Origin of the sequence: Enterobacter sp. BIDMC92 (genome assembly GCF_001030225.1) — a bacterium.
Classification (GTDB): Bacteria; Pseudomonadota; Gammaproteobacteria; order Enterobacterales; family Enterobacteriaceae; genus Enterobacter; species Enterobacter sichuanensis.
Genome location: NZ_KQ087598.1, coordinates 4143426 through 4258768, shown reverse-complemented (window position 1 = coordinate 4258768; position 115343 = coordinate 4143426). Strand labels below are relative to the sequence as shown.

At 55.0% G+C, this 115343-nt stretch carries 111 protein-coding genes, 2 tRNA genes and 1 other RNA gene (2 of these 114 cut by a window edge); 63 read left to right on the top strand and 51 right to left on the bottom strand.

The window, feature by feature from the left end; all coding sequences use genetic code 11:
- Positions 1-2218: the 3' portion of an AsmA2 domain-containing protein YhdP gene (yhdP, locus tag SP99_RS19905; RefSeq protein ID WP_047959557.1), read on the top strand. Its footprint begins 1583 nt before the window's first position; only the last 2218 of its 3801 coding nucleotides appear in the window; its start codon lies off the left edge, out of view; it ends in the stop codon at positions 2216-2218.
- An 84-nt stretch (positions 2219-2302) separates the two neighbouring features.
- Positions 2303-3748 (top strand): metalloprotease TldD, encoded by a 1446-nt coding sequence (gene tldD, locus SP99_RS19900; RefSeq protein WP_047959556.1) that lies wholly within the window; start codon positions 2303-2305, stop codon positions 3746-3748.
- A 46-nt stretch (positions 3749-3794) separates the two neighbouring features.
- Here tldD and SP99_RS19895 read toward each other — a convergent pair whose 3' ends face one another.
- Positions 3795-4409, bottom strand: a complete 615-nt coding sequence (locus SP99_RS19895; protein ID WP_047959555.1) for a YagU family protein — start codon at positions 4407-4409, stop codon at positions 3795-3797.
- Positions 4410-4626: 217 nt separating this feature from the next.
- Positions 4627-5553 carry an HTH-type transcriptional activator AaeR gene (aaeR, locus tag SP99_RS19890; RefSeq protein ID WP_045284722.1) on the bottom strand — a complete coding sequence of 309 codons (927 nt, stop codon included), beginning with the start codon at positions 5551-5553 and terminating at the stop codon, positions 4627-4629.
- Positions 5554-5732: 179 nt separating this feature from the next.
- On the opposite strand from aaeR, the gene aaeX reads away from it, so the two are divergent.
- The 5 genes from aaeX to SP99_RS19865 all read left to right on the top strand — a co-directional run bounded on the left by aaeX (position 5733) and on the right by SP99_RS19865 (position 10713).
- The gene (gene aaeX / locus SP99_RS19885) at positions 5733-5936 is read left to right on the top strand and encodes a p-hydroxybenzoic acid efflux pump operon protein AaeX (protein WP_003860416.1); all 204 of its coding nucleotides are present in this window, start codon (positions 5733-5735) and stop codon (positions 5934-5936) included.
- Between the two features lie 7 nt (positions 5937-5943).
- Entirely contained in the window at positions 5944-6876 is a 933-nt protein-coding gene (gene aaeA, locus SP99_RS19880) for a p-hydroxybenzoic acid efflux pump subunit AaeA (protein WP_045284724.1), read from the top strand.
- Positions 6877-6881: 5 nt separating this feature from the next.
- Positions 6882-8849 carry a p-hydroxybenzoic acid efflux pump subunit AaeB gene (gene aaeB, locus SP99_RS19875; protein ID WP_047959554.1) on the top strand — a complete coding sequence of 656 codons (1968 nt, stop codon included), beginning with the start codon at positions 6882-6884 and terminating at the stop codon, positions 8847-8849.
- A gap of 91 nt (positions 8850-8940) precedes the next feature.
- Positions 8941-10395: an NAD-dependent succinate-semialdehyde dehydrogenase gene (locus SP99_RS19870; RefSeq protein ID WP_025756664.1), complete on the top strand. Its 1455-nt coding sequence runs from the start codon at positions 8941-8943 to the stop codon at positions 10393-10395.
- Positions 10396-10440: 45 nt separating this feature from the next.
- Entirely contained in the window at positions 10441-10713 is a 273-nt protein-coding gene (locus SP99_RS19865; RefSeq protein WP_025756665.1) for a barstar family protein, read from the top strand.
- A gap of 66 nt (positions 10714-10779) precedes the next feature.
- Here the strand turns inward: SP99_RS19865 and yhcN (SP99_RS19860) are convergent, their stop codons facing one another.
- The 3 genes from yhcN (SP99_RS19860) to argR form a co-directional block, all read right to left on the bottom strand.
- Positions 10780-11046 (bottom strand): peroxide/acid stress response protein YhcN, encoded by a 267-nt coding sequence (gene yhcN / locus SP99_RS19860; RefSeq protein WP_045284727.1) that lies wholly within the window; start codon positions 11044-11046, stop codon positions 10780-10782.
- 108 nt (positions 11047-11154) lie between these two features.
- A complete protein-coding gene (gene yhcN, locus SP99_RS19855; protein ID WP_025756667.1) occupies positions 11155-11418 on the bottom strand; it encodes a peroxide/acid stress response protein YhcN in 264 nt (87 codons plus the stop codon).
- Between the two features lie 375 nt (positions 11419-11793).
- Positions 11794-12264 carry a transcriptional regulator ArgR gene (argR, locus tag SP99_RS19850; RefSeq protein ID WP_025756668.1) on the bottom strand — a complete coding sequence of 157 codons (471 nt, stop codon included), beginning with the start codon at positions 12262-12264 and terminating at the stop codon, positions 11794-11796.
- Between the two features lie 395 nt (positions 12265-12659).
- Between argR and mdh the strand changes: the two genes are divergently transcribed.
- Positions 12660-13598, top strand: a complete 939-nt coding sequence (gene mdh / locus SP99_RS19845; protein ID WP_046889016.1) for a malate dehydrogenase — start codon at positions 12660-12662, stop codon at positions 13596-13598.
- Between the two features lie 89 nt (positions 13599-13687).
- On the opposite strand, the gene degS is transcribed toward mdh, so the two are convergent.
- The 3 genes from degS to zapG form a co-directional block, all read right to left on the bottom strand.
- Positions 13688-14755 carry an outer membrane-stress sensor serine endopeptidase DegS gene (gene degS / locus SP99_RS19840; protein ID WP_045284728.1) on the bottom strand — a complete coding sequence of 356 codons (1068 nt, stop codon included), beginning with the start codon at positions 14753-14755 and terminating at the stop codon, positions 13688-13690.
- A gap of 92 nt (positions 14756-14847) precedes the next feature.
- Positions 14848-16215 carry a serine endoprotease DegQ gene (degQ, locus tag SP99_RS19835; protein WP_025756671.1) on the bottom strand — a complete coding sequence of 456 codons (1368 nt, stop codon included), beginning with the start codon at positions 16213-16215 and terminating at the stop codon, positions 14848-14850.
- Between the two features lie 171 nt (positions 16216-16386).
- Entirely contained in the window at positions 16387-16785 is a 399-nt protein-coding gene (gene zapG, locus SP99_RS19830; protein WP_008502832.1) for a Z-ring associated protein ZapG, read from the bottom strand.
- A gap of 189 nt (positions 16786-16974) precedes the next feature.
- Here zapG and zapE point away from each other — a divergent pair, with 189 nt between their 5' ends.
- From zapE to sspB, 5 genes are all read left to right on the top strand, one after another.
- Entirely contained in the window at positions 16975-18099 is a 1125-nt protein-coding gene (gene zapE, locus SP99_RS19825; RefSeq protein WP_047959553.1) for a cell division protein ZapE, read from the top strand.
- A 302-nt stretch (positions 18100-18401) separates the two neighbouring features.
- The gene (rplM, locus tag SP99_RS19820; protein ID WP_003860434.1) at positions 18402-18830 is read left to right on the top strand and encodes a 50S ribosomal protein L13; all 429 of its coding nucleotides are present in this window, start codon (positions 18402-18404) and stop codon (positions 18828-18830) included.
- A 15-nt stretch (positions 18831-18845) separates the two neighbouring features.
- Positions 18846-19238 carry a 30S ribosomal protein S9 gene (gene rpsI, locus SP99_RS19815; protein WP_003860436.1) on the top strand — a complete coding sequence of 131 codons (393 nt, stop codon included), beginning with the start codon at positions 18846-18848 and terminating at the stop codon, positions 19236-19238.
- Between the two features lie 307 nt (positions 19239-19545).
- Positions 19546-20184, top strand: a complete 639-nt coding sequence (gene sspA / locus SP99_RS19810; RefSeq protein WP_025756674.1) for a stringent starvation protein SspA — start codon at positions 19546-19548, stop codon at positions 20182-20184.
- 5 nt (positions 20185-20189) lie between these two features.
- Entirely contained in the window at positions 20190-20687 is a 498-nt protein-coding gene (gene sspB / locus SP99_RS19805) for a ClpXP protease specificity-enhancing factor (RefSeq protein WP_025756675.1), read from the top strand.
- A gap of 26 nt (positions 20688-20713) precedes the next feature.
- Here the strand turns inward: sspB and gltD are convergent, their stop codons facing one another.
- A complete protein-coding gene (gltD, locus tag SP99_RS19800; RefSeq protein ID WP_025756676.1) occupies positions 20714-22132 on the bottom strand; it encodes a glutamate synthase subunit GltD in 1419 nt (472 codons plus the stop codon).
- Between the two features lie 9 nt (positions 22133-22141).
- Complete coding sequence (gltB, locus tag SP99_RS19795; protein WP_053060166.1) at positions 22142-26602, bottom strand: glutamate synthase large subunit; 4461 nt, start codon at positions 26600-26602, stop codon at positions 22142-22144.
- A 687-nt stretch (positions 26603-27289) separates the two neighbouring features.
- Between gltB and SP99_RS19790 the strand changes: the two genes are divergently transcribed.
- The gene (locus SP99_RS19790; protein WP_104556610.1) at positions 27290-28231 is read left to right on the top strand and encodes a tRNA modification radical SAM protein MnmL/YtqA; all 942 of its coding nucleotides are present in this window, start codon (positions 27290-27292) and stop codon (positions 28229-28231) included.
- On the opposite strand, the gene SP99_RS19785 is transcribed toward SP99_RS19790, so the two are convergent.
- Positions 28211-29713 carry a helicase HerA-like C-terminal domain-containing protein gene (locus SP99_RS19785; RefSeq protein ID WP_025756678.1) on the bottom strand — a complete coding sequence of 501 codons (1503 nt, stop codon included), beginning with the start codon at positions 29711-29713 and terminating at the stop codon, positions 28211-28213. The two genes, SP99_RS19790 and SP99_RS19785, sit on opposite strands and share 21 nt — an antisense overlap.
- Positions 29714-29850: 137 nt before the next feature.
- Between SP99_RS19785 and SP99_RS19780 the strand changes: the two genes are divergently transcribed.
- A complete protein-coding gene (locus SP99_RS19780) occupies positions 29851-31488 on the top strand; it encodes a dihydroxyacetone kinase subunit DhaK (RefSeq protein ID WP_047959551.1) in 1638 nt (545 codons plus the stop codon).
- 89 nt (positions 31489-31577) lie between these two features.
- Here SP99_RS19780 and ahr read toward each other — a convergent pair whose 3' ends face one another.
- From ahr to pepA, 5 genes are all read right to left on the bottom strand, one after another.
- Complete coding sequence (gene ahr / locus SP99_RS19775) at positions 31578-32597, bottom strand: NADPH-dependent aldehyde reductase Ahr (RefSeq protein WP_047959550.1); 1020 nt, start codon at positions 32595-32597, stop codon at positions 31578-31580.
- A gap of 83 nt (positions 32598-32680) precedes the next feature.
- The gene (locus tag SP99_RS19770; protein ID WP_025756681.1) at positions 32681-33184 is read right to left on the bottom strand and encodes a GNAT family N-acetyltransferase; all 504 of its coding nucleotides are present in this window, start codon (positions 33182-33184) and stop codon (positions 32681-32683) included.
- A 123-nt stretch (positions 33185-33307) separates the two neighbouring features.
- A complete protein-coding gene (locus SP99_RS19765) occupies positions 33308-36163 on the bottom strand; it encodes a valine--tRNA ligase (protein WP_047959549.1) in 2856 nt (951 codons plus the stop codon).
- Entirely contained in the window at positions 36163-36606 is a 444-nt protein-coding gene (gene holC, locus SP99_RS19760; protein WP_025756683.1) for a DNA polymerase III subunit chi, read from the bottom strand. The genes SP99_RS19765 and holC overlap by 1 nt, the downstream gene beginning before the upstream one ends.
- Before the next feature lie 83 nt (positions 36607-36689).
- Positions 36690-38201 (bottom strand): leucyl aminopeptidase, encoded by a 1512-nt coding sequence (gene pepA, locus SP99_RS19755; RefSeq protein ID WP_025756684.1) that lies wholly within the window; start codon positions 38199-38201, stop codon positions 36690-36692.
- 266 nt (positions 38202-38467) lie between these two features.
- On the opposite strand from pepA, the gene lptF reads away from it, so the two are divergent.
- The 5 genes from lptF to mtgA all read left to right on the top strand — a co-directional run bounded on the left by lptF (position 38468) and on the right by mtgA (position 44727).
- Positions 38468-39568 (top strand): LPS export ABC transporter permease LptF, encoded by a 1101-nt coding sequence (gene lptF, locus SP99_RS19750; RefSeq protein ID WP_045284739.1) that lies wholly within the window; start codon positions 38468-38470, stop codon positions 39566-39568.
- Positions 39568-40650, top strand: a complete 1083-nt coding sequence (gene lptG / locus SP99_RS19745) for an LPS export ABC transporter permease LptG (RefSeq protein WP_025756686.1) — start codon at positions 39568-39570, stop codon at positions 40648-40650. The genes lptF and lptG overlap by 1 nt, the downstream gene beginning before the upstream one ends.
- Before the next feature lie 135 nt (positions 40651-40785).
- The gene (gene arcB / locus SP99_RS19740) at positions 40786-43119 is read left to right on the top strand and encodes an aerobic respiration two-component sensor histidine kinase ArcB (protein WP_045284740.1); all 2334 of its coding nucleotides are present in this window, start codon (positions 40786-40788) and stop codon (positions 43117-43119) included.
- Positions 43120-43351: 232 nt separating this feature from the next.
- On the top strand, positions 43352-44005 hold the full coding sequence (gene elbB / locus SP99_RS19735; RefSeq protein WP_047959548.1) for an isoprenoid biosynthesis glyoxalase ElbB: 654 nt from the start codon (positions 43352-43354) through the stop codon (positions 44003-44005).
- Entirely contained in the window at positions 44002-44727 is a 726-nt protein-coding gene (mtgA, locus tag SP99_RS19730) for a monofunctional biosynthetic peptidoglycan transglycosylase (RefSeq protein WP_047959547.1), read from the top strand. The genes elbB and mtgA overlap by 4 nt, the downstream gene beginning before the upstream one ends.
- Before the next feature lie 39 nt (positions 44728-44766).
- On the opposite strand, the gene npr is transcribed toward mtgA, so the two are convergent.
- The 11 genes from npr to SP99_RS19675 all read right to left on the bottom strand — a co-directional run bounded on the left by npr (position 44767) and on the right by SP99_RS19675 (position 52686).
- The gene (npr, locus tag SP99_RS19725) at positions 44767-45039 is read right to left on the bottom strand and encodes a PTS phosphocarrier protein NPr (RefSeq protein WP_025756690.1); all 273 of its coding nucleotides are present in this window, start codon (positions 45037-45039) and stop codon (positions 44767-44769) included.
- Positions 45036-45890 (bottom strand): RNase adapter RapZ, encoded by an 855-nt coding sequence (gene rapZ, locus SP99_RS19720; protein WP_014885397.1) that lies wholly within the window; start codon positions 45888-45890, stop codon positions 45036-45038. The genes npr and rapZ overlap by 4 nt, the downstream gene beginning before the upstream one ends.
- A gap of 45 nt (positions 45891-45935) precedes the next feature.
- Positions 45936-46427, bottom strand: coding sequence for a PTS IIA-like nitrogen regulatory protein PtsN (gene ptsN / locus SP99_RS19715; protein WP_008501443.1), 492 nt, complete (start codon positions 46425-46427; stop codon positions 45936-45938).
- Between the two features lie 82 nt (positions 46428-46509).
- Positions 46510-46797: a ribosome hibernation promoting factor gene (hpf, locus tag SP99_RS19710; protein WP_013098943.1), complete on the bottom strand. Its 288-nt coding sequence runs from the start codon at positions 46795-46797 to the stop codon at positions 46510-46512.
- Positions 46798-46819: 22 nt separating this feature from the next.
- A complete protein-coding gene (gene rpoN, locus SP99_RS19705; RefSeq protein ID WP_025756691.1) occupies positions 46820-48253 on the bottom strand; it encodes an RNA polymerase factor sigma-54 in 1434 nt (477 codons plus the stop codon).
- 47 nt (positions 48254-48300) lie between these two features.
- The gene (gene lptB, locus SP99_RS19700) at positions 48301-49026 is read right to left on the bottom strand and encodes an LPS export ABC transporter ATP-binding protein (protein WP_025756692.1); all 726 of its coding nucleotides are present in this window, start codon (positions 49024-49026) and stop codon (positions 48301-48303) included.
- A 6-nt stretch (positions 49027-49032) separates the two neighbouring features.
- Complete coding sequence (lptA, locus tag SP99_RS19695) at positions 49033-49587, bottom strand: lipopolysaccharide ABC transporter substrate-binding protein LptA (RefSeq protein ID WP_025756693.1); 555 nt, start codon at positions 49585-49587, stop codon at positions 49033-49035.
- Positions 49556-50131, bottom strand: a complete 576-nt coding sequence (gene lptC / locus SP99_RS19690; protein WP_047959546.1) for an LPS export ABC transporter periplasmic protein LptC — start codon at positions 50129-50131, stop codon at positions 49556-49558. The genes lptA and lptC overlap by 32 nt, the downstream gene beginning before the upstream one ends.
- Entirely contained in the window at positions 50128-50694 is a 567-nt protein-coding gene (gene kdsC / locus SP99_RS19685; RefSeq protein ID WP_047959545.1) for a 3-deoxy-manno-octulosonate-8-phosphatase KdsC, read from the bottom strand. Before kdsC ends, lptC begins: the two co-directional genes overlap by 4 nt.
- A 14-nt stretch (positions 50695-50708) precedes the next feature.
- Positions 50709-51695 carry an arabinose-5-phosphate isomerase KdsD gene (gene kdsD, locus SP99_RS19680; RefSeq protein WP_025756696.1) on the bottom strand — a complete coding sequence of 329 codons (987 nt, stop codon included), beginning with the start codon at positions 51693-51695 and terminating at the stop codon, positions 50709-50711.
- Between the two features lie 13 nt (positions 51696-51708).
- Positions 51709-52686 carry a calcium/sodium antiporter gene (locus SP99_RS19675; protein WP_045284743.1) on the bottom strand — a complete coding sequence of 326 codons (978 nt, stop codon included), beginning with the start codon at positions 52684-52686 and terminating at the stop codon, positions 51709-51711.
- 227 nt (positions 52687-52913) lie between these two features.
- Here SP99_RS19675 and mlaF point away from each other — a divergent pair, with 227 nt between their 5' ends.
- The 7 genes from mlaF to murA all read left to right on the top strand — a co-directional run bounded on the left by mlaF (position 52914) and on the right by murA (position 57707).
- Entirely contained in the window at positions 52914-53726 is an 813-nt protein-coding gene (gene mlaF, locus SP99_RS19670; protein ID WP_025756698.1) for a phospholipid ABC transporter ATP-binding protein MlaF, read from the top strand.
- A 7-nt stretch (positions 53727-53733) separates the two neighbouring features.
- A complete protein-coding gene (gene mlaE, locus SP99_RS19665) occupies positions 53734-54516 on the top strand; it encodes a lipid asymmetry maintenance ABC transporter permease subunit MlaE (RefSeq protein WP_010436044.1) in 783 nt (260 codons plus the stop codon).
- A gap of 4 nt (positions 54517-54520) precedes the next feature.
- The gene (mlaD, locus tag SP99_RS19660) at positions 54521-55069 is read left to right on the top strand and encodes an outer membrane lipid asymmetry maintenance protein MlaD (protein ID WP_047959544.1); all 549 of its coding nucleotides are present in this window, start codon (positions 54521-54523) and stop codon (positions 55067-55069) included.
- An 18-nt stretch (positions 55070-55087) separates the two neighbouring features.
- A complete protein-coding gene (gene mlaC, locus SP99_RS19655) occupies positions 55088-55723 on the top strand; it encodes a phospholipid-binding protein MlaC (protein ID WP_014885387.1) in 636 nt (211 codons plus the stop codon).
- The gene (gene mlaB, locus SP99_RS19650) at positions 55723-56016 is read left to right on the top strand and encodes a lipid asymmetry maintenance protein MlaB (RefSeq protein WP_045284744.1); all 294 of its coding nucleotides are present in this window, start codon (positions 55723-55725) and stop codon (positions 56014-56016) included. The genes mlaC and mlaB overlap by 1 nt, the downstream gene beginning before the upstream one ends.
- Before the next feature lie 126 nt (positions 56017-56142).
- The gene (gene ibaG / locus SP99_RS19645; RefSeq protein ID WP_008501458.1) at positions 56143-56397 is read left to right on the top strand and encodes a BolA family iron metabolism protein IbaG; all 255 of its coding nucleotides are present in this window, start codon (positions 56143-56145) and stop codon (positions 56395-56397) included.
- Positions 56398-56447: 50 nt separating this feature from the next.
- Positions 56448-57707, top strand: coding sequence for a UDP-N-acetylglucosamine 1-carboxyvinyltransferase (gene murA / locus SP99_RS19640; protein WP_025756701.1), 1260 nt, complete (start codon positions 56448-56450; stop codon positions 57705-57707).
- A 61-nt stretch (positions 57708-57768) separates the two neighbouring features.
- Here the strand turns inward: murA and sfsB are convergent, their stop codons facing one another.
- On the bottom strand, positions 57769-58056 hold the full coding sequence (gene sfsB / locus SP99_RS19635; RefSeq protein ID WP_047959543.1) for a DNA-binding transcriptional regulator SfsB: 288 nt from the start codon (positions 58054-58056) through the stop codon (positions 57769-57771).
- A 228-nt stretch (positions 58057-58284) separates the two neighbouring features.
- Positions 58285-59256 carry an octaprenyl diphosphate synthase gene (gene ispB, locus SP99_RS19630; protein ID WP_047959542.1) on the bottom strand — a complete coding sequence of 324 codons (972 nt, stop codon included), beginning with the start codon at positions 59254-59256 and terminating at the stop codon, positions 58285-58287.
- Between the two features lie 257 nt (positions 59257-59513).
- Here ispB and rplU point away from each other — a divergent pair, with 257 nt between their 5' ends.
- The 4 genes from rplU to cgtA all read left to right on the top strand — a co-directional run bounded on the left by rplU (position 59514) and on the right by cgtA (position 62355).
- Entirely contained in the window at positions 59514-59825 is a 312-nt protein-coding gene (rplU, locus tag SP99_RS19625; RefSeq protein ID WP_003025032.1) for a 50S ribosomal protein L21, read from the top strand.
- A gap of 19 nt (positions 59826-59844) precedes the next feature.
- A complete protein-coding gene (gene rpmA / locus SP99_RS19620; protein ID WP_004385076.1) occupies positions 59845-60102 on the top strand; it encodes a 50S ribosomal protein L27 in 258 nt (85 codons plus the stop codon).
- 96 nt (positions 60103-60198) lie between these two features.
- Positions 60199-61164 (top strand): DMT family transporter, encoded by a 966-nt coding sequence (locus tag SP99_RS19615; protein ID WP_047959541.1) that lies wholly within the window; start codon positions 60199-60201, stop codon positions 61162-61164.
- A gap of 15 nt (positions 61165-61179) precedes the next feature.
- On the top strand, positions 61180-62355 hold the full coding sequence (gene cgtA, locus SP99_RS19610; RefSeq protein ID WP_045284746.1) for an Obg family GTPase CgtA: 1176 nt from the start codon (positions 61180-61182) through the stop codon (positions 62353-62355).
- A gap of 38 nt (positions 62356-62393) precedes the next feature.
- Here cgtA and pmrB read toward each other — a convergent pair whose 3' ends face one another.
- The 3 genes from pmrB to dacB are packed head-to-tail and all read right to left on the bottom strand — an operon-like array spanning position 62394 to position 65532.
- The gene (pmrB, locus tag SP99_RS19605; RefSeq protein ID WP_047959540.1) at positions 62394-63437 is read right to left on the bottom strand and encodes a two-component system sensor histidine kinase PmrB; all 1044 of its coding nucleotides are present in this window, start codon (positions 63435-63437) and stop codon (positions 62394-62396) included.
- Entirely contained in the window at positions 63434-64096 is a 663-nt protein-coding gene (gene pmrA / locus SP99_RS19600) for a two-component system response regulator PmrA (protein WP_025756707.1), read from the bottom strand. Before pmrA ends, pmrB begins: the two co-directional genes overlap by 4 nt.
- Before the next feature lie 2 nt (positions 64097-64098).
- The gene (dacB, locus tag SP99_RS19595; RefSeq protein WP_047959539.1) at positions 64099-65532 is read right to left on the bottom strand and encodes a serine-type D-Ala-D-Ala carboxypeptidase; all 1434 of its coding nucleotides are present in this window, start codon (positions 65530-65532) and stop codon (positions 64099-64101) included.
- A 227-nt stretch (positions 65533-65759) separates the two neighbouring features.
- Here dacB and greA point away from each other — a divergent pair, with 227 nt between their 5' ends.
- On the top strand, positions 65760-66236 hold the full coding sequence (gene greA / locus SP99_RS19590) for a transcription elongation factor GreA (protein WP_025756709.1): 477 nt from the start codon (positions 65760-65762) through the stop codon (positions 66234-66236).
- A gap of 151 nt (positions 66237-66387) precedes the next feature.
- On the opposite strand, the gene yhbY is transcribed toward greA, so the two are convergent.
- Positions 66388-66681, bottom strand: coding sequence for a ribosome assembly RNA-binding protein YhbY (gene yhbY / locus SP99_RS19585; protein WP_003861814.1), 294 nt, complete (start codon positions 66679-66681; stop codon positions 66388-66390).
- A 127-nt stretch (positions 66682-66808) separates the two neighbouring features.
- Between yhbY and rlmE the strand changes: the two genes are divergently transcribed.
- The 6 genes from rlmE to SP99_RS19555 all read left to right on the top strand — a co-directional run bounded on the left by rlmE (position 66809) and on the right by SP99_RS19555 (position 72401).
- Positions 66809-67435 (top strand): 23S rRNA (uridine(2552)-2'-O)-methyltransferase RlmE, encoded by a 627-nt coding sequence (rlmE, locus tag SP99_RS19580; protein WP_003861812.1) that lies wholly within the window; start codon positions 66809-66811, stop codon positions 67433-67435.
- A gap of 102 nt (positions 67436-67537) precedes the next feature.
- The gene (ftsH, locus tag SP99_RS19575; protein WP_013098921.1) at positions 67538-69472 is read left to right on the top strand and encodes an ATP-dependent zinc metalloprotease FtsH; all 1935 of its coding nucleotides are present in this window, start codon (positions 67538-67540) and stop codon (positions 69470-69472) included.
- 98 nt (positions 69473-69570) lie between these two features.
- Entirely contained in the window at positions 69571-70419 is an 849-nt protein-coding gene (folP, locus tag SP99_RS19570) for a dihydropteroate synthase (protein WP_025756710.1), read from the top strand.
- A complete protein-coding gene (glmM, locus tag SP99_RS19565; protein WP_025756711.1) occupies positions 70412-71749 on the top strand; it encodes a phosphoglucosamine mutase in 1338 nt (445 codons plus the stop codon). Before folP ends, glmM begins: the two co-directional genes overlap by 8 nt.
- Positions 71750-71972: 223 nt before the next feature.
- Positions 71973-72305 (top strand): preprotein translocase subunit SecG, encoded by a 333-nt coding sequence (secG, locus tag SP99_RS19560; protein WP_045284760.1) that lies wholly within the window; start codon positions 71973-71975, stop codon positions 72303-72305.
- A 9-nt stretch (positions 72306-72314) separates the two neighbouring features.
- A tRNA-Leu gene (locus SP99_RS19555) sits at positions 72315-72401 on the top strand.
- Between the two features lie 186 nt (positions 72402-72587).
- Here SP99_RS19555 and argG read toward each other — a convergent pair.
- Positions 72588-73934: an argininosuccinate synthase gene (gene argG, locus SP99_RS19550; protein ID WP_047959538.1), complete on the bottom strand. Its 1347-nt coding sequence runs from the start codon at positions 73932-73934 to the stop codon at positions 72588-72590.
- 287 nt (positions 73935-74221) lie between these two features.
- Between argG and SP99_RS19545 the strand changes: the two genes are divergently transcribed.
- The 12 genes from SP99_RS19545 to mtr all read left to right on the top strand — a co-directional run bounded on the left by SP99_RS19545 (position 74222) and on the right by mtr (position 87922).
- Positions 74222-74298: transfer RNA gene (locus SP99_RS19545), tRNA-Met, on the top strand.
- Positions 74299-74505: 207 nt separating this feature from the next.
- Positions 74506-74958 carry a ribosome maturation factor RimP gene (rimP, locus tag SP99_RS19540; RefSeq protein ID WP_014833432.1) on the top strand — a complete coding sequence of 151 codons (453 nt, stop codon included), beginning with the start codon at positions 74506-74508 and terminating at the stop codon, positions 74956-74958.
- 28 nt (positions 74959-74986) lie between these two features.
- Positions 74987-76489 (top strand): transcription termination factor NusA, encoded by a 1503-nt coding sequence (gene nusA / locus SP99_RS19535; RefSeq protein WP_003861798.1) that lies wholly within the window; start codon positions 74987-74989, stop codon positions 76487-76489.
- A gap of 24 nt (positions 76490-76513) precedes the next feature.
- The gene (gene infB / locus SP99_RS19530; protein WP_025756714.1) at positions 76514-79204 is read left to right on the top strand and encodes a translation initiation factor IF-2; all 2691 of its coding nucleotides are present in this window, start codon (positions 76514-76516) and stop codon (positions 79202-79204) included.
- A gap of 102 nt (positions 79205-79306) precedes the next feature.
- Positions 79307-79711: a 30S ribosome-binding factor RbfA gene (gene rbfA / locus SP99_RS19525; RefSeq protein ID WP_003024988.1), complete on the top strand. Its 405-nt coding sequence runs from the start codon at positions 79307-79309 to the stop codon at positions 79709-79711.
- The gene (truB, locus tag SP99_RS19520) at positions 79711-80661 is read left to right on the top strand and encodes a tRNA pseudouridine(55) synthase TruB (RefSeq protein WP_047959537.1); all 951 of its coding nucleotides are present in this window, start codon (positions 79711-79713) and stop codon (positions 80659-80661) included. Before rbfA ends, truB begins: the two co-directional genes overlap by 1 nt.
- A 154-nt stretch (positions 80662-80815) precedes the next feature.
- Positions 80816-81085, top strand: coding sequence for a 30S ribosomal protein S15 (gene rpsO / locus SP99_RS19515; protein WP_003861789.1), 270 nt, complete (start codon positions 80816-80818; stop codon positions 81083-81085).
- A gap of 242 nt (positions 81086-81327) precedes the next feature.
- Complete coding sequence (gene pnp, locus SP99_RS19510; protein ID WP_047959536.1) at positions 81328-83466, top strand: polyribonucleotide nucleotidyltransferase; 2139 nt, start codon at positions 81328-81330, stop codon at positions 83464-83466.
- A 108-nt stretch (positions 83467-83574) separates the two neighbouring features.
- Complete coding sequence (gene nlpI, locus SP99_RS19505) at positions 83575-84459, top strand: lipoprotein NlpI (protein ID WP_013098912.1); 885 nt, start codon at positions 83575-83577, stop codon at positions 84457-84459.
- A gap of 107 nt (positions 84460-84566) precedes the next feature.
- A complete protein-coding gene (gene yrbN / locus SP99_RS25395; protein ID WP_100122156.1) occupies positions 84567-84647 on the top strand; it encodes a protein YrbN in 81 nt (26 codons plus the stop codon).
- Positions 84640-86535 carry a DEAD/DEAH family ATP-dependent RNA helicase gene (locus SP99_RS19500; protein WP_025756718.1) on the top strand — a complete coding sequence of 632 codons (1896 nt, stop codon included), beginning with the start codon at positions 84640-84642 and terminating at the stop codon, positions 86533-86535. Before yrbN ends, SP99_RS19500 begins: the two co-directional genes overlap by 8 nt.
- 142 nt (positions 86536-86677) lie before the next feature.
- The gene (gene mtr, locus SP99_RS19495; protein ID WP_047959860.1) at positions 86678-87922 is read left to right on the top strand and encodes a tryptophan permease; all 1245 of its coding nucleotides are present in this window, start codon (positions 86678-86680) and stop codon (positions 87920-87922) included.
- 85 nt (positions 87923-88007) lie between these two features.
- On the opposite strand, the gene SP99_RS19490 is transcribed toward mtr, so the two are convergent.
- The 3 genes from SP99_RS19490 to ubiU form a co-directional block, all read right to left on the bottom strand.
- Complete coding sequence (locus tag SP99_RS19490; RefSeq protein ID WP_047959535.1) at positions 88008-89015, bottom strand: luciferase-like monooxygenase; 1008 nt, start codon at positions 89013-89015, stop codon at positions 88008-88010.
- Positions 89016-89093: 78 nt separating this feature from the next.
- On the bottom strand, positions 89094-89972 hold the full coding sequence (locus SP99_RS19485; RefSeq protein ID WP_047959534.1) for a U32 family peptidase: 879 nt from the start codon (positions 89970-89972) through the stop codon (positions 89094-89096).
- A 7-nt stretch (positions 89973-89979) separates the two neighbouring features.
- Positions 89980-90975, bottom strand: a complete 996-nt coding sequence (gene ubiU / locus SP99_RS19480; protein WP_025756722.1) for a ubiquinone anaerobic biosynthesis protein UbiU — start codon at positions 90973-90975, stop codon at positions 89980-89982.
- A gap of 211 nt (positions 90976-91186) precedes the next feature.
- Here ubiU and ubiT point away from each other — a divergent pair, with 211 nt between their 5' ends.
- Both ubiT and SP99_RS19470 read left to right on the top strand, forming a co-directional pair.
- Complete coding sequence (gene ubiT / locus SP99_RS19475; protein ID WP_047959533.1) at positions 91187-91711, top strand: ubiquinone anaerobic biosynthesis accessory factor UbiT; 525 nt, start codon at positions 91187-91189, stop codon at positions 91709-91711.
- A complete protein-coding gene (locus SP99_RS19470; RefSeq protein ID WP_025756724.1) occupies positions 91705-92208 on the top strand; it encodes a GNAT family N-acetyltransferase in 504 nt (167 codons plus the stop codon). Before ubiT ends, SP99_RS19470 begins: the two co-directional genes overlap by 7 nt.
- On the opposite strand, the gene SP99_RS19465 is transcribed toward SP99_RS19470, so the two are convergent.
- Positions 92195-92524 (bottom strand): GIY-YIG nuclease family protein, encoded by a 330-nt coding sequence (locus SP99_RS19465; RefSeq protein ID WP_104556953.1) that lies wholly within the window; start codon positions 92522-92524, stop codon positions 92195-92197. The two genes, SP99_RS19470 and SP99_RS19465, sit on opposite strands and share 14 nt — an antisense overlap.
- 14 nt (positions 92525-92538) lie before the next feature.
- On the opposite strand from SP99_RS19465, the gene SP99_RS19460 reads away from it, so the two are divergent.
- Entirely contained in the window at positions 92539-92973 is a 435-nt protein-coding gene (locus tag SP99_RS19460; protein ID WP_025756726.1) for a YhbP family protein, read from the top strand.
- Here SP99_RS19460 and SP99_RS19455 read toward each other — a convergent pair.
- Entirely contained in the window at positions 92953-93471 is a 519-nt protein-coding gene (locus SP99_RS19455) for a type 1 glutamine amidotransferase domain-containing protein (protein ID WP_047959532.1), read from the bottom strand. The two genes, SP99_RS19460 and SP99_RS19455, sit on opposite strands and share 21 nt — an antisense overlap.
- 128 nt (positions 93472-93599) lie before the next feature.
- Here SP99_RS19455 and SP99_RS19450 point away from each other — a divergent pair, with 128 nt between their 5' ends.
- Positions 93600-94244, top strand: coding sequence for an NAD(P)H-binding protein (locus SP99_RS19450; protein ID WP_045284765.1), 645 nt, complete (start codon positions 93600-93602; stop codon positions 94242-94244).
- Between the two features lie 40 nt (positions 94245-94284).
- Positions 94285-95322 (top strand): permease, encoded by a 1038-nt coding sequence (locus SP99_RS19445; protein ID WP_047959531.1) that lies wholly within the window; start codon positions 94285-94287, stop codon positions 95320-95322.
- 48 nt (positions 95323-95370) lie between these two features.
- On the opposite strand, the gene dolP is transcribed toward SP99_RS19445, so the two are convergent.
- The 4 genes from dolP to SP99_RS19425 are packed head-to-tail and all read right to left on the bottom strand — an operon-like array spanning position 95371 to position 99080.
- The gene (gene dolP / locus SP99_RS19440; RefSeq protein ID WP_025756730.1) at positions 95371-95946 is read right to left on the bottom strand and encodes a division/outer membrane stress-associated lipid-binding lipoprotein; all 576 of its coding nucleotides are present in this window, start codon (positions 95944-95946) and stop codon (positions 95371-95373) included.
- 9 nt (positions 95947-95955) lie between these two features.
- A complete protein-coding gene (diaA, locus tag SP99_RS19435; RefSeq protein ID WP_003861754.1) occupies positions 95956-96546 on the bottom strand; it encodes a DnaA initiator-associating protein DiaA in 591 nt (196 codons plus the stop codon).
- 21 nt (positions 96547-96567) lie between these two features.
- Positions 96568-96963 carry a YraN family protein gene (locus tag SP99_RS19430; RefSeq protein WP_025756731.1) on the bottom strand — a complete coding sequence of 132 codons (396 nt, stop codon included), beginning with the start codon at positions 96961-96963 and terminating at the stop codon, positions 96568-96570.
- Positions 96921-99080, bottom strand: a complete 2160-nt coding sequence (locus SP99_RS19425; RefSeq protein WP_047959530.1) for a penicillin-binding protein activator — start codon at positions 99078-99080, stop codon at positions 96921-96923. The genes SP99_RS19430 and SP99_RS19425 overlap by 43 nt, the downstream gene beginning before the upstream one ends.
- A 60-nt stretch (positions 99081-99140) precedes the next feature.
- Between SP99_RS19425 and rsmI the strand changes: the two genes are divergently transcribed.
- Positions 99141-100004 (top strand): 16S rRNA (cytidine(1402)-2'-O)-methyltransferase, encoded by an 864-nt coding sequence (gene rsmI, locus SP99_RS19420; protein ID WP_047959529.1) that lies wholly within the window; start codon positions 99141-99143, stop codon positions 100002-100004.
- 62 nt (positions 100005-100066) lie between these two features.
- On the opposite strand, the gene SP99_RS19415 is transcribed toward rsmI, so the two are convergent.
- The 8 genes from SP99_RS19415 to garD form a co-directional block, all read right to left on the bottom strand.
- Positions 100067-100840: a DeoR/GlpR family DNA-binding transcription regulator gene (locus SP99_RS19415; protein WP_047959528.1), complete on the bottom strand. Its 774-nt coding sequence runs from the start codon at positions 100838-100840 to the stop codon at positions 100067-100069.
- 110 nt (positions 100841-100950) lie between these two features.
- Positions 100951-101994, bottom strand: a complete 1044-nt coding sequence (gene gatD, locus SP99_RS19410) for a galactitol-1-phosphate 5-dehydrogenase (RefSeq protein WP_047959527.1) — start codon at positions 101992-101994, stop codon at positions 100951-100953.
- Between the two features lie 42 nt (positions 101995-102036).
- The gene (locus SP99_RS19405) at positions 102037-103410 is read right to left on the bottom strand and encodes a galactitol-specific PTS transporter subunit IIC (protein ID WP_025756737.1); all 1374 of its coding nucleotides are present in this window, start codon (positions 103408-103410) and stop codon (positions 102037-102039) included.
- 4 nt (positions 103411-103414) lie between these two features.
- Positions 103415-103699: a PTS galactitol transporter subunit IIB gene (gene gatB / locus SP99_RS19400; protein ID WP_047959526.1), complete on the bottom strand. Its 285-nt coding sequence runs from the start codon at positions 103697-103699 to the stop codon at positions 103415-103417.
- Between the two features lie 27 nt (positions 103700-103726).
- Complete coding sequence (gene gatA, locus SP99_RS19395; protein WP_025756739.1) at positions 103727-104194, bottom strand: PTS galactitol transporter subunit IIA; 468 nt, start codon at positions 104192-104194, stop codon at positions 103727-103729.
- A 14-nt stretch (positions 104195-104208) separates the two neighbouring features.
- Positions 104209-105480: a tagatose-bisphosphate aldolase subunit GatZ gene (gene gatZ / locus SP99_RS19390; protein WP_047959525.1), complete on the bottom strand. Its 1272-nt coding sequence runs from the start codon at positions 105478-105480 to the stop codon at positions 104209-104211.
- Positions 105481-105500: 20 nt separating this feature from the next.
- Entirely contained in the window at positions 105501-106355 is an 855-nt protein-coding gene (locus SP99_RS19385; protein ID WP_045284773.1) for a tagatose bisphosphate family class II aldolase, read from the bottom strand.
- 176 nt (positions 106356-106531) lie between these two features.
- A complete protein-coding gene (gene garD, locus SP99_RS19380) occupies positions 106532-108103 on the bottom strand; it encodes a galactarate dehydratase (RefSeq protein ID WP_025756742.1) in 1572 nt (523 codons plus the stop codon).
- Positions 108104-108477: 374 nt separating this feature from the next.
- Between garD and garL the strand changes: the two genes are divergently transcribed.
- The 7 genes from garL to tdcD all read left to right on the top strand — a co-directional run.
- The gene (gene garL / locus SP99_RS19375) at positions 108478-109248 is read left to right on the top strand and encodes a 2-dehydro-3-deoxyglucarate aldolase (RefSeq protein WP_045284775.1); all 771 of its coding nucleotides are present in this window, start codon (positions 108478-108480) and stop codon (positions 109246-109248) included.
- Between the two features lie 20 nt (positions 109249-109268).
- Positions 109269-110159: a 2-hydroxy-3-oxopropionate reductase gene (garR, locus tag SP99_RS19370; RefSeq protein ID WP_047959524.1), complete on the top strand. Its 891-nt coding sequence runs from the start codon at positions 109269-109271 to the stop codon at positions 110157-110159.
- A gap of 59 nt (positions 110160-110218) precedes the next feature.
- An RNA gene (gene rnpB / locus SP99_RS23345) (RNase P RNA component class A) lies at positions 110219-110595 on the top strand.
- Between the two features lie 686 nt (positions 110596-111281).
- Complete coding sequence (tdcA, locus tag SP99_RS19365) at positions 111282-112202, top strand: transcriptional regulator TdcA (protein WP_047959523.1); 921 nt, start codon at positions 111282-111284, stop codon at positions 112200-112202.
- 115 nt (positions 112203-112317) lie between these two features.
- Positions 112318-113307 (top strand): bifunctional threonine ammonia-lyase/L-serine ammonia-lyase TdcB, encoded by a 990-nt coding sequence (gene tdcB / locus SP99_RS19360; protein WP_047959859.1) that lies wholly within the window; start codon positions 112318-112320, stop codon positions 113305-113307.
- A 9-nt stretch (positions 113308-113316) separates the two neighbouring features.
- On the top strand, positions 113317-114648 hold the full coding sequence (gene tdcC, locus SP99_RS19355) for a threonine/serine transporter TdcC (RefSeq protein ID WP_047959522.1): 1332 nt from the start codon (positions 113317-113319) through the stop codon (positions 114646-114648).
- A gap of 29 nt (positions 114649-114677) precedes the next feature.
- Positions 114678-115343 carry the 5' portion of a propionate kinase gene (gene tdcD, locus SP99_RS19350; RefSeq protein ID WP_047959521.1) on the top strand. 543 nt of this gene lie beyond the right edge of the window, so only the first 666 of its 1209 coding nucleotides appear in the window; its start codon is at positions 114678-114680; the stop codon falls past the right edge of the window.

Here is a 115343-nt window from a genome sequence, read left to right as displayed (position 1 = left end):
CGGTGCCATTCAGGGCGGTCAGGCCGATAATGCCACGCTGGTCTACGGTGGCAATCCACATCTTTTCCCGTACAAACATAATGAAGGTCAGTTCCAGGTACTGGTGCCGTTACACAACGCCACCTTCGCGTTCCAGCCGGGCTGGCCCGCGCTGAAAAACCTGGACATTGAACTTAATTTCCTCAATGACGGATTGTGGATGAAGTCGGACAACGTGGCGCTGGGTGGCGTGACGGCCAGCAACCTGACGGCAAACATCCCCGACTATTCAAAAGAAAAACTGCTGATTGATGCCGACATCAACGGTCCGGGTAAAGCCGTGGGGCCCTATTTTGAGGAGACGCCGTTAAAAGCGTCGCTGGCGGCGACGCTGCAGCAACTCCAGCTTGATGGCGATGTGAATGCTCGCTTACATCTTGATATTCCGCTGGACGGCGAAATGACTACCGCCAAAGGCGACGTCCGTCTGAAGAATAACAGTCTGTATATCAAACCCCTTGAGAGCACCCTGAAAAACCTCAGCGGGCAGTTTAGTTTTGAGAACGGTAACCTGAAAAGCGAACCGCTGACCGCCAGCTGGTTTAATCAGCCCGTGAAGATTGACTTCTCGACGACCGAGGGGGAAAAGGCGTATCAGGTGGCCGTCAATCTGGACGGTAACTGGCAGCCATCGCGCATGGATGTCCTTCCGAAGCCGATTGAGGCGTCAGTGAATGGCGCGGTCGCCTGGCAGGGCAAAGTTGCAATCGATCTGCCTTATCACGCGGAGGCGCGTTATCAGGTCGACATTACGGGCGATCTGAAAAACCTGCAGAGCCAGCTGCCTGCACCGCTGGATAAACAGCCCGGACAGCCGCTGCCGGTGAAGCTGAACGTTGACGGCAACCTGAACAGCTTCGAGCTGACCGGAAACGCGGGCGGGATGAACCACTTCAACAGCCGTTGGCTGCTTAACCGCAAGCTCACCCTCGATAAAGCCATCTGGACGACGGATAGCCGCTCCACGCCACCGCTGCCGCAGCAGTCGGGCATTGAGCTTAATCTCCCGCCAATGGACGGTGCAGAATGGCTGGCACTGTTCCAGAAAGGTGTGGGGCAAAACGTTGATGAATCGGCCCAGTTCCCGCAAACCATTACCGTACGCACCCCGTCGCTGATGCTGGGCGGGCAGCAGTGGAACAACCTGAGCATCGTGTCTCAGCCCACCGCTAACGGCTCGAAAGTGGAGGCTCAGGGCAGGGAGATCAACGGTACGCTGACCATGCGCGATAACGCCCCATGGCAAGCGGCGATCCGCTATCTCTATTACAACCCGGCAAGCACGAGCGGGAAAAACTCGCCAGCCGAGACATCGCCGTTGAGCAAGACATCCCGCGTTGATTTTAGCGGCTGGCCCGATCTCCAGCTGCGCTGTGCGGAGTGCTGGCTGTGGGGGCAAAAATATGGCCGTATCGACGGTGATTTCGCCATTGATGGAAACACGCTGAAGCTCTCCGGCGGCCTGGTTGATACCGGTTTTGGTCGCATGACTGCCGCAGGGGAATGGGTGAATAATCCCGGTGAACAACGTACGTCTCTGAAAGGCGACATTAAAGGTAACAAACTGGATGCGGCCACCAATTTCTTTGGTATCAGTACACCGCTGCGCGGTTCGTCATTTGACGTCGATTATGATCTTCACTGGCGTGACGCACCGTGGAAGCCGGATGAGGCCTCGCTGAACGGCATTCTGAAAACCCGCTTCGGCAAAGGTGAAATCGCTGACGTGAGCACGGGGCGTGCAGGGCAGATCCTGCGCTTGCTGAGCTTTGATGCGCTGCTGCGTAAGCTGCGCTTTGATTTCAGCGATACCTTCAGCGAAGGGTTCTACTACGATTCCATCCGCAGTACAGCGTGGATCAAGGACGGCGTGATGCATACGGACGACACGCTGGTGGACGGCCTCGAAGCGGATATCGCCATGAAAGGCTCGGTCAATCTCGTGCGTCGCGAGCTGGATATGGAAGCCGTGGTGGCGCCGGAAATTTCCGCCAGCGTGGGTGTGGCGGCGGCCTTTGTGGTGAACCCGATTGTCGGTGCGGCGGTGTTTGCCGCCAGTAAAGTGCTGGGGCCGCTGTGGAGCAAGGTCTCCATTCTGCGCTACCGCATTACCGGTCCGGTGGATAAACCGCAAATTAACGAGGTGCTGCGCCAGCCGCGCAAAGATGCACAGCAATGATTTGACGTGGGCAGGTAATTGCCTCACTCTCAATAAATACGATCTTTATACCGCCACGGGCGGCAACGAACGAGTAGCAATACGATGAGTCTGAACCTGGTAAGTGAACATTTGCTCGCAGCGAACGGCCTGAGCCATCAGGACCTGTTCTCCATTCTTGGTCAACTGACCGAACGCCGTCTCGACTACGGCGATCTCTATTTCCAGTCGAGCTATCACGAATCCTGGGTTTTAGAAGACAGCATCATCAAAGATGGCTCTTATAACATCGATCAGGGCGTCGGCGTTCGTGCCGTTAGCGGCGAGAAAACCGGTTTTGCCTATGCCGATCAGATTAGCCTGGCCGCACTTGAGCAGAGCGCGCAGGCCGCGCGTACCATTGTGCGCGATACCGGCGATGGTCGCGTGAAAACCCTCGGTGAAGTGTCGCACTCTGCGCTCTATACCACCATCGATCCGCTGCAGAGCATGAGCCGTGAAGAGAAGCTGGATATCCTGCGCCGCGTAGACAAAGTGGCGCGTGCTGCCGATAAACGCGTGCAGGAGGTCTCAGCCAGCCTGAGCGGTGTGTACGAGTTGATTCTGGTTGCGGCCACTGACGGTACGCTGGCGGCGGATGTGCGTCCGCTGGTGCGTCTCTCCATCAGCGTGCAGGTCGATGATGACGGCAAACGCGAGCGCGGCTCCAGCGGCGGCGGCGGTCGTTTCGGCTATGACTGGTTCCTGGGGGATGTTGACGGTGAAGCGCGCGCTGACGCGTGGGCAAAAGAAGCCGTGCGCATGGCGCTGGTGAATCTGAATGCTGTCGCGGCACCGGCGGGGTCATTCCCGGTGGTGCTGGGTGCCGGCTGGCCGGGCGTGCTGTTGCACGAAGCGGTAGGACACGGTCTGGAAGGCGATTTTAACCGCCGCGGTACGTCCGTATTCAGCGGTCAGATCGGGCAACTTGTCTCCTCTGAGCTGTGCACCGTGGTGGATGACGGCACTCTGCGCGATCGCCGTGGTTCGGTGGCTATCGACGACGAAGGCACCCCAGGCCAGTACAATGTGCTGATTGAAAACGGTGTGCTGAAAGGCTACATGCAGGACAAACTCAACGCGCGCCTGATGGGCGTCGCGCCAACGGGTAACGGTCGTCGTGAATCCTATGCGCACCTGCCAATGCCGCGCATGACCAACACCTATATGCTGCCGGGCAAATCGACGCCACAGGAGATTATCGAATCCGTTGATTACGGTATCTTTGCGCCAAACTTTGGCGGCGGCCAGGTGGACATCACTTCCGGGAAGTTCGTCTTCTCCACGTCAGAAGCGTACCTGATCGAGAAAGGTAAAGTGACCAAAGCGGTGAAAGGCGCAACGCTGATTGGCTCCGGTATTGAAGCCATGCAGCAGATCTCCATGGTCGGTAACGATCTCAGGCTCGATAACGGCGTGGGCGTCTGCGGTAAAGAGGGCCAGAGCCTGCCGGTTGGCGTGGGCCAGCCAACGCTGAAAGTGGACAACCTGACGGTAGGCGGTACGGCCTGACCTGCGTTCACATAAAAAACAGGCGCTACCGGGTAGCGCCTTTTTTTTAACGTAAGTGACCCAGCGGTATCTCCGGATCCGGCTCGTGGGTGATGCGGTTGCGTAAATCGCGACGAATGATCTCGATCGACCAGAACCAGATCAGATGACCCACGATCTCTGACACGTGCTCATACCAGGGAAGTGTAAACAGCGGTGGTGTCAGCCCCATCAGCGGGAAGGAGATCATATGAACAAAAAGCTGGGCTAACGCACCCGCCAGCAAACCCTGCCAGAGTTTAATTTTCGGAAAGACTTCAGCAACTACACAATATCCCACCGCGAAGACAACGGAGAAAATAATATGTGTTACACCAACCCAGTTAAATATATGTCCGGCAAAGGTATAAACCGCCGCGTTAGGATCAACGACGCCCAGCCAGTCGCGTAAAAAAACATAAGGTGGGTTTAAAAAATTACGAGAGCAATCTATCTGACCTGCGGCTCTTATTAATTGCTCCGGCCCACAGGCGGCGGTGAATAAATCGGTGGGGCTTCGTGGCGGGAGGGGGACCTCGGCACCCCATTTGACAAACGCGGAGACAATCCCTGCAATCAAACCGATGAACGCGGCGAGTCCATAGCGCCTGCGTGACGGCGGTGTTTGTTCAAATATATTCATTTCTTTTCCTTGTTTAACGTCATCCTGCGGAATACATTTTATTATTCAAATCAGCAACAAATTAATAACAGTCCGAATGCCAGACTGTTATTAAGGTAAAGGCCAGACGGCGGCAGTGTCAATTCGCTATTCCTGATAGTGGCAAAAGAATATTCCTGGATGAAGGTCTGCTTCATCCTGAAATATTAATGGCGCGGATATTTCAGAAATTAATCACTTATTCCTTTCTTCTTCCCCGCATCCCCTGAAACAGCTCTGCTACGTCCACAAAATAGTCGGTCAGATAGTTAATACATACCTGTACCTTGAGCGGCAGCTTGTCTTTTTCGGTATACAGGGCGTACACGGGGCGCGGATCGGATTGATAGCGCGGGAACAGGATCTCCAGCACGCCGCTGTTGATCTCGTTGATCACCCACATCAGCGGCACGTAGGCGATCCCGGCCCCGGCCACCAGCCAGCGCGAAATGGTCATCGGGTCGTTGGTCACAAACCGGCCTTCCGGCAGCAGTCGGGTGGAGATCCCTTCCGGGGCAATCAGCTCAAATTCATTGTCGGGCCGCACGCTGTACTCCAGCCACGAGTGGTTGCTGAGATCGGCGGGTTTCTCAGGGACACCGTACTGCGCCAGATAGCTTTTTGAGGCGCAGACCACCATCGGCATGCTGCCCAGCCGACGCGAGAACAGGCTGGAATCCTGTAATGCACCGACGCGGATCACCACATCCAGCCCGTCGGCAATCAGATCCGGCGCCGGAATACCCGTCACCAGATTGACGGTCAGCCCAGGGTATTCTTTCAGCATATCCGCGGTCATGGCGGCGAGAACATTTTGTGCCATAGTTGAAGAACAACCAATGCGCAGGGTGCCAATAGGCGTGTTGTTAAAGGCGTAGAGTTGCTCGTGAACATCCTGCACTTCATGCAGCATGCGGCGACAGCCCTGATAGTAAATTTTACCCGCTTCCGTCAGCCCAATGCTGCGGGTACTGCGGTTGAGCAGCTTGACCTGAAGCTCATCTTCCAGTTTGGACACTGTCTGGCTGATGGATGAGACGCTCATCTGAAGCTGGCGTGCCGCCGCGGTAAAAGAGCCCAGTTCAACCACTTTGGCGAAGACCGACATGCGTTTTAAACGTTCCATTGTTCACTCTGGCTTAAAAGTGATTTAGATCACATATTATAGATAACAGCATAACAGTTACGTTAATATATTATTAATTACATAACGGCTGCGCCATTCCCGCCCGGCGTTTCTTGCTCTCCTGCGGTGGCGTACGCTAAAAAATTCTGAAGCCTGCACTCTCGCTTATCAAGGTCAACATGAGTCTGTTTCCCGTTATCGTGGTGTTCGGTCTGTCGTTCCCACCGATATTTTTCGAGCTGCTTTTATCACTGGCGATTTTCTGGCTGGTGCGCAAGGTGCTGGTTCCTACCGGGATCTACGATTTCGTCTGGCATCCTGCATTGTTCAATACCGCGCTGTATTGCTGCCTGTTTTACCTGATATCGCGCATGTTTGTCTGAGGTTGATGTGAAAACACTAACAAGAAAAATCTCCCGCACCGCCATCACCATGGCGCTGGTTATCCTCGCGTTCATCGCTATTTTTCGCGCCTGGGTCTATTACACCGAATCGCCGTGGACGCGTGACGCGCGTTTCAGCGCGGATGTTGTGGCGATCGCTCCCGATGTGGCCGGGCTTATCACGGCGGTTAACGTTCACGATAACCAGTTAGTGAAGAAAGACCAGGTGCTGTTCACCATCGACCAGCCGCGTTACCAGAAGGCGCTGGAAGAAGCGGAAGCGGATGTGGCCTATTACCAGGCGCTGGCCGCAGAGAAACGTCGTGAGGCAGGGCGTCGTAATCAGCTGGGCGTTCAGGCGATGTCCCGCGAAGAGATTGATCAGTCCAACAACGTGCTGCAAACCGTACTGCACCAGCTGGCGAAAGCGCAGGCGACGCGCGATCTGGCGAAGCTTGATCTGGAGCGCACCGTGATCCGTGCGCCCGCTGACGGCTGGGTGACCAACCTGAATGTCTATGCCGGGGAATTTATCACCCGCGGCTCAACCGCTGTGGCGCTGGTGAAACAGAACTCCTTCTACGTGCTCGCCTATATGGAAGAGACCAAGCTGGAAGGCGTACGTCCCGGTTTTAGGGCGGAAATCACGCCGCTTGGCAGCAACCGCGTCTTTAAAGGTACCGTGGACAGCGTCGCGGCAGGGGTGACCAACTCCAGCAGCTCTAACGATGCAAAAGGGATGGCGACCGTCGATTCCAACCTTGAGTGGGTACGTCTGGCCCAGCGTGTGCCGGTGCGTATCCACCTGGACGAACAGCAGGGTAATGTGTGGCCTGCCGGTACCACGGCGACGGTGGTGATCACCGGGGAAAAAGACCGGGACGCCAGCCAGGACTCATTCTTCCGTAAAATTGCCCATCGCCTGCGCGAGTTTGGTTAACCGGTATGGGTATCTTTTCCATCGCCAGCCAGCACATTCGCTTCGCTGTGAAGCTGGCGTGTGCCATTGTGCTGGCGCTGTTTGTGGGCTTCCACTTCCAGCTTGAAACCCCTCGCTGGGCGGTGCTGACGGCGGCGATTGTCGCGGCGGGCCCAGCCTTTGCCGCGGGTGGGGAGCCCTATTCAGGCGCGATCCGCTATCGCGGGATGCTGCGTATCATCGGGACGTTCATCGGCTGTTTCGCGGCACTCACCATTATTATTCTGATGATCCGCACGCCGCTGCTGATGCTGATGGTGTGCTGCATCTGGGCGGGGTTCTGCACCTGGATCTCCTCGCTGGTGAAAGTCGAGAACTCCTATGCCTGGGGACTGGCGGGCTATACCGCGCTGATTATTGTCATCACCATTCAGTCCGAGCCGCTGCTCGCGCCGCAGTTTGCGGTTGAACGCTGCAGTGAGATTGTGATTGGTATCGTCAGCGCCATTGTCGCTGACCTGCTTTTCTCTCCGCGCTCCATTAAACAGGAAGTAGATCGCGAGCTCGACGCGCTGATTGTGGCCCAGTACCAGCTGATGCAGCTATGCATTAAGCACGGTGACAGTGAAGAGGTAGATAAAGCCTGGAGCGGTCTGGTTCGCCGGACGCAGGCCCTGGAAGGGATGCGCAGCAACCTCAATATGGAGTCGTCGCGCTGGGCGCGCGCCAACCGTCGCCTTAAAGCACTCAATACCGTCTCCTTAACGCTGATTACCCAGGCATGCGAAACTTACCTCATTCAAAACACCCGACCGGAAGCGGTCACTGATACCTTCCGCGAACTGTTTGCCGAACCGGTGGAAACGGTGCAGGACGTGCACAAGCAGCTTAAGCGCATGCGCCGGGTCATCGCCTGGACCGGGGAGCGCGATACGCCCGTGACGATCTACACCTGGGTCGGCGCTGCGACGCGCTACCTGTTGCTGAAACGTGGCGTGATCGGTAACACCAAAATCAGCGCGGCGGAAGAAGAGGTGCTGCAGGGGGAAGTGGTGATCAAGGCAGAATCTGCCGAGCGTCATCATGCGATGGTCAACTTCTGGCGTACGACGCTGGCCTGCATGCTCGGCACGCTGTTCTGGCTGTGGACGGGCTGGACCTCCGGCAGCGGCGCGATGGTGATGATTGCCGTCGTTACCGCCCTTGCGATGCGCCTGCCTAACCCGCGTATGGTCGCCATTGATTTCCTGTACGGTACCATCGCCGCATTGCCGATAGGTGCGCTTTACTTCCTGGTGATCATTCCGTCTACCCAGCAGAGTATGCTGCTGCTCTGTATTAGCCTGGCGGTAATGGCGTTCTTTATCGGCATTGAGGTGCAAAAACGACGTCTCGGATCGCTGGGGGCGCTGGCGAGCACGATTAACATTATTGTGCTGGATAACCCGATGACCTTCCATTTCAGCCAGTTTCTCGACAGCGCGTTAGGCCAGCTGGTGGGCTGTTTCCTGGCGATGATGGTTATTCTGCTGGTACGGGATAACTCACAGGCAAGAACGGGACGCGTGTTATTGAACCAGTTTGTATCGGCTGCCGTCTCGTCCATGACCACCAATACGGCGCGTCGGAAAGAGAACCATCTGCCCGCACTCTATCAGCAACTGTTTTTACTGCTGAACAAGTTCCCGGGCGATATCGCCAAGTTCCGCCTGGCGCTGACCATGATCATTGCACACCAGCGCCTGCGTAACGCGCCGGTGCCGATTAACGACGATCTGTCGGCCTGGCACCGTCAGCTGCGTCGCACTGCCGACCACGTGCTGTCCGCCAGCAGTGATGACAAACGACGTCGTTACTTTACGCAGCTGCTGGAAGAGCTCGATATCTACCAGGAGAAGCTTAAGATCTGGGAAGCACCGCCTCAGGTGACCGAGCCGGTAGGACGGCTGGTCTTTATGCTGCATCGCTACCAGAATGCCCTCACTGATAACTGACTGAGGTAAAAAAGCCGACGCCAAAAGCGTCGGTTTTTTTGTGGCTATACTTAATTCCAGCATGTTCTTACACTTCAGAAAGGGAGGGCATATGACGACCCAGGCGCTACAGGACCACATCCTTTTTCAGACCGGTTATCTGGTCAACGGGATCTGGAAAACGTTGGACACCACGTTTGATGTGCTGAACCCCGCGACCGGTGAGGTCATCGCCAGAGTGGCGAAAGCCGGCAAAGCGGAAACCGAAGACGCTATCGCAGCGGCCGCTAAAGCCTTCCCGGCATGGCGCGCCAAAACCGCGAAGGAGCGCTCTGCCATTCTCTATCGCTGGTACGAGCTGATTATTGAGAATAAAAGCTGGCTCGGTCGGTTAATGACGACCGAGCAGGGTAAACCCCTGAAAGAAGCGGAAGGTGAAGTAGAGTACGCTGCCAGCTTTATCCAGTGGTTTGCCGAAGAAGCCAAGCGCGCAAACGGGGAAATTATTCCGCCGATCAAACCCGGCTCGCGCATTCTGGCGACCCGGGAACCCGTGGGTGTGGTTGCGGCGATTACGCCGTGGAACTTCCCGATGGCGATGCTCACCCGCAAGTTAGGCCCGGCCCTGGCTGCGGGATGTACCGGGGTCATCAAACCGGCAAATAACACGCCACTCAGTGCTTTTGCGCTGCTTACGCTGGCAAAACAGGCCGGTGTGCCTGACGGCGTCCTCAACGCCGTGGCCGGGAATACGCATGAGATCAGCGATGCGATTATGGCAAGCCGGGAGGTGCGCAAAATTTCCTTTACCGGTTCGACCGCCGTTGGCAAAACGCTGGTGCGTAACGCCGCAGAAACCATGAAGAAAGTCTCCATGGAGCTGGGGGGAAATGCGCCGTACATCGTGTTTGAGGATGCGGACATCGACGCGGCTGTTAAAGGGGCCATCGCCAATAAATTCCGTAATGCCGGGCAGGTCTGCGTCAGCGTTAACCGCTTCTATATTCAGGAAACCGTCTACGACAAGTTTGTCAATAAACTGGCCGATGCGGTCACGGCGCTGAAGGTCGGGAATGGCCTGGAAGAGGGGGTTGTCGTTGGCCCGCTGATCGAACCTTCGGCGGTGAACAAAGTGCGCGAGCACGTTGAGGATGCTGTTGCCCGGGGCGCGACCGTTCTGGCGGGCGGCAAACCGCACCCGCTGGGCGGGAACTTCTGGATGCCAACCGTACTGGGTGACTGCCATGAAGGGATGAAACTCGCAGAAGAAGAGACGTTTGGCCCCGTGGCGGCCTGCTTCCGTTTTACCTCGGAAGATGAAGTGATCCAGCGTGCCAACAACACGCCGTATGGGCTGGCGGCTTACTTCTACACCCAGAACCTTTCGCGGGTATTCCGCGTTTCGCAGGCCATCGAGAGCGGGATGATTGGCATTAACGAGTGCGCCGTCTCCACGGAGCTGGGGCCATTTGGTGGCGTCAAAGAGTCAGGGCTGGGACGTGAGGGCTCCGTACTGGGGCTGGAAGAGTATCTGGAAGTGAAAACCCTGCATATCGGGGGATTATAATAGACAGGGCGGCAGATGCCGCTCGCCTGGACTGGGTGGCTGGCAATGAAAACCTATACCTTTGATTTTGACGAGATCGACAGTCAGGAAGACTTCTATCGTGAATTTATCCGGGTGTTTGATCTTGAACGGCAAAGCGTGACGAATCTGGATACGCTGTGGGATGTGGTGACCGGTAGCCTGTTGCCGCTACCGCTGGAGATCGAGTTCATCCATTTGCCCGATAAGCTGCGCAGACGTTTTGGCGCACTGATATTACTGTTCGATGAGGCGGAAGAAGAGCTGGAAGGGCAACTGCGTTTTAACGCGCGGCATTGAAAGAGATAAAAAAAGCCCCTGACCATGAGGCCAGGGGCAAGTCGTATGATGAGATACGACGAGGGTTTATTTGTACAGTTCTGCCGTAGCATGCCAGTGGTCACCCTGATTCAGTTCGGTGACGCGATAGCTGCTGGCGCCTGCTTTTTCAGCTTTGGCGGCAAGTTCGGAACGAATATCCATCGGCGAGCCGGTAACGGATGTTACGGACACACTGCCCATAGGCTGCAGATTTTGTGCCTGGTCTGCGTTCACCTGCTGAACGGCTGCGCTTGCGCCGAAAGAGAGAACCGATGCCAGACCGAGGGTTGCGATGATCAATTTAGTTTTCATAGTCTTTACTCCTGAAGAGGTTTTGCTCAACGGCGAGAAGGGTTGAACCGCTATTTTTATGCCTGGTGCCGTTGAGTGGAGATTTACGTATTCAGTTATTACTAAAACTTATTTATACAGCTCAGCAGTAGCGTGCCAGTGGTCACCTGAACGCGCTTCAATGATGCGATAGGATGACGCACCCTGTTCTTCCGCTTTTTTGTTCAGCATTTCATGCATGTCCATCGGAGACGTGCCGATCGCGCCGACAGAAACCGTACCGATTGCCTGGCGGGATTGCGCCTGTTCGGCATTGATGGAGTCCGCTGCGAAAGCACCGAATGACAGGACAGACAGGACGCTCAGCGTCGCTACAGTGGTTTTGATTTTCATGATTCTTTACCTCGTCGAATTTTTTAGTGGGGTCTTGTTTCGTGACCCTCATCACAAAATCAAGTATACACTAATAACGGAAAAAATTAATACCAGACTAATGGTTTCTGTTGTTATTACGTGTTAACCGGTCTTTTTTTAATAACCAAAACGCATAAGATTGAATGTTTTTTGTTCGCTAAGCGTGGTTATCTCTAATTAAATCATATGGATATTTGATTTTGATATTTTGTGCGATTTTTTGATTTATCATTCACCAAGTGAATGTTAAAGGGTGGTAAAAAGCACTATTTGTCAAAGCAGGGGCAGTGGAATAGCGGGAGAAAAAGAGGGGGAGCAGAACGATCCCCGCAGCGGTGCTACGGGGAGAGAGGATTACAGTTCCTGTTCGAACAGCACCAGAATCGCTTCGTGGAGGTCTTTCACCGAGAATCCGTTAGCCGGAGTGGTAAAGATGGTGTCATCACCGGCGATGGTGCCGAGAATACCCTCCGTTTTACCCAACGAGTCCAGCATGCGGGCAATCAGCTGCGCAGCACCCGGGCTTGTGTGGATCACCACAACAGCGTCGTTGTAGTCGATATCGAGAACCAGGTTCTTGAGCGGGCTGGAGGTGGTTGGCACGCCAAGTTCCGCAGGCAGGCAATAGACCATCTCCATTTTGGCATTGCGGGTACGTACCGCACCAAACTTGGTTAACATGCGGGAGACTTTCGACTGATTGATGTTATCGAAGCCTTGTTCCTGCAGCGCCTGAACAATTTCTCCCTGAGAACTGAATTTCTCTTCTTTGAGTAGCGCTTTGAACGCCTTGACTAATTCTTCTTGCTTAGACGAGCTTCGCATAAGTCACCCGGAATATGACGATAGAAACAACATTATTATGCATGTGGATGAATTTTTATGCAAATTATCTACCAGGCAGCAGCCTGAAATAATGTTATGAAAGGGAGTGATTTTATCAGATTTCGTTATCAGAAAACATGCCTGGGTCACGCCACGCAAATAAGCTTAAAAGTAAATTAAATGTTATCAAAATGATGTTGTTTTGGTGGCGGGGCAGGGTGTATTGTAACCCCCTCTTAATGCGTTGCCGTCTGTCATCAGAGCCTTCTGAAGAGAGATAAAGTCGCGCGACCTCAAATTCTTTAGCTACGAAAATTGTAATTAAACACTTGCTGAATTATGGTCGCCGCAACGGATTTACAGATACTTAAGTTAACCATAATAAGGAGTTTAGGATGAAAGTCGCAGTCCTCGGCGCTGCTGGTGGTATCGGCCAGGCGCTTGCCCTACTACTGAAAACCCAACTGCCTTCAGGCTCAGAACTCTCCCTGTACGATATTGCTCCGGTAACCCCAGGTGTGGCGGTTGACCTGAGCCACATCCCGACCGCTGTAAAAATCAAAGGCTTCTCCGGTGAAGACGCGCGTCCTGCCCTGCAGGGTGCAGACGTGGTGCTGATTTCTGCAGGCGTGGCGCGTAAGCCAGGCATGGATCGTTCAGACCTGTTCAACGTCAACGCGGGCATCGTGAAAAACCTGGTGCAGCAGATCGCAGAAGTCTGCCCGAAAGCGTGCATCGGTATCATCACTAACCCGGTGAACACCACCGTTGCTATCGCGGCAGAAGTGCTGAAGAAAGCGGGTGTTTACGACAAGAACAAACTGTTCGGCGTGACCACGCTGGATATCATCCGCTCCAACACGTTTGTTGCTGAGCTGAAAGGCAAACAGCCAACTGAGGTTGAAGTCCCGGTTATTGGCGGGCACTCTGGCGTCACCATTCTGCCTCTGCTGTCACAGATCCCTGGCGTGAGCTTCACCGAGCAGGAAGTGGCTGATCTGACCAAACGCATCCAGAACGCGGGCACCGAAGTGGTGGAAGCGAAGGCGGGTGGCGGCTCTGCGACCCTGTCTATGGGCCAGGCGGCTGCGCGTTTCGGTCTGTCACTGGTTCGCGCGCTGCAGGGCGAGAAAGGCGTGGTTGAATGCGCTTACGTTGAAGGTGATGGCGAACACGCTCGTTTCTTCTCTCAGCCGCTGCTGCTGGGTAAAAACGGTATCGAAGAGCGTAAGCCGATTGGCACGCTGAGCGCGTTTGAACAACACGCGATGGAAGGCATGCTGGATACGCTGAAGAAAGATATCACCCTGGGCGAAGAGTTCGTTAACAAGTAAAACGAACCCGCTTTTGTCGGCCGGGTAAGCGTTGGCGCCACCCGGCAAAAAAACCGAAGCACTTACTGGCTTCGGTTTTTTTATGGCTGTCAGTTGGTGGCCGGGTATTCCTGAATGGTCACATGCAGCGTCAGTTTCTTATCGTTGCGCATGACTTCAACAGGGATGATGGAACCCGGGCGAATTTCTGCTACCTGGTCCATGGTCTCCAGCGCAGAAACCGCCGGCGTGCCGTTGACCGACACAATGACATCATTGACCTGAATTCCCGCGTTAGCCGCCGGACCACCCGGTGCCACCTCGTTGACCACGATGCCCTGAATCTGATCGATACCGCCGCCCTGGGTATGCATAGGCGCAATTTCACGGCCGCCAATACCGATATAGCCGCGGATCACACGGCCATCGCGGATCAGCTTATCCATAATTTTGGTTGCCAGCTGGAACGGAATGGCAAAACCGATCCCTTCCGGCGTCTCTCCGTCGTTACTCTTATCGAACGAGAGGGTATTGATGCCCATCAACTCACCCAGCGAGTTGACCAGCGCGCCACCGGAATTACCGTGGTTGATTGAGGCATCGGTTTGCAGGAAGTTCTGCCGTCCCGATGGGTTGAGGCCAATACGACCGGTCGCGCTGATAATCCCCTGGGTGATGGTCTGGCCCAGGTTGTAAGGGTTGCCGATAGCCAGTACGACGTCACCAATATGCGGGGTACGTTTACGGTTGATCGGGATAACCGGTAAACCGCCCGTAGCGTTAATTTTCAGGACGGCCAGGTCGGTCAGGCTATCCGAACCCACAAGTAACGCCTCAAACACGCGGCCATCCTGCAGGGCGACGATGATCTGATCGGCATCGTTAATCACGTGCTTGTTGGTAATAATGTAGCCCCGCTCGTCCATAATCACCCCGGAGCCGAGGGTACGGATCTCCAGTTGGTTATGGGCTGAGGTATTGAGACCACGGTTATAGACGTTGACGACGGCAGGTGCGGCACGGCGAACGGCCTGATTATAGGTGGCCGGTGTTTCATCCGTGCTATCAAACTGGGGAGCCGACAGTTTATTGAACTGACGTAAAGACGGCAGCGCCAGCAGCAGCAGGCCAGCGACAATCAAACCGATGACAATAGAACGTAAGAGCTTTAAAAGCATGATGCGCGTGTCGTGAAAAAAGGAACGATTTGCAGCATAACATGAGTTATCCGGACATCACACGCAGCGGTGATGTCCGGGATCGCAAATGCTTAGCGCAACAGAATATAGATAGACTCATTGCCACGCATGACCTGCAGGGCAATCACAGCCGGTTTACTTTCCAGCAGCTTGCGCAGTTCAGCAATGGACTGCACGCGATTACGGTTTACACCAATGATAACGTCATCCTGATGCAATCCGGCCTGCGCGGCAGGGCTGCTCTTCTCAACGGTGTCGATGGTGATCCCCTTCGTCCCGTCTTTCAACTGCCCGTCGCTCAACGTAGCCCCCTGCAGCGCTGGAGCGATAAGCTCCGCACTGGCGGAGGAAGAGGTGCTCTTATCCAGCGTCACTTCAACACTGAGCGGCTTGCCGTCGCGGATCAGGCCCAGCTTCACTTTGGCGCCGGGTTCGGTTGTGGCAATCCGCGAGCGCAGTTCTGCAAAGCTGCTCAGCGGTTTATCGTTCAGGCTGACGATCACGTCCCCCGACTTCACGCCCGCTTTTGCCGAGCCGGAGTTTGGCAGCACTTCACTGACGAACGCCCCGCGCTGCACGTTAATATTGAACGCCTTCGCGATATCCGCGCTCATCTCCATTCCTTTGATACCCAGCAGCCCACGTTTGACCTCGCCGAACTGGATGAGTTGCTGCGCCAGGGTTTTGGCCATATTGCTCGGAATAGCAAAACCGATCCCAATGCTGCCGCCGCCCGGGGCCAGGATCGCGGTGTTGATCCCAATCAGCTCACCGTTAAGGTTGAGCAATGCCCCTCCGGAGTTCCCTCGGTTGATTGAGGCATCGGTCTGGATAAAGTTTTCCAGCCCTTCCAGATTCAGGCCGCTGCGGCCCAGCGCCGAGACGATCCCGGACGTCGCGGTCTGCCCTAAACCAAAGGGGTTGCCCACGGCGACGGCAAAATCACCGACGCGCAGTTTGTCGGAATCCGCGATGGCAATCTGGGTCAGGTTGCTGGGGTTTTGCACCTGCAACAGCGCGATGTCGCTCTGGTCATCGCCGCCAATCAGTTTGGCATCAAACTCGCGCCCATCATTAAGCAGAACGCTGATTTTATCAGCCTGGCTGATAACATGGTTGTTAGTCAGAATATAGCCCTTGGCTGCATCAATAATGACGCCTGAACCCAGGCCTTCAAAAGGCTGAGCCTGCTGGTCGGGAGCCTCATCGCCAAAATATTTTTTCAGTTCTTCAGGGACGCGTTGGCTTTGTACGGCCGTGCCTTCAACCTGTACGCTAACGACCGCCGGCAACACTTTTTCCAGCATGGGGGCGAGGCTTGGAACGGCCGCTTGCCCGGGCACCTGGGAGGGAATGGCGGCCACTACGGGGAAGGACGCCGAGAGAGATAACCCGACACTTAACGCGATAGCGCTCAACAGCTGGTTTTTTTTCTTCATCGATGTTGACTCTCGTAACCTGGAATAAAGGAAAAACGGCCCTAAAAACACGTTGATGTTATTGAATTTTAAACCGCTGAACAATGAGGTGTTTAACTAAATGATAGCTGGGGTCATGAAGAAAGGACGGGCGCAATCGCTGCGCCCGTAAAATAAATTCAGGTTGTGCGATTAATCGCGTTTTACACCGCCGCGCAGCAGGCCGGACGCGCCATCTGAATAGTCGCGAGGCATCTGGACAGGGGCCTGATCGTTACCGGCTTCAGAGTCTGCCAGACGGTTGCGGAACGGGTTGGTTTCCGCCGTCATTTCCGGCAGCAGGCTGCTGGAGCTTTTGGCCATATGTTGATACAGCTGACGATAGTCGGTCGCCATGTTGTCCAGCAGCTCGGCGCTACGGGCAAAGTGGCTGACCAGCTCCTCACGATACTCTTCCAGCTCGGCTTTGTTCTTTTCCAGTTCGTACTGCAGTGACTGCTGCTGACGCAATTTGCGGTTACCGAAACGCATGGCCACAGCACCAATGACGATGCCGACGACTAAACCGATTAGCGCATATTCCCAGGTCATGAACTTCTCCCGTTGTCTTGTTGTTCCGTAGGGTGTTGGCTCGGCTCCTGCCTGTGCCTGATAATGCCACTATAACCGCTATTTCCGCAGAAGTGGAATCCTGACGTATCATCGCGTAGTGTAGAACGGCCTTTTTTTCATCAGTCACGCCTGCTGATGAGCGTTAATTGAAGGAATAACAATAAGATTATGCAAAACCTGTCCCCTGCATCACGATATCAACTGGCCCTTAACGAGGGCACGCATCAGCCGGATGACGTTCAACGTGAGGCGGTGAGCCGTCTGGAGATGATTTATCAGGAGCTCACGGCCAGACCCGCTGAAACAGAGCAGAGCAGTGGGCTAAAGGCGGCGTTTGGGCGGTTACTCGGTAAAAAAGCGCCACCAGAGCACACGCCGGTGCGCGGTTTATATATGTGGGGCGGTGTCGGGCGGGGAAAAACCTGGCTGATGGATCTGTTCTATCTGAGCCTGCCGGGGTCGCGTAAACAGCGTCTGCACTTCCATCGTTTTATGCTGCGGGTGCATGAAGAGCTGACGGCGCTGCAGGGTAAAAGCGATCCCCTGGAGATTGTGGCCGACAGATTCAAGGCGGAAACGGACGTGCTCTGCTTTGATGAGTTTTTTGTCTCTGATATCACCGATGCCATGCTGTTAGGCGGCCTGATGAAAGCGTTATTTGCCCGCGGGATTACGTTGGTTGCTACCTCGAATATCCCGCCGGACGAGTTGTACCGCAATGGCCTGCAGCGGGCTCGCTTCCTGCCTGCGATTGACGCCATCAAGCAGCACTGCGACATCATGAACGTGGATGCCGGGGTGGATTACCGCCTGCGCACGTTGACCCAGGCGCACCTGTGGCTTTCACCGTTAAATACCGAGACCACCCGCCAGATGGACAAACTGTGGCTGGCGCTGGCGGGGGCAAAACGCGAGCATGCCCCGGAACTTGAGATTAACCATCGCCCGTTACCCACCCTCGGTGTTGAGAACCAAACGCTGGCGGTCTCCTTTACGACGCTCTGCGTTGATGCCCGCAGTCAGCATGACTACATTGCGCTTTCGCGTCTGTTCCACACCGTGATGGTGCTGGATGTGCCGGTGATGACCCGGCTGATGGAGAGCGAAGCACGGCGCTTCATTGCGCTGGTGGACGAGTTTTATGAGCGTCACGTCAAGCTGGTGGTCAGCGCCGAGGTACCTTTATATGAGATCTACCAGGGGGAGCGGCTGAAGTTTGAGTTCCAGCGCTGCCTCTCGCGCCTGCAGGAGATGCAGAGCGAGGAATACCTGAAGCTTGAGCATATGCCATAATAAATGCCACCCTCTCCCTGTGAAGGGGGACTTGTAGGCCGGGTAAGGCGCAGCCGCCACCCGGCATTTTCCACCGCCTCGAAAAACCCAATTTGAATCACATTTAAGGGTCGATCTTTGACCTCAACTTCTCTATAATCTTGCGACCCCACGTTACGAGAAGGTTTTTTTCCCGAAACTTTCTATGTGTCGGCATGAGCTATTCGAAGGGGTAGGTTTGCCGGACTTTGTCGTGTGAACCTCAACTGACTAAACGTTTGGGTGTTCACCAACGTGTAACTTATTATTTGGGTAAGCTTTTAATGAAAACTTTTACAGCTAAACCAGAAACCGTACAGCGCGACTGGTATGTTGTTGACGCGACCGGTAAAACTCTGGGCCGTCTGGCTACTGAACTGGCTCGTCGCCTGCGCGGTAAGCATAAAGCGGAATACACTCCGCACGTTGATACCGGTGATTACATCATCGTTCTGAACGCTGATAAAGTTGCTGTAACCGGCAACAAGCGTACTGACAAAATGTACTACCACCACACCGGCCACATCGGTGGTATCAAAGAAGCGACCTTTGAAGAGATGATTGCCCGCCGTCCTGAGCGTGTGATTGAAATCGCGGTTAAAGGCATGCTGCCAAAAGGCCCGCTGGGTCGTGCTATGTTCCGTAAACTGAAAGTTTACGCAGGCAACGAGCACAACCACGCGGCACAGCAACCGCAAGTTCTTGACATCTAATCGGGATTATAGGCAATGGCTGAAAATCAATACTACGGCACTGGTCGCCGCAAAAGTTCCGCAGCTCGCGTTTTCATCAAACCGGGCAGTGGTAAAATCGTTATCAACCAGCGTTCTCTGGAACAGTACTTCGGTCGCGAAACTGCCCGCATGGTAGTTCGCCAGCCGCTGGAACTGGTTGATATGGTAGAAAAACTGGATCTGTACATCACTGTTAAAGGTGGTGGTATCTCCGGTCAGGCAGGTGCGATCCGTCACGGTATCACCCGCGCTCTGATGGAGTACGACGAATCCCTGCGTTCTGAACTGCGTAAAGCTGGCTTCGTTACTCGTGACGCTCGTCAGGTTGAACGTAAGAAAGTGGGTCTGCGTAAAGCACGTCGTCGTCCACAGTTCTCCAAACGTTAATCCATTCTGCTTGCGCAGAACGATTGGCGAAAAACCCGCTTCGGCGGGTTTTTTTATGGATAATGCGCAGGTTATCCACAATATCAATGCATATATCTTCTCTTTTTCCACATTTCCAGAAACGCTCACCACAAAGTCATCAAAATCTGGTAAACTATCATCCAATTTTCTGCCCAAATATCGGTGAATACTCGCTTTTTGTTCGATTATTGAACAATGTGTTTTCTCTGGGATGGGCGATACAACATCTGGCTGGCCCCTGTTGGGCCGGTAGCAGTAAAAATTCTGAATATACCTGGAGGTTTTCATGGCTGTCGCTGCCAACAAACGTTCGGTAATGACGCTGTTTTCTGGTCCTACTGACATTTATAGCCATCAGGTTCGTATCGTGCTGGCCGAGAAGGGTGTCAGTTTTGAGATCGAGCATGTGGAAAAGGATAACCCGCCTCAGGATCTGATCGATCTCAACCCGAGCCAAAGCGTACCGACGCTGGTGGATCGCGAGCTGACCCTGTGGGAATCCCGTATCATTATGGAATATCTGGATGAGCGTTTCCCGCATCCGCCGCTGATGCCTGTTTACCCTGTTGCACGTGGTGAAAGCCGCCTGTACATGCAGCGTATCGAGAAAGACTGGTACTCGCTGATGAACGTGATTACCAGCGGTTCCGCTGCGGAAGCTGACGCTGCGCGTAAGCAACTGCGTGAAGAGCTTCTGGCTATCGCCCCTGTGTTTGGCCAGAAACCGTTCTTCCTGAGCGATGAGTTCAGCTTGGTAGATTGCTACCTGGCGCCGCTGTTGTGGCGTCTGCCAACCCTGGGTGTTGAATTCAGCGGCCCTGGCGCCAAAGAGCTGAAGGGCTATATGACTCGCGTCTTTGAACGCGACTCTTTCCTGGCATCTTTAACTGAACCGGAACGTGAAATGCGTCTCGGCCGAGGCTAATGACTGTGGAAATGTCACAACTCACCCCACGCCGTCCGTATCTGCTGCGCGCCTTCTATGAATGGCTGCTGGATAACCAGCTCACGCCGCACCTGGTAGTGGATGTGACGTTGCCGGGCGTGCTGGTTCCAATGGAATACGCACGCGACGGACAGATCGTGCTGAATATTGCGCCGCGAGCAGTGGGTAACCTGGAACTGGCCAACGACGAAGTGCGCTTTAACGCGCGTTTCGGTGGCGTGCCGCGTCAGGTATCGGTGCCGCTGGCTGCCGTGCTGGCTATCTACGCGCGTGAAAATGGTGCGGGTACCATGTTCGAGCCGGAAGCGGCTTACGATGAAGACGTTGCCAGCCTGAATGATGACGATACCGCCGGGGAGCGTGAAAGCGACACGGTCATGTCCGTTATTGACGGTGACAAACCCGATCACCAGGATGATAACGATCCGGATGACGATCCGCCACCGCGCGGGGGGCGTCCTGCTCTTCGCGTTGTAAAATAAAAACAGGCCCAATCGGGCCTGTTTTTTTACACTTCCAGGTAGTTCAGTATACCGTCTGCCGCCTTACGGCCTTCGGCAATCGCCGTCACCACCAGGTCGGAACCGCGAACGATATCACCACCGGCGAAGATTTTCGGGTTGCTGGTCTGGAACGCGTTATCGCTGCCTTCTGGCGCAATAATACGGCCCTGCGAATCCAGCTCGACGCTGTGCTTCGCCAGCCACTCCATGCTGTGCGGACGGAAACCGAACGCCATGACGACGGCATCGGCCGGGATCACATGCTCAGAGCCCGCCACAATCTCCGCACGACGGCGGCCTTTGGCATCCGGCGCGCCCATCTCCGTGCGCGCCATCTTCACGCCGCTCACTTTTCCGTTGGCATTCACTTCAATACCCAGCGGCTGGATGTTGAACTGGAACTCGACACCCTCTTCACGCGCGTTTTTCACTTCGCGTTTGGAGCCAGGCATGTTCTCTTCGTCACGACGATAGGCGCAGATTACGTGTGCCGCATTCTGACGAATAGAGGTACGCACGCAGTCCATCGCGGTATCACCCCCGCCCAGCACAACCACGCGTTTACCTTCCATGCTGACGAAAGGCTCATCGGCTGTTTCGCCATAGCCCATAATCTGTTTAGTGTTGGCGATCAGGAACGGCAGCGCGTCATAAACGCCTGGCGCGTCTTCGTTTTCCAGACCACCACGCATGGACTGATAGGTGCCCACGCCCAGGAAGACGGCGTCGTAATCTTTCAGCAGGTCGTCGAGCTGCACGTCGCGGCCCACTTCTGTGTTCAGTTTGAACTCAATCCCCATGCCGGTGAAGATTTCACGGCGGCGGGTCATGACCTCTTTCTCCAGCTTGAAGGCCGGAATACCGAAGGTCAGCAGACCACCGATCTCCGGATGACGGTCAAAGACCACCGCCTTCACGCCGTTACGGGTCAGGACGTCCGCACAGGCCAGGCCCGCCGGGCCCGCGCCGATAATTGCCACGCGCTTGTCGGTCTGCTTCACGCCGGACATATCCGGACGCCAGCCCATCTCGAAGGCTTTATCGTTGATATAGCGCTCGATGTTACCGATGGTCACCGCGCCAAACTCGTCGTTCAGCGTACAGGAGCCTTCGCACAGACGGTCCTGAGGACACACGCGGCCGCACACTTCCGGCAGGGTGTTGGTCTGGTGAGATAGCTCGGCGGCTTCAAAAATACGCCCCTCGTTGGCCAGCTTCAGCCAGTTCGGGATGTAGTTATGTACCGGACATTTCCACTCGCAGTAAGGGTTACCGCAGGACAGGCAGCGGTCTGCCTGTGCTTTGGCCTGGCCTTCTGAAAACGGCTCATAGATTTCTACAAATTCAATTTTACGGATCTTCAGCGGTTTCTTTGGCGGATCAACACGCTGCAGGTCGATAAACTGGTATACGTTCTGGCTCATCTGAATTCCTTACTGCGCCTGCACACGCAGCTCTGCTGCGCTACGACTACGGTGACCCAACAGGGCTTTAACATCGCTGGACTTCGGTTTAACCAGCGCGAATTTTGCAGAGAATGCTGGCCAGTTCGCCAGGATCTCTTCGCCGCGCGAAGAACCGGTATGCTGCACGTGTTCGGTAATCAAACCGCGCAGGTGTTCTTCGTGGATGGCCAGCGTATCAACGTCCAGTACTTCCACCAGTTCCGGGTTCACGCGTTTGCGGAACTCGCCGTCTTCATCCAGGACGTAAGCAAAACCGCCCGTCATGCCTGCGCCAAAGTTCACGCCGGTTTTACCTAGGACGCAAACAATCCCGCCCGTCATATATTCACAACCGTTATCGCCAATGCCTTCCACCACGGTGATGGCACCGGAGTTACGCACCGCAAAACGCTCGCCCGCACGGCCCGCAGCGAACAGACGACCACCGGTCGCGCCGTACAGACAGGTGTTACCGATGATGCTTGCCTCATGGCTGCGGAAGGCAGAACCCACCGGAGGACGCACCGCCAGCAGACCGCCCGCCATGCCTTTCCCGACGTAGTCGTTGGCGTCGCCGGTCAGGTATAGCTCAACGCCACCGGCGTTCCACACGCCAAAGCTTTGACCCGCGGTACCGCTGAAGTGCGCGGTAATCGGATCTGCCGCCAGCCCCTGGTCACCGTGCGTCTGCGCAATGTAACCGGAGAGGGACGCACCCACAGAACGGTCAGTGTTGCGGATATCAAACCAGAACGTTTTGCTCTGCTTGTCATCCACGTACGGTTTCGCCTGCTGCAACAGCTGCGCGTTCAGCACGCCGTTATCGAACGGTGGGTTGTTCTCGGTGCAGTAGACCGCTTTGCCAGGGTGTGGCTGCGCGGTTTCCAGCAGCTTGCTCAACTCCAGCTTCTGCTGCTTCGCGGTGAAGCCTTCCAGCTCTTTCAGCAGGTCGGTACGGCCAATCAGGTCTACCAGGCGCTTCACGCCCAGCTGCGCCATCAGCTCGCGGGTTTCACGGGCGATGAAGTCAAAGTAGTTAGTCACTTTGAACGGCAGACCATGGTAGTGGTTCTTACGCAGCTTCTCGTCCTGGGTTGCAACACCGGTTGCGCAGTTGTTCAGGTGGCAAATACGCAGGTATTTACAGCCAAGCGCAACCATTGGGCCGGTACCGAAACCAAAGCTTTCCGCACCCAGAATCGCCGCTTTGATAATGTCGAGGCCGGTTTTCAGGCCACCGTCCACCTGCAGACGGATCTTGTGACGCAGACCGTTAGCCACCAGCGCCTGCTGGGTTTCCACCAGGCCCAGTTCCCACGGGCAACCCGCATATTTCACGGAGGAGAGTGGGCTTGCACCGGTACCACCGTCGTAACCGGCGATGGTGATGAGATCCGCATAGGCTTTCGCCACGCCTGTGGCGATGGTGCCAACGCCCGGTTCGGAAACCAGCTTCACGGAGATCATCGCTTTCGGGTTGACCTGTTTCAGGTCGAAAATCAACTGCGCCAGATCCTCGATAGAGTAAATATCGTGGTGTGGTGGCGGAGAAATCAGCGTCACGCCCGGTACGGAGTAGCGCAGTTTGGCGATGTACGGCGTGACTTTATCACCCGGCAACTGACCGCCTTCGCCCGGTTTTGCACCCTGAGCGACTTTAATCTGAATGACATCGGCGTTGACCAGGTACGCTGGCGTGACGCCGAAGCGGCCGGAGGCCACCTGCTTGATACGGGACACTTTGTTGGTGCCGTAACGCGCCGGATCTTCACCGCCTTCACCGGAGTTAGAATTGCCGCCGATGCTGTTCATGGCTTCCGCCAGCGCTTCGTGGGCTTCCGGGCTCAGCGCGCCGATGGACATCGCCGCGGTATCAAAGCGTTTGAACAGTTCAGATGCTGGCTCAACCTCGTCAATGCTGACCGCTTCATCACCCGGATTGAGGGCCAGCAGGTCACGCAGCGTCGCCGCCGGACGGTTGTTCACCAGCTCAGCATATTGCTGATAATCACTGTATTCGCCGCTCTGCACCGCCTGCTGCAGCGTGCGCACCACGTCCGGGTTATAGGCATGATACTCGCCGCCGTGAACGTATTTCAGCAGACCGCCCTGATCCAGCGGCTTACGTGCCAGCCAGGCGCGTTTCGACAGGTTCACCAGATCCTGCTGGAAGTCAGCAAATCCGGCTCCGCCGATACGGCTGACGACGCCCTGGAAGCAGAGGTTTGCCACGTCGTTATGCAGACCGACCGCTTCAAACAGCTTCGAACAACGGTAGGAGGCAATGGTCGAGATGCCCATTTTGGACATGATTTTGTACAGACCTTTATTGATGCCGTTACGGTAGTTCAGCATCACTGTACGATAGTCTTTGTCGATCGCGCGGGTATCCACCAGACGGGCCAGCGTTTCGTAGGCCAGATACGGGTAGATTGCCGTCGCACCAAAACCTAACAGCACGGCAAAGTGGTGCGGGTCGCGAGCGCTGGCGGTTTCAACAATGATGTTGGCGTCGCAGCGCAGGCTCTTATCGACCAGACGCGTCTGGATAGCACCCACCGCCATTGGCGCAGGCACCGGCAGACGGTTTTTCGCGATATTTCGGTCGGACAGCACCAGCAGAACGGTACCGTTACGTACCATCTGTTCGGCTTTGTCACACAGCGCATTCACCGTCTCTTCGAGGCTCGCGTCGTTCACGTCGAAGGTAATATCGAGCGTGTCAGCGCGGTAGTGCTCCTCTTTCATGGTGGTGAGCTGTTTGAAATCGGAATACAGCAGGATCGGCGATTTAAAGGTCAGACGGTGCGCCTGGCCTTCGGCCTCGCAGAAGACGTTCATCTCACGACCAATGCTGGTGGCCAGCGACATCACGTGTGCTTCGCGCAGCGGGTCGATTGGCGGGTTGGTGACCTGCGCGAACTGCTGACGGAAATAGTCATAAATGATACGCGGCTGGCTGGAGAGCACGGCAAACGGGGTATCGTCACCCATCGAGCCGACCGCTTCCTGGCCGTTTTCACCGAGCACGCGGATAACCGAGTCCAGCTCTTCTGCGCTGTAGTTAAACTGCTTCTGGTAGCTGGCGAGGGTATCGTCGTCCAGCTCGCGGCTGCCCACCTCTTCGTCCGACAGATCTTCAAACGGCACCAGACGACGCACGTTTTTCTCCATCCACTCTTTGTACGGATGGCGGCTTTTCAGGTCGTTATCGGTTTCGGCGGAATGCAGAATGCGCCCAACGCGAGTGTCGATAACCATCAGTTCGCCTGGACCGACGCGGCCTTTCTCAACCACTTCGTCAGGCTGGTAATCCCAGATACCGACTTCAGAGGCGCAGGTGATGAGCTTATCTTTGGTGATGACGTAGCGGGCCGGACGCAGGCCGTTACGGTCCAGGTTACAGGCGGCAAAACGACCGTCGGACATCACGATGCCCGCCGGGCCGTCCCACGGCTCCATGTGCATGGAGTTAAAGTCGAAGAACGCGCGCAGCTCCGGATCCATATCCGGGTTGTTCTGCCAGGCCGGTGGCACGAGCAGACGCATGGCGCGCACGATGTCCATCCCGCCCGCCAGCAGCAATTCCAGCATGTTATCCATTGAGCTGGAGTCCGAGCCGGTTTCGTTCACGAACGGCGCGGCATCGTGCAGGTCAGGGATCAGTGGCGTCTGGAACTTATAGGTGCGGGCGCGGGCCCACTGGCGGTTACCGGTAATGGTGTTGATTTCGCCGTTGTGCGCCAGATAGCGGAACGGCTGCGCCAGCGGCCAGCGAGGTACGGTGTTGGTGGAGAAGCGCTGGTGGAACAGGCAAATGGCCGATTCCAGACGCAGGTCCGCCAGGTCCAGGTAGAAGCGCGGCAGGTCAGCCGGCATACACAGACCTTTATAGATATTCACCAGGTTCGAGAGGCTACAGACGTAGAACTCTTTATCGTCCTGGAGACGTTTTTCAATGCGGCGACGGGCGATAAACAGACGGCGTTCCATATCACGTGGACGCCAGCCCGCAGGGGCATTGACGAAAATCTGTTCAATACGAGGCAGCGAGGAGAGGGCGATTTCACCGAGCACCCCTTCGTTGGTAGGCACATCGCGCCAGCCGACAATAGACAGGGTTTCACGCTGAAGTTCTTCTTCGACGATGTGGCGCGAAGCGGCAGCTTTTTCAGGATCCTGGTTCAGGAACAGCATACCGACAGCGTAGTTTTTGGCTAAACGCCAGCCGCGCTCTTCCGCCACGATGCGGAAGAAACGATCGGGTTTTTGCAGCAGCAGGCCGCAACCGTCGCCGGTTTTACCATCGGCAAGGATGGCGCCACGGTGCTGCATTCGGGCCAGTGCGTGAATAGCAGTACGCACTACCTTGTGGCTAGGTTCGCCTTCTATGTGGGCGATCAGGCCGAAACCACAGTTATCCTTCTCAAGGGATTTATCGTACAACATATCAGTGAACCTCCCCAGGCTCGTCGGGCTTCTCTCTGAACGTAACCGTGGCGCACAGGCGCAGAAAGAGCATGGCGACGGGGTTTGCGTTTCATACGCGGACCTCGCATTCGCCCTCTTTTTCATCCTTTCGCGCAGGTAAACAAGTTTGAGGACTTGCTTCAGAGGGAATCTCAATTACTGCATAAATATGATGAGCAGGCCGCTCATCCAGAAAGCTTCCAGCGGATTTCCAACTTATCGGGAATTGGTACACAGGTCAAATGGCAATCTTATTTATACAAAAATGTGCTAAAGGTAAGTTATCTATTTGTAATTAAAGGGAATTTAAGTAATTTTACATTGAATGAATGCCCTTGCAGGGCGTAGCGGAGTGTGATCTGACTCACTATCTGAAAGCGGTATTATCAATGCAGCATGCTGAATAGCGGTTTTTTAACAGAATATTACGCTGCTGTGGGGGTTAAACCCGCATAAAGTCACTGTTTTTCAGCGGTGGCGCTATAAATGAAAAAAACAATCAGAACATAAGGAAAAGTAATCACTGCTGGCGTGAATGAAATTGCAGTAATCCTGAGTAGTTATTCATATAGGTAAAAGCCGTCCAGGGCGATTGATCCAAGTCATCGCCGACAGAGGCTAAAAGTGGCAGGCTTGTCCCCTTTCTCCGGGACGGTCTATCAGATTATGCAGTTACAGAAATTAGTCAATATGTTTGGTGGGGATCTTTTGCAGCGGTACGGGCAAAAGGTTCACAAGCTGACGCTGCATGGCGGGTTTAGCTGCCCAAACCGGGACGGGACGATCGGGCGCGGGGGCTGCACGTTCTGTAACGTTGCGTCATTTGCAGACGAGGCCCAGCAGCATCGCTCTATTGCCGAACAGCTTTCTCATCAGGCGAGTCTGGTAAACCGCGCCAGACGCTATCTGGCCTATTTTCAGGCCTATACCAGCACGTGGGCGGAAGTCCAGGTGCTGCGCGACATGTATCAGCAGGCTGTCAGCCAGGCCAGTATTGTCGGGCTCTGTGTGGGTACGCGGCCGGACTGCGTACCGGATGCGGTGCTGGATCTGCTTAGCGAGTATAACGATCAAGGCTACGAGGTTTGGCTGGAGCTGGGCCTACAGACCGCGCACGACAAAACCCTGCACCGCATCAACCGTGGTCATGATTTCGCCTGCTACCAGCGCACTACCCGTCTTGCCCGTGAGCGCGGGTTGAAAGTCTGCTCGCATCTGATTGTCGGGTTGCCTGGTGAAGGGCAGCGGCACGGCCTGGAGACGCTGGAAAAAGTGGTGGAGACCGGCGTGGACGGTATCAAGCTGCACCCGCTGCATATCGTGAAGGGCAGCATTATGGCCAAAGCCTGGGAAGCCGGGCGCTTGAACGGTATCGAACTTGACGCCTATACGGTGACGGCGGGGGAGATGATTCGTCACACGCCGCCAGAGATTGTCTACCATCGCATCTCTGCCAGCGCCCGCCGTCCAACGCTTCTGGCACCCTTGTGGTGCGAGAACCGCTGGACGGGGATGGTGGAAATTGACCGCTATCTTCAGGAAAACGGCGTGCAGGGTTCGGCTCTGGGGCGCCCGTGGGTTCCCCGTCTACCGGCGACGGCCGCCTAACAGGCTCCCCAGCATGCCGCGCACTATCTGATTAGTCACCTGCCGCGCAGCGCTCTTCGCCATGGTTTGTACCACGCCGTCGCGCTTACCGCCGCGCGGCCCGGTGCTACCAAACAGGATATCTTTGAGCCCACCGAGAATACCGTCATCCACCGCCACCGACTGCCCTTTAGCGGCAGGGGCATCCTGCGATTCCGTTGTCGCCTGGACCCCTTTTTGCAGCATCTCAAACGCGGATTCCCGATCCACCTCGTCTTCATACTTCCCGTACACCGGGGAGTGGTTAATCAGGCCGTTGCGTTCATCGTCCGTCACCGGTCCCATCCGCGAACAGGGAGCGATCACCATCGCGCGTTCCACCACGGACGGGCTGCCCTTCGCATCCAGGAATGAGATCAGCGCTTCACCGGTGCCTAACGCCTGAATAGCGGCTTCGGTATCAAAAGCCGGATTGGCGCGCATGGTTTGCGCAGCGGCTTTCACCGCTTTCTGATCTTTCGGCGTAAAGGCGCGCAGGGCGTGCTGAACGCGGTTACCAAGCTGGCCAAGCACGTTATCCGGGATATCAGACGGGTTTTGCGAAACAAACCAGACGCCGACGCCTTTAGAGCGGATCAGGCGAATGACCTGTTCAATCTTGTCCAGCAATATTTGCGGTGCATCGTTGAACAGCAGGTGCGCTTCGTCGAAGAAGAATACCAGCTTTGGTTTTTCCAGATCGCCTGCTTCGGGCAGTTGTTCGTACAGCTCGGAGAGCATCCACAGCAGGCTGGCGGCGTAAAGCTTCGGCATCTGGTAGAGCTTCTCTGCACTGAGGATATTGATAATGCCTTTGCCGTTACTGTCGGTGCGCATCCAGTCTTTGATATCCAGCATAGGCTCGCCGAAGAAATGCTCAGCCCCCTGTTGCTCAAGCGTCAGTAACCCGCGCTGAATGGCCCCTACCGACGCGCTGCTGATATTGCCATACTGGTTCTGGAAGGATTTCGCGTTATCGCCAATGTACTGAGTAATGGCCCGCAGATCTTTAAAATCAAGCAGCAGCAGACCCTGGTCATCGGCAATGCGGAAGATAATATTCAGTACCCCGGACTGGACGTCGTTAAGGTTCAGCAGGCGGGCGAGCAGTAGCGGGCCGAGATCGGAGACGGTGGCGCGCACCGGGTGGCCTTTCTCACCGAAGATATCCCATACGACCACCGGGTTGCCGTGTGGCGTCCAGTCCGTGATGCCAATATTCTTCAGCCGTTCGAGCAGTTTTTCTGAGGCGGTACCCTCCTGAGCCACACCGGTTAAATCGCCTTTCACGTCAGCCATAAACACCGGTACGCCGATCTCTGAAAGCGACTCCGCCAGCTTTTGCAGGGTCACGGTTTTCCCCGTCCCGGTGGCACCGGTGATCAGGCCGTGGCGGTTCGTCATGGCGGGCAGTAAATACAGCTCTTTTTCCAGCGTCCGGGCAATTAACAATGGTGTACTCATGATGCGCTTCCTCTCGTAGTCCTGGGTGGAGTATAGGCAACCTGACGGCAAAAGGGATGAGTAAATTCCTGAGTTTGCGGCGCATTATCCAGCGCGGACTATGCTTTTGCATACGGTTCACAAAATAGTGGGAAACTATGTCCAGATTCTTCTTTAACGACCGCAAACAGCTGGTCAACGATGCCATTGAAGGCATACTGCTCTCTGCGCCCCATGCAAATCTCGTCAAGCTTGATATCGATCCGGCCATCAGGATTGTCGCGCGCGGCGACTGGGACAAAAGCCGCGTGGCGGTGATCTCCGGTGGTGGCTCAGGACACGAACCCGCGCATGCCGGATTTGTTGGCAAAGGCATGCTGACGGCGGCGGTGTGTGGCGATCTGTTTGCCTCGCCGAGCGTGGATGCGGTACTCAATGCCATCGTCGCCGTAACCGGCGATCGCGGTTGTCTGTTGATCGTCAAAAACTACACCGGCGACCGTCTTAACTTCGGCCTCGCGGCGGAAAAGGCCAAACGTTACGGTCTGAAGGTGGAGATGGTGATTGTAGCGGATGACATCGCGCTGCCGGATAACAAGCAACCGCGCGGTATTGCCGGCACCGCGCTGGTGCATAAGATTGCGGGCTATGCGGCGGAGCTCGGGAAATCGCTGAGTGAAGTGCGGGAGATCGCGCAACAGGCCTGCGACAACCTCTGGAGCCTGGGCGTTGCGATGCAAACCTGTAACCTGCCCGGCAGCGAGGAGGAAGAGGGGCGCATTAAGCAGGGCCACGTTGAGCTGGGTCTGGGCATTCACGGCGAGCCCGGGGCGTCCGTGGTGGATACCCAAAACAGCAAAGCCATTATCGACACGCTGGTCACGCCACTGAAAACAGAGGCGGGTGAGGGGCGCTTTGCGGTGTTGATTAACAACCTCGGCGGCGTATCGGCGCTGGAGATGGCGCTGCTGACGAAAGAGCTGGCGCACTCGGCGCTGAAAGAAGAGATCGCGTACCTGATAGGTCCCGCACCATTGGTAAGCGCCCTGGATATGAAGGGCTTTTCGCTGACGCTACTGAAGCTTAACGATTTCTTCGAAAAGGCGATTCATGCCGACGTCGAAACGCTGGGCTGGCAGAAACCCGTGGCGTTTGCGCCCTTGCGCACCGTTGAGCACAGTGCCATTCATGACCGCGTGGAATATACCCCCTCGGACAATCCGCAGGTGGGAGAGTGTGTCTTCTCAGTGACAAAAACGCTGATCCAGCTGGAAAACCGCCTCAACGCGCTGGATGCGAAAGTGGGAGATGGCGATACCGGCTCCACCTTTGCGCAAGGTGCGCGGGATATTGCGCAGCGTCTGGAGGAGAATACCCTCCCGCTTAATGATGTCTCTACGCTCCTGTTACTGGCTGGCGAGCGGCTGGCCACGGTAATGGGCGGATCGAGCGGCGTATTAATGTCGATCTTCTTCACCGCGGCCGGGCAAAAGCTGCATGACGGACAATCGCTCCCGGAGGCATTGCTCAGCGGGCTGGCGCAGATGAAGCAGTATGGCGGGGCGGATCTCGGCGATCGCACGCTGATCGACGCGTTGCAACCGGCGCTGGAGGCTTTACAGAAAAAAGATCTTCAGGCTGCGGCGCAGGCGGCGCAGCAGGGGGCGGAGGCAACGGCGAAAATGGTGAAAGCAGGTGCGGGACGTTCGTCGTACGTGAATAAAGAGAATCTGGATGGCGTAATGGATCCGGGGGCTGTGGCTGTCGCGGAAGTCTTTGCGGCACTGGCTCGGTAGTCGAAAAAGCCCGGTGGCGCTGCGCTTACCGGGCCTACAAAATCGGATGTAGGCCGGGTAAGGCGAAGCCGCCACCCGGCACTGTCACATCAAAAATCCGCTTTTAACACCACGCGATAACGGGCTTTGCCGTCGCGCACGTGCTGGATGGCTTCGTTGATTTTCGACATCGGGTACAGTTCGGTGGTCGGTGCCACTTTGGTGCGCCCGGCGAACTTCATCAGTTTGCGCAACTCGTACGGCGTACCGGTCGCAGAGCCGGATACGCTACGATCCCCACCGATCAGGGTAAACGCCGGAACCGGCAGCGGCTTCATCACCGCACCCACGGTGTGGAAGTTACCACCGTAGGCCAGGGCTTCAAAATACGGTTGCCAGTTGAGATCCACGTTAACGGTGTTAATGATCAGATCAAACTGACCCGCCAGCGCGCTCAGCGCGTCCGGATCGCGGCTGTTGACGACTTTATCCGCCCCCATCGCCAGCACTTCCTGTTCTTTCGCCGGGTTCGAACTGAATGCCGTTACTTCGCAACCCATCGCGTGCAGCAGTTTGATGGCGATATGCCCGAGGCCACCAATACCGATAACGCCCACGCGGCTGGTGGCAGTGATATGGTGCATCAGAAGCGGTTTGAAGACGGTAATACCGCCGCACAGCAGCGGACCGGCGGATTCAATATCAATGCTGTCCGGCAGCGGAATGACCCATTGCCAGTCGGCGCGCAGCTTATCGGCAAAACCTCCTTTATTCAGAATGGTGGGAACAGCGCCTTCGAGGCAGTTGATCTGGTTGCCGCTGATACAGGCGTCGCAGTGGCCACAGCTGCGTGCTGTCCAGCCAATGCCCACGCGCTGGCCAACTTTCAGCCCTTTGTCCTGCGCAGCGCTACCGAGCGCGACAACACGGCCAATGACTTCGTGCCCGGCAACCAGTGGATAGCTTGAAAAGCCCCATTCGTTGTCGATCATCGAGAGATCCGAGTGGCAGATCCCGCAGTAATCAACCTGTACCTCGACGTCTTCTGCTTTTAGAACACCTGCATCGTACTCGTACAGTTCAAGTTCTGCACCCGCCTGCGGTGCGGCGTAGCTTTTTATCTTCGACATCGTGTTTCCCCCGTTGTGGTGTGAACTGAGAGTGTAGAGCATTCAGTTAACCACCGTTTAACAGAAGAGGGCAGCAAAAAGGTTTACAGCGTTTTCAACATCCTGACTTCGCAATCGACATGCCCGGTGCAGCCCAGCGGTGCATCAATATGCTCAAAGCCCAGATGTTCATACAGGCCGATGGCCTCTTTGAGGAAGGCGGTTGTTTCGAGGTAACAGCGGGTAAAACCCTGTTTGCGCGCGTGGTCCAGGGCAAGCAGCGCCAGCTTTTTCGCCAGGCCTTGTCCGCGAACGGACGGCAGAAAATACATTTTTTGCAGTTCGCAGATATCCGGCTCGCTGCAGCTGAGGGGCGCTACGCCGCCGCCGCCGACGACCTGGCCGTTCTGCTCGATGACCCAGTAAGCATGCCCCGGCTGGCTGTACAGCTGAAACAGTTCGTCCAGATTCGGGTCGGCAACCGTGTAGCCTTTATCAGCCGTAAGGCCATATTCGGCAGAGACCGTGCGGATGACGGCGGCGATAGCCGGGTTGTCCTGCACAGCGATCCGACGCATCGTCGTCGCGACGGGAGTGATCACGCTCATAGCATTACTCATTACAAAAATTGACACACATTTGCTGTTAATAGCACCGCGGAAAGGGGAGTGCAAGCGAGGAGTTTTCAGGAAGGATACCCCTTACGCCCTGAAGCGTAAGGGGTAATAGCATTACAGGGCTGCGATAACCGCCTGCTGCTCAATCAGCTTGGTCTTCGCATCGGCGAAAGCCACCAGACGCTCACGCTCTTTCGCGATGACCGCTTCCGGCGCACGGGCAACAAAGCCTTCGTTCGCCAGTTTGCTTACGATCTTGCCGATTTCCACGTCGACTTTCGCCACTTCTTTCGCCAGACGCGCCAGCTCAGCATCTTTGTCGATAAGACCTGCCATCGGGATCAGCAGCTCGGCGCCGTCGATGATTTTGGTCACGGAGACCGGACCTTTGTCATCAGCAGGCAGCACGGTGATGCTTTCCAGGCGCGCCATGGTTTTCAGGAAGGTGTTGTTCTCGTTGACACGACGAACCGCCGCCTCGCTGCAGCCGCGCAGCAGCAGCTCCAGTGGTTTGCCCGGCGCGATGTTCATTTCAGCACGAATGTTACGTACCGCTACGATCGCCTGCTTCAGCCACTCGGTATCTGCAGACGCCGCGTCATCAACCTTAGCCGCATCGAATTCCGGGAACGGCTGCAGCATGATGGTGTCGGCATTGATGCCTGCAATCACCTTCACGCGCTGCCAGATGGTTTCGGTGATGAATGGAATGACCGGATGCGCCAGGCGCAGCAGACCTTCCAGGACGGTAATCAGCGTATTACGCGTACCGCGCAGTTCAGCCTCAGTGCCGCCATTCATGACCGGCTTCGCCAGTTCCAGGTACCAGTCACAGAACTGGTTCCAGGTGAATTCGTACAGAATGCCCGCCGCGATATCGAAGCGGAAGCTGTCCAGCGCCTCGCGGAACGCTTTCACCGTCTGGTTGAATTCCGCCAGGATCCAGCGGTCTGCCAGAGACAGGGTCATCTCGCCGCCGTTGAAGCCGCAATCCTGATCTTCGGTGTTCATCAGCACGAAGCGGCTGGCGTTCCACAGCTTGTTACAGAAGTTACGGTAGCCTTCCAGACGCTTCATGTCCCAGTTGATGTCGCGACCGGTAGAGGCCAGCGCCGCCAGGGTGAAACGCAGGGCGTCGGTACCGTGAGCCTCAATCCCGTTCGGGAACTGCTTCTCGGTACGCTTGCGGATTTTCTCTGCCAGCTGCGGCTGCATCATGTTGCCGGTGCGTTTTTCCAGCAGCTCTTCCAGAGAGATACCGTCAACCATATCCAGTGGGTCAATGACGTTACCCTTGGACTTGGACATCTTCTGCCCTTCATCGTCACGGATAAGGCCGGTCATGTAGACGGTATGGAACGGAACCTGCGGCTTGCCGTCTTCATCTTTGATGAAGTGCATTGTCATCATGATCATGCGGGCAATCCAGAAGAAGATGATGTCGAAGCCGGACACCATCACGCTGGTTGGGTGGAACTGACGCAGCGCGTCGGTATTCTCAGGCCAGCCGAGTGTGGAGAAGGTCCACAGTGCAGAGGAGAACCAGGTATCCAGCACGTCTTCGTCCTGGCGCAGGGCAACATCTGCACTCAGGTTGTTTTCCTGGCGCACTTCATCTTCGCTACGTCCTACGTAGACGTTGCCTTCGTTATCGTACCACGCCGGGATACGGTGACCCCACCACAGCTGACGGGAGATACACCAGTCCTGAATGTCACGCATCCAGGAGAAGTACATGTTTTCGTACTGCTTCGGCACGAACTGGATGCTGCCGTTCTCAACCGCTTCAACAGCCGGTTTCGCCAGCACGTCGGCACGCACGTACCACTGATCGGTCAGCATGGGTTCAATAACCACGCCGCCACGGTCGCCGTACGGCACGGTCAGATCGTGAGGTTTGATCTCTTCCAGCAGGCCGAGCGCGTCAACGGCAGCCACGATCGCTTTACGCGCCGCAAAACGTTCCAGCTTCTGGAACTCAGCCGGAATGTCGCTTGAATAAACGTCAGATTCGTTGCCTTTGGTGTCATACACTTCAGCGCTTTCACGGATATCACCGTCGAAGGTCAGAATGTTGATCATCGGCAGGGCGTGACGACGGCCCACTTCATAGTCGTTGAAGTCGTGCGCCGGGGTGATTTTCACGCAGCCGGTGCCTTTTTCCATATCGGCGTGTTCGTCGCCTACAATCGGAATACGGCGGTTCACCAGCGGCAGCACCACGAATTTACCGATAAGACTCTGGTAACGCGGATCTTCCGGGTTAACGGCCACGCCGGTATCGCCCAGCAGAGTTTCCGGACGGGTGGTCGCGACCACCAGGTAATCTTTACCGTCTGCGGTTTTAGCGCCGTCGGCCAGCGGATAGCGGATGTGCCACATGGAGCCCTTGGACTCGCGGTTTTCCACTTCCAGGTCAGAGATGGCGGTGCGCAGTTTCGGGTCCCAGTTTACCAGGCGTTTGCCACGGTAAATCAGGTCTTCTTTGTAGAGGCGGACGAAAACTTCTTTCACGGCGTTGGACAGGCCTTCGTCCATGGTGAAACGCTCGCGCTCCCAGTCAACGGAGTTGCCGAGACGGCGCATCTGACGGGTAATGGTGCCGCCAGATTCTGCTTTCCACTGCCAGATTTTGTCGATGAAGGCGTCGCGACCGTAGTCGTGGCGAGTTTTCCCTTCTTCAGCGGCAATTTTACGCTCAACCACCATCTGGGTCGCGATACCCGCGTGGTCAGTCCCCGCCTGCCACAGGGTGTTTTTACCCTGCATACGCTGGTAGCGGATCATGGTGTCCATGATGGTCTGCTGGAAAGCATGACCCATATGCAAACTGCCGGTGACGTTCGGCGGCGGGATCATGATGCAGAAGGACTCTTTGCTTTCGTCGCCGTTAGGCTTGAAATAGCCCTGCTGTTCCCAGTGCTCGTAAAGCGGCTGTTCGATATCGCGTGGGTTATATGTCTTTTCCATTATTTCCAGGTTGCCGTATTCAGGTTAAAACCAGCCAGGCGGTACGCTTTATAGCGTTCGCGCGCCAGTTGTTTCAAAGATTCTTCGTAAGGGACAAAGTCTACCACTTCTGTGAAAGCGGTGGCAAAATCTGCAAAATCTATCCGCAGGCTAATCAGAATATCGCGCGCGCTGCTGCTGCGCTTTTGCGGCCAGGCAATTTCAACCGGTGCGCCGCCGCGTGGGCCTTCGCCTGACAGGTTATGCGGCACAAAGCTCTCCGGCGGGCGGGCCCACAGCGCTTCATCAAGTCGAATCGCCTGCTGTTCATCTTCACAGGCAATCAGCACACGTTTACCTGCGCGCCAACGTTCTGCGGCAATTTCACACACCAGCTGTTCGACGGCGCTCAGGCCATCCTGATGGGTGTCGTTGTCCAGAAGGTAGAACGTTGCATTCTTCATATATGGGGGTTCTTGTTTTGGATTCAAAGGCAAAGCCGGGTGGCGCTACGCTTACCCGGCCTACAGTTTGCTGCCGTGATGACTTACTCGTCGCCGTTAAAACCCGCGCGGTTCAGCAGGAACTGCGACAGTAACGCCACCGGACGACCGGTTGCGCCTTTGGCCTTACCGGAGCGCCATGCGGTGCCCGCGATATCCAGGTGCGCCCAGTTGTACTTGCGGGTAAAGCGTGCCAGGAAACAGCCTGCAGTGATAGCGCCACCAGGACGTCCGCCGATGTTCGCCATGTCCGCGAAGTTAGACTCCAGCTGATCCTGATACTCATCACCCAGCGGCAGACGCCATGCGCGGTCGCCGGCCTGCTCCGAGGCACTAATAAGCTCATGCGCCAGCGGATTGTGGTTCGACATCAGACCGGTGATGTGATGGCCCAGCGCAATCACACAGGCGCCGGTGAGCGTAGCGACGTCAATCACCGCTTCCGGCTCGAAGCGTTCCACGTAGGTCAGCACGTCACACAGCACCAGACGGCCTTCGGCGTCGGTGTTCAGCACTTCAACCGTCTGTCCGGACATGGTGGTCAGGACGTCACCCGGACGATAGGCACGACCGCCAGGCATGTTTTCGCAGCCCGCCAGTACGCCAATAACGTTAACAGGCAGCTGAAGCTCCGCCACCATACGCATCACGCCATACACCGCCGCCGCGCCGCACATGTCGTACTTCATCTCATCCATGCCTTCGGCCGGCTTGATGGAGATACCGCCGGAGTCGAAGGTCAGGCCTTTACCAACGAGCACGATAGGGCGCGCATCTTCGGACGGATTGCCCTTGTACTCAATGACCGACATCAGCGACTCATTCTGCGAGCCGTTACCCACCGCCAGATAAGAGTGCATTCCCAGCTCTTTCATCTGCTGTTCGCCAATGACGCGGGTAATGACATTCTTGCTGTAGGCATCGGCCAGCTGACGCGCCTGAGAGGCCAGGTATGCGGCGTTACAGATGTTCGGCGGCATGTTGCCGAGGTCTTTGGCCGCTTTAATGCCGGCAGCAATGGCCAGACCGTGCTGAATGGCGCGCTCGCCGCTGGTCAGTTCGCGACGGGTTGGCACGTTAAAGACCATTTTACGCAGCGGGCGACGCGGCTCGCTTTTATTGGTCTTCAGTTGATCGAAGCTGTACAGGCTCTCTTTTGCCGTTTCGACCGCCTGACGGACTTTCCAGTAGGTGTTACGCCCTTTGACATGCAGCTCCGTCAGGAAACAGACGGCTTCCATTGAACCGGTGTCATTCAGCGTATTAATCGTTTTCTGAATCACCTGCTTATACTGACGCTCATCCAGCTCGCGTTCTTTGCCGCAGCCAATCAGCAGAATGCGTTCGGACAGGACGTTCGGAACATGATGCAGTAACAGCGTCTGCCCAGGTTTGCCTTCCAGTTCGCCACGGCGCAGCAGGGCGCTAATATAGCCGTCACTGATTTTATCGAGTTGTTCGGCGATCGGGGAGAGTCGGCGCGGTTCAAAGACGCCCACAACGATGCAGGCACTCCGCTGTTTCTCCGGGCTACCGCTTTTTACACTGAACTCCATGCACTACGCTCCTGAATCTTAAAGACAACGGCGGCGGCTACGGATAGAATTGAAACCTTTCGTAACTCATGTCCGCTGTTGTGGTGACTTCGTGTTAATCTTACGTTACTACGGTTTCGACACGTCAGAAAAAGTCCTGAAGCGTGAATCCGCCGGATGTTTTAATCTTAGCGATGATTTCGACGACTCAAGAGAATAAATGACGTTTAAGCCATGAAACAAGCGAAATTCCTGCAAAGAGACGGGTTTTTACGGGCGTATTTAAAGTGATAATCATAAGATATCTGGTGCGGGAGACGCTCAAAAGCCAGCTGGCGATCCTCTTCATCCTGCTGCTGATTTTTTTCTGTCAGAAGCTGGTTAAGATCCTCGGTGCGGCTGTTGACGGCGAAATTCCAACGAATCTGGTGCTTTCCCTGCTTGGTTTAGGGATCCCGGAAATGGCGCAGCTTATCCTGCCGCTAAGTCTTTTCCTTGGTCTGCTCATGACGCTTGGGAAGCTCTACACCGAGAGTGAAATCACGGTGATGCATGCCTGTGGCCTGAGCAAAGCGGTACTGGTGAAAGCGGCCATGATACTGGCGCTGTTCACGGGAATTGTTGCGGCGGTGAATGTGATGTGGGCAGGCCCCTTGTCTTCCCGTCATCAGGACGAAGTGCTGGCCGAAGCGAAAGCCAACCCCGGCATGGCGGCGTTAGCCCAGGGGCAATTCCAGCAGGCGACCGACGGGAACTCCGTGCTCTTTATTGAGAGCGTTGACGGCAGCAAGTTTAACGACGTCTTCCTGGCGCAGCTGCGTACGAAAGGTAACGCGCGTCCGTCAGTGGTCATTGCCGACTCCGGGCAACTTGCTCAGCGCAAAGACGGTTCGCAGATTGTGACGCTGGACAAAGGTACCCGTTTCGAAGGGACCGCGATGCTGCGTGACTTCCGTATTACGGATTTCCAGAACTATCAGGCCATTATCGGCCATCAGACGGTGGCGCTCGATCCAACCGATACCGAGCAGATGGATATGCGTACCCTGTGGAATACCGATACCAACAGAGCGCGTGCGGAGTTCCACTGGCGTATTACTCTCGTATTTACCGTATTTATGATGGCGCTGATTGTTGTTCCGCTGAGCGTGGTGAACCCGCGTCAGGGACGTGTGCTCTCGATGCTGCCAGCGATGCTGCTTTACCTGATCTACTTCCTGCTGCAAACCTCGATTCGTTCCAACGGCGCGAAGGGTAAGCTGGACCCTATGGTCTGGACATGGTTCGTGAACAGCTTGTATATCTTACTGGCGCTGGGATTAAACCTGTGGGATACGGTGCCTGTGCGCCGCATACGTGCCCGATTCTCGCGTAAAGGAGCCATCTAATGCAGGCGTTTGGCGTTCTTGATCGCTATATCGGTAAAACTATTTTTACCACCATCATGATGACGTTGTTCATGCTGGTGTCGCTCTCCGGCATTATCAAATTTGTCGACCAGCTGAAAAAAGCCGGGCAGGGAAGTTATGACGCGCTCGGCGCGGGAATGTATACCCTGCTCAGCGTGCCGAAAGATGTGCAGATCTTCTTCCCGATGGCGGCGCTGCTGGGTGCCCTGCTGGGGCTGGGGATGCTGGCGCAGCGCAGTGAACTGGTGGTTATGCAGGCATCGGGTTTTACCCGCATGCAGGTTGCGCTGTCGGTAATGAAAACCGCGATCCCGCTGGTGCTGTTGACCATGGCGATTGGTGAGTGGGTGGCGCCGCAGGGTGAACAGATGGCGCGTAACTACCGCGCTCAGGCGATGTACGGTGGTTCTCTGCTTTCCACTCAGCAAGGGTTATGGGCGAAAGATGGCAACAGCTTCGTCTACATCGAACGCGTAAAAGGCGATGATGAGTTAGGCGGTGTGAGCATCTACGCCTTCAATGACCAGCGCCGCTTGCAGTCAGTTAAACACGCCTCTTCGGCGAAGTTTGACCCTGAACATAAGCAGTGGCGTTTGTCGCAGGTTGATGAGTCTGACCTGAGAGATCCGAAACAGATCACTGGTTCTCAGACGGTGTCCGGTACATGGAAGACCAACCTCACACCCGATAAGCTCGGGGTCGTGGCGCTGGATCCTGACGCGCTTTCCATCAGCGGTTTACACAACTATGTGAAATACCTGAAGTCGAGCGGCCAGGATGCGGGACGTTATCAGCTCAACATGTGGAGCAAAATCTTCCAGCCGATGTCCGTGGCGGTGATGATGCTGATGGCGCTGTCGTTTATCTTCGGCCCGCTGCGCAGCGTGCCGATGGGGGTGCGCGTTGTCACCGGTATCAGCTTCGGCTTTGTGTTTTACGTGCTCGATCAGATCTTCGGTCCATTGACGCTGGTGTATGGCATTCCGCCAATTATTGGCGCGCTGCTGCCAAGCGCCAGTTTCCTCCTGATCAGCCTCTGGCTGTTGCTTAAACGCTCCTGATTGACCTCTCCTCGCTTCCGGTTACCCGGGAGCGAGGCTAATCTCCTGTTTCACCCCGCACTTTTTCTCACAACCTTCAACGTCCCGCCGCGAATTTGAGTATTATTGAGCGATAAAGTCGTGAAGGGATCCTCTATGAAGCAAATTCGAATGCTTGCCCAGTATTACGTCGACCTGATGATGAAGCTTGGGCTGGTGCGTTTCTCCATGCTGCTTGCGCTGGCGCTGGTCGTTCTGGCCATCGTCGTGCAAATGGCCGTCACCATGGTTCTGCATGGTCAGGTCGAGAGTATCGACGTCATCCGCTCTATCTTCTTTGGCTTGCTGATTACTCCCTGGGCGGTCTATTTCCTGTCTGTGGTAGTTGAACAACTGGAAGAGTCCCGTCAGCGTTTGTCAAAACTGGTCGATAAACTGGAAGAGATGCGCGAGCGCGACCTGAAGCTTAACGTTCAGCTCAAAGACAACATTGCGCAGCTCAATCAGGAGATTTCGGATCGTGAGAAGGCGGAAGCCGAGCGTCAGGCCACGCTTGAGCAGCTGAAAATCGAAATGAAAGAGCGTGAGGTCACGCAGATCCAGCTTGAACAGCAATCCTCTTTCCTGCGTTCGTTTCTGGACGCGTCGCCGGATCTGGTGTTCTACCGCAATGAAGATAAAGAGTTTTCCGGCTGTAACCGCGCTATGGAGCTGCTCACCGGGAAAAGCGAGAAGCAGCTTATCCACCTGAAGCCGCAGGACGTTTACTCTGAAGAGGCGGCCGCCAAGGTTATGGAAACGGACGAAAAAGTGTTCCGTCACAATGTCTCGCTGACCTATGAACAGTGGCTGGATTATCCGGACGGACGCAAAGCCTGCTTTGAGATCCGTAAGGTCCCCTACTATGACCGCGTGGGGAAACGCCACGGCTTGATGGGCTTTGGCCGCGACATTACCGAGCGTAAGCGCTATCAGGATGCCCTGGAGCGTGCCAGCCGCGATAAGACCACCTTTATCTCTACCATTAGCCACGAATTGCGTACGCCGCTGAATGGTATCGTCGGGTTGAGCCGCATTCTGCTGGATACCGACCTGACCGCGGAGCAGGAAAAATACCTTAAAACTATCCATGTCTCGGCGGTCACGCTGGGGAATATCTTCAACGATATTATTGATATGGATAAAATGGAGCGCCGAAAAGTTCAACTTGATAATCAGCCGGTTGATTTCACCAGCTTCCTTGCGGATCTGGAAAACCTGTCCGGCCTGCAGGCGCAGCAGAAGGGACTGAGCTTTGTCATGGAGCCAACCCTGCCGCTGCCGCATAAAGTGGTGACTGACGGTACGCGTCTGCGTCAGATCCTGTGGAACCTGATCAGCAACGCGGTAAAGTTTACCCAGAAGGGGCAGGTGGCCGTGCGTGTCCGCTATGACGACGGTGACATGCTGCACTTTGAGGTGGAGGATTCCGGGATTGGTATTCCGCAGGAGGAGCAGGACAAAATCTTTGCCATGTACTACCAGGTGAAAGACAGCAACGGCGGGAAACCGGCTACCGGTACGGGCATTGGCCTGGCGGTGTCGAAACGGCTGGCGAAGAGCATGGGCGGGGATATCACCGTAGCCAGTCAGCCGGGCAAAGGCTCAACGTTCACCCTGACGGTGCATGCTCCGGCGGTGGCGGAAGAGGTTGAGGATACCTTTGAAGACGACGATATGCCGCTGCCTGCGCTGCATGTCCTGCTGGTGGAAGACATCGAGCTGAACGTGATTGTGGCGCGCTCGGTACTGGAAAAACTGGGCAACAGCGTGGATGTCGCGATGACGGGCAAAGCCGCGCTGGAGATGTTTAAACCGGGTGAATACGACCTCGTTCTGCTGGATATTCAACTGCCGGATATGACCGGGCTGGATATCTCGCGTGAGCTGACGCGTCAGTACGCGGCCGATGAGCTGCCGCCGCTGGTTGCGCTGACGGCGAACGTACTGAAAGATAAAAAAGAGTATCTCGATGCCGGTATGGACGATGTGCTCAGCAAGCCGCTGGCGGTGCCTGCTTTGACCGCTATGATCAAGAAGTTCTGGGATACCCATGATGAAGAGGAGAGCACCATGACGTCTGTTGATAGCGCAAAAGCCCAAACGATACTCGATACCGCGATGCTGGAGCAGTATATCGATCTGGTTGGCCCGAAACTGATTACCGACGGTCTGGCGGTGTTCGAAAAAATGATGCCAGGCTATCTGAGTGTGCTGGAGTCCAACCTGACCGCGCGCGACCAGAAGGGCATCGTGGAAGAAGGACATAAAATCAAAGGTGCGGCCGGCTCGGTCGGCCTGCGCCACCTGCAGCAGCTGGGTCAACAGATTCAGTCGCCTGATTTACCTGCATGGGAAGATAACGTGGGTGATTGGGTTGAAGAGATGAAACAAGAGTGGCAAAACGATGTTGCGGTGCTTAAAGCCTGGGTCGATACCAGAAAAAAATGACCCCGGCTTAACCGGGGTGCGCGAATACTGCGCCAACACCAGGGAAATTGTGGCTGCGCCTGTTTTTTCAAGTATTTTTCGAATCGGCGCCGCCTGAAAAATTTAGGCCGCACGCAGATAAGATAGCAAATCTTAAATGGTTTGTTACATGAATCAGTGAAATGTGTGAAGCATAGCGTTTTAATCAAAATTATTAATGTGCTTCAGCAAGTTGCAGAAAAGGATCCTCATGATGAAAAAGATTGGTGTCGTGCTGAGTGGATGCGGTGTTTACGATGGCTCTGAAATACATGAAGCCGTCATTACGCTGCTGGCCCTGGCAAAACAGGGGGCAGAGGTGATTTGTTTTGCGCCGGACAAAAATCAGGCGGATGTGATTAACCATCTCACGGGTGAGCCAATGGCAGAAATCCGTAACGTACTGGTTGAAGCCGCGCGTATTGCCCGCGGAAATATTTACCCTCTTATTCAGGCAGACGCCACAGAGCTTGATGCGCTAATTGTGCCCGGTGGGTTTGGCGCGGCCAAAAATCTCAGTACGTTTGCCACCCAGGGGGCGGAGTGTCAGATCGATCCGCATCTAAAAACGCTGTCGCAGGCTATGCACGCGGCGGGAAAACCGCTGGGCTTTATCTGCATCGCCCCCGCCATGCTGCCTAAAATTTTTGATTTCCCGCTGCGCCTGACCATCGGGACGGATATTGATACCGCGGAAGTCATTGAAGATATGGGCGGCGAGCACGTGCCTTGTCCGGTGGATGACATTGTGGTGGACGAAGACAATAAGATCGTTACCACGCCTGCGTATATGCTGGCGCAGAATATTGCAGAAGCGGCCACGGGTATCGAGAAGCTGGTGGCCAGAGTGCTGGTGCTGGCTGAATGAGTCGTCAATCCGGTGCTGGCGCATGGGTGAAGCGCACCCTGTTGCGCATCGTTCTTGTGCTGGCGGTCTTCTGGGGCGGGGGACTCGCCCTGTTCAGCATTCTGCCCGTGCCATTTTCTGCCGTGATGGTTGAACGTCAGCTCGGCGCATGGTTTACCGGTGATTTCAGCTATGTCGCGCATTCTGATTGGGTGAGCATGGACGACATCTCGCCCTTTATGGGGCTGGCCGTGATTGCGGCGGAGGATCAGAAATTCCCGGAACACTGGGGGTTCGACGTCGCGGCCATAGAGAAGGCGCTGGCCCATAATGAACGCCACGAAAACCGCGTGCGCGGTGCATCAACCCTGTCACAGCAGACGGCAAAGAATCTGTTTTTGTGGGACGGCCGCAGCTGGGTACGAAAAGGGCTGGAAGCGGGGCTGACGCTGGGCATGGAAACGGTCTGGAGTAAAAAGCGCATTCTGACCGTCTACCTGAATATCGCTGAGTTTGGCGATGGGGTATTTGGCGTGGAAGCGGCTGCACAACGCTATTTTAATAAACCGGCCAGCCGGTTGAGTATGTCTGAAGCGGCGTTATTGGCCGCGGTGTTACCTAACCCTATCCGCTTTAAAGCCAGTGCCCCGTCAGGGTACGTGCGAAGCCGTCAGGCGTGGATTCTGCGTCAGATGCGTCAGCTGGGTGGGGAAGGGTTTATGCAGCGTAATCAGCTGATGTAAGGCGGGTAAGCGCAGCGCCACCCGCCAGAAAATGAGGCGTTAGTCTTCGTCAAAACCGGCGTTAAACAGCGCAACCACCGCCGCCAGCGCTTCCTCTTCCTGAGGGCCGGTAGCTTCAACTTCAATCTGGCGGCCTTTGGCGGAGTCCAGCATCAGCAGCGCAATCACGCTGTTTGCTTCCGCTTCGGTACCTTCATCATTTCGCAGCAGAACTTCCGCATCGAAACCCTGCATCAGTTCAAACAGCTTCATCGCCGGGCGCGCGTGCATGCCCAGCTTATTGGTGATCTCAACGGTTTGTTTTACGGTCATGTTTTACGTTTTTCCAGCGTGCGATGACGGGACTGAACGTTCTTCCCGCGCGAGCGGAAATAGTCGGCCAGCTGTTCGGCGATGTAGACCGAACGATGTTTACCGCCGGTACAGCCAATCGCCACCGTCAGGTAGCTGCGATTGTTTGTCTCCAGCATAGGTAACCATAGCTCAAGGTAGCTTCGCGTCTGGTAGATAAAATTGTGAACTTCTGTGTGCCTGTCGAGGAAGGCCGCGACGGGTTTATCCAGACCGGTCATGGGACGCAGTTTCGGATCCCAGTGCGGGTTCGGCAGGAAGCGCACGTCGAAAACATAATCCGCATCAATTGGAATCCCGTGCTTAAAGCCAAAGGATTCGAACACCATCGTCAGTTCGCGCTCGCGCTTACCCAGCAACCGGGTACGCAGCATTTCCGCCAGCTCGTGAACGGACATCTCAGAGGTGTCGACAATCAGGTCAGCGCGTGAACGCAGCGGCTCCAGCAGGTCGCTCTCTTCGTCGATAGCGCTCTCCAGAGAGAGGTTCTTGCTGGAAAGCGGGTGCAGACGACGGGTATCGCTGTAGCGACGGATCAGGGTATTGCGGTCTGCATCAAGGAACAGCAGCTGAGGCGAAAACGCATCAGGCAGGTTACTCATTGCCTGTTCAAAAATTTCAGGCGATTCAGGCATGTTACGAACGTCGATACTGACGGCGGCAGAGGTTTGTCTTTCCGCAAGCGTGCGAGCCAGATCGGGCAGCAACACGACTGGCAGATTATCTACGCAGTAAAAACCCATGTCTTCCAGCGCGCGCAGAGCAACGGACTTCCCCGACCCTGAACGACCACTGACAATCATCAGCACCATGTTCCGTTTCTCCTCAGGACAACAGATGTGAAGGCCATCTCCTGGTTATGCATCATCCTGATTGCCTTCTGCTTCAGTGATAATCTGATAGAGCTCTTCATCACTTTGGGCCGAGCGCAGTCGGCGGCAAATGGTTTTATCGGCCAGACGTTTAGCGACCAGCGACAGCGTATGCAGATGGGTTTTCGTCTGGTCGGCAGGCACCAGCAGCGCGAAGAGAAGATCGACGGGCTGGTTATCAATGGCATCGAAGGCGATGGGTGTTTCAAGCTGCACAAACACACCCACGGCACGCAGGGTATCCTCTTCCAGTTTGCCGTGCGGGATGGCGATGCCGTTGCCGATACCGGTACTGCCCATTTTTTCACGGGTCAGGATCGCTTCGAACACCACCTGTGGCGGCAGGCCCAGCTGTTTTGCGGCCAGCTCACTGATGATCTCCAGCGCACGTTTTTTGCTCTGGCAGTGAACAGCACTGCGGGTACATTCCTGGTTAAGGACATTGCTCAGTTGAAGAGCGGAATCGTTGTTCATCATAATTTCACCTAAGCGCTAACTGTACAAATGGCCTGTTGTGTTTCACAACAGGCCGTCCTGCACCCGTTAACTGCCCGGACAATTAGTGTTGTTTCAGTTTATCTTTATGTTTATTGAGCTGTCGCGCAAGCTTATCAATCAAGCCGTCGATAGCCGCGTACATGTCTTGCCCTTCCGCACTGGCATGAAGTTCCCCCCCGTTAACATGCAGGGTGGCATCCGAGATATGAGTCACTTTCTCCACTTTCAACACAATATAGACCTGGTTGATCCTTTCGAAATACTGCTCGAGTTTTGCAAACTTCGTATTCACAAAGTCGCGTAAAGCCTCAGTAATTTCGACGTTTTGTCCAGTGATGTTGAGCTGCATAGTGTCTTCCTTATCGGTTGTGTCAGACCAGCTGTTTACGCTGGTTGGACGGCGGAATGGATAAAGACTCTCGATACTTCGCGACAGTACGACGTGCCACCATAATACCCTGTTCGGACAGCATGGTGGTTAACTTACTGTCACTCAGTGGCTTCGCGGGGTTCTCCGCGGCGATCAACTTCTTCACCAGGGCACGAATCGCGGTTGACGACGCTTCGCCGCCACCCTCGGTATTAACGTGGCTGGAGAAGAAATACTTAAGCTCAAAAATACCGCGTGGACTGTGCAGATACTTCTGCGTGGTGACACGGGAAATGGTTGATTCATGCATCTCGACGGCCTGAGCGATATCCGCCAGCACCATCGGTTTCATATACTCTTCGCCCTGCTCAAAGAACGCCTGCTGCTGTTCGACAATACAGCGGCTGACGCGAAGCAGCGTATCATTACGGCTCTCCAGACTTTTGATCAACCATCGCGCTTCCTGCAAATTGCTACGAATATATTGATTGTCGGAGTCGTTACGCACGCTGGTGCACATGGAGGCATACTGCTGGTTGATTTGCAGGCGAGGAATGCTGTCAGAATTCAGTTCAACGACCCAGCGGCCATTGTGTTTTCGGACCAGCACATCCGGGATCACGTATTCGGGTTCGCTGGTCTGGATCGACTGACCGGGGCGCGGATCGAGCGACTGGATGAGATTCACCGCTTCTTTCAGCACATCTTCTTTCAGCCGCGTGACGCGCATCAGGGTGCGGAAATCGTGGTTAGCCAACAGATCCAGATGATCGCTGATGATTAAGCGCGCCTCATCGAGCCACGGCGTCTCTTTGCTGAACTGAGAAAGCTGGATCAGCAGGCAGTCGCGCAGATCTCTTGCGGCCACGCCTACCGGATCGAAACGCTGAATGCGCTTCAGAACGGCTTCAACCTCCTCAAGCTCAATCTCTTCGTCGCCCATGCTTTCGAGGATGTCGTCCAGCGTGACGGTTAAATAGCCGGTGTCATCAACGGCATCGACAATGGATGTGGCAATCGCACGATCGGTGTCGGAGAAGGGGGTCAGTTCCACCTGCCACATCAGGTAATCCTGAAGCGACTGGGTGGTTTCTCCCTGATAGACCGGTAGCTCATCGTCCTGGTAGTCCGCACGCGTTCCGGATGGGGTTCCGGCGGTGTAGATCTCATCCCAGCTGGCATCCAGCGGAAGCTCGTCCGGCATCTCTTTTTGTTCGAGTGCATCCGCGGTGTCGAGCGCTTCTGTATCCTGCGATTGCTGGGTATCTACCTCGTCATGAAGATCGGTTTGTTCCAGCAGGGGGTTACTGTCCAGCGCCTGCTGGAGTTCCTGCTGAAGTTCTAACGTGGACAGTTGCAACAGGCGAATTGCCTGCTGTAGCTGCGGCGTCATTGCCAGTTGTTGGCTGAGCCTTAATTGCAAACCTTGCTTCATGTTCAGAGCATTTTTCTCCGGTTCGGCGTTACGTTTCCTCTACCCTATCAGAGTCTGAAGTCTTCCCCAAGATAGACGCGCTTAACATGATCATCTTCGAGGATTTGTTGCGGCGTACCGTGGGCGATCAGGTTACCCTGGCTCACAATATACGCACGTTCACACACGGCCAGCGTTTCACGCACGTTGTGGTCGGTGATCAACACGCCAAGCCCGCTGTCGCGCAGGTGCTCAATGATACGTTTAATATCGATAACGGAGATCGGATCAACACCCGCAAATGGTTCATCCAGAAGGATAAATTTCGGGTTTGCGGCCAGCGCACGCGCAATCTCAACGCGTCGGCGTTCCCCACCGGACAGTGCCTGACCGAGGCTGTCGCGCAGATGCTCAATGTGGAACTCTTCCATCAGCTCGTTGGCACGATCCTGACGCTGTTCGCTGGTCAGATCGTTACGAATTTGCAGAACCGCCATCAGGTTATCGTAAACGCTAAGGCGACGGAAAATGGAGGCTTCCTGTGGCAAATAGCCGATCCCGCGGCGTGCGCGTGCATGCAGCGGCAGAAGGCTGATGTCTTCATCATCAATGACAATGTTGCCGGCATCGCGCGGCACAATGCCAACGACCATGTAGAAGGTTGTCGTTTTACCCGCACCGTTAGGGCCAAGCAGACCCACAATTTCACCGGAGTTAACGGTCAGACTGACATCCTCTACGACACGGCGGCCCTTATAGGCCTTCGCGAGATTTTTTGCAGTTAATGTTGCCATAACGAATTAGTTACTCTTCTTCTGTGCCGGGGCCTGGCCTTTGCCTTTGTCCTGCAGCTGCGACGGTACCAGTACGGTGGTGACGCGTTTGCCTTTCTCGCTGGAGGCCTGCATTTTTTGCTCTTTAACCAGATAGGTAATCTTGTCGCCGGTAATGTTGCTGTCCAGCTGTTCCAGGTACGCATTTCCGGTCAGGATCACCAGGTCCTTCGCCAGCTCATAGTGCATATGCGTGGCATGGCCTTTCACCGGTTTGCCGTTGTCCTGCATTTGGTAGAAGGTCGCCGGATTACCGTAGCCATCGATAATCTCTTTGCCCTGCTCGCCACCCGGACGGGTAACAACCACTTTGTCGGCGTTGATTTTGATGGTGCCCTGAGTCATGACGACGTTACCCGTGAAGGTGACGACATTACCCTGCATATCAAGAGACTGGGTGTCGGACTCGATATGAATCGGCTGCTCGGTATCGCCCGTTACAGCAAGCGCGGGGAGACTGGTCGCCAGCATCGCGCTGGCGATAATTACTTTAAGGCTGAGTTTGTTTGTTTTGAATTTCATAGGAGGTTCTAACCTTTTCAATCAGCTCGGCGTTTTTGCTGCGTAAGTTCCCGCGCATTCTCAAACCGCTGGAATTAAATGTTGTGCCATACAGAGTAACCAGATCCTGCGACGTCACATCCTGGGTCACCAGGTTGATCTGGGCATTATCCGTCGTAATTTTTCGCAGTTGCGAGTCAGCGGTCAGGGCGTTGACTTCAACGTGGCCATACAGATAAAGCATACGGTCATTTGTCAGTTTTGCCCGGTCTGACTTGATTGACCACGTCGGTACTTTGTCCTTATCAAACGTGGTCATAACAGGTTGGGTAAACCACGAAATACCGTCATCTGAAAAATATTCAACATGCTGGGCAATCAGGCGATAGTTCAGCGCGCCTTGCGGGCTGTAGACCACAGTGTCGCTGTGATCGCTTTTATAGGTTGGATCGTTATTGTTGATCACTTCCGTTTGCGTATCGTCGCGATCGGCAAGGTTCACGCCAATCAATACCAGGGCGATAAGCGAAAGCAAAATGATAACCCAACGTCTGGTTTTACTCATATCGATTGCCCTTTGGCCTCATCAAGCTTGCCCTGCGCCAGCAGGAGCAGATCGCAGACTTCACGGACGGCACCTCGGCCCCCGTTGATGTGGGTAACGTAGTCCGCACGCGGGATCAGCAGCGGATGCGCATCGGCAACGGCGATGCTCAGCCCAACTTCAGCCATTACTGGCCAGTCAATCAGATCGTCCCCGACGTAGGCCACGTTTTCTGGTGCGATAGCCAGTTTACCCAGTAAATCATTGAACGCCGCCATCTTATCGGATTGACCCTGATACAAATGGGTAATGCCTAAGGTTTCACAGCGGTCTTCTACCAGTTTAGCTTTCCGTCCGGTGATGATAGCCACCTCGATACCTGAGGTCAGCGCACAGCGGATACCGTAGCCGTCGCGAACGTTAAACGCTTTTAGCTCTTCACCGTTATTACCCATATAAATCAGGCCATCGGAGAGTACGCCATCCACATCCAGAATGAGCAGGCGAATGTTTTCCGCCTTTGTCATCATCTGGGTACTGACCGGACCATAACAGGTTGCAAGGGATGCACCCGCATTACTCATTGTCTTATCCTTCATTACACTACGCCTGCGCGCAGCAGATCATGCATATGTACCACACCCAGCAACTGGTCGCCATCGGCAACCATGACGGAGGTGATATGACGGGACTGCATCAGGTTCAGCACATCCACTGCCAGCGTCCCCGGGCGCACGCGAATGCCGCCGGGTGTCATCACATCGGCAATGCCCAGCGTACGGACATCCACACCCATGTCGAACACGCGACGCAGGTCGCCATCGGTGAAGATCCCCTGAATTTTCATCAGATCGTCGCATACGACCGTCATACCCAGATTCTTACGGGTGATTTCCAGCAGCGCATCACGCAGGGAGGCGGCTTTACTGACGTGAGGGATTTCATCCCCGGTGTGCATAATATCGTTAACCCGCAGCAGCAGCTTACGCCCCAGCGCGCCACCCGGGTGGGAAAGGGCGAAATCTTCCGGCGTAAAACCACGGGCTTCCAGCAGCGCCACGGCGAGCGCATCGCCCATCACCAGCGCCGCGGTGGTGCTGGAGGTCGGCGCCAGGCCGAGCGGGCAGGCCTCTTTCGGCACCTTTACGCACAGGTGAATATCGGCTGCACGCGCCATGCTACTTTCCGGACGGCTGGTCATGCAAATGAGCGGCACCTGCAGACGCTTCAGTACCGGGATCAGCGCCAGAATTTCATTGGACTCACCGGAGTTGGACAGCGCGATGACGATATCCTGCGGCGTGACCATACCCAGGTCGCCGTGGGCGGCTTCCCCCGGGTGGACAAAGAAAGAAGAGGTTCCGGTACTGGCAAACGTTGCCGCCATTTTGCGTCCAATGTGGCCGGACTTGCCCATCCCCATCACCACGACTTTGCCGGCACAGTAGAATATCTTCTCACATGCCAGACTAAAATCCTGATTAATGTACTGATCCAACTGCGCCAGACCTTCACGTTCAATCTCCAGAACGTCTTTGCCTGCTTTCTGAAAGTCAAAACCCGGCTGCAATTCTATTTGCGACATAATGCGTTTCCGTTTACCCAGAGAGAAGAGGCGAGAGCCAGTACAGCATCGCCATCCATACGATAAATCCACCCGTCAACAGCGCGCCTGCGCCTTTGCCAATCTGTCGTTGCCGCCGCCAGCAGAGCAGGGCAAATATCACGCTGACCAGCAGCATCACACCGTAATCGCGTGAAAACGCCAGGGGATTAAAGGGCCCCGGCGTAATCAGGGCCGGCAGGCCCATTACTATCGCGATATTAAAAATATTGGAGCCGATGATATTACCAATGGCAATGTCATCCTCCCCTTTTCGCGCCCCGGCAATGGCCGTGGCCAGCTCCGGCAGACTGGTTCCGATGGCAATAACCGTCAGGCCAATGGTCAGTTCACTGATGGCGAAATAGTTCGCCACGACCGTCGCGTTATCTACGACCATGCGCGTGGCCATGGGCATGATGATCAGCGCCACGCCAAGCCAGAGCAGGGCGACGGGGAGCGTGCCTTCCCGCGGGAGTTCGGCGACCTGCTCACGCGTGAGGCTATCGTGCCCCTGCTTCTCAGCCAGACGGGCGATCTTAACACTATACAGCAACCAAATGACGGCCAGCGCCAGCAAGAAAATGCCGTCACTGACGCTCAGTATGCCATCATAAAATACGCATCCTGCCAGCAGACTTACGATTAACATTAGCGGCAATTCACGACGCAGAACATCAGAATGCACGCGAAATGGATGGAGCAGTGCCGCCAGCCCTAAAATCAACAATATATTGACGATATTAGAGCCAATCGCGGTGCCGACGGCCAGGTCTAACTGGCCGTGCAGCGATGCCGAGACAGAGACGATAATTTCAGGAAGTGACGTTCCAACGCTGACAACGGTCATCCCGATGACGAGAGGTGGCACGCCCGTCAGGCGACACAGGATAGATGCGGCAAACACTAAACGGTCAGCACTGTAGACCACCAAAAGTAAACCAATTATTAACAGTGCTGTTGCTAAAAGCATCAAAAGTCCTTTCTTCAGGTATACTCGTCGGTCCATCGCGCGGGAATGGCTGGACTGCATACAGTCTGAGGCGTAACGAATTCCTAATTTTGACTTTATGCGCCGGAAAAGTAAAACAAATGCCAGCTTTCGCTAACCTCAACGGCTATTATTCTGTAAAAATGCTGAGTTTAGGGCTGATCCAGGCTGCATGCCTAAACGTGAGCAGGGTAAGAAAGGAACCATAAATGAGCCAAACGATGGCGAATTTAGTCGATGTCCGCGGTGTGAGTTTTTCTCGCGCCAACAGATTGATATTTGATGATATTTCGTTGACCGTACCGCGTGGCAAGATCACGGCCATCATGGGGCCGTCCGGGATCGGTAAAACGACCCTGCTGCGTCTTATCGGTGGGCAGATCCCACCCGACAGCGGTGAAATCCTCTTTGATGGCGAAAATGTCCCGGAGATGTCGCGCTCGCGTCTGTATACCGTTCGCAAGCGCATGAGCATGCTCTTTCAGTCGGGGGCGTTGTTCACCGATATGAACGTCTTTGATAACGTGGCCTATCCACTTCGCGAACACACCAGCCTGCCGCCGGCGTTGCTGAAAAGTACGGTGATGATGAAGCTTGAAGCCGTCGGTTTGCGTGGGGCGGCGAAGCTGATGCCTTCGGAACTCTCCGGCGGGATGGCGCGCCGCGCCGCGCTGGCGCGAGCCATTGCATTAGAACCGGATTTAATCATGTTCGATGAACCGTTCGTCGGGCAGGATCCCATCACGATGGGCGTGCTGGTGAAGCTCATCTCTGAGCTGAACAGCGCACTTGGCGTAACCTGCATTGTGGTTTCTCACGATGTACCGGAAGTGTTGAGCATCGCCGATTACGCCTATATCGTGGCGGACAAAAAGATCGTCGCACACGGTAGCGCCCAGGCGTTGCAGGAAAATTGCGATCCGCGCGTGCGACAGTTCCTCGACGGTATTGCCGATGGCCCTGTGCCGTTCCGCTACCCGGCGGGCGACTATCGTGACGATTTACTGGGAATAGGGAGTTAAGCCACTCATGCTGTTAAATGCGTTGGCCGCTCTCGGACACCGTGGCATAAAAACCATCAGGACGTTCGGGCGTGCCGGATTGATGTTATTCAACGCGCTGGTCGGCAAGCCGGAGTTCCGAAAGCATGCGCCTTTACTGGTGCGGCAACTCTATAACGTCGGCGTGCTGTCGATGCTCATCATCATTGTGTCCGGTCTGTTTATCGGCATGGTGCTGGGGCTGCAGGGCTACCTCGTTCTGACAACCTACAGTGCGGAAACCAGTCTCGGGATGCTGGTGGCGCTTTCGCTGCTGCGTGAACTGGGGCCGGTTGTGGCGGCGCTGTTGTTCGCCGGACGCGCGGGGTCGGCATTAACGGCTGAAATTGGCCTGATGCGTGCGACTGAGCAGCTCTCCAGTATGGAGATGATGGCGGTTGACCCGCTGCGTCGTGTAATTTCGCCGCGTTTCTGGGCTGGGGTGATCTCTTTACCGTTACTGACTATTCTGTTTGTCGCCGTGGGTATCTGGGGCGGTTCGCTGGTTGGCGTTCACTGGAAAGGCATTGATGCCGGTTTCTTCTGGTCCGCCATGCAGGACGCCATCGACCTGCGAATGGATCTGGTTAACTGTCTGATTAAAAGCGTGGTATTCGCCATTACGGTCACCTGGATTGCCTTGTTCAATGGTTACGATGCCATCCCGACGTCGGCAGGCATTAGCCGTGCAACTACACGTACAGTCGTACACTCGTCGCTGGCCGTACTGGGTCTGGATTTTGTGCTCACCGCACTGATGTTTGGGAATTGAGTTCATGCAAACGAAAAAAAATGAAATTTGGGTCGGCGTGTTCCTGCTGCTGGCGCTGTTGGCCGCACTGTTTATCTGCCTGAGAGCGGCGGATATCACCTCCGTGCGTACCGAGCCGACATATCGCATCTATGCCACCTTCGATAACATCGGTGGGCTGAAGGCCCGTTCACCGGTCCGTATTGGCGGCGTGGTGATCGGACGCGTATCAGATATTACGCTTGATGAGAAAACCTATCTGCCACGCGTCGCGATGGATATCGAAGAGCGTTACAACCATATTCCGGACACCAGTTCCCTGTCGATCCGGACTTCCGGTCTGCTGGGTGAACAATATCTGGCGCTTAACGTCGGCTTTGAAGACCCCGAGCTGGGAACGACTATTCTTAAAGACGGCAGCGTTATTCAGGATACGAAGTCCGCAATGGTGCTGGAAGATATGATTGGTCAGTTCCTTTACAACAGTAAAGGGGATGAGAAAAAATCCGACGCTGCCCCTGCGCAGTCTGAAGATCATACCGACGTCGCACCGACACCTGGCTCGACGCATTAATTTCAGGAGAAGTCATTCATGTTTAAACGACTGTTAATGGTGGCCATGCTGGTCATTGCCCCTCTTACCGCTGCCCATGCTGCGGATCAGAGTAACCCGTACAAACTGATGGACGAAGCGGCGAAGAAAACCTTCGACCGTCTTAAAAACGAACAGCCTAAAATTCGTGCGAATCCTGATTACCTGCGTGACGTTGTTGACCAGGAATTGCTGCCGTATGTGCAGATTAAATATGCGGGTGCGCTGGTGCTGGGTCGTTATTACAAAGACGCGACCCCTGCGCAGCGTGAGGCCTACTTTGCCGCGTTCCGTGAATACCTGAAGCAGGCTTATGGTCAGGCGCTGGCGATGTATCACGGCCAGACCTACCAGATTGCGCCTGAGCAGCCGCTGGGTGATGCGACCATCGTGCCTATCCGTGTGACGATCAACGATCCAAACGGCCGTCCACCGGTTCGTCTGGATTTCCAGTGGCGTAAAAACAGCCAGACCGGCCACTGGCAGGCGTATGACATGATTGCCGAAGGGGTAAGCATGATCACCACCAAGCAGAACGAGTGGAGCGACCTGCTGCGCACTAAAGGCATTGATGGCCTGACTGCACAGTTGCAATCCATTGCTCGTCAGAAAATCACGCTGGACGAGAAGAAGTAATGTCACAGCAACTCAGCTGGTCGCGTGAAGGCGAGACATTGAAACTGTCCGGCGAACTGGATCAGGACCTCCTGAACCCGTTATGGGACCAGCGCCATGACGCCATGCAGGGCGTGACGCTGATTGACTTAAGCGGTATCACCCGGGTGGATACGGCAGGTGTTGCGCTGCTTGCCCATCTGGTTGCCGAGGGGAAAAAACAGGGGGCGAGCGTCAGGCTTCACGGCGCGAGCGATAATGTCGTGACCCTTGCGCAGCTGTACAATCTTCCTCAGGACGTACTGCCTCGTTAATATTTTCAGTGCGTTACTTCCGAAAGCCCTGACAGTTTCATCGTCGGGGCTTTTTGCTTGTTTAAGACGACGCCACTTTGCTCTAAGATGTTGGGCTTGTTTTCACTATCAGATGATTAAGAACCCATGGAAAATCATGAAATCCAGACAGTGCTGATGAATGCACTCTCCCTTCAGGAAGCCCACGTCACTGGTGATGGCAGTCACTTCCAGGTTATTGCTGTGGGTGAGATGTTCGACGGCATGAGCCGCGTGAAGAAACAGCAGGCTGTGTACGCGCCGCTGATGGAATATATTGCGGATAACCGCATCCACGCCCTGTCGATTAAAGCGTTCACCCCGCAAGAGTGGGCACGCGATCGCAAACTAAACGGTTTTTGAGCTGAGGGCGACAGGCCCGCAGCACGGTTGAATTTATAAGAGAGCACACAATGGATAAATTTCGTGTACAGGGGCCTACGCGCCTCCAGGGCGAAGTCACAATTTCTGGCGCGAAAAACGCCGCGCTGCCAATCCTCTTTGCTGCGCTGCTCGCGGAAGAGCCGGTAGAAATTCAGAACGTCCCGAAACTGAAAGATATCGACACGACCATGAAGTTGCTCACCCAGTTGGGCACTAAAGTTGAGCGGAACGGCTCTGTCTGGATCGACGCCAGCAATGTGAATAACTTCTCTGCCCCTTACGATCTGGTGAAAACCATGCGTGCTTCCATCTGGGCGCTTGGCCCGCTGGTGGCGCGTTTTGGCCAGGGGCAGGTTTCACTTCCGGGCGGTTGTGCCATCGGGGCGCGTCCGGTTGACCTGCATATCTTTGGCCTGGAAAAACTGGGCGCAGAGATCAAACTGGAAGAAGGTTACGTTAAAGCGTCCGTCAACGGTCGTCTGAAAGGCGCGCACATTGTCATGGACAAGGTGAGCGTGGGCGCAACGGTCACCATTATGTCTGCGGCAACGCTGGCTGAAGGTACCACGATCATCGAAAACGCCGCGCGTGAGCCGGAAATTGTGGATACCGCCAACTTCCTCGTGGCGCTGGGGGCGAAGATCTCCGGTCAGGGTACTGACCGTATCACCATTGAAGGCGTTGAGCGTCTGGGCGGTGGTGTTTATCGCGTCCTGCCGGACCGTATCGAAACCGGTACCTTCCTGGTGGCAGCGGCGATCTCTGGCGGTAAGATTGTTTGCCGTAACGCACAGCCTGATACCCTGGATGCGGTGCTGGCGAAGCTGCGCGATGCCGGCGCTGATATCGAAATCGGTGAAGACTGGATCAGCCTCGATATGCACGGTCAGCGTCCAAAAGCTGTCAATGTTCGTACGGCGCCGCATCCGGCGTTCCCGACCGACATGCAGGCGCAGTTCACCCTGCTGAACCTGGTCGCCGAAGGGACCGGCTTCATCACTGAAACCATTTTCGAGAACCGCTTTATGCACGTACCGGAGCTGATCCGTATGGGTGCGCATGCAGAAATCGAGAGTAATACCGTAATTTGCCACGGCGTGGAGAAACTGTCGGGTGCTCAGGTGATGGCCACCGATCTGCGTGCGTCTGCGAGCCTGGTGCTGGCGGGTTGTATCGCGGAAGGGACAACGATTGTGGATCGTATTTATCACATCGATCGTGGTTATGAGCGTATCGAAGATAAACTGCGCGCGCTGGGTGCGAATATCGAGCGTGTGAAGGGCGAGTAATCGTTCCGGCAGCCCCCTGCCAGCAATGACCGGGGGGTTGCTGTGCCTGTCAATTAACGTGTTATTCCTGCAATCCTTTCTTTGCCTTTTTCTGGCGAATCATGCGCGTTCTGTCAATAAACTCATGGGTAATAGGATCGTGGTAACGCGAGGGCCAAATCACCCACGGGTGCGTATCCAGCGCCGTTGCGATAATGAGCTCTCCCTTAGGCCAGGGGCGGGTGAGGGCGTTTGCCAGGGTTGAAGAACTCAGTCCGTGGCGGCGTGACTCTGCTGCCAGTGACGTGCCTCTTTTGCGCAGTGCGGCAATAATATCCGCCGTGTGCCAGTCGATAAATTTCGTGTCCATAACGCTGTCCTTAGTTCGGATTCACCTTCGCCGTTTCGTCAGAAACGACGGGGTTACTATACCCATTTCACACTCTTGTTCTAAAAAGTTCGCGTTACTTGAAGGGATATTCAGAATAAGACACAGCTTTATTCATGCAGTCTCTAAACCGATGCATTTACATGAAGACGTAATTTACAGGAACGTACGGGAATCTCCCCGCAAAGGCGCGGGGAGAAACAGGAGGGATCAACGATCGCGCTGAACGGCGATGTGCGCCAGACCGATCAGCGCATCGCGCCACGGGCTGTCTGGAATAACCTGAAGTGCAGCAATGGCTTTATCCGCTTCCTCTTCCGCACGCTGGCGCGTCCATTCGAGCGATCCGCAAATGGCCATGGTTTCCAGTACGGGTTCCAGAAGATGGCGGCCATTTCCCTGCTCAATCGCTTCACGGATCATTTTCGCCTGGTCGGCCGTTCCGTTGCGCATGGCGTGGAGCAGCGGCAGGGTCGGTTTGCCTTCGTTCAGGTCATCACCAACGTTTTTGCCGAGCGTCTCGCCGTCCGCACTGTAGTCCAGCAAATCATCTATCAGCTGGAATGCCGTACCCAGATAACGACCATAGTCCTGCAGCCCTTTTTCCTGGGCCTCGGTACAGTCAGCCAGAATGCCGGAACACTGGGCGGCTGCTTCAAACAGGCGCGCGGTTTTGCTGTAGATCACGCGCATGTAGTTTTCTTCAGTAATATCAGGATCGTTGACGTTCATCAGCTGCAGTACTTCGCCTTCTGCGATGACGTTAACGGCTTCGGACATCACTTCCAGTACTTTCAGGGAGCCCAGACTGGTCATCATCTGGAAGGCGCGGGTATAGATAAAATCCCCCACCAGTACGCTGGCTGCGTTCCCGAAAGCGGCGTTCGCCGTGGCTTTGCCGCGACGCATATCCGATTCATCCACAACATCATCATGCAGAAGCGTCGCTGTGTGAATAAATTCGATGAGCGCTGCGATGGTGATGTGGGCATTTCCCTGATAACCAACGGCTCTGGCAGCCAGAATGGCAATCATCGGGCGTATGCGTTTACCGCCGCCGCTGACAATGTAATAGCCCAACTGATTGATCAGTTGAACGTCAGAGTTGAGTTGCTCCAGGATTGCTGCATTCACACCCGCCATATCTTGCGCGGTTAACTCGTTGATTTTTTCTAAATTCATCGCAAAAGCCGGGCTTTTTATCCTGTTGATCCCATCTACTATGGGGTAACGAAGGGTTTCGGTTTATCAATAGTATTGCTGATTGTACTGAAAAAACGGCTCAGATAAACGTTACCGTACGTGTTGTGTTTTTTTTCTTCATGTATTGACGGTAGCACTTGTCAAAGGCTCGCGTTTTGCGTAATATTCGCGCCCTATTGTGAATATTTATAGCGCACTCTGATTCATACGAGGACGTGCGCGGAAGCGGAGTTTATATGTACGCGGTTTTCCAAAGTGGTGGTAAACAACACCGAGTAAGCGAAGGTCAGACCGTTCGCCTGGAAAAGCTGGACATCGCAACTGGCGAATCTGTTGAGTTCGCAGAAGTTCTGATGATCGCAAACGGTGAAGAAGTCAAAATCGGCGTTCCTTTCGTTGATGGCGGCGTTATCAAAGCTGAAGTTGTTGCACACGGTCGTGGCGAGAAAGTTAAAATCGTTAAGTTTCGTCGTCGTAAGCACTACCGTAAGCAGCAGGGCCACCGTCAGTGGTTCACTGATGTGAAAATTACTGGCATCAGCGCCTAAGACCTGAGGAGAGATTTAAATGGCACATAAAAAGGCTGGCGGCTCCACACGTAACGGTCGCGATTCAGAAGCTAAACGCCTGGGCGTTAAGCGTTTCGGTGGCGAATCCGTTCTGGCGGGTAGCATCATCGTTCGTCAACGTGGTACCAAATTCCACGCTGGCAACAACGTAGGTTGCGGTCGTGACCACACTCTGTTTGCTAAAGCAGACGGTAAAGTGAAATTTGAAGTTAAAGGCCCGAACAACCGTAAATACATCAGCATCGTTGCTGAGTAAGGTTTTCTCGGTCCGGTAACGGATTAAAGCCCCGCAACCTGTTGCGGGGCTTTTTACATTGGAAACCCGGTAATTTTTTCTGTAGGGAAAACGGGCATGAAGCAGCAGGCCGGCATAGGTATTCTTTTGGCGCTCACTACCGCAATGTGCTGGGGTGCGTTGCCAATTGCAATGAAGCAGGTACTGGAAGTGATGGAGCCGCCTACGGTGGTCTTTTATCGCTTTCTGATGGCAAGTATCGGCCTCGGGGCGATTCTGGCTGTCAAAGGTAAGCTTCCTCCGCTGCGACTCTTCCGTAAACCGCGCTGGCTGGTGTTACTGGCTATCGCGACAGGTGGACTGTTTGGGAACTTCATTCTGTTCAGTTCTTCCTTGCAATATCTTAGCCCTACGGCGTCACAGGTGATTGGTCAGCTTTCACCCGTGGGCATGATGGTCGCCAGCGTCTTTATCCTCAAGGAGAAGATGCGCGGTACGCAGATTATCGGGGCGAGCATGCTGCTATGCGGTCTGGTGATGTTCTTCAATACCAGTCTGATCGAGATTTTTACCCGGCTGACCGATTACACCTGGGGTGTGATCTTCGGTGTAGGGGCAGCAACGGTCTGGGTGAGCTATGGCGTCGCGCAAAAGGTGTTATTGCGTCGTCTTGCCTCACAGCAGATCCTCTTTTTGCTGTACACTTTGTGTACACTGGCGTTGTTGCCGTTAGCGAAGCCGGGGGTAGTCACCGAGCTTAGCGACTGGCAACTGGCGTGCCTCATTTTTTGTGGGCTGAACACGCTGGTTGGTTATGGCGCGCTGGCCGAAGCAATGGCGCGCTGGCAGGCAGCACAGGTGAGCGCATTAATTACGCTTACTCCGCTGTTTACGCTGTTATTTTCAGATTTGTTATCAATGGCCTGGCCCGATGTCTTCGTCAGACCGATGCTCAACCTGTTGGGCTATCTCGGTGCGTTTGTCGTGGTTGCGGGCGCGATGTATTCCGCCATTGGTCATCGTCTTTGGGGACGTTGGCGCAAAAATGAAGCGGTTGTAGTAGTCCCCCGCTCAGGCGAATGAGTTACGGAGTGTAAAATGAAGTTTGTTGATGAAGCGACGATCCTTGTCGTGGCTGGTGATGGCGGCAACGGTTGCGTGAGCTTCCGCCGTGAAAAGTATATCCCTCGTGGCGGCCCTGACGGCGGCGACGGCGGGGATGGTGGTGACGTGTGGCTGGAGGCGGATGAGAACCTCAACACACTGATCGACTACCGTTTTGAAAAATCCTTCCGTGCTGAGCGTGGTCAGAACGGCCAGAGCCGTGACTGTACCGGTAAACGCGGAAAAGACGTCACCATTAAGGTGCCTGTCGGTACGCGTGTGATTGACCAGGGGACCGGTGAAACCATGGGTGACATGACCAAACACGGTCAGCGCCTGATGGTCGCTAAAGGTGGCTGGCACGGTCTGGGCAACAGCCGTTTTAAATCATCTGTTAACCGTACGCCACGTCAGAAAACGATGGGTACGCCGGGCGATAAGCGCGATCTGCAGCTGGAGCTGATGCTTCTGGCAGACGTGGGCATGCTCGGGATGCCAAACGCGGGCAAATCGACGTTTATTCGTGCCGTCTCTGCTGCGAAACCAAAAGTGGCGGATTATCCGTTTACAACCCTGGTGCCAAGCCTGGGTGTTGTTCGTATGGATAACGAGAAGAGCTTCGTGGTTGCCGATATTCCGGGTCTGATTGAAGGCGCAGCGGAAGGTGCCGGTCTGGGTATCCGCTTCCTGAAACACCTTGAGCGTTGCCGCGTCCTGCTGCACCTGATCGATATCGATCCAATTGATGGTTCCGATCCGGTAGAAAATGCCCGTATCATCGTCGGCGAGCTGGAGAAATACAGCGAAAAACTGGCGAACAAACCGCGCTGGCTGGTCTTTAACAAAATCGACCTGATGGATAAAGCCGAAGCGGAAGCAAAAGCGAAAGCCATTGCTGAAGCGATGGGCTGGGAAGATAAATACTATCTTATCTCCGCCGCAAGCCAGGTGGGCGTGAAAGATCTGTGCTGGGATGTGATGACCTTCATCATCGAGAACCCAGTTGTTCAGGCGGAAGAAGCCAAACAGCCAGAAAAAGTCGAATTCATGTGGGATGACTACCACCGCCAGCAGCTCGAAGAGCTGGAAGCGGAAGAGGATGATGAAGACTGGGACGATGACTGGGATGAAGACGACGAAGAAGGCGTCGAGTTCATCTACAAGCACTAATCGTCGTAAACGGCCCCTGTTGATTCAGGGGCTTTTTTTTATTCTAACGTTGCAGGCAGCCAGCAGCTGGCAATGAGACCGCCTTTCTCGCCGTTCTCCAGCGTCATTTTTCCATGATGAAGCTGCAGGATACGCTGCACGATGCTCAGGCCCAGGCCACTGCCACCAAAGCGTTGGTCGAGACGACGGAACGGTTCTGTGATTGACTGTCGGTGCGCTTCATCGATACCAGGCCCCTGATCGATAACGCTGACCTGCGTTCCGCCGCCCTGCGCGGATAATGTCACTGTGATGGTTGTCCCTGCGGGGCTGTAACGTCCGGCATTTTCAAGCAGGTTGCGCAGCATAAGGCGCAGAAGCACAGCGTCTCCCTGCACCGTGAGCGTACTTTTAGGCGGCCAAATGACCGTATGCTCTTTGGCTTCATGCTCAAGGCCAAGCGGCGTAATAATCGTATCTGTCCAGTTCACCGTCTCGTAGTGACCGCTCGCCATCGCCTGCCCGGCTCGCGCCAGCATCAGCAACTGTTCAATCGTGTGCATCAACTGATCGATACGGGTTATCAATGTCGCGGCCTGCGGCGTGCCTGACTGCGCCATGAGTTCCAGATGCAGCCTGATCCCGGCGAGGGGCGTTCGCAGCTCGTGTGCGGCGTCGGCGGTAAACAGCCTCTCCTGTTGAATGGTGTGATCCAGCCGGGCAAGTAGCTGATTGAGAGAGGTGGTGACGGCGCCAATTTCTTCCATGTCAGAGTACATCGGAAGCGGGGTCAGGTTATCCGCCGAACGATTCGCCAGACTGGCACGCAGTTTATTCAGAGGCCGGGTTATCCAGGTAACGGCCCAGAATGAGAAAAACAGGGTGAAGCCGACCATCACCAGGGAAGGGACCAGCAGCGAGGCAATCGCTTCACGGATCTCTTTCTCGACATGGTTATTGCGTGATTTGGCAGACAATGTCTCATTGACCAGAAAACCGATCTGCTCGCGGCTTTCATGCCAGAGCCAGATCACACTGATCAGCTGGAAAAACAACAGTATCACCGCCAGCAGGACCATTAACCGCCGACGCATGCTGTTCATTTCTGACTCTCCAGACGGTAGCCCACGCCGCGGACGGTTTTGATCCTGTCTTTCCCGAGCTTACGACGCAGATTATGGATATGAACCTCAAGGGTATTCGACCCCGGATCGTCCTGCCAGGAGTAGATATCCTGCTGGAGGGTTTCACGGTGCACCGTCTGTCCGCTGCGCATAATCAGGCGCGTAAGCAGAGCAAACTCTTTGGGCGTGACTTCTACCGGCTGGGACTGGCGCAGGACCTGCTGGGTTTGCAGATTCAGCGTGATATCGCCGTCGGTGAGTAAGTTATCACTGTGTCCCTGATAACGGCGGATTAGGGCCCGGACGCGCGCCTGCAACTCTGCCAGAGCAAAGGGCTTCACCAGGTAATCATCGGCTCCAGCATCAAGGCCGGTGATACGATCTTCAATGGCATCCCGTGCCGTCAGGATCAACACCGGATTAGCGATGCCGCGGCGACGCCACTGGGTGAGCAGGGTCGCGCCGTCTTTATCCGGTAAACCTAAATCGAGGATCACCAGACTGTATTCGCCGCTCTGGATCAGGGCATCGGCCTCCGCCGCTGTGGCGGCGCAGTCGAGGGCATATCCTTCACTGGCCAGCGCAAGCGCCAGCCCTTCCTGTAATAACAGATCGTCTTCAACTATAAGTAGTTTCATCGCTAGTTATTCTGGTAGATGTCCTTATAAAGCCTGCTTTCGAAGCGAACCAGTGGAATACGACGGTTGCGCTGGTCGGTCGGTTCGACGGCATAGCCGGAAAGATACTGCACGAATGCCATACGTTGTCCGCTGGCGGTAGTGATGAAGCCTGCAAGGTTGTATACCCCCTGCAGTGAACCTGTTTTGGCTGACACTTTACCGTCAACACCGGCAGCGTGAAGGCCGGCCCGGTATTGAAGTGAACCGTCATGCCCGGCGAGCGGCAGCATCGAGATAAAGTTTAGCTCAGTGTCATGTTGAGCAATGTACTGAAGCACTTGCATCATGGTTGCCGGGGCGATCAAATTGTGTCGTGATAACCCGGAGCCATCGACAGCGATAGTATTACCCAGGTCGATTCCCGCCTGCTGACGTAAGATCTGACGGACTGCATCGGAACCTGCACGCCAGGTTCCAGGAACGCCAAAGCGCGCGTGACCAATCATGCGGAACACCGTGTCAGCGATCATATTGTCAGACTTCTTCAGCATGATCCTTAGCAGATCGTGCAACGGTTCAGACTGTTTGCTGGCGATAATCGTGCCGGGTTGATTAACCTGCGTCTGGCGCAGCAGGGTACCGGTATAGGTGATCCCTGCCTGTTTCAGTTCGTCCTTAAGAATAGCGCCTGCGTAGCTTGCGCCATCCTGGATGGCGAAGGCCAGCGGCAGTGGATCGGCACGCTGCGTCAGGCAGCCGGTAAGCGTGAAGCGATTAAGATCGCCGGGCACCACATCCAGTTCGCAATACTGTGCATCCGGAGAGCCCTTGGCCAGCGTGCGGACCTGGCTGAACATCGTGACCGGGTAGTAAGACGCCACGCGGATAAACGCTAAATCATCCGGTTTGGGAGCGCTGTAAAGCGAAACCGAGAAGCAGTTTCGGTCAACAATCGCGGCGGCGGGTGGGGCGCTAAAGCATTGCGTCATGTCATTCCACGGCCAGCCGGGGGCTTTATCGTGGCTGGCAAAAATGGAGGTGTCGATCAGTACGTTGCCATCAATCTTCTGCACGCCCGATTTTTTCAGCACCGCCACCATATTGCGAATATCCTGGCGTTTAAAGGTCGGGTCGCCGCCAAAACGGGCGATCAGATCGCCTTTCAGCTCGCCATTTTCGACCTTGCCTTTGGTCTCTAGCGTGGTGGTAAAGCGGAAGTCAGGACCAAGCTGAAGGAGGGCGGCAAGCGCAGTGATCACCTTCTGGGTGCTGGCAGGCAGGGCCATCTGTTGACTATGGTAGTCAATCTCCGGTGTCTGCGCCCCGACCTTTTGCACCATTAAGGCAAGGTTGGCACCTGCGGGCAGTTGATTAATATACTCATCAACATTCGCGGCCTGAACGCTGAACGTTATACTGGTAGTCAATCCGATGATAAATCTGGAAAATCGCATAATCTCGCGCTAACAACCCGAAAACAAACCGTCATACTACGGTGCATGGCACTGCAAAGTAAACGATGACCCATAGTGAACTTCGCGGTAAAATGCGTATCAAATTGAAAATTGCTGCTGACCTGGGGCGTTGCTCCCGGGTCGGTTTTCTTTTTGCTTCTGGCCTGCTCTTGAGGGCCGGGGCAGGGAACACTGCTCCCAACAGGAATGTTTAAGAGGTATAACAAATGCAAGCTATTCCGATGACCTTACGTGGTGCCGAAAAACTGCGCGAAGAGCTGGATTTCCTGAAATCCGTTCGCCGCCCTGAAATCATCGCCGCTATCGCGGAAGCGCGTGAGCATGGCGACCTGAAAGAGAATGCTGAATACCACGCGGCGCGTGAGCAGCAGGGTTTCTGTGAAGGGCGTATTAAAGATATCGAAGCGAAGCTGTCGAATGCGCAGGTTATCGATATTACCAAAATGCCAAACAATGGCCGCGTGATCTTCGGCTCAACGGTTACCGTGCTGAACCTGGATACCGACGAAGAGCAAACGTATCGTATCGTGGGTGACGATGAAGCCGACTTTAAACAGAACCTGATTTCGGTGAACTCACCCATTGCTCGCGGCCTGATTGGCAAAGAGCAGGATGATGTTGTCACCATCCGCACCCCTGGCGGCGAAGTGGAATACGAAATTATCAAGGTTGAGTACCTGTAATTCGCCTCTCTGCAAAGATGTTGATACATTGTAAAGAAAGGAAAAAGGCCGCATAGCGGCCTTTTAACAACTCAAGGAGCATGGCATTTTGCTCACCTGCTGACAGAAATCCCTCGTTTAACACAGAAAATGTGTTTGATTCAGGATATCCTTAGCGTGGCAGCGAGATTTTACGCTCTTTAGATGGGCGATAGAGCACCAGCGTTTTACCGATGACCTGTACATTACAGGCGCCGGTTTCGCGCACGATGGCTTCCACGATCAGGTTTTTAGTGTCTCTGTCTTCAGAGGCGATTTTCACCTTGATCAGCTCGTGGTGTTCCAGCGCTTGTTCAATCTCGGCAAGCACCCCTTCGGTCAAACCATTGTTGCCAAGCATCACTACAGGCTTGAGCGGATGTGCCAGACCTTTAAGGTGCTGTTTTTGTTTAGTACTCAGATTCATCGTATATTTTTGCTTACGTTGGGATTGAAAACGGTTCATTCTACCGCCATCTCCCTTATATCGCCAAATAGCTGCGTAGAAATTTACGTCACAGGCAAGCAACGATGAACCAGGACGGAAATGTTAAATGACAGGTAAAAAGCGTTCTGCCAGCTCCAGCCGCTGGCTTCAGGAACACTTTAGCGATAAATATGTTCAACAGGCACAGAAAAAGGGGTTGCGTTCCCGTGCCTGGTTTAAACTTGATGAAATACAGCAAAGTGACAAACTTTTTAAGCCGGGGATGACGGTTGTCGACCTCGGAGCAGCACCTGGCGGATGGTCCCAGTATGCGGTAACGCAGATCGGCGGAACGGGCCGAATCATCGCGTGCGATCTTTTACCAATGGATCCCATCGTCGGTGTCGACTTCCTTCAGGGCGACTTTCGTGATGAATTAGTGCTGAAAGCGTTACTTGATCGTGTAGGTGACAGTAAGGTCCAGGTTGTCATGTCAGATATGGCACCAAATATGTGTGGAACACCGGCGGTGGATATCCCCCGCGCCATGTATCTGGTGGAGCTAGCGTTAGAAATGTGTCGTGATGTACTAGCGCCTGGTGGTAGTTTTGTTGTGAAGGTGTTTCAGGGCGAAGGTTTCGAGGAGTATCTTAAGGAAATTCGCTCCCTGTTTGCGAAGGTCAAAGTTCGTAAGCCGGACTCTTCCCGGGCCCGTTCCCGTGAAGTGTATATTGTAGCGACCGGGCGAAAATGATAACCGGTAGATTTCAGGCGAAAGTTTGAATGAAACTGGATATAGAGTATCCTGACGCTGTTTTTAACACAGTTGTAATATGAGGTTAATCCCTTGAGTGACATGGCGAAAAACCTAATACTCTGGCTGGTCATTGCCGTTGTGCTGATGTCAGTATTCCAGAGCTTTGGGCCCAGCGAGTCGAATGGCCGCAAGGTGGATTATTCTACCTTCCTGCAGGAGGTCAATCAGGACCAGGTTCGCGAAGCGCGTATCAACGGACGTGAGATCAACGTTACCAAGAAAGATAGTAACCGTTACACGACTTACATCCCGGTGAACGATCCTAAGCTGCTTGATAACCTTCTGACCAAAAACGTCAAAGTTGTAGGCGAGCCGCCAGAAGAACCAAGCCTGCTGGCTTCTATCTTCATTTCCTGGTTCCCGATGCTGCTTCTTATCGGCGTCTGGATCTTCTTTATGCGCCAGATGCAGGGCGGCGGTGGCAAAGGTGCCATGTCGTTCGGTAAGAGCAAGGCGCGTATGCTGACGGAAGATCAGATCAAGACCACGTTTGCTGACGTCGCCGGTTGTGACGAAGCGAAAGAAGAAGTGGGTGAATTGGTTGAATACCTGCGTGAGCCGAGCCGTTTCCAGAAACTGGGCGGTAAGATCCCGAAAGGCGTTCTGATGGTTGGTCCTCCGGGTACCGGTAAAACCCTGCTGGCGAAAGCTATCGCGGGTGAAGCGAAGGTGCCGTTCTTTACTATTTCAGGTTCTGACTTCGTCGAAATGTTCGTGGGTGTTGGTGCATCTCGTGTGCGTGACATGTTCGAGCAGGCTAAGAAGGCAGCACCGTGCATTATCTTCATCGATGAAATCGACGCCGTAGGCCGCCAGCGTGGCGCGGGCCTTGGCGGTGGTCACGATGAACGTGAACAGACCCTGAACCAGATGCTGGTTGAGATGGACGGCTTCGAAGGTAACGAAGGTATCATCGTAATCGCGGCGACTAACCGTCCGGACGTTCTTGACCCTGCGCTGCTGCGTCCAGGCCGTTTCGACCGTCAGGTTGTTGTCGGTCTGCCGGATGTTCGCGGTCGTGAACAGATTCTGAAAGTCCATATGCGTCGCGTACCGCTGGCGCCAGATATCGATGCGGCAATCATTGCGCGCGGTACCCCGGGCTTCTCCGGTGCGGACCTGGCTAACCTGGTCAACGAAGCTGCACTGTTTGCCGCTCGCGGTAACAAGCGCGTGGTGTCGATGGTGGAGTTCGAGAAAGCGAAAGACAAAATCATGATGGGTGCGGAACGTCGCTCCATGGTGATGACGGAAGCGCAGAAAGAGTCCACTGCATACCACGAAGCAGGCCATGCGATTATCGGTCGCCTGGTGCCGGAACACGATCCGGTGCATAAAGTGACGATTATTCCACGCGGCCGTGCGCTGGGTGTGACCTTCTTCCTGCCTGAAGGCGACGCGATCAGCGCCAGCCGTCAGAAACTGGAAAGCCAGATTTCGACCCTGTACGGTGGTCGTCTGGCGGAAGAGATCATCTACGGGCCAGAACATGTTTCTACCGGTGCGTCCAACGACATTAAAGTCGCGACAAACCTGGCGCGTAACATGGTGACTCAGTGGGGCTTCTCCGACAAACTCGGTCCGCTGCTGTATGCAGAGGAAGAGGGTGAAGTGTTCCTGGGCCGCTCCGTGGCGAAAGCGAAACATATGTCCGATGAAACAGCTCGTATCATCGACCAGGAAGTGAAAGCGCTGATTGAACGTAACTATGGTCGCGCACGTCAGATCCTGAACGACAATATGGACATCCTGCATTCGATGAAAGATGCGCTCATGAAATATGAGACCATCGATGCTCCGCAGATTGACGACCTGATGGCTCGCCGCGAAGTGCGTCCGCCAGCAGGCTGGGAAGACCCAGGCGCTTCCAACAATTCTGACAATAATGGCACTCCGCGTGCGCCGCGTCCGGTTGATGAACCGCGTACGCCGAACCCGGGCAACACCATGTCAGAACAGTTGGGCGATAAGTAAGTCACTGCTGTTGAAATGTTTTTCTGTACCTCAAACCCTGGAGCTTGCTCCGGGGTTTTTCTTTTCCGTTAAACCGCATTAATACCAGGGATTTAGCCATGAAACTATTCGCCCAGGACTCGCATCTCGATCTTTCACATCCTCATGTGATGGGGATCCTGAATGTTACCCCTGACTCCTTCTCAGATGGCGGCACGCATAACACCCTGATCGAGGCGGTTAAGCACGCCAATTTAATGATCAACGCGGGTGCCACCATCATTGACGTTGGCGGTGAGTCGACACGACCTGGTGCGGCAGATGTTTCGGTGGAAGAAGAGCTGGCACGCGTGGTGCCGGTGGTTGAAGCTATCGCCCAGCGCTTTGAGGTATGGATCTCCGTCGACACCTCCAAACCTGAGGTGATTCGTGAAGTGGCGAGAGTGGGCGCTCACATTATTAATGATATTCGTTCACTGACAGAGCCGGGGGCGATTGAAGCGGCTGCGGAAACCGGGCTGCCGGTTTGTCTGATGCACATGCAGGGTCAGCCGAAAACGATGCAGGATGCGCCGAAGTATGACGACGTCTTTGCTGATGTAAATCGCTTCTTTATTGAGCACATCGCACGTTGTGAACGTGCGGGCATCCCAAAAGAGAAATTGCTGCTCGACCCGGGGTTCGGTTTCGGTAAAAATCTCTCACACAATTATGCGTTGCTTGCACGCTTATCAGAGTTTCATCATTTCGGCCTGCCGCTGCTGGTGGGTATGTCGAGAAAGTCGATGATTGGGCAGTTGCTTAATGTCGGTCCGAGTGAGCGCCTGAGCGGGAGTCTGGCCTGCGCGGTGATTGCGGCGATGCAGGGGGCTCACATTATTCGTGTCCATGACGTCAAAGAAACAGTAGAAGCCATGCGTGTGGTGGAAGCCACACTGGCAGCGAAGGAAAACAAACGCTATGAGTAATCGTAAATATTTTGGTACCGATGGTATCCGTGGGCGGGTAGGCGATGCGCCAATCACCCCTGATTTTGTCCTGAAGCTTGGCTGGGCTGCTGGCAAGGTACTGGCACGTCATGGTTCCCGTAAGATCATTATCGGCAAAGATACCCGTATTTCGGGTTATATGCTGGAGTCTGCGCTGGAAGCCGGTCTGGCGGCTGCAGGTCTTTCCGCCTCCTTTACAGGGCCAATGCCAACGCCAGCTGTCGCGTATCTGACCCGCACCTTCCGCGCGGAAGCGGGGATTGTCATTTCTGCTTCTCACAACCCGTTCTATGACAACGGCATCAAATTCTTCTCTATCGATGGCACCAAGCTGCCGGACGAAGTGGAAGAAGCCATTGAAGCCGAGATGGAAAAAGAGATCACCTGTGTAGATTCCGCTGAGCTGGGGAAAGCGAACCGTATTGTCGATGCAGCGGGTCGTTACATTGAATTCTGCAAAGGTACGTTCCCGAATGAGCTGAGCCTGGCGCACCTCAAAATTGTGGTGGACTGTGCAAACGGTGCGACCTATCACATCGCTCCGAATGTCTTCCGCGAGCTGGGTGCGAAAGTGATCGCTATCGGTTGTGAGCCGGATGGTCTGAACATTAACGAACAGGTCGGTGCGACGGACGTTCGTGCTCTCCAGGCGCGCGTGCTGGCGGAGAAAGCCGATCTGGGTATTGCGCTGGACGGTGACGGTGATCGTGTGATCATGGTCGACCACGAAGGGAATAAAGTCGACGGCGACCAGATCCTGTATATCATCGCGCGTGAAGGTCTGCGTCAGGGTCAGCTGCGCGGCGGCGCGGTGGGGACCCTGATGAGTAACATGGGTCTGGAACTGGCGCTGAAACAGCTTGGGATCCCGTTTGTCCGCGCGAAAGTGGGCGACCGCTATGTGCTGGAGAAACTTCAGGAGAAGGGCTGGCGTATCGGTGCTGAAAACTCCGGCCACGTGATCCTGCTGGACAAAACGACCACCGGTGACGGTATCGTGGCCGCGCTGCAGGTCGTTGCCGCCATGGCACGTAACCATATGACCCTGCAGGATCTCTGCAGCGGCATGAAAATGTTCCCGCAGGTGCTGGTAAACGTGCGCTTCACCGCCGGCAAAGGCGATCCGCTGGAAAGTGAAAATGTGAAAGCGGTAATGGCTGAGGTTGAAGCCGCGCTTGGCAGCCGTGGGCGCGTTCTGCTGCGTAAGTCTGGTACTGAACCGCTGATCCGCGTGATGGTAGAGGGCGAAGACGAAGCGCAGGTGACGGAATTTGCGCACCGTATTGCGGATGCCGTAAAAGCTGCATAACCGTGCACACTAAATGATTAAAAAGGCGGCGTTTGCCGCCTTGGTTTTAAGCAATTAATGGCTTTTTGCTGTTTTTTTCCGCAGTTGATACAATGCGTCGAAAATGCCCTTGCGAAGGTCATTCGCTTTGGTTAGTATTCACACCCGCTTCAGTGGGAAACAAAAATCCTGCTAATTGGTCGAAGCATTGGTATGCGGCAAATCCGCAAGGAACAGGTTGATTATGTACGAAGCTCTTTTAGTTGTTTTCCTTATTGTAGCCATCGCTCTCGTAGCGCTGATCATGCTGCAGCAAGGTAAAGGCGCTGATATGGGAGCCTCCTTCGGAGCAGGCGCTTCCGGTACGCTGTTCGGTTCAAGTGGTTCTGCGAACTTCATGACCCGCACAACGGCGATTCTGGCTACGCTGTTCTTCATCATCAGTCTGGTGCTTGGTAATATCAACAGCAACAAGACCAACAAAGGAAGCGAGTGGGAAAACCTGAGCGCGCCAGCAAAAACTGAGCAGACTCAGCCAGCTGCACCGGCTAAGCCAACCAGCGATATCCCGCACTAAGTATTCTGTACCGAGGTGGTGGAATTGGTAGACACGCTACCTTGAGGTGGTAGTGCCCTAACGGGCTTGTGGGTTCGAGTCCCATCCTCGGTACCAATATTCCAGAAGAAAGACGTCGAAAGACGTCTTTTTTTTCGTCTGTATTCTGTGGATCTGATCTTTTGTAGGGCGGATAAGCGCAGCGCCACCCGCCATTTTTGCCTGGTGGCGCTGCGCTTACCGGGCCTGGGAAAGCTACAAAAAAGGCGCCTGTTGGGCGCCTTTTGCTTGTCACATCAGGGATTACTTCTTGTCGCTGTGCTCCAGGTTTTCAACCTGCGGCAGACCGTTACCGGAACTGGCTGACAGCAAACCGTTCTCAACATAGTTGAACAGCTTCTCACGGGTATCGGTGATATCAAGGTTACGCATGGTCAGCTGGCCAATACGATCGTCCGGCGAGAAGACGGATTCGCCTTTCTCCATGGTCAGACGCTCTGCTTTGTAAGTCAGATTGTCAGACACGGTGTTCAGGATGGAGTAGTCATTCCCGCGACGCAGTTCCAGAGTCACTTCACCCGTAATCGCACTTGCCACCCAACGCTGCAGGGCATCACGCAGCATCAGCGCCTGTGGATCAAACCAGCGGCCCTGATACAGCAATTTACCCAACTGACGGCCATGAGAGTGATACTGCTCGATGGTGTCTTCGTTGTGAATACCGGTCAGCAGACGCTCGTAAGCGATGTGTAGCAGCGCCATGCCCGGGGCTTCGTAGATGCCGCGGCTTTTCGCTTCGATGATACGGTTTTCAATCTGATCGCTCATGCCCAGACCGTGACGGCCACCAATACGGTTAGCTTCCAGCATCAGTTCGACATCATCAGAGAAGGTTTTACCGTTCAGCGCCACCGGATGGCCGCGTTCGAAACGCACGGTCACTTCTTCGGCCTGGATTTTGACACTCTCATCCCAGAACTTCACGCCCATGATGGGATTAACGATCTTCACGCTGGAGTTCAGGAATTCCAGATCTTTTGCTTCGTGCGTCGCACCCAGCATGTTCGAGTCGGTAGAGTAGGCCTTCTCGACTGACATCTTATAGTCAAAACCGCAGGCGATCATAAACTCAGACATCTCATGACGACCACCCAGCTCGTCGATGAAGTCGGTATCCAGCCACGGTTTGTAAATCTGCAGTTCGGCGTTGGTCAGCAGGCCATAACGATAAAAACGTTCGATATCGTTGCCTTTATAGGTGCTACCGTCACCCCAGATGTTTACGCCGTCTTCTTTCATGGCGGCAACCAGCATGGTGCCGGTAACCGCACGGCCCAGCGGAGTGGTGTTGAAATAGGTCAGGCCGCCGGTGGTGTTATGGAACGCACCGCACTGAATAGCCGCGATACCTTCAGCGACCAGTTGCTTACGGCAGTCAATCAGGCGCGCGTTCTCTGCACCATACTCTTTTGCGCGACGAGGAATGGCATCATAGTCGTCCTCATCCGGCTGACCCAGGTTCGCAGTATATGCATACGGAACCGCTCCCTTCTGGCGCATCCACAGCAGTGCAGCGCTGGTATCCAGGCCGCCTGAGAAAGCGATGCCAATACGTTGTCCTACCGGAAGATGCTTGAGAATCGTCGTCATAGAATAAAACCCTGCTTGATTGACTGATTAGAGACCGCTTTCGCTCTCTTGTGCATTTTTATGCAAAATAAGTGAGTATTCATTTAATCATCTTTTGGCGAAGACCGGAAGAGACTCGTGCGTTTTTTGTAAAAATTTTGGTCTATTCTGTCTGGCTGATGTCACCTTGACAGGTTGGGGCAACTATCAATATACTAAACGCCGGTTTTACGTCCCGTCTTCGGTACCAAATCCCAGCATTATTTGCAAATTCTGTCCAAAACGCGTAGAATTTGCCACGTTTCAGGCGCGGGGTGGAGCAGCCTGGTAGCTCGTCGGGCTCATAACCCGAAGGTCGTCGGTTCAAATCCGGCCCCCGCAACCACTTTCCCATAAAGTTCTTTTTCAAATATACTGTGAAGACTTAGAGCCTTCGTAGCTGGATTTGAAAAATTTCTTTCGGAGAGTGCTCCAGGCCACAGTTGTGGCTATAGGGTTCAGTTATCTAAAGCCCCGATTTATCGGGGTTTTTTGTTATCTGACTACAGAATAACTGGGCTTTACGCCCTTTTTTTATGTCTTGGGGGTGGGCTTGTCCACATTAGAGCAAAAATTAACAGAGATGATTACTGCACCGGTCGAAGCACTGGGCTACGAACTGGTCGGCATCGAATTCGTTCGCGGCCGTACATCGACGCTGCGCATCTATATTGATAGTGAAGATGGCATCAATGTTGATGATTGTGCTGATGTCAGCCACCAGGTGAGTGCGGTTCTTGATGTTGAAGATCCGATTACCGTTGCGTACAACCTGGAAGTTTCCTCACCTGGCCTCGATCGCCCGATGTTCACGGCCGAGCACTATGTGCGCTTTACCGGTGAAGAAGTGGCTCTCGTTCTGCGTATGGCCGTACAGAACCGCCGTAAATGGCAGGGAATTATCAAAGCCGTTGATGGTGAAATGATCACGGTGACAGTCGAAGGCAAAGATGAAGTGTTCGCGCTGAGTAATATCCAGAAGGCGAACCTGGTTCCCCACTTTTAACAGTCTGGATTGAGGTGAAAAGCCCGCGATGAACAAAGAAATTTTGGCTGTTGTTGAAGCCGTCTCCAACGAGAAATCACTGCCGCGTGAGAAGATTTTCGAAGCGCTGGAAAGTGCACTGGCTACAGCAACCAAGAAAAAATACGAGCAAGAGATCGATGTTCGCGTAGAAATCGATCGTAAAAGCGGTGACTTCGATACATTCCGTCGTTGGGTAATCGTTGAAGAAGTGACCCAGCCGACCAAAGAAATCACGCTGGAAGCGGCACGTTTTGAAGACGAGAGTCTGAACGTGGGTGACTACGTTGAAGATCAGATCGAATCAGTGACCTTCGACCGTATCACTACCCAGACCGCCAAGCAGGTTATCGTGCAGAAAGTGCGCGAAGCCGAGCGCGCGCTGGTTGTCGATCAGTTCCGCGATCAGGAAGGCGAAATCATCACCGGCGTGGTGAAAAAAGTGAACCGCGACAACATCTCCCTGGAGATCAAATCCGAAGGGTTGCCGGGTAACGCTGAAGCCGTGATCCTGCGTGAAGATATGCTGCCGCGTGAAAACTTCCGTCCAGGCGACCGTATCCGTGGTGTTCTGTACGCTGTCCGTCCAGAAGCGCGCGGTGCGCAGCTGTTCGTGACCCGTTCTAAACCAGAAATGCTGGTTGAACTGTTCCGTATCGAAGTACCGGAAATCGGTGAAGAAGTTATCGAAATTAAAGCGGCGGCTCGCGATCCGGGCTCCCGCGCGAAAATTGCGGTGAAAACCAACGACAAGCGTATCGACCCGGTCGGTGCTTGCGTCGGTATGCGTGGTGCGCGTGTCCAGGCAGTCTCTACTGAGCTGGGCGGCGAACGTATTGATATCGTTCTGTGGGATGACAACCCGGCGCAGTTCGTGATCAACGCAATGGCTCCAGCTGATGTGGCGTCTATCGTTGTTGACGAAGACAAACACACTATGGATATCGCTGTTGAAGCGGGCAACCTGGCGCAGGCAATCGGCCGTAACGGTCAGAACGTACGTCTGGCGTCACAGCTGAGCGGCTGGGAACTCAACGTGATGACCGTTGATGACCTGCAGGCTAAGCATCAGGCTGAAGCCCATGCGGCGATCGATACCTTCACTAAATACCTGGATATTGACGAAGATTTCGCCACTGTTCTGGTTGAAGAAGGTTTCTCTACGCTGGAAGAACTGGCCTATGTGCCAATGAAAGAGCTGCTGGAAATCGACGGTCTGGATGAACCAACCGTTGAAGCCCTGCGTGAACGCGCTAAAAACGCACTGACCACCCTGGCACTGGCTCAGGAAGAAAGCCTTGGCGATAAAAAGCCGGCTGATGACCTGCTGAATCTGGAAGGTCTTGATCGTGCGATTGCGTTCAAGCTGGCTGCCCGTGGTGTTTGTACGCTGGAAGATCTCGCTGAGCAAGGCGTTGATGACCTGGCTGATATCGAAGGTTTAACCGACGAGAAAGCCGGCGAGCTCATCATGGCCGCACGTAATATTTGCTGGTTCGGCGACGAAGCGTAATAAACTGTAGCAGGAAGGAACAGCATGACTGATGTAACTGTAAAATCGCTGGCTGCTGAGATTCAGACCTCCGTGGACCGCCTGGTACAGCAATTTGCTGATGCAGGGATCCCGAAGTCCGCTGATGACTCGGTGACCGCGCAAGAAAAACAAACCTTGTTAACGCACCTGAACCGTGAACACGGCTCTACGCCTGACAAGCTGACGCTGCAGCGCAAAACGCGTAGCACGTTGAATATCCCTGGTACCGGTGGCAAAAGTAAATCGGTACAAATTGAAGTCCGCAAGACGCGCACCTTTGTAAAACGTGATCCGCAAGAGGCAGAACGTCTTGCCGCGGAAGAGCAGGCACAGCGTGAAGCGGAAGAACAAGCTCAGCGTGAAGCGGAAGCAACCGCCAAACGTGAGGCAGAATTAAAAGCTGAACGTGAGGCCGCAGAAAAAGCGAAACGCGACGCAAGTGATAAAGTGAAGCGTGACGCTGCGGAAAAAGACAAAGTGAGCAATCAACAGACAGACGAAATGACCAAAACCGCCCAGGCTGAAAAAGCCCGCCGTGAAAATGAAGCTGCCGAGCTGAAGCGTAAAGCGGAAGAAGAAGCCCGCCGCAAGCTGGAAGAAGAAGCACGTCGTGTGGCTGAAGAAGCGCGCCGTATGGCAGAAGAAAACGAGAAGAACGGTGTTGATACCGCTGAGCAGTCTGAAGATACCAGCGACTATCACGTGACCACTTCTCAGCATGCGCGTCAGGCTGAAGATGACAATGACCGTGAAGTAGAAGGCGGTCGTGGCCGTGGTCGCAATGCGAAAGCGGCGCGTCCGGCGAAAAAAGGCAACAAACACGCCGAGTCTAAAGCTGACCGTGAAGAAGCGCGTGCAGCCGTGCGTGGCGGTAAAGGTGGTAAACAGCGTAAAGGTTCTTCTCTGCAGCAGGGCTTCCAGAAGCCAGCACAGGCGGTTAACCGTGACGTTGTGATCGGCGAAACCATCACCGTTGGCGAACTGGCAAACAAAATGGCGGTAAAAGGCTCTCAGGTCATCAAAGCGATGATGAAACTGGGCGCTATGGCGACCATCAACCAGGTAATCGACCAGGAAACCGCACAGCTGGTTGCTGAAGAGATGGGCCACAAAGTTATCCTGCGTCGTGAAAACGAACTGGAAGAAGCGGTAATGAGCGACCGTGATACGGGTGCTGCGGCAGAACCGCGCGCACCGGTAGTGACCATCATGGGTCACGTTGACCACGGTAAAACCTCTCTGCTCGACTACATTCGTTCTACGAAAGTGGCCTCCGGTGAAGCGGGTGGTATTACCCAGCACATCGGTGCATACCACGTCGAAACTGACAACGGCATGATCACCTTCCTGGATACCCCAGGCCACGCCGCGTTTACCTCAATGCGTGCTCGTGGTGCGCAGGCGACGGATATCGTTGTTCTGGTTGTTGCTGCAGACGACGGCGTAATGCCACAAACCATCGAAGCTATCCAGCACGCGAAAGCGGCGGGTGTGCCGGTTGTGGTTGCAGTGAACAAGATCGATAAACCAGAAGCAGATCCGGATCGTGTTAAAAACGAACTGTCCCAGTACGGCATCCTGCCGGAAGAGTGGGGCGGCGAAAGCCAGTTCGTACACGTGTCTGCGAAAGCGGGTACCGGTATCGACGATCTGCTGGATGCGATCCTGCTGCAGGCTGAAGTTCTGGAGCTGAAAGCCATCCGTAACGGTATGGCGAGCGGTGCGGTTATCGAATCCTTCCTGGACAAAGGCCGTGGCCCGGTTGCTACCGTTCTGGTTCGTGAAGGTACCCTGCATAAAGGCGATATCGTTCTGTGTGGTTTCGAATACGGTCGCGTGCGTGCGATGCGTAACGAACTAGGTCAGGAAGTGCTGGAAGCAGGTCCGTCCATTCCAGTGGAAATCCTTGGCCTGTCCGGTGTACCGGCTGCCGGTGACGAAGTGACCGTTGTGCGTGACGAGAAGAAAGCGCGTGAAGTTGCACTGTATCGTCAGGGCAAATTCCGTGAAGTTAAACTGGCTCGTCAGCAGAAATCTAAACTCGAGAACATGTTCGCGAACATGGCTGAAGGCGAAGTTCATGAAGTGAACGTCGTACTGAAAGCTGACGTTCAGGGCTCTGTGGAAGCGATCTCCGACTCCTTACTGAAACTGTCGACTGACGAAGTGAAAGTGAAGATCATCGGTTCTGGTGTCGGTGGTATCACCGAAACCGACGCTACCCTGGCTGCTGCGTCCAACGCCATCCTGGTTGGCTTCAACGTGCGTGCTGATGCTTCTGCTCGCCGCGTGATCGAAGCTGAAAGCCTGGATCTGCGTTACTACTCCGTCATCTATAACCTGATCGACGAAGTGAAAGCAGCGATGAGCGGTATGCTGTCGCCTGAGCTGAAACAGCAGATCATCGGTCTGGCTGAAGTACGTGACGTCTTCAAATCACCGAAATTCGGTGCAATCGCGGGCTGTATGGTTACCGAAGGTACCATCAAACGTCACAACCCAATCCGCGTTCTGCGCGATAACGTGGTTATCTATGAAGGCGAGCTGGAATCCCTGCGCCGCTTCAAAGATGACGTTAACGAAGTCCGTAACGGCATGGAATGTGGTATCGGCGTGAAGAACTACAACGACGTTCGCGTAGGCGATATGATCGAAGTGTTCGAGATCATCGAAATCCAGCGTACCATCGCTTAATCTTCGTTAAGATTGCTGATTGTAAGCCGGGTAAGCGAAGCGCCACCCGGCAACTATTTCAAAAGGGGCTTGAATGCCCCTTTTTTGTCTGGAGAATTTATTATGGCGAAAGAGTTTGGTCGCCCACAGCGCGTCGCGCAGGAAATGCAGAAAGAGATCGCCCTCATTCTGCAACGTGAAATTAAAGACCCCCGCGTCGGCATGATGACCACCGTGTCGGGTGTAGAAATGTCCCGCGACCTGGCCTATGCCAAGGTGTTTGTCACTTTCCTGAACGACCAGGACGAAGCGGCAGTGAAAAACGGCATTAAAGCGCTGCAGGAAGCGTCAGGTTTCATCCGCTCTCTGCTCGGCAAAGCAATGCGTCTGCGTATCGTTCCAGAACTGACCTTCTTCTACGACAACTCGCTGGTTGAAGGGATGCGTATGTCCAACTTGGTGACCAGCGTGGTGAAACATGACGACGAGCGTCGTGTTAACCCGGCGGACGACAGCAAGGAGGACTGATGAGTCGTCCTCGTCGTCGTGGTCGCGACGTGCATGGTGTGCTGCTGCTGGATAAACCCCAGGGCGCTTCCAGCAACGACGTGCTGCAAAAAGTGAAGCGCATTTACAACGCCAACCGTGCGGGCCACACTGGCGCGCTCGATCCGCTGGCAACCGGCATGCTGCCGGTCTGCCTGGGAGAGGCGACAAAGTTTTCCCAGTACCTGCTCGACTCCGATAAACGTTACCGCGTTATCGCTAAACTGGGCCAGCGCACGGATACCTCCGATGCCGATGGCCAGGTGGTCGAAGAGCGCCCGGTGACGTTCAGCGCGGAACAGCTTGATGCTGCCCTGGAGAGCTTCCGCGGGGACACGATGCAGGTGCCATCGATGTATTCGGCGTTGAAATATCAGGGAAAAAAACTCTACGAATATGCGCGCCAGGGTATCGACGTCCCGCGTGAAGCCCGTCCGATCACCGTGTATGAGCTGCTCTTTATTCGCCACGAAGGTGATGAGCTGGAACTGGAAGTACACTGTTCGAAAGGCACCTATATTCGTACCATCATCGATGACCTGGGCGAGAAGCTGGGCTGTGGCGCGCATGTGATCTACCTGCGTCGCCTGGCGGTTAGTAAATACCCGGTTGAGCGGATGGTGACCCTGGAACAGCTGCACGCGCTGGTTGAACAGGCACACGCGCAGGGGATTGCGCCGGCCGATTTGCTCGATCCTCTGCTGATGCCGATGGATAGCCCGGCAGCGGATTTCCCGGTGGTTAATCTTCCTTTAACATCGTCCGTTTACTTTAAGAACGGCAACCCGGTTCGTACGGCGCAAGCGCCGCTGGAAGGTCTGGTTCGCGTGACAGAAGGTGACGACGGTAAGTTCATCGGAATGGGCGAAATGGATGGCGAAGGGCGCGTTGCGCCGCGTCGTCTGGTCGTCGAATATCCGGTCGACGCGTGACGGCGATAACGGCTCACCTTGCGATAAGCAGGGGAGACGAGTAGAATATCGCCGCTTAACGCCTGGTGAATTGTTTAACAATCCGCGAGGCGTACATGGGGTCGCTGAATTAGAGATCGGCACCCTTACATTCTTTATACTTTGGAGTTTGAAAATGTCTCTAAGCGTTGAAGCTAAAGCTAAAATCGTTTCTGAGTTTGGTCGTGGTACTAACGACAGCGGTTCTACCGAAGTTCAGGTTGCACTGCTGACTGCACAGATTAACCACCTGCAGGGTCACTTTGCAGAGCACAAAAAAGATCACCACAGCCGTCGTGGTCTGCTGCGTATGGTTTCTCAGCGTCGTAAACTGCTCGACTACCTGAAACGTAAAGATGTTGCACGCTACACCGCGCTGATCGAGCGTCTGGGTCTGCGTCGCTAAGTCTTGCGAGTTTCAGAAAAGGGGGCCTGATGGCCCCTTTTTTCAACCAGACGGCAGCAATTCACTGGAAACTATTGTATTGTTGCTATAAATGATCTTCATTGCAGAGGTTCGCGCGGCTAATGAGAGGCTTCACCCATGGGGGTGTTGGTTGTCATTAGTCGCGAGGATGCGAAGAAGGTCGGGTCAAATCGACAGCACACCGGTGGTGTGCTGTCAAACATTTAAGAAAGGACAGAATTTTGCTGAATCCGATCGTTCGTAAATTCCAGTATGGTCAACATACCGTCACGCTGGAAACCGGTATGATGGCTCGTCAGGCTACTGCTGCCGTTATGGTAAGCATGGATGACACCGCGGTATTCGTTACCGTTGTGGGTCAGAAAAAAGCTAAACCAGGTCAGGACTTCTTCCCTCTGACCGTTAACTACCAGGAGCGTACTTACGCTGCCGGTAAAATCCCGGGTGGCTTCTTCCGTCGTGAAGGCCGTCCAAGCGAAGGCGAAACCCTGATCGCGCGTCTGATTGACCGCCCGGTTCGTCCGCTGTTCCCGGAAGGCTTCGTTAACGAAGTTCAGGTTATCGCGACCGTTGTGTCCGTTAACCCACAGGTTAACCCGGACATCGTTGCGATGATCGGTGCATCTGCTGCCCTGTCACTGTCTGGTATTCCATTCAATGGCCCAATCGGTGCGGCGCGCGTGGGTTACATCAACGACCAGTACGTACTGAACCCGACTCAGGAAGAGCTGAAAGAGAGCAAGCTGGACCTGGTGGTTGCCGGTACTGAAGCCGCTGTGCTGATGGTTGAATCCGAAGCTGAACTGCTGAGCGAAGACCAGATGCTGGGCGCTGTGGTCTTCGGCCACGACCAGCAGCAGGTTGTTATTCAGAACATCAACGAACTGGTGAAAGAAGCCGGTAAACCACGTTGGGACTGGCAGCCTGAAGCAGCAAACGACGCGCTGAACGCACGCGTTGCTGCACTGGCAGAATCTCGCCTGAGCGATGCTTACCGTATCACTGACAAACAGGAGCGTTATGCTCAGGTTGACGTGATCAAAGACGAAACCATCGCCACGCTGGTTGCTGAAGACGAAACGCTGGATGCTAACGAGCTGAGCGAAATTCTGCATGCCATCGAGAAAAACGTGGTGCGTAGCCGCGTGCTGGCAGGTGAGCCACGCATCGATGGCCGTGAAAAAGACATGATCCGTGGTCTGGATGTGCGTACTGGCGTGCTGCCACGTACTCACGGTTCTGCGCTGTTCACCCGTGGTGAAACGCAGGCGCTGGTAACTGCGACGCTGGGTACTGCACGTGACGCGCAGATCATCGACGAACTGATGGGCGAGCGCACTGACAGCTTCCTGTTCCACTATAACTTCCCTCCGTACTCCGTTGGTGAAACCGGTATGGTTGGCTCGCCGAAGCGTCGTGAAATTGGTCACGGTCGTCTGGCGAAGCGCGGTGTGCTGGCTGTGATGCCAGATGCGGACAAATTCCCGTACACCGTCCGTGTGGTTTCTGAAATTACCGAATCCAACGGTTCTTCTTCTATGGCTTCCGTATGTGGTGCCTCTCTGGCGCTGATGGATGCAGGCGTGCCAATCAAAGCCGCCGTTGCGGGTATCGCAATGGGTCTGGTGAAAGAAGGCGACAACTATGTTGTTCTGTCTGACATTCTGGGCGACGAAGACCACCTGGGCGATATGGACTTCAAAGTGGCGGGTTCCCGCGACGGTATCTCTGCGCTGCAGATGGATATCAAAATTGAAGGTATCACCAAAGAGATCATGCAGGTTGCTCTGAACCAGGCTAAAGGTGCACGTCTGCACATCCTGGGCGTGATGGAACAGGCGATTAACGCGCCGCGTGGTGATATCTCTGAATTCGCTCCGCGCATTCACACCATCAAGATCAATCCAGACAAGATCAAAGATGTTATCGGTAAGGGCGGTTCCGTTATCCGTGCGCTGACCGAAGAGACGGGCACCACGATCGAAATCGAAGATGACGGTACTGTGAAAATCGCAGCAACCGACGGCGAGAAAGCGAAATTCGCGATCCGTCGTATCGAAGAGATCACCGCAGAAATCGAAGTGGGCCGTATCTACAGTGGTAAAGTGACCCGTATCGTTGACTTTGGCGCATTTGTGGCCATCGGTGGCGGTAAAGAAGGTCTGGTTCACATTTCTCAGATCGCTGACAAGCGCGTTGAGAAAGTGACCGATTACCTGCAGATGGGTCAGGAAGTACCGGTTAAAGTTCTGGAAGTTGATCGCCAGGGCCGTATCCGTCTGAGCATTAAAGAAGCAACTGAGCAGTCTCAGCCAGCTGCTGCGCCTGAAGCACAGGCTGCAGAACAGCAAGGCGAGTAAGTTGCGATTTGCCCTCCGCTTCGCGGAGGGCCTGGTATCAGGCAGGACGCCTTGTTAAGCCGCCGGGGGACAGGACGTTCATCCAATAGTTGTCTTCGGGAGTGGGAAATGAAGCCTTTTTTGCGCTGGTGTTTCGTTGCGACAGCTTTAACGCTGGCAGGATGCAGCAACTCTGCCTGGCGTAAGAGCGAAGTCCTCGCAGTGCCATTGCAACCGACTTTGCAGCAGGAAGTGATTCTGGCACGCATGGAACAAATACTTGCCAGTCGGGCTTTAACCGATGACGAACGCGCACAGCTTTTATATGAGCGCGGAGTGTTGTATGATAGTCTTGGTCTGAGGGCATTAGCGCGGAATGATTTTTCACAAGCGCTGGCTATCCGACCTGATATGCCTGAAGTATTCAATTACTTAGGCATTTATTTAACGCAGGCAGGCAATTTTGATGCTGCCTATGAAGCGTTTGATTCTGTACTTGAGCTTGATCCAACTTACAACTACGCGCACTTGAATCGCGGTATCGCATTGTATTACGGCGGTCGTGATAAGTTAGCGCAAGATGATCTGCTGGCGTTTTATCAAGACGATCCTAATGATCCTTTCCGTAGCCTGTGGCTTTACATCGTTGAGCAGAAGCTCGATGAGAAGCAGGCAAAAGAGGCACTGAAACAGCGCTTCGATAAATCGGATAAGGAACAGTGGGGATGGAACATTGTCGAGTTCTACCTGGGCAACATTAGCGAAGCAACGCTGATGGAACGCCTCAAGGCGGACGCAACGGATAACACCTCGCTCGCTGAGCATCTCAGTGAAACCAACTTCTATTTAGGTAAGTACTACCTAAGTCTGGGGGATAAGGACAGCGCTACGGCACTGTTCAAATTAGCGGTTGCTAACAACGTACACAACTTCGTTGAGCACCGTTATGCATTGTTGGAATTATCGCTCTTGGGCCAGGAGCAAGACGACCTGGCAGAATCGGACCAGCAATAGCTGACGACATAAACATCAGCCCGTAATCTTTTGATTGCCATCACCTTAACTGGTGAGGGCGTTGTTGTTCGTCAATACACCTACTTTGAGCCGGTTCACACTTTTCAATGAAAATTGCTAATCATTTTCACGATGAGCTAAGTAGACTGGCCGCCATTGACATTGAGGCACTCGTACTACATGGCTGAATTCGAAACCACTTTTGCAGATCTGGGCCTGAAGGCTCCTATCCTTGAAGCCCTTAACGATCTGGGTTACGAAAAACCATCTCCGATCCAGGCTGAGTGTATCCCACACCTGCTTTCTGGTCGTGACGTGCTGGGCATGGCCCAGACTGGTAGCGGTAAAACTGCAGCGTTCTCGCTGCCGCTGCTGAACAACATTGATCCGGACCTGCGTGCACCGCAGATCCTCGTCCTGGCTCCAACCCGTGAACTGGCTGTTCAGGTTGCTGAAGCCATGACGGAATTCTCTAAACATATGCGCGGCGTAAACGTGGTAGCCCTGTACGGCGGCCAGCGTTATGACGTGCAGTTACGCGCTCTGCGCCAGGGCCCACAGATTGTTGTCGGTACGCCGGGCCGTCTGCTGGATCACCTGAAGCGCGGTACGCTGGATCTCTCTAAACTGAGCGGTCTGGTACTGGACGAAGCAGATGAAATGCTGCGTATGGGCTTCATCGAAGACGTTGAAACCATCATGGCGCAGATCCCGGACGGTCATCAGACCGCGCTGTTCTCTGCCACCATGCCTGAAGCTATCCGTCGCATTACCCGCCGCTTCATGAAAGAGCCGCAGGAAGTGCGTATTCAGTCCAGCGTGACGACTCGCCCGGACATCAGCCAGAGCTACTGGTCTGTGTACGGCATGCGCAAAAACGAAGCGCTGGTACGTTTCCTGGAAGCGGAAGATTTTGATGCGGCGATCATCTTCGTTCGTACCAAAAACGCGACCCTGGAAGTGGCTGAAGCCCTGGAGCGTAGCGGCTACAACAGCGCAGCGCTGAACGGCGATATGAACCAGGCCCTGCGTGAGCAGACGCTGGAGCGTCTGAAAGACGGTCGTCTGGATATCCTGATTGCAACCGACGTGGCAGCACGTGGCCTGGACGTTGAGCGTATCAGCCTGGTGGTTAACTACGACATCCCGATGGATTCCGAGTCTTACGTTCACCGTATCGGTCGTACCGGTCGTGCGGGTCGTGCGGGCCGTGCGCTGCTGTTCGTTGAGAACCGCGAGCGTCGTCTGCTGCGTAATATCGAACGCACCATGAAGCTGACCATTCCAGAAGCCGATCTGCCAAACGCAGAGCTGCTGGGCAAACGCCGTCTGGAAAAATTCGCCGCGAAAGTCCAGCAGCAGCTGGAAAGCAGCGATCTGGATCAGTACCGTGCGCTGCTGTCCCAGATCCAGCCTGTTGCTGAAGGCGAAGAGCTGGATATGGAAACCCTGGCAGCAGCACTGCTGAAGATGGCGCAGGGCGAACGTAGCCTGATCGTGCCACCAGATGCACCGATGCGTCCTAAGCGTGAATTCCGTGACCGTGACGATCGCTTCGAACGTCGTGGCGACCGTAACGATCGTGGCCCACGTGGCGACCGTCCAGAGCGTGGTGGTGAAGACCGTCCACGTCGTGAACGTCGCGATGCGGGTGATATGGAGCTGTACCGCATTGAAGTGGGCCGTGATGATGGCGTTGAAGTGCGTCACATCGTTGGCGCGATCGCCAACGAAGGCGACATCAGCAGCCGTTACATCGGTAATATCAAGCTGTTCGCATCCCACTCTACCATTGAGCTGCCAAAAGGCATGCCGGGTGAAGTACTGCAGCACTTTACGCGTACCCGCATCCTGAACAAGCCGATGAACATGCAGCTGCTGGGCGATGCACAGCCACGTCCTGACCGTGGCGGCGAACGTCGTGGCGGTGGTCGCGGTTTCGGTGGCGAGCGTCGTGAAGGTGGTCGCAGCGAAGGTCGCGGTGGTGAAGGTCGTCGTTTCTCCGGCGAGCGTCGCGAAAACCGTGGCCCACGTCGTGAAGAAGGCACCAGCCGTCGTCGTTTCGGTGACGCGTAAGCCTTGCACTTCTGACGTAAAGTAAAATATACAGCCCCGATAGACGCTATCGGGGCTTTTTTTATTCCCTTTGTACTCTTGTACTGGTACAGTGCGTCGCATTAAAATGCAGAACCGCATGATTGACTGGAGAAAAGGCTGTATGGCGACACTAACCACCACCCAAACGTCACCTTCGCTGCTTGGCGGCGTGGTGATCATCGGCGGAACCATTATAGGTGCCGGGATGTTTTCCCTGCCCGTGGTCATGTCCGGTGCGTGGTTCTTCTGGTCGCTGGCCGCGCTGGTCTTTACCTGGTTCTGTATGCTTCATTCCGGGCTGATGATCCTCGAAGCCAACCTGAACTACCGCATTGGCGCGAGCTTCGACACCATCACCAAAGATCTCTTAGGCAAAGGCTGGAACCTGGTCAATGGACTCTCCATCGCGTTTGTCCTGTACATCCTGACTTACGCCTACATTTCGGCGAGCGGCTCGATTCTGCATCACACCTTCTCGGAGATGTCGCTGAACGTTCCGGCGCGTCTGGCAGGATTGTGCTTTGCACTGGGCGTGGCGTTTATCGTCTGGATGAGTACCAAAGCGGTGAGCCGGATGACGGCCATTGTACTGGGTGCAAAGGTGATTACCTTCTTCCTGACGTTCGGCAGCCTGCTGGGGCACGTGACGCCGGCAACGCTGTTTAATGTCGCCGAGGTGAACACCTCGTACACGCCGTATTTGCTGATGACGCTGCCGTTTTGCCTGGCCTCGTTTGGCTACCACGGTAATGTGCCGAGCCTGATGAAGTACTACGGCAAAGATCCGCGCACTATCGTGAAATGTCTGGTCTACGGTACGCTGCTGGCGCTGGGGTTGTATGTCATCTGGCTGCTGGGAACCATGGGCAACATCCCGCGTCCGGAATTTATCGGCATTGCGCAGAAGGGCGGTAACATTGATGTGCTGGTGCAGGCGCTGAGCGGCGTTCTGAACAGCCGTAGCCTGGATCTGCTGCTGGTAGTGTTCTCCAACTTTGCGGTGGCGAGCTCGTTCCTCGGCGTGACACTGGGCCTGTTTGACTACCTGGCGGATCTGTTTGGCTTCGATGACTCCGCGATGGGACGCTTCAAAACTGCGCTGCTGACCTTCCTGCCTCCAGTCGCGGGTGGCCTGCTGTGGCCGAACGGCTTCCTGTACGCCATCGGCTATGCCGGTCTGGCGGCGACCATCTGGGCGGCAATTGTGCCGGCGCTGCTGGCCCGCAAATCACGTAAACGCTTCGGCAGCCCTAAATTCCGCGTCTGGGGCGGCAAACCGATGATTGTACTGATTCTGGTATTTGGGGTGGGTAACGCGCTGGTTCACGTGCTGTCGAGTTTTAACCTGTTGCCTGTGTATCAGTAAGTTTTTGTGCCGGATGGCGGCTACGCCTTATCCAGCCTACGCGATCCCGTAGGCCCGGTAAGCGAAGCGCCACCGGGCAAAAGGGCTACCCCACCAGCTCCTCTTTCACCTGCATCGCCAGCTCAAAGGAGTGCAAACGCGCCTGGTGATCGAAGATCTGGCCGTTAACCATAATCTCATCGGCCTGCGTCTCACGCAGCACCGCTTCCAGCCCGTGACGCACCTTCGCTTTATCACCCACCAGTGACATGCTCAGCGCCTGTTGAACACCATACTGCTCGGAGGCTGACCAGAGCTGATGCATATTTTCCACTGGCGGCGGAAGCTGGCCCGTCTCACCACGACGCAGCTTCACAAACGCCTGCTGCATGGAGGTAAACAAGAATTCCGCGTCGCGATTGCTGTCGGCGGCAATGATGTTGATACACACCATCGCGTACGGTTTCTCCAGACGCTCAGACGGTTTGAAATGGGTGCGGTAAAGATGCAGCGCCTGATGCAGCATATCCGGCGCGAAGTGCGAGGCAAACGCAAACGGCAGCCCCAGCTGTGCGGCGAGCTGCGCGCTATACAGACTTGAGCCTAACAGCCAGACCGGGATCTTCTCACCATAACCGGGCACCGGGCGCACGTGCGGGTTCGGGTCTCGCGCATCGAACCAGTCCACCAGTTCCGCCACGTCGCGCGGGAAGTTGTCGATATCGCCGCTCATATGGCGGCGCAGGGCGCGCATGGTGGGCTGGTCACTCCCCGGCGCACGGCCAAGCCCTAAATCTATACGGCCCGGATAGAGGGTATTCAGCGTGCCAAACTGCTCGGCAATCACCAGCGGGGCATGGTTAGGCAGCATCACGCCGCCGGAGCCCAGGTGCAGGGTGGTCGTATTTGCCGCCAGATAGCCAATCAGAACCGAGGTTGCCGCACTGGCGATGCCGACCATGTTGTGGTGCTCGGCCAGCCAGTAACGGTGATAGCCACGTTTTTCGGCCAGTTGAGCGAGATCGAGCGAGTGCGAAAAGGCTTCTCGTGCCGAGGAGCCTTGAGGGATCGGCGCCAGATCCAGCACCGAAAACGGAAGGGTTTTGTCAGTCATAACAGCTCACTTTGTCGACGGTCAATCATTAATAGTGCATTAAAAAATGATAACCGTTGTTAACAAAGTGAGCCTTTTTTACGCCTGCAGCTCCAGCCCGGCGAGACGTCGCCAGTAGCCGTTGCAGTCGCTGTTAGCCTGCAGCGCCAGCGGCGCGGCACCGTTTTCATTGGCGCGGAAGGCATCCAGCATGGCGAACACACCAGTATCCAGAGGGGATAAACGCACCATGTCTACCAGCCCGTCCATCGACGCCAGCTCGTTGCCGAGGTTATAGACATAGCCGCTCATGGTCTGAATGCCGTTCAGGACAAACACCTGCTGATTCTCCTGCGACAGCATGCTGCGCCCGTTCGGGTACTTAATGCAGCAGGTTTCGCACTCGTCTTTCGGACGGTCTTCCGATCGCGCGGTAAAGCAGCGGGCGGAATAGGCCAGCGGCAGATGCCCGTAGCTCAGCACTTCCACTTCAAACTGATTGCGAATGCCCAATTCATCACACTGTGTGAGCAGGTTTGCCAGCCAGTCACGCGAGAGCTCAACCGGCATGCACCAGCGCATCATTCCCTGTTTCAGCAACAGGCGCAGGGTCACGGCGTTATAGCAGTTCAGTGCATGACCCGCGACAAACGGCAGCCTGCGTTCGGCGCACATGTTCACCACGCCGAGATCGCTCGCTTCCAGCAGGAACTCGCCGTTCTCCACATAGCGTTTTAGTTCGCCCAGTTCAGAAGAGGCCTGTACCAGGGCGAGCGTCGAAAGCACCACCTGTTTGCCGCTTCCGGCGAGGGTTTTCGCCATCTCCAGCCAGTCGCCCACTTTGGTGGCCCGGCGCTTGCTGCACACCGCTTCGCCGAGGTAAATCACATCGGCGCTGCTGCTGGCGGCCTGTTGATAAAAGTCTTCCAGCGTCTCTTTTGGCCAGTAGTAGAGAACGGGCCCTAATGAATATTTCATGATTTTCTCACTGCCATTTACGGTGATACGCGCCCAGCGTGGTTTGCGTGCCTTCAGACATCGACCCCAGCGTCTCCATCCATGCCGGCTGCGGGGCGTAGTGCTGCGGATCCGCCATACAGCGGTCAATGGCCTGACGCCACACTTTCGCAACCTGGCTCACGTAGGCCGGGCTGCGCTGGCGACCTTCGATTTTCACCGAGGCAATATTGGCCGCCAGCAGTTCCGGCAGCAGCTCAAGCGTATTGAGGCTGGTGGGCTCTTCCAGCGCGTGGTAACGCTGTCCGTCGACCAGATAGCGCCCTTTACAGAGGGTTGGATAACCGGCATTTTCGCCGTCCTGATAGCGGTCGATCAGCACCTCATTCAGACGAGACTCCAGCCCCTGCGGTGTTTGCTGCCAGCGAACAAAACGGGCAGGGGAGCAGGCCCCGACGGTATTGGGTGATTCACCGGTTAAATAGGAGGAGAGATAACAACGGCCTTCAGCCATGATGCACAGGCTGCCAAAGGCAAAAACTTCCAGCGGCACTGGCGTGACGCGCGCGAGTTGCTTAACCTGATGAATAGAGAGTACGCGCGGCAGCACCACGCGGGCTACGTCAAAGTTTCGGTGATAAAAACGTACGGCCTCTTCGTTGGTGGCAGATGCCTGAACAGAGACGTGGCGCTCAATATGGGGATAGCGTTCTGCCGCATACTCAAGCATGGCGAGGTCGGCCAGAATCAGCGCATCGGCTCCCAGCTGTGCGGCCATATCCACCGCGCGCTGCCAGCGGGCGTAGCCGTCAGGATGGGCAAAGGTATTAATGGCGATGTGCAGTTTGCGGCGGTGCTGGTGAACGAAGTTAACGGCTTCCTGAAGCTTTTTCTCCGTAAAGTTGAGGCCAGCAAAATGGCGGGCGTTAGTATCATCTTTCAGCCCGATATAGACCGCATCGGCCCCATTTTCGATGGCCGCCTTAAGCGCCGGAAGGTTTCCGGCAGGGCAGAGCAGCTCCATAATTTATCCTGATGTAGTCGATCGCAAAAATGTTAACGAACTGGGATTTTAATTAACCCATACGCGACAATTTTTGATTTAAGGCAGCTAATGGCGTATTGATGGCACCAATAATGAGCGTCACCGGACGACGGTTTGTTGATTTACGCCGCTATGTTATGTGCCGGATATGGCAAAATAGCGGGACTATAGCTATCAGGGAGTAAAGCTCGTGCTGGATAAACTGCGTTCACGTCTCGTACAATTTGGCCCATCAATGCTGAGCGTGCCGGTAAAACTGGCGCCGTTCGCGCTTAAACGTCAGGTGCTGGAGCAGGTCCTGAGCTGGCAGTTCCGTCAGGCGTTGCAGGATGGCGAGCTGGAGTTCCTGGAAGGACGCTGGTTAAGCATCGACGTGCGTGACATCGGGCTGCGCTGGTTTACCTCGGTTGAGAATAACCAGCTGATCGTACGTGAATCCGCTGACGCGGACGTGAGCTTCAGCGCCAACGCCAGCGATCTGCTGATGATTGCCGCGCGTAAGCAGGATCCGGATACGCTCTTCTTCCAGCGCCGTCTGGTGATTGAAGGCGATACGGAGCTGGGTTTGTACGTGAAAAATTTAATGGATGCCATTGAGCTGGAGCAGATGCCGAAAGCGCTGCGCGTGATGTTAATGCAAATGGCAGATTTCGTTGAGGCCGGGCTGACAACCCCGCCGGACAGTAAACACACTTCAGTAGGTGAGCCATGCTGATTCGAGTCGAAATTGGGATTGATGCGCCGGGGATTGATGCGTTGCTGCGACGTTCTTTTGAGAGCGATGCCGAAGCCCAACTGGTCCACGATCTCCGCGAAGACGGCCTGATTACGCTGGGGCTGGTTGCCACCGATGACGAAGGTCAGGTGGTGGGCTATGTGGCCTTCAGTCCGGTCAGCGTTCAGGGCGAAGAGCTCCAGTGGGTAGGAATGGCACCGCTGGCGGTGGATGAAAGCTATCGCGGGCAGGGGCTGGCGCGCCAGCTGGTCTATGAAGGGCTGGATTCACTGAATGAGTTCGGTTACGCGGCCGTTGTCACGCTGGGCGATCCCGCGTTTTATGGCCGTTTAGGCTTTGAACAGGCCGCGCATTACGATCTTCGCTGCCGCTGGCCGGGCACCGAATCCGCCTTCCAGGTTCATCGTCTGGCGGACGACGCGCTCAACGGCGTGCATGGGCTGGTAGAGTACCACGACCATTTTAATCGCTTTTAAGCAGGCTCTCGCGTAGCGCCTCAAAAGAGCCGTCTCCGGTCACGAGGCGCTCTTTCTGGCGCTTCGTCAGCTGCTTAATGCGGTATTCCAGCCTCAGCGCCAGGGAACGATCGCCCACGGCGGCTGAAAATGCCAGCTGCAATTCCCCTTTCCCCCGCAGCGCCTTTGCGCCTTTCCCCGTTTGATGTTGTAAAAAACGCCGCGCCACATCGGTGGTGATCCCGGTGTAGAGGGCGTTATCAGCGGTTCGGACAAGATAGAGAAACCAGCACACGGTAAACAGATTCAGTATGTTAAGGTGACCGCACCATAGCATGAGAGAGAGCGAAAATGGAAACACTGGCCGCCATTAACCGCTGGCTGGCGAAGCAGCATGTCGTCACCTGGTGCGTATACCACGAGGGAGAAATGTGGTGCGCAAACGCGTTTTACTACTACGATCCTGAGCGCGTCGCGTTTTACGTTATGAGCGAAGACAAAACGCGTCATGCGCAGATGACCGGCCAGCAGGCAAAAGTCGCGGGCACGGTGAATGGTCAGCCTAAAACGGTCGCGCTGATCCGTGGGGTGCAGTTTAAAGGGGAAATCCGTCGTCTGGATGGAGAAGAGAGCGACGCGCGTCGTAAGCACTACACGCGCCGCTTTCCGGTTGCCGCTGCGCTAAAAGCCCCGGTGTGGGAAATCCGCCTCGATGAGCTGAAATTTACCGACAACACCCTGGGCTTTGGCAAGAAGCTGCACTGGTTACGCGCCGAGCAGGCGTAGCGCTTCGCGGTTAAACGCCGGGAGATCGTCCGGGGTCCGGCTGGTGATCAGCTGGTCTTTGTCGTTGACCACCTCCTGATCGTAAAACTCGGCCCCCGCGTTTTTCAGATCGATAACGATCGGTTTCACCGCCGTGAGCTTACGACCGCGTACCACCTCCGCGCTGATCAGCAGCTGCGGGCCGTGACAGATGGCAAAGACCGGTTTGCCGGTAGAGACAAAATCCCGGGTGAAGGTCACGAAGCGCTCGTCCCCGCGCAGGGCGTCCGGCGAGTGGCCGCCGGGTAACAGCAGGGCGTCAAAATCGGAGGGGCTAACGTTATCGATAGTCTCGTCGATGGTCACGCTGGCCTCGCCCTTATGGCCTTTCACCGTTTTGCCCGCTTCTTTCTCAATGGTGATCACTTCATGTCCCGCCTTGCGGAACGCCTCTGCAGGAGAGGTGAATTCTGAATCTTCAAACTCGTCGGTAATCAAGACTGCGATTTTCTTGCCCATGCTTCCTCCGTTGTTTTGGCTTCAGACTGATTTTTCTCCGCTTGTGGTAAATACTTACCTGTAACAGACTTCTAAGTGTGGTCGACCACGCCGAGTTCGCAAACGGACAATTCTGTAAAGGGGAGAAGATGAGCCAGGTACTGATAACAGGCGCAACCGGGCTGGTGGGCGGACATTTGCTGCGCCTGCTGATTCAGGATCGTCGCGTGAACTATATCGCCGCCCCGACGCGACGACCGCTCGCGGACGTCTCCGGCGTCTTTAACCCCCACGACCCGCAGCTGACTGACGCGCTGGCGCAGGTGCAGGATCCGATTGAGATCGCCTTTTGTTGTCTTGGCACGACCCGGCGCGAGGCGGGCAGTAAGGAGGCGTTTGTGCATGCGGACTACACGCTGGTGATTGATACGGCACTCACCGCCAAAAGGCTGGGGGCCAAACATTTCCTGGTGGTCAGCTCGCTGGGGGCCAGCGCCGGATCGCCCTTTTTCTACAACAAGGTGAAGGGCAAAATGGAAGAGGCGCTGATTGCCCAGAAATGGGAGTACCTGACGATTGTTCGTCCCTCTATGCTGCTGGGACACCGGGACGAAAGGCGTTTTAATGAGTCAATCTTCGCACCGCTGTTCCGCATTCTTCCCGGAAACTGGAAATCAATTGAAGCGCGGGATGTGGCGCGTGCGATGCTGAAAGAGGCGTTATCTCCTTCGAAGGAAGGGGTGAACATTATCCCGTCGGCAAAACTGCGTGAAATCGCGCAGGGCGAGGCGTAAACTCCCCCGGCTAATTACCTAATACTCTCCGGGGAATGCTATGACTGGTCAGTCTTCATCTCAGGCGGCAACACCTGTTCAATGGTGGAAGCCCGCACTCTTCTTTCTCGTGGTCCTTGTTGGCCTCTGGTATGTGAAATGGCAGCCGTACTACGGTAAAGCCTTCACTGCCGCCGAAACGCACAGCATCGGAAAATCTATTCTCGCGCAGGCTGATGCCAGCCCGCTGCGGGCGGCGTGGGATTACGCCATGGTCTATTTCCTTGCCGTCTGGAAAGCGGCCGTTTTAGGCGTCATTCTGGGCTCGCTGATACAGGTGCTGATCCCGCGTCACTGGTTGATCAAAACCCTGGGCCAGCCGCGCTTTCAGGGCACGCTGCTGGGGACGGTTTTCTCCCTGCCGGGCATGATGTGCTCCTGCTGTGCCGCACCGGTGGCCGCAGGGATGCGTCGCCAGCGCGTGTCGATGGGCGGTGCGCTGGCGTTCTGGATGGGCAACCCGCTGCTCAACCCGGCAACGCTGGTGTTTATGGGCTTTGTGCTGGGCTGGCATTTCGCGTTCATCCGTCTGGTGGCCGGGTTGCTGACTGTGCTGGTGGTGGCGACGCTGGTGCAAAAATGGGTGAAGGATACTGCCGTCGAGCCTGCGTCCGTTGAGCTGGACGTCAGCGAGCCGCAGGGTGGTTTCTTCGCACGCTGGGGCAAGGCGCTATGGCAGCTTTTCTGGAGCACTATCCCGGTCTATATCCTGGCGGTACTGGTTCTCGGGGCGGCGCGCGTCTGGCTGTTCCCGCATGCGGAGGGCGCTATCGACAACGCGCTGATGTGGGTGATTGCGATGGCCGTTGCAGGCTGCCTGTTCGTTATCCCGACGGCCGCCGAAATTCCCATTGTACAGACCATGATGCTGGCTGGCATGGGCACCGCGCCGGCACTGGCGCTGCTCATTACCCTGCCTGCCATCAGCCTGCCGTCGCTCATCATGCTGCGTAAGTCATTCCCGGCGAAAGCGCTGTGGCTCACCGCGGGACTGGTGGCGTTGAGTGGGGTGATAGTGGGGAGTCTGGCGCTGATGTAAAAAAGCCCGGTGGCGCTAGCGCTTACCGGGCCTGGAGTCGGGTGTGGATTACTTAATGTAAGTAAACGCGGTGGTGACGTGTTTCACGCCGCTCACCCGGCTGGCAATATCGGCCGCCGCTTTCCCTTCACGGTCGGTCACCAGACCCAGCAGGAACACTTCACCGTTTTCCGTCGTCACTTTCACGTTGGAAGATTTGACCTGATCCGAGCCCAACAATTGGGAACGCACTTTGGTGGTGATCCAGGTATCGGATGAGGCCTCACCCAGACCAATGGGTTTGCCCTGGCGCACTTCGTTAAAGACTTCAGTGGTTCCTTCAACACCCATCGCAATTTGTTTAGCGCGAGAGGCGAGTTCCATGTTCGGCGCCTGGCCTGCCAGCAGCACTTTGCCCTGATAAGCCGTCACGTTGATACGCGCTTCTTTCTTGATTTGTTCATCTTTCGACAGCGCACTGTTAACGCGCAGCTCCAGCGTACCGTCATCCACCTGCGTACCCACAGTACGTGGATCGGTTGCCGCTTTGGTGCCGACTGCGGCAGTACCCACAACGGCCGCAGCGATACATCCCTGAAGCAGTAATGCAGACATAAGGACTGCGAGGGTCGATAAAGCCTTCATAAGAACTCCTTAATCATCCTGGTGAGGGAAAAGCGTGTTATCGATCAAATCACATAAGCAGTTCACCGTGAGCATATGCATCTCCTGAATGCGTGCGCTACGGTGAGACGGAATGCGGATTTCCACATCCTGCGGCCCCAGCAGACCCGCCAGCTCCCCTCCGTCATAGCCGGTTAAGGCCACAATGGTCATGTCGCGGGTGACGGCGGCTTCAACGGCTTTAACAATATCCCGGCTATTGCCGCGCGTGGAAATGGCCAGCAGCACATCTCCGGCATGACCCAGAGCGCGCACCTGCTTTGCGTAAATTTCGTCATGCAGACGATCGTTAGCAATCGCTGTTAAGACCACATTATCGGTATTAAGTGCAATGGCAGGTAAACTGGGGCGTTCTGTTTCAAAACGATTGATCATGCTGGCAGCAAAATGCTGTGCGTTGGCGGCGGAAGTCCCATTGCCACAACAGAGGATTTTGTTGCCGTTAAGCAGGGATTGCACCAGCGTCATTGCGGCACGAGAGATAGCATCCGGAAGGGCTTCCGCCGCGGCAATCTGAGTCTGGATGCTTTCTGTGAAGCACACTTTAATTCTTTCGAGCACGTTATCCCTTTTAAATCTTAATTATGCGTCTTCGCCAAAAGCGTTTTTAAGCCATTCGATCTCATTTCCGGTGAAGGCTATCACATCGAACCGGCAATCCACAGTATCAAAACTCCCATTATGGCGGGCAAGCCACAAGTGGGCAGTCTGTAATAATTTATGTTGTTTGGCGAGCGTCACGCTGGCAGCAGCACCGCCAAAACGGGAGGACTGTCGAAAGCGGACTTCGACAAACACAATCACCTGACCCTCTTTCATGATCAGATCGATTTCGCCGCCACGTCCGCGAACGTTAGCAGCGATAAAGCGCAGTCCTTTGCCTTCAAGCCAGCGACGCGCCTTTAATTCCCATGCGTCGCCGGTCTCTTTACGGCTTAACTGGCCGGGACGATTTGCCCCTGCTGGTATTTGAGCCATGATAACTTCCTGTTGATCACGCAGTCCTGAGTCGCGGTCAGATCGCCGGTGTTGCCGTTAAGCTCAAAGCCCGGCACCTGACGCATCTGGGTAAAGTGGTTCGCCAGCGCCCAGGCATCGACACCCATCGCATACAGACGCGCCAGCGAGTAATCGTTACGCACCGCGCCCAGCGCCTGCTGCATCAGCGCCGGGTTGCTGCCAGCCAGCATCGGGATTTCGCTGTACTGCAGACCGTCCATCTCCAGGCGGAAATCCGGACCTGCGGTGCCCTGCGCGCTGCGGGAGCTGGCATAGAGCGTTGCGCCACTCTGGCTGCCGTTACGCATCGCGATCATCGGTTTGATAAAGGCGATCTCCTGTGGCGTGGCAACGATATAGGCTGCATCCACTTTACCGCCGCCGCTAATCTGCGCGTCAGTTGGTGGGGCAGGGATCGTCAGACCGCCAATGGTCACCCCCTGCTGTTGCGGCAGGCTCGCGGTGACCGGGCTACCGTTAAGCGCAATGCCTGCCCCGCCGTTTACGCCCGCGCGCAGTTCAGAGACGGAACCGAATTTCTGCTGCAGCACCACGCCACCACCCAGCTTCTGCCACTCATCGGCAAAAGCATTGGCCACGCGATCGCCCAGCGTGCTGCGTGGGATGAGCAGCAGTGGAGCCTGTTTGCCCTGCTCGTGAATATGACGCGCCGCGTCGCGGGCTTCATCTTCCGGTGAGAGCGCGAAGTAGCAGATATTGGCCCGGTTCTGCACCTGCTCAGGCTGGTTGAGCGCCAGCACGTTCAGCGTGGTGTTGCTCTTCATCAGCTCTTCCACGTTATTTTTCAGCAGCGGGCCGACAACGATGCTGGCACCGTCCTGTTGAACCTGCGCCAGAACCTGATCAAGCGGTTGCGAGCTGGTGTCATAGATTTTCAACTCAGCGCCAGGGTTAGCGCTGGCGGTTGCCACGGCCTGCGGCTGAGCGGCAGGTTGAGCGGTGGGCTGAGTGGTCTGCGACTGAGGCTGTTCCGCTGTCGCGGGCGCCGTGGTCGGCGCGGCTTGTGTCTCTGCCGGCGCCTGAGCCGGCGTGGCTGGCTCTGGCGTCGCGGCTGGAGGCGTTGTCGGGGCCGTCACCGGGTTTTGCATCGTGCCCTGCGCCGGGGTTTGCGCTGTGGTCAGGTCGCTGGTCTCCGCGGCGGAAGGGCTGACAACGTCGCTCACGTTCGCCGCCTGTGCGGCCTGGGCGGGCACTGCGCTGCCGGTCACGGGCGTGGTACCGTTCTTCGCCGCTTCAAAGCCCTGCTGAATGGTACGGCCAAATACCGCCGCCTGGCCGTTTAACGGCAGAAGCAGGGCGATTTTGCTGGTGGAGGCAGGCTTAAAGTTCTGCACGTTAACCAGCTGAGTGGGCAGCATTTTCGCGCCCGGGTTCTGCGGGTAGCGTGTCTGCCAGTCGGTAATACCGGCTTTCAGCATTTTTGGATCGCTGCGGTTGTTAAACCACATCTGCTGCAGATCCAGCCAGCCCTGCAGCACGTTTTCATCCGCGTTGATAACCAGCGCCTGAGCCTGTTCCTGGGTCATCGAGGCAAGCGCCTGCCAGGTGGCATCGATATTTTTCTGCTTATCCGCACCGCCAAGCAGCGGCTCCTGGGCAATCAGCGCACGCAGCAGCGTCAGGGAAGGGCGTCCCTGTTCAGCGGTAATGCCCGTCTGCCAGAAACGGGCCTGCTGATTTTTATCCAGCGCGCTCACGTCGATGTCGCCGAGGATCTTCTTCGCGGCGGCGTAATCTTTCAGTGCGACTTTCAGCTCGGCGGAGAGCAGGCTCTGCTCACGGCGCTGGGTGTCGTTAAGATCTTTCGGCAACTGGTTGAACAGCTCGGCGGCCTGCTGGGTTTTCCCCTCTTTCAGCAGTGCACGAATGGCGAGTAATTGCCAGTTGATCCTGGTATCATTTGAACTCTGCGACATTTGTTGCAGATAAAAGCCAGAATCAGCCTGAGCAGACCCCTGAAGATGGGCTGTGCTCTGGTCAGGTGCCTGAGTGCCACAGCCTGCAAAGATCAGGGCTGCCAGCAGAAGCGGCACGCTGCGCGTGGCTTTTTTTCGAAGAAACGTTAACGGTACCATACTGTATCCAGTGATTTTTTACGCAATGCTCAATATTAAAACGGCAATACGGACGAAACAATGAAACAACACGAAACGGCAGATAATTCTCAAGGCCAGCTTTATATTGTACCTACTCCTATCGGGAATTTATCTGATATTACCCAACGTGCGCTGACCGTATTGCAAACTGTTGATTTAATTGCCGCTGAAGATACCCGACACACCGGTTTACTGCTTCAACATTTCGCGATTAACGCCCGTCTGTTTGCCCTGCACGATCACAATGAGCAACAAAAAGCCGAAACGCTGGTGGCGAAGCTGAAGGAGGGGCAGAACATTGCCCTCGTCTCCGACGCCGGTACGCCGCTGATTAACGACCCTGGCTATCACCTGGTACGTACCTGTCGTGAAGCCGGTATTCGCGTTGTGCCGCTGCCGGGGCCGTGCGCTGCCATTGCAGCGCTGAGCGCCGCGGGTCTGCCGTCCGACCGTTTCTGCTATGAAGGCTTTCTTCCTGCCAAATCCAAAGGCCGTCGTGACGTGCTGAAGGATCTGGAAGCGGAACCGCGTACCCTGATTTTTTACGAATCCACGCATCGCCTGCTGGAGAGCCTGGAAGACATGGTGACCGTCTGGGGCGAAGGTCGCTACGTGGTGCTGGCACGCGAGCTGACCAAAACCTGGGAGACGATTCACGGCGCGCCGGTGGGCGAACTGCTGGCGTGGGTGAAGGAAGATGAGAACCGCCGCAAGGGTGAGATGGTGCTGATTGTCGAAGGGCACAAAGCGCAAGAAGACGCGCTGCCTGCCGACGCGCTGCGTACGCTGGCGCTGCTGCAGGCAGAACTGCCGCTGAAGAAAGCGGCGGCGCTGGCGGCGGAGATCCACGGCGTGAAAAAGAATGCGCTCTATAAGTATGCGCTGGAGCTGCAGGGGGAGTAAGGCATCCCCGCCAGTTTTGCCGGGTGGCGGCTACGCCTTACCCGGCCTACAAAGCGACTTCTCTATACCGTAATGACCTCCGTACCCGCTTTGCTCAGCAGTTCTTTATCGTGCTTTCCGATCCCTTCATCCGTAATGACGCAGTCAATCTTCTCCATCGGCAGCACCTGGTTAAACCCGCGGCGATTAAACTTGCTGGCATCCAGGACGGCAATCACCTTATGTGCGGCCGCGGCCATCACGCTGCTGATCGAGTAGCCTTCATTGAAAGTGGTGATGCCGTTTGTCGCATCAATACCGTCAGCCCCAACAAACATCAGATCAGCGCTGATACCTGCAAGCGAACGCTCTGCAATGGTGCCATGCATCGAATGCGTTTTATGGCGCACCGTACCGCCACAGACCACCAACGTAATATCTTTATTTTCCGAAAGGGCAAACGCGGCGGGCAGGCTGTTGGTGATGACAGTGATATTGCTTTTTTTCGTCAGTGCTTCGGCTATGAGCATGGTGGTGCTCCCGCTATCCAGAATGATCGTCATCCCTTCTTCAATCATGGCCGCCGCCGCCTGCGCGATACGCTTTTTCGGATCGCTTGCCAGTTGATAACGGTCTTCCAGCACGACTTCCTGATTTTCGCTTTCCGACAGGTTACTGCCAGGTCTGGCGGCTCCGCCGTGAAAGCGGGTGACCAGCCCCTTTTCTTCCAGCAGGCGCAGATCGGTTCGAATGGTCACTTCCGAAATGCCAAACATATTCGAAAGATCCAGCACCATGACGCTGCCCTGCACGTTGACAAGGTCAACGATTTTGTTCCTTCGCTCGAATGAGTTCATAGTGAATTGCCTGATAATTAACTCTCCCTATTCTAATCGAAGGTATGCGAAAGGTGTACGGTAATATTCGAAAGTAAATGTGAGCCAGCGCAGGTTGCTGGCTCGAGACATCAGGCGAAACGCAGCATAATTTTGCCCTGCATTGGCGCCCCGTTCAGCGCCTGCACGGCCTGGGCGAAGCTCTCACTGTCGCCGGTATGGGCAATGAGTGGCTCCAGTTGCAGTTTTTTCCCGGTGAGCAGGCGGACAGCCGTTTCCCACTCTTCCCCAGGCCACGGTGCTGAGTAGTTCATCCAACTACCCAGAAGCGTCAGTTCCTTACGCAGGATCTTGCCGAAGGTTGCAACAGGTAAATTCAGGTCATGATGTAATGTACCGACCAGTGCAACCTGAGCGTGAGGACCGGCAATATCAATGGCAAGCGAGACAGTTTGTGGGGTTCCCGCAGTCTCCAGCACCAGTTGATCAAACCGACTGTCCCTCAGCGCGTTGAGAATGTCATCGACGCTTTGGGCCCGGCTGTTAAACACCTGAGTTGCACCCAGCGTGGTCGCCAGGGCGAGCTTATCGTCGTTGATATCAACTGCAGTTACGCTCTTTGCCCCCAGCGCCAGCGCGCACTGCATTGCCAACAGACCAATCGTCCCGGCACCGATGATAATGACATTTTTACCTTTGCATCCTGAAGCCAGGTGAAACGCGTGCAGTCCTACGGTGACAGGCTCGATAAATGCCCCGTCTTCGATCGCCATCTCTGCTGGCAGACGGAACAGGTTCGCGCGCTTCACGACAATATATTCCGCATTGCCGCCGTCACTGCGTGAGCCGACAAACTGGTACTGTTTACACAGCGAGTAGTAGCCTTTTTCACACTCCGGGCAGGAACAACAGGGCAGGAGTGGAATGCAGGCCACTGCATCTCCTGCCTGGAGGTCCTTTACATCTGCACCACAGGCTTCGACGTGTCCGCTAAATTCATGGCCCAGGGTGATTGGGTAGTAGTGCGCCCCTTTGGCAAAAATACGCGGAATGTCCGAGCCGCATAATCCTGAGCAAACAATGCGCACCAGAACATCATCCGCTGCCTGAATCTGAGGGACCGGGCGTTCTTCAACGCGCACGCTGCCCTCAGCGTGAATTACCACTGATTTCATGATTCACTCCAGAAAAAGAAGGGGAGCACGGCTCCCCGGATATTAAGATACCGTCTGGCTTTGCGGGTTTTCGGCGTTTTTCTCCGCAGCCGTAAACGCCCGGGCACGTCGCCAGGTGAGCAGTACGCCAGTGAAGTAGATCGCGCCAATCACGATGAATCCCACCACGTTCTGCCAGGTAAAGAGCTGGATGAGCAGCCAGGTGACCGGCGAACCACCCTGATCCATGGATGCCACAAGCCCACCTGCTTTTAACGCACCAGCATTCTGTGCAAGCTGGGTGTGCAGACCGATGGTCTGTGTGGCGATCCACAGTGTGATCCCCATGATGATGACGCCGGAGATGAGTGTGCGGAACAGATTACCCTGGTGAACCGCGACCGCCATTGCCACGAAGAAGCCGATAGTCGCAAGGTCGCCGAAAGGCAGTACCTGGTTACCCGGTACCAGCACCGCAATTAGAATGGTTAACGGGATGAAAATGAGACTGGCGGAGACCACTGACGTATGACCCAGCAGCAGCGCGGGATCAAGACCAATTAAGAACTCCTGACCACCAAATTTGGCCTGCAGGCGTTTGCGGGCGTGTTTAGCAATCGGCGTCAGGCCGTCCATAATCGGCTTGATGACACGCGGCATCAGTAGCATCACTGCGGCGGTTTTCACCGCCAGTTGCAGAACGGATTTCGCGTCGTAGCCTGCCAGTATGCCGATGACCAGCCCCATGACAAAACCGACGGTGACGGGCTCGCCAAACGGACCAAAGCGTTTCTGTACATCGTCGGCGCTAAAGTGGATCTGCTTCAGACCTGGAATGTGGTTGATAATCGTATCGACCAGCACCGCGACAGGACCGAGATACGCCGACGAGCCGTGAGGAATGGCAATTCCCTCCAGACCGAAGAAGTCTCGTGTGTCTTTGGCAAACCAGTCTCCCAGCTTGTAGACAAAGGCCGCGTGAACCACCACGCCAAGGATCCCCAGCCAGTAAGAGCCAGTAGCCAGGTGCAGCATTGCGCCGGTGAAGGTCATGTGCCAGATGTTCCAGATATCCACGTTCACTACGCGGGTCATACGAGTGACCAGCATGATGACATTGACTCCAATAGCTACCGGGATCGCCACCAGTGCGATTTGGGAGGCCCAGGTCATGGGAGAAGAACCAGGCCAGCCAATGTCCACCACGTGCAGGTTAATCTGGAATTGTTCCGCCATCGCTTTGGCTGCCGGGCCAATGGAGTCGAGCATAAGGCCAATGACCAATCCAATTCCCACGAAGCCGATGCCGATATGCAGGCCGGACTTGAAGCAATCGCCCAGTTTCATCCCCAGCAGTTTCGAGAAGATAATGATGACAATCGGCAGCATGACGGTGGGACCGAGGTCGAGGATATACCGCATGATTTCGGTAAACATGATCTTACCCCTCGAGGATAGTGAGGATTTTTTGTTGCAGGGCTTCGATACCGACGCCCGATACAAACGGCATCCCATGAACCACCGGAATGTCACCAAAAGATCTGTCGACTTTTGCCGTGGTGCAGATCAGGTCTGCACCGTCCATATAGGTTTCAATTTCGGTCACCCGACACTGAACCAGATCCAGCGTTATGTGGTGGGCTTCACACAATTCTTTGATCTCTTCAGCCGCCATGGTTGAGGTGGCTACAGCACCACCACAGGCAACAATAATTTTACGTTTCATAGGGTACTCCTTTTTATTATCAGTATGTTATGAAGCCTGTGCACAGGAGGCAGGCTCAAGGATAGTCTCCCGGAATTGCTCGGCCAGGCGATCGGCTGGCGTGGCCAGCAACATGTCCAGCGTGTCCGGGTTTTGTAACTCGCTGAAAAGACGGCGCAGCAGTTTTATTTGCGCCGCAGGGTTTTCAACAATTAACGCGATGATGAGTGAAACCGCGACCTCTCCATCATCATCCGCCTGCTGAAAATTCACCGGCTTGTCCGGGCGAATCAGGTAAATCGCAGGACTTTTGGCGTGTACCGCTTCACAATGCGGGATCGCAACTGCATGGCGTTCAAGGGTAATGCCGGTGGGGTAGTTGAGCTCCCTTTCCAGCAGTGCGGCCGGGTAAGTGGCATGCACAACACCTTTCGCCAGCATCTCCTCGCCAATGTGTGCCAGCGCAAGCTGGCTGTTTTCAAACTCAATTCCGGTACGGACAAAAATGTGACTCATAGACTCTCCGGGCATCAGACGAATTCAGGGGTACAGCCAAATCGATAGGCGCGTAATACATCCTGTATTTTGTCGATGATGAGATTTTGCGGTGTTGCAACGATCTCATTCATCGACAAACGTTCGAACTGAACGGGCATAAACTGGCTGATCAGCCCCAGCGGCAGCGCGGTGTTACTCAGGTTGGCGATTAATTTCTCCACACTCTGACGGATACGCGGATGCGGCCAGTAGTAGCGAATGCGGTCTGAGAGGCTGAAATGAATATCCACCATCGCCTGACTCCAGGTCGGGCGGTAGTACTTCTGCCAGTAGTCCGGCTCGTTCAGCATCACTTCGTCGATTACCTCCAGCACGTGGCTGCGCTGCTCAGGGCAGATAAGTTCTTTCTCCATTTGCGCAAGGGCAAAGATGGCTTCACGCAGGGCAAAGGTGAGCGCAGGGCCAACTTTCAGGATCGCGAAGTGATCGCGTACCAGAGCACGATAAGCCTGTCGGGTCTGGTAGTCGGTCGAATGCGCCTCGTAGACCATCGGTGTCTGGCGGATCCAGCCGGACAGTGCCTCTGCAGCGTGGGGCTGGTAGTGAATAATTTGGGTATGGTCGAACTCCACGCCCGGTTGCACCACGATAGCAATCACGCGCGTCATGGCGTCGTCCAGTCCCAGTTCGCTAAAGGCTATGCGATGGGTGTCCAGCGTCTGTGCCGCATCTTCGACACGGGTAACATGCACGCTGTTAATCGTGCTGGCTTCTCCGCCCGGTACGGGAACTTCAGTACCAATGACGTAGGTCAAAGCTGCTTTTTGTTGCTCAGTGGCCGTCTCTTCTGCTGCTTTGCACAACCGTGCAGCGCGCTGTGCTACCACCACTGGCGCTAGTGGAATGGGGTCGTCGGCGCAGGACATGGATGCATCCAGATGGATCTTGGTAAATCCGGCGGCCACATAGGCTTTTATCAGCTCAACGGATTTTTCCATCGCGGCTTCCGCCGGTTCGTTTTGCCAGCAGTTAGGTCCCAGGTGATCCCCACCAAGAATCAGGCGTTCGCGTGGAAAGCCAACCTCCCTGGCGATGTTCAACACAAAATCGCGAAAATCAGCAGGTTCCATCCCGGTATAGCCACCAAACTGATTCACCTGATTTGAAGTGGCTTCAATCAGCACTTTATTGGCGGTGTTCACATCAAATCGCAGTGCAGCTTCGATGACCAGCGGGTGTGCTGAACAGACAGAACAAATACCGAGATGCTCTCCCGCCTTATGGCGGGCAATAATATCTTTCACGTTTCCTCCGGGTCAGGACTTTAGAGTTTTCCTTCACATCCACAATCGGTAATCACCTTGCGTACGACCTCTTGCATGGCACTTTTGGCAGGTACCATGTAATGGCGCGGATCGCTGGCATCGGGATGTGAAGCGAGATAGGTTTTCAGCGCATTTGAGAAGGCGATTTTGAGTTCTGTGGCAACATTGACTTTGCAGATCCCGAGGCTGATTGCCTTACGGATATCTTCTGTCGACAATCCTGAGGCACCGTGCAGTACCAGCGGAATATCAACCTGACTGCGGATCTCTGCCAGGCGCTCGAAATCGAGTTTTGGCGTGGCTTTGTACAGGCCGTGCGCAGTGCCGATAGCAACAGCCAGCGAGTCGATACCCGTGAGTACAACAAACTCATGCGCCTGTTGTGGATTGGTATAAAGCGCATCTTTGCTGTCGACGACCAGGTCATCTTCCTGCCCCCCCAAGCGCCCAAGTTCGGCCTCCACGCTAACGTCGTAGCGGTGGCAGTAGTCCGTTACTCTCTTCACCAGCGCCACGTTTTCAGTGAACGGATGATGAGAGCCGTCGATCATTGCAGAGCGGATCCCGCTCTGTACTTTCTGCGCGATATCGTCGAAATCTTCGTGATGATCGAGGTGGATCGCCAGTGGCTGGTTGTACGTTTTGGCCAGATCGCTGGCGATGGCGACCACGTTCCCGGTTCCGGCATAGCTAAACGTACCGGGCGTACCCGCGACGATCAGGGGAGAACGCATCTCAGAGGCCGTTTCGACGACCACCTGCAGCGTTTCGAGATTATGAATATTGAATGCCGGAACCGCGTAACCTTCACGCTGTGCCTTTATCAGCATCGCTTTCGACGAGATGATGTACATCTTTCCTCCGAAACCTTTCGTTTTGTGTATGCGAAAGACAATATAGGGTTTCGGAATGTTCTTTTGTGATTGGTATCTTAAAAACGAAAGAATCGAAATGAAAGGCAAGAATGCGAAAGGATCGAAAGCAAAAAAAAGCATGGCCGAAACCATGCTAAAGGAGGTTTACAGTAAAATCACGTCACCGGCGCCGGGTTAAACACCGCCAGCTGGTTATGCAACCCCCATTGATCCGAGAATGTTTTCTTCCGTCCGCTCGCCACGTCCAGAATGAAGTGGAACAGTTTCCAGCCCACCTCTTCAATGCTCTCTTCCCCGGTGGCGATGGTGCCCGCGTTAATATCCATTAAGTCATACCAGCGGTTTGCCAGCTCGGTGCGCGTCGCCATTTTTATTACCGGCACCGCCATCAGGCCGTACGGCGTACCGCGTCCGGTGGTGAAGACCTGCACCGTAATGCCGGAGGCGACCTGCTGCGTGCCGCAGACGAAGTCGCTGGCGGGCGTTGCCGCGTAGATCAGGCCGCGCTTCGTCGGGCGCTGGCCGGGAGAAAGCACCTCCGCAATCGCGCTCTGACCGGATTTGGCAATCGAGCCAAGGGCTTTTTCCACCACGTTTGCCAGACCGCCTTTTTTGTTGCCGGGAGAGGGGTTGGCGCTGCGGTCGGTTTTGCCCATATCGAGATAGTTATCGTACCAGGCCATCTCCTCAAGCAGGCGTTTGCCCACCTCTTCATTGACGGCGCGCGGCGTAAGCAGATGAATGGCGTCACGGACTTCGGTCACCTCGGAGAACATCACCGTGGCACCGCAGCGAACAAGCAGATCGGACGCATAGCCCACCGCCGGGTTGGCCGTCACGCCGGAGAATGCATCGCTGCCGCCGCACTGGGTGCCCACCACCAGTTCCGATGCCGGGCATGTTTCGCGCTGGCGTTGGTTGAGTTTGTCCAGATGGCGCTCTGCGACCTGCAGAATGTCGTCAACCATTGAGCGGAAACCGACGTGGCGTTCGTCTTGCAGGCGCACAATGCTGGCCTCATCAGCCGGGATGGCTTTGACATCTTCCGTGCCCTGCAGCAGGCGCTCGGGCTGGAGCTTTTCACATCCCAGGCCGATCACCATCACCTCGCCGCCAAAGTTCGGGTTGAGGGCGATATTGTGGATGGTCCGGATGGGCACGACGGCTGCCGGGGCGTTAATTGCCACGCCGCAGCCGTAAAGGTGGTTCAGGCCGACCACGCCGTCCACGTTCGGGTATTTCGGCAGCAGATCGCGTTCGATAATTTTCACCACGTAATCCACTACGCCCGCCACGCAGTGTACGCTGGTGGTAATGCCGAGCAGGTTTTTGGTGCCGACGCTGCCGTCCGTATTGCGATAGCCTTCGAAGGTATAGCCTTCCAGCGGGGGAAGCGGCTCCGGCACGCGGGTTGCCAGGGGCAGCGTATTCAGCGGCGGGGCTTCCGGTAGCTCAACCAGCGACTCCTCAACCCAGCTACCCCTGGCAATGAAGCGCACGGCATAACCGATGACTTCACCGTAACGCACGATTTCGCTGTTAGCAGGAATATCCACCAGGGCGACTTTATGCCCCTGCGGAATATGCTCAATCAGTTCCAGTCCGTCCGGGAAGCGGGTTCCTGCTTTTAAGCCATTGTCGTTGACAATAATCGCCACATTATCGGTGTCGTGCACTTTTATATAGAACGCCGTCGGCGATGCGTGTCGAATTTCAATGTCGGCCATTGTTCACTATTCTCCGGCAAAGTGTCTGATAATAAATTCAGCCAGTTTTCTAATGGTAGAAATTAATACGCGGCTTTCAGAAATAAAGCATGTCAGCAGATGACATATGAAAATGTGATCCCGATCGCTCCCGAACCAGTAATGCCTGATTCTGTGCATCAGCGCCCAGTGCTTTGTGCATATGCTCAAAATATTATCAAAATGCAACGTAATGCTTGAGCATTAAAACAATGTGTGGTCATGAATAGCGTCTTATACTGAATGACGATTTTATTACGCCAAACCAGGTCAGAATAATAAATATCATCCTGTCGCTGCGTCTGAATAAATAAAATGATATTGAACAAGGCTGCGGAATTAAAAAGGTAAACGCGATGAATAACGATATCTTCCCGAATAAGTTTAAAGCGGCCCTCGCGGCGCACCAGATTCAGATTGGCTGCTGGTCCGCGCTGGCAAACCCCATCAGCACGGAAGTGCTGGGACTGGCCGGGTTCGACTGGCTGGTGCTGGACGGCGAACATGCGCCTAATGATATCAGCACCTTTATTCCGCAACTGATGGCGCTGAAAGGCAGCCCGAGCGCCCCCGTCGTGCGCGTACCCACCAATGAGCCGGTGATCGTTAAGCGTCTGCTGGATATTGGTTTCTACAATTTCCTGATCCCGTTTGTGGAAACGGCAGAGCAGGCAGCGCTGGCCGTGGCCTCCACACGCTATCCGCCGGAAGGGATCCGCGGCGTCTCCGTTTCGCACCGCGCCAACATGTTTGGCACCGTCCCGGACTACTTCGTGCAGTCCAACAGCAATATCACCATCCTGGTCCAGATCGAGAGCCAGCAGGGTGTTGATAACGTCGATGCGATTGCCGCCACCCACGGCGTGGACGGTATCTTCGTCGGCCCAAGCGATCTGGCGGCCGCGCTCGGACACCTGGGCAATGCCGGTCATCCGGACGTACAGCGTGCCATACAGCACATCTTTGCCCGCGCCAGCGCGCACGGCAAACCGAGCGGTATTCTGGCACCGGTTGAGGCGGATGCCCGCCGCTATCTGGAGTGGGGAGCCACGTTTGTTGCCGTCGGCAGCGACCTCGGCGTATTCCGCTCGGCCACGCAGAAATTAGCGGACGCTTTTAAAAAATAACCATCATTGAGGAAAAAACTATGACGCTGAAAGTGGGTTTTATTGGCCTGGGGATCATGGGTAAACCAATGAGTAAGAACCTCATCAAAGCAGGTTACTCACTGGTGGTATCCGATCACAATCCGCAGGCCGTGGCTGAGCTCATGGCGGCTGGCGCAGAAACGGCCACCACCGCCAAAGCCATTGCTGAGCAGTGCGATGTCATCATCACCATGCTGCCAAACTCACCGCATGTCAAAGAGGTCGCGCTGGGTGAGAACGGAATTATCGACGGTGCGAAGCCGGGCCTGGTGCTGATCGATATGAGCTCTATCGCGCCGCTGGCAAGCCGTGAAATCAGCGAGGCGTTAAAAGCAAAGGGCGTTGATATGCTGGACGCGCCGGTCAGCGGCGGTGAACCAAAAGCGATCGACGGCACGCTGTCGGTCATGGTTGGCGGTGAGAAAGCCGTTTTCGACAAATACTACGACCTGATGAAAGCGATGGCGGGATCTGTGGTGCATACGGGGGAAATTGGTGCGGGCAACGTGACCAAGCTGGCGAACCAGGTAATTGTGGCGCTGAACATTGCCGCCATGTCGGAAGCGCTGACGCTGGCAACCAAAGCGGGCGTCAACCCGGACCTGGTCTATCAGGCTATTCGCGGTGGGCTGGCGGGCAGTACCGTGCTGGATGCCAAAGCGCCGATGGTGATGGACCGAAATTTCAAACCTGGCTTCCGTATCGATCTGCACATTAAAGACCTGGCCAACGCGCTGGATACTTCTCACGGCGTGGGAGCCCAGCTGCCGTTGACGGCGGCGGTCATGGAGATGATGCAGGCGCTGCGCGCGGATGGCCTGGGCACGGCCGACCACAGCGCGCTTGCGTGCTATTACGAAAAGCTGGCGAAGGTGGAAGTCGCCCGTTAATCGCGTCTTGCCCACACCTGAGGGTGACAGCGGCGCGCAAACCCTCTATACTGCGCGCCGAAGCTGACCAGACAGTCGCCGCTTCGTCGTCGTCCCCTTCGGGGGAGACGGGCGGAGGGGAGGAAAGTCCGGGCTCCATAGGGCAGGGTGCCAGGTAACGCCTGGGGGGGAAACCCACGACCAGTGCAACAGAGAGCAAACCGCCGATGGCCCGCGCAAGCGGGATCAGGTAAGGGTGAAAGGGTGCGGTAAGAGCGCACCGCGCGGCTGGTAACAGTCCGTGGCACGGTAAACTCCACCCGGAGCAAGGCCAAATAGGGGTTCACATGGTACGGCCCGTACTGAACCCGGGTAGGCTGCTTGAGCCAGTGAGCGATTGCTGGCCTAGATGAATGACTGTCCACGACAGAACCCGGCTTATCGGTCAGTTTCACTTCTTAGAAAACCCCGCTTCGGCGGGGTTTTTACTTTCCGGGTGTGTAGGTAGGGTAAGTGCAGCGCCACCCGGCAACCGTACAAACGACATCAATTCTCATATTTGCGACATTAAGCACATTTCACTGTTTTTGCCCCGTCAGTGTTCATCCCGCTTCTGTAGACGATCGTCATCACAAAATTTCACGCTAAAAAGTGGTCATTTTTTGGTATTGATAGTTTGTTATGATTGTTACTTTGATGATCTCGATTTTTTTCTCGTTTGATATAAATATATTGAAATTAAAAACATTCACTCCATGAATGTGTGACGTATTCCACTTTTTAGTGCCAGTCTGCCCAATCACGCCTGAAAATTTTTAGAAATTAAAAGAATGTTTCAAAAGAGTGGTGGTTATTTATTGTCCTTTAATTGCCTGAAAGATCGTCTTTATTGATTTTTTTAATGAAGGAAAATTTATCCGTGTTATTGCCATAAAATAAATTTATTACCCCGGTTTTTATTGATCAATATCAGCGTAATGGCGTGTCGTGATGGGTTTATTGTATTGATAATAAAGGCTTTTAATGGGTTTTTGTCCGGTCTGTATTGGGTGCGAAAAGGCAAATTGTGAGTGACAGCACATACCCCCTGAAACATTATTGAGTAGAATCCACTCCGTCATAGAGAAATAAGCGCAGAATATTATGAACACTATTATTCTACCGAAAACACAGCACCTCGTGGTATTTCAGGAAGTCATTAAAAGTGGCTCCATAGGTTCTGCAGCAAGACAACTGGGGCTGACACAACCCGCCGTCAGCAAAATTATCAGCGATATTGAGTCCTACTTTGGCGTCGAAGTGATGGTGCGTAAAAACACCGGCGTAAAACTCACTGCCGCGGGCCAGGTTCTGCTCTCGTACTCAGAGTCGATCACCCGTGAGATGAAAAACATGGTGAGCGAAATCAACAGCCTGAGTTTCAGCACCGTCATGGACGTCTCCTTTGGCTATCCGTCGCTGATTGGTTTTACCTTCCTGTCTGAAATGATCAAAAAATTCAAGGAAGTGTTCCCGAAAGCGCGTGTCTCCATGTATGAAGCGCAGTTGTCATCTTTCCTGCCGGCCATTCGCGACGGTCGGCTGGATTTTGCCATCGGTACGCTGAGCGATGAAATGTTGCTGCAGGATCTGCACGTCGAGCCGCTGTTTGAATCCGAGTTTGTGCTGGTAGCCAGCAAATCACGAACGTGCATCGGCCCGACGACACTGGCATCGCTCACCCACGAGCAGTGGGTGATGCCGCAAACCGACATGGGCTACTACAAAGAACTCCTGACTACCCTGCAAGACAACCACATCAGCATTGAAAATATCGTCCAGACCGATTCCGTTGTCACCATTTATAACCTTGTGTTGAATGCCGATTATCTGACGGTCATTCCCCGTGACATGATTGCCCCGTTCGGTTCCGATCAATTTATTGTCCTGCCAGTGGAAGATGAATTACCCGTGGCGCGTTATGCCGCCGTATGGTCAAAAAATTACAGAATAAAAAAATCGGCGTCAGTATTAGTCGAACTGGCAAAACAATATGCGTCACTCACTGGCGAAAGACGACGATGATATATTAACTCCCGGATAAGTATTAAACCTTTTTAAAACACCCAGAGCTTATTTTAGCCGTGCTCTGATACCCTGACTTTGCCTGAAAAGAATGAATTATTATAACGAGGATATTATGCATATTACCTACGATCTCCCGGTAACGATTGAAGATATTCAGGATGCCAGAAAACGACTGGCAGGAAAAATATATAAAACCGGCATGCCGCGCTCAAATTACCTCAGCGAACGTTGTAAGGGTGAAATATTCCTTAAGTTTGAGAATATGCAGCGTACCGGCTCCTTTAAAATTCGCGGTGCGTTCAACAAACTAAGCTCGCTTACCGATGCGGAAAGACGCAAAGGCGTAGTTGCCTGTTCTGCGGGAAACCACGCGCAGGGGGTGTCTCTCTCCTGTGCCATGCTGGGCATTGACGGCAAAGTGGTGATGCCGATGGGCGCGCCAAAGTCTAAAGTCGCCGCGACGCGCGACTACTCGGCGGAGGTAGTGCTGCACGGGGAGAACTTCAATGACACCATCGCCAAAGTCAGCGAAATCGTCGAGATGGAAGGGCGTATTTTTATCCCGCCTTACGATGACGCCAAAGTGATCGCCGGACAGGGCACCATCGGGCTGGAAATTCTCGAAGACTTGTACGATGTGGATAACGTCATTGTGCCAATCGGCGGTGGCGGCTTAATTGCCGGGATCGCGACGGCGATTAAATCCATCAACCCCACCATCAATATTATCGGCGTGCAGTCAGAAAATGTTCACGGCATGGCGGCATCGTATCAGGCCGGAGAAATTATGAATCATCGCGTCACCGGTACATTAGCCGACGGTTGCGATGTCTCTCGCCCGGGTAAATTAACGTTCGAAATTGTTCGTGAATTGGTCGATGACATCGTACTGGTCAGTGAAGAGAACATTCGCGACAGCATGATTGCACTTATTCAGCGAAATAAAGTGGTGACCGAAGGTGCCGGCGCGCTGGCCTGTGCCGCGTTATTAAGCGGCAAGCTTGATCACTATATTCAGGGTCGTAAAACCGTCTGCATTATTTCCGGCGGCAATATTGACCTCTCCCGTGTTTCCCAAATTACCGGCTTCGTTGACGCATAAAGGTGACCTATGAGCAACACAGAAAGCATTATCGTTGGCCAGACAAAAACGTCCTCCTGGCGTAAGTCTGATACCACCTGGACGCTTGGCCTGTTCGGAACCGCCATTGGCGCAGGCGTGCTGTTCTTCCCCATTCGCGCAGGCTTTGGTGGCTTGATCCCTATCCTGCTGATGCTGGTTCTCGCCTTCCCGATCGCGTTTTACTGCCACCGTGCGCTGGCGCGTCTGTGCCTGTCCGGTAGCAACGTCTCCGGCAACATCACCGAAACGGTGGAAGAGCATTTTGGTAAAACCGGTGGGGTGGTCATTACCTTCCTCTACTTCTTCGCCATTTGCCCGCTGCTGTGGATTTACGGCGTTACCATTACCAACACCTTTATGACCTTCTGGGAAAACCAGCTCCAGCTGCCCGCGCTGAACCGCGGCGTGGTGGCGCTGTTCCTGCTGCTGCTGATGGCCTTTGTGATCTGGTTCGGCAAAGACTTGATGGTGAAGGTAATGAGCTTCCTGGTGTTCCCGTTTATCGCCAGTCTGGTGCTGATTTCCCTGTCGCTGATCCCTTACTGGAACTCGGCGGTTATCGACCAGGTCAACCTGAGCGATATCGCCTTCACCGGCCATGATGGCATTCTGGTGACGGTGTGGCTGGGCATCTCCATCATGGTCTTCTCCTTTAACTTCTCGCCGATTGTCTCCTCGTTTGTGGTCTCCAAGCGTGAAGAGTACGAGCCGGCGTACGGGAAAGAATTTACCGAGCAGAAATGTTCCAAAATTATCGGTCGTGCCAGCCTGCTGATGGTCGCCGTGGTGATGTTCTTCGCCTTTAGCTGCCTGTTTACGCTCTCTCCGCAGAACATGGCGGATGCCAAAGCGCAGAACATTCCTGTGCTCTCATACCTGGCGAACCACTTTGCCTCGATGTCGGGAACCAAATCGACGTTCGCGACGGTACTGGAATACGGGGCTTCCATCATCGCGCTGGTCGCTATCTTCAAATCCTTCTTTGGTCACTACCTGGGCACGCTGGAAGGGCTGAACGGTCTGATCCTGAAGTTCGGTTATAAGGGCGACAAGAAGAAGGTCTCTGTGGGCAAGCTGAACACCATCAGTATGGTGTTCATTATGGGATCCACCTGGATTGTTGCATACGCCAACCCGAACATTCTTGACCTTATCGAAGCGATGGGGGCGCCGATCATCGCCTCTCTGCTGTGCCTGCTGCCGATGTATGCCATCCGCAAAGCGCCAGCCATGGCGAAGTATAAAGGCAGACCGGAGAACATCTTCGTCACGGTTGTGGGCCTGCTGACCATTCTGAATATCGTTTACAAACTGTTCTAACCAAAGCTCAGGAAGAGCGGAGCCACACCATGATTGAGTTTCCGGTAGTACTGGTTATTAACTGCGGTTCGTCCTCTGTTAAGTTTTCGGTGATCGATGCCAGCGCCTGTGACGCCCTGATGACGGGCATTGCAGATGGCATCAACACAGATAACGCCTTTATTTCCGTAAACGGGGGTGAGCCAGCCAGACTGGCTCACCATGACTACGAAGGGGCGCTGGCTGCCATCGCCCTGGAGCTGGAGAAGCGTAACCTGATGAGCAGCGTGGCCTTAATTGGCCATCGCATTGCTCACGGCGGCGACCTCTTCAGCGAGTCGACCCTGATTACGGAGGAGGTGATTGCGCAGATCCGTCAGGTTTCCCCGCTGGCGCCACTGCATAACTACGCCAACTTAAGCGGCGTGGAAGCCGCAGAGCGCCTCTTCCCTGGCGTGCAGCAGGTTGCGGTGTTCGATACCAGCTTCCATCAGACGCTGCCGCCGCAGGCGTATCTGTATGGCTTACCGTACCGCTATTTTGAAGAGTTGGGCGTGCGTCGCTACGGCTTCCACGGCACCTCTCACCGCTACGTGGCCGGGCGGGCGCAGGCGCTTCTCGGGCTGTCCCCCGATAACAGCGGTCTGGTGATTGCCCATCTCGGTAACGGCGCCTCCATCTGCGCGGTGCGCAATGGCGAAAGCGTGGATACCTCC

Coding starts and splice junctions, on each gene's coding strand:
- tldD (WP_047959556.1), top strand. CDS start 2,303: ATGAGTCTGAACCTGGTAAGTGAACATTTGCTCGCAGCGAACGGCCTG.
- SP99_RS19895 (WP_047959555.1), bottom strand. CDS start 4,409: ATGAATATATTTGAACAAACACCGCCGTCACGCAGGCGCTATGGACTC.
- aaeR (WP_045284722.1), bottom strand. CDS start 5,553: ATGGAACGTTTAAAACGCATGTCGGTCTTCGCCAAAGTGGTTGAACTG.
- aaeX (WP_003860416.1), top strand. CDS start 5,733: ATGAGTCTGTTTCCCGTTATCGTGGTGTTCGGTCTGTCGTTCCCACCG.
- aaeB (WP_047959554.1), top strand. CDS start 6,882: ATGGGTATCTTTTCCATCGCCAGCCAGCACATTCGCTTCGCTGTGAAG.
- SP99_RS19870 (WP_025756664.1), top strand. CDS start 8,941: ATGACGACCCAGGCGCTACAGGACCACATCCTTTTTCAGACCGGTTAT.
- SP99_RS19865 (WP_025756665.1), top strand. CDS start 10,441: ATGAAAACCTATACCTTTGATTTTGACGAGATCGACAGTCAGGAAGAC.
- yhcN (WP_045284727.1), bottom strand. CDS start 11,046: ATGAAAACTAAATTGATCATCGCAACCCTCGGTCTGGCATCGGTTCTC.
- yhcN (WP_025756667.1), bottom strand. CDS start 11,418: ATGAAAATCAAAACCACTGTAGCGACGCTGAGCGTCCTGTCTGTCCTG.
- argR (WP_025756668.1), bottom strand. CDS start 12,264: ATGCGAAGCTCGTCTAAGCAAGAAGAATTAGTCAAGGCGTTCAAAGCG.
- mdh (WP_046889016.1), top strand. CDS start 12,660: ATGAAAGTCGCAGTCCTCGGCGCTGCTGGTGGTATCGGCCAGGCGCTT.
- degS (WP_045284728.1), bottom strand. CDS start 14,755: ATGCTTTTAAAGCTCTTACGTTCTATTGTCATCGGTTTGATTGTCGCT.
- degQ (WP_025756671.1), bottom strand. CDS start 16,215: ATGAAGAAAAAAAACCAGCTGTTGAGCGCTATCGCGTTAAGTGTCGGG.
- zapG (WP_008502832.1), bottom strand. CDS start 16,785: ATGACCTGGGAATATGCGCTAATCGGTTTAGTCGTCGGCATCGTCATT.
- zapE (WP_047959553.1), top strand. CDS start 16,975: ATGCAAAACCTGTCCCCTGCATCACGATATCAACTGGCCCTTAACGAG.
- rplM (WP_003860434.1), top strand. CDS start 18,402: ATGAAAACTTTTACAGCTAAACCAGAAACCGTACAGCGCGACTGGTAT.
- rpsI (WP_003860436.1), top strand. CDS start 18,846: ATGGCTGAAAATCAATACTACGGCACTGGTCGCCGCAAAAGTTCCGCA.
- sspA (WP_025756674.1), top strand. CDS start 19,546: ATGGCTGTCGCTGCCAACAAACGTTCGGTAATGACGCTGTTTTCTGGT.
- gltD (WP_025756676.1), bottom strand. CDS start 22,132: ATGAGCCAGAACGTATACCAGTTTATCGACCTGCAGCGTGTTGATCCG.
- gltB (WP_053060166.1), bottom strand. CDS start 26,602: ATGTTGTACGATAAATCCCTTGAGAAGGATAACTGTGGTTTCGGCCTG.
- SP99_RS19790 (WP_104556610.1), top strand. CDS start 27,290: ATGCAGTTACAGAAATTAGTCAATATGTTTGGTGGGGATCTTTTGCAG.
- SP99_RS19785 (WP_025756678.1), bottom strand. CDS start 29,713: ATGAGTACACCATTGTTAATTGCCCGGACGCTGGAAAAAGAGCTGTAT.
- SP99_RS19780 (WP_047959551.1), top strand. CDS start 29,851: ATGTCCAGATTCTTCTTTAACGACCGCAAACAGCTGGTCAACGATGCC.
- ahr (WP_047959550.1), bottom strand. CDS start 32,597: ATGTCGAAGATAAAAAGCTACGCCGCACCGCAGGCGGGTGCAGAACTT.
- SP99_RS19770 (WP_025756681.1), bottom strand. CDS start 33,184: ATGAGCGTGATCACTCCCGTCGCGACGACGATGCGTCGGATCGCTGTG.
- SP99_RS19765 (WP_047959549.1), bottom strand. CDS start 36,163: ATGGAAAAGACATATAACCCACGCGATATCGAACAGCCGCTTTACGAG.
- holC (WP_025756683.1), bottom strand. CDS start 36,606: ATGAAGAATGCAACGTTCTACCTTCTGGACAACGACACCCATCAGGAT.
- pepA (WP_025756684.1), bottom strand. CDS start 38,201: ATGGAGTTCAGTGTAAAAAGCGGTAGCCCGGAGAAACAGCGGAGTGCC.
- lptG (WP_025756686.1), top strand. CDS start 39,568: ATGCAGGCGTTTGGCGTTCTTGATCGCTATATCGGTAAAACTATTTTT.
- arcB (WP_045284740.1), top strand. CDS start 40,786: ATGAAGCAAATTCGAATGCTTGCCCAGTATTACGTCGACCTGATGATG.
- elbB (WP_047959548.1), top strand. CDS start 43,352: ATGAAAAAGATTGGTGTCGTGCTGAGTGGATGCGGTGTTTACGATGGC.
- mtgA (WP_047959547.1), top strand. CDS start 44,002: ATGAGTCGTCAATCCGGTGCTGGCGCATGGGTGAAGCGCACCCTGTTG.
- npr (WP_025756690.1), bottom strand. CDS start 45,039: ATGACCGTAAAACAAACCGTTGAGATCACCAATAAGCTGGGCATGCAC.
- rapZ (WP_014885397.1), bottom strand. CDS start 45,890: ATGGTGCTGATGATTGTCAGTGGTCGTTCAGGGTCGGGGAAGTCCGTT.
- ptsN (WP_008501443.1), bottom strand. CDS start 46,427: ATGATGAACAACGATTCCGCTCTTCAACTGAGCAATGTCCTTAACCAG.
- hpf (WP_013098943.1), bottom strand. CDS start 46,797: ATGCAGCTCAACATCACTGGACAAAACGTCGAAATTACTGAGGCTTTA.
- rpoN (WP_025756691.1), bottom strand. CDS start 48,253: ATGAAGCAAGGTTTGCAATTAAGGCTCAGCCAACAACTGGCAATGACG.
- lptB (WP_025756692.1), bottom strand. CDS start 49,026: ATGGCAACATTAACTGCAAAAAATCTCGCGAAGGCCTATAAGGGCCGC.
- lptA (WP_025756693.1), bottom strand. CDS start 49,587: ATGAAATTCAAAACAAACAAACTCAGCCTTAAAGTAATTATCGCCAGC.
- lptC (WP_047959546.1), bottom strand. CDS start 50,131: ATGAGTAAAACCAGACGTTGGGTTATCATTTTGCTTTCGCTTATCGCC.
- kdsC (WP_047959545.1), bottom strand. CDS start 50,694: ATGAGTAATGCGGGTGCATCCCTTGCAACCTGTTATGGTCCGGTCAGT.
- kdsD (WP_025756696.1), bottom strand. CDS start 51,695: ATGTCGCAAATAGAATTGCAGCCGGGTTTTGACTTTCAGAAAGCAGGC.
- SP99_RS19675 (WP_045284743.1), bottom strand. CDS start 52,686: ATGCTTTTAGCAACAGCACTGTTAATAATTGGTTTACTTTTGGTGGTC.
- mlaF (WP_025756698.1), top strand. CDS start 52,914: ATGAGCCAAACGATGGCGAATTTAGTCGATGTCCGCGGTGTGAGTTTT.
- mlaE (WP_010436044.1), top strand. CDS start 53,734: ATGCTGTTAAATGCGTTGGCCGCTCTCGGACACCGTGGCATAAAAACC.
- mlaD (WP_047959544.1), top strand. CDS start 54,521: ATGCAAACGAAAAAAAATGAAATTTGGGTCGGCGTGTTCCTGCTGCTG.
- mlaC (WP_014885387.1), top strand. CDS start 55,088: ATGTTTAAACGACTGTTAATGGTGGCCATGCTGGTCATTGCCCCTCTT.
- mlaB (WP_045284744.1), top strand. CDS start 55,723: ATGTCACAGCAACTCAGCTGGTCGCGTGAAGGCGAGACATTGAAACTG.
- ibaG (WP_008501458.1), top strand. CDS start 56,143: ATGGAAAATCATGAAATCCAGACAGTGCTGATGAATGCACTCTCCCTT.
- murA (WP_025756701.1), top strand. CDS start 56,448: ATGGATAAATTTCGTGTACAGGGGCCTACGCGCCTCCAGGGCGAAGTC.
- sfsB (WP_047959543.1), bottom strand. CDS start 58,056: ATGGACACGAAATTTATCGACTGGCACACGGCGGATATTATTGCCGCA.
- ispB (WP_047959542.1), bottom strand. CDS start 59,256: ATGAATTTAGAAAAAATCAACGAGTTAACCGCGCAAGATATGGCGGGT.
- rplU (WP_003025032.1), top strand. CDS start 59,514: ATGTACGCGGTTTTCCAAAGTGGTGGTAAACAACACCGAGTAAGCGAA.
- rpmA (WP_004385076.1), top strand. CDS start 59,845: ATGGCACATAAAAAGGCTGGCGGCTCCACACGTAACGGTCGCGATTCA.
- SP99_RS19615 (WP_047959541.1), top strand. CDS start 60,199: ATGAAGCAGCAGGCCGGCATAGGTATTCTTTTGGCGCTCACTACCGCA.
- cgtA (WP_045284746.1), top strand. CDS start 61,180: ATGAAGTTTGTTGATGAAGCGACGATCCTTGTCGTGGCTGGTGATGGC.
- pmrB (WP_047959540.1), bottom strand. CDS start 63,437: ATGAACAGCATGCGTCGGCGGTTAATGGTCCTGCTGGCGGTGATACTG.
- pmrA (WP_025756707.1), bottom strand. CDS start 64,096: ATGAAACTACTTATAGTTGAAGACGATCTGTTATTACAGGAAGGGCTG.
- dacB (WP_047959539.1), bottom strand. CDS start 65,532: ATGCGATTTTCCAGATTTATCATCGGATTGACTACCAGTATAACGTTC.
- greA (WP_025756709.1), top strand. CDS start 65,760: ATGCAAGCTATTCCGATGACCTTACGTGGTGCCGAAAAACTGCGCGAA.
- yhbY (WP_003861814.1), bottom strand. CDS start 66,681: ATGAATCTGAGTACTAAACAAAAACAGCACCTTAAAGGTCTGGCACAT.
- rlmE (WP_003861812.1), top strand. CDS start 66,809: ATGACAGGTAAAAAGCGTTCTGCCAGCTCCAGCCGCTGGCTTCAGGAA.
- ftsH (WP_013098921.1), top strand. CDS start 67,538: ATGGCGAAAAACCTAATACTCTGGCTGGTCATTGCCGTTGTGCTGATG.
- folP (WP_025756710.1), top strand. CDS start 69,571: ATGAAACTATTCGCCCAGGACTCGCATCTCGATCTTTCACATCCTCAT.
- glmM (WP_025756711.1), top strand. CDS start 70,412: ATGAGTAATCGTAAATATTTTGGTACCGATGGTATCCGTGGGCGGGTA.
- secG (WP_045284760.1), top strand. CDS start 71,973: ATGTACGAAGCTCTTTTAGTTGTTTTCCTTATTGTAGCCATCGCTCTC.
- argG (WP_047959538.1), bottom strand. CDS start 73,934: ATGACGACGATTCTCAAGCATCTTCCGGTAGGACAACGTATTGGCATC.
- nusA (WP_003861798.1), top strand. CDS start 74,987: ATGAACAAAGAAATTTTGGCTGTTGTTGAAGCCGTCTCCAACGAGAAA.
- infB (WP_025756714.1), top strand. CDS start 76,514: ATGACTGATGTAACTGTAAAATCGCTGGCTGCTGAGATTCAGACCTCC.
- rbfA (WP_003024988.1), top strand. CDS start 79,307: ATGGCGAAAGAGTTTGGTCGCCCACAGCGCGTCGCGCAGGAAATGCAG.
- truB (WP_047959537.1), top strand. CDS start 79,711: ATGAGTCGTCCTCGTCGTCGTGGTCGCGACGTGCATGGTGTGCTGCTG.
- rpsO (WP_003861789.1), top strand. CDS start 80,816: ATGTCTCTAAGCGTTGAAGCTAAAGCTAAAATCGTTTCTGAGTTTGGT.
- nlpI (WP_013098912.1), top strand. CDS start 83,575: ATGAAGCCTTTTTTGCGCTGGTGTTTCGTTGCGACAGCTTTAACGCTG.
- yrbN (WP_100122156.1), top strand. CDS start 84,567: ATGAAAATTGCTAATCATTTTCACGATGAGCTAAGTAGACTGGCCGCC.
- SP99_RS19500 (WP_025756718.1), top strand. CDS start 84,640: ATGGCTGAATTCGAAACCACTTTTGCAGATCTGGGCCTGAAGGCTCCT.
- mtr (WP_047959860.1), top strand. CDS start 86,678: ATGGCGACACTAACCACCACCCAAACGTCACCTTCGCTGCTTGGCGGC.
- SP99_RS19490 (WP_047959535.1), bottom strand. CDS start 89,015: ATGACTGACAAAACCCTTCCGTTTTCGGTGCTGGATCTGGCGCCGATC.
- SP99_RS19485 (WP_047959534.1), bottom strand. CDS start 89,972: ATGAAATATTCATTAGGGCCCGTTCTCTACTACTGGCCAAAAGAGACG.
- ubiU (WP_025756722.1), bottom strand. CDS start 90,975: ATGGAGCTGCTCTGCCCTGCCGGAAACCTTCCGGCGCTTAAGGCGGCC.
- SP99_RS19470 (WP_025756724.1), top strand. CDS start 91,705: ATGCTGATTCGAGTCGAAATTGGGATTGATGCGCCGGGGATTGATGCG.
- SP99_RS19465 (WP_104556953.1), bottom strand. CDS start 92,524: ATGCTATGGTGCGGTCACCTTAACATACTGAATCTGTTTACCGTGTGC.
- SP99_RS19460 (WP_025756726.1), top strand. CDS start 92,539: ATGGAAACACTGGCCGCCATTAACCGCTGGCTGGCGAAGCAGCATGTC.
- SP99_RS19455 (WP_047959532.1), bottom strand. CDS start 93,471: ATGGGCAAGAAAATCGCAGTCTTGATTACCGACGAGTTTGAAGATTCA.
- SP99_RS19450 (WP_045284765.1), top strand. CDS start 93,600: ATGAGCCAGGTACTGATAACAGGCGCAACCGGGCTGGTGGGCGGACAT.
- SP99_RS19445 (WP_047959531.1), top strand. CDS start 94,285: ATGACTGGTCAGTCTTCATCTCAGGCGGCAACACCTGTTCAATGGTGG.
- dolP (WP_025756730.1), bottom strand. CDS start 95,946: ATGAAGGCTTTATCGACCCTCGCAGTCCTTATGTCTGCATTACTGCTT.
- SP99_RS19430 (WP_025756731.1), bottom strand. CDS start 96,963: ATGGCTCAAATACCAGCAGGGGCAAATCGTCCCGGCCAGTTAAGCCGT.
- SP99_RS19425 (WP_047959530.1), bottom strand. CDS start 99,080: ATGGTACCGTTAACGTTTCTTCGAAAAAAAGCCACGCGCAGCGTGCCG.
- rsmI (WP_047959529.1), top strand. CDS start 99,141: ATGAAACAACACGAAACGGCAGATAATTCTCAAGGCCAGCTTTATATT.
- SP99_RS19415 (WP_047959528.1), bottom strand. CDS start 100,840: ATGAACTCATTCGAGCGAAGGAACAAAATCGTTGACCTTGTCAACGTG.
- gatD (WP_047959527.1), bottom strand. CDS start 101,994: ATGAAATCAGTGGTAATTCACGCTGAGGGCAGCGTGCGCGTTGAAGAA.
- SP99_RS19405 (WP_025756737.1), bottom strand. CDS start 103,410: ATGTTTACCGAAATCATGCGGTATATCCTCGACCTCGGTCCCACCGTC.
- gatB (WP_047959526.1), bottom strand. CDS start 103,699: ATGAAACGTAAAATTATTGTTGCCTGTGGTGGTGCTGTAGCCACCTCA.
- gatA (WP_025756739.1), bottom strand. CDS start 104,194: ATGAGTCACATTTTTGTCCGTACCGGAATTGAGTTTGAAAACAGCCAG.
- SP99_RS19385 (WP_045284773.1), bottom strand. CDS start 106,355: ATGTACATCATCTCGTCGAAAGCGATGCTGATAAAGGCACAGCGTGAA.
- garD (WP_025756742.1), bottom strand. CDS start 108,103: ATGGCCGACATTGAAATTCGACACGCATCGCCGACGGCGTTCTATATA.
- garL (WP_045284775.1), top strand. CDS start 108,478: ATGAATAACGATATCTTCCCGAATAAGTTTAAAGCGGCCCTCGCGGCG.
- garR (WP_047959524.1), top strand. CDS start 109,269: ATGACGCTGAAAGTGGGTTTTATTGGCCTGGGGATCATGGGTAAACCA.
- tdcA (WP_047959523.1), top strand. CDS start 111,282: ATGAACACTATTATTCTACCGAAAACACAGCACCTCGTGGTATTTCAG.
- tdcB (WP_047959859.1), top strand. CDS start 112,318: ATGCATATTACCTACGATCTCCCGGTAACGATTGAAGATATTCAGGAT.
- tdcC (WP_047959522.1), top strand. CDS start 113,317: ATGAGCAACACAGAAAGCATTATCGTTGGCCAGACAAAAACGTCCTCC.